Source organism: Luteimonas sp. MC1782 (genome assembly GCF_014164605.1).
GTDB lineage: Bacteria > Pseudomonadota > Gammaproteobacteria > Xanthomonadales > Xanthomonadaceae > Luteimonas.
The window spans coordinates 1,137,129-1,249,660 of record NZ_JACJFT010000001.1 but is presented as its reverse complement, the minus strand read 5'-3'; the positions used below and the strand labels follow the sequence as shown (position 1 = coordinate 1,249,660).

The following is a 112,532-nucleotide window of genomic DNA, read 5'->3' as shown; positions in this document are numbered from 1 at the left end:
CGCCTCACTCGCGCTCGAAGCGGGCGATCTCGTCGAGGATCTGCTGGCCGCGGCGGATGCCGTCGCCGCCGTCGGCGACGCAGGGATGTGCATTCGCATCGGTCGCCGCACCCGGCAGTGCCGGGTTGCGGCGCCTGCGCCATGCGTACAGCCAGGTGCCCAGCAGCCCTGCGACGCCGACCGCCAGGCTGGCCTGGATCCACGCCGGCGTGGCCGCTGCCGCGGGCGTGGCGCCCAGCCCCGAGACGGCCACCACCACCAGCACCCACATGATCCACCACGGCAGGCCCGCGGCGTTGGCGTTGATGCCGTAAACGCGCAGCAGCCGGGCCATCTGCTGCTGGATGCGCAGCACCGGCGCCGAGTAGTCGATGCTGGCGACGAGGCCGAGCGTGATGCCGGCCAGCGCGATGTTCAGCACGCCGAACGCGTGAACGAGGATGCCGCTGGCGAACAGGCCGGCGACCTCCGTGTTGCGCGTCCAGCAGGCCACGCCCAGCACCACCAGCGCCACGCCCAGCAGCAGCTGCAGCAGCTGGCCGATGACCAGCGGGCGCAGGCCGCGGCGCGCGCGCTCCAGCCGCGATTCGCGCAGCAGCTGGAGGTTCAGCGCCTGCTGCCTTTCCATCTGCCTGCCAAGCACTTGCCAGGCCTGCTTGAGGTCGTCGAGTTCCATCGTCCTGCCCATGTCGGAAGCGGTCATGTCAGTGGTGTCCCTGGTTGGCGGCGTGCTCGCGCAGCCGCTGGCGCAGCCTGGAAAGGCGGGTGGTGACGTTGCTGTCGGAGATGCCGAGCACGTCGGCCATCTCGCGCGTGCTGCGCTCCTCGAGGTAAAGCAGGAGGAGTGCACGGTCGAGCGGTGCGAGGGTGGCGATGAAGCCGTGCAGCAGGCGCAGGCCGTCGTCGTGCACCGGGTCGTGGGCGTTGTCGTCGGCGACGTCGTGCAGGGCGTCGTCCAGCGGCACCGCGTGCCGGCGGCGCTGGCCCTCGCCGCGCAGGAACGAGATGCCGACGTTCAGCGCGATCCGGTACATCCAGGTCGAGAACGGCCGCGCGGGGTCGTAGCGCGGCCAGGCGCGCCACAGCTGCGCGGCGATCTCCTGCGCGAGGTCGTCGCGGTCGGCGCCGCGGGCATAGGTGCCGGCAACCTTGAAGACGATGCCGCGGTGCCGGTCGAGGAGCGCGGCGAAGGCCTCGGCGTCGGTGGCGTGTGTGCTGGCGATGCTGTCCATTCCCGAGCGGCTCCGGCCGCGATCATGCGTGACACCGGGGTGGTTCGCCGCACCGGCGGGTTTGTCACGGCCTAGCGCAGGGGCAGGCGCAGCACTTGTCCATCGAGCTCCAGCACCACGCCATCGGCATCGATCGTGCGCACCGTGGCTTCGCCGACGCGGTCGCCCTCCACCAGCCGCCGGCCGTCGACGATCACGAAACGCCGCGCCGGGTCGGCGTTCCACATGTGCATGGTCATCTTCAGCGCGGGCAGGCGCTCGCGCTGGCTGGCGGGGAGTTCGGCGATGCGCGGCAAGTCTTGGGCCGGCATCGGCGCGGGCACGGGGGCAGCGGGCTGTGGCGCTGCGGGTGGTGGCAGCGGGTGAGCCACCGGGGGAGCTGGCAAGGCGGAAACACGGGGAACGTCGGCATCCGGTGTCATCGCCGTTGCCGTGGCGCCTGCGGGTAGCGCTGTTGTGCCAGCCGCAGTCGTGCCGACGGCAGCCTGTGGTTGCGCAGGTGGGGGCTCGGGCGTTTGCGCGACGATGCGCTCGACGCTGGGCAGGGTGTCCATGCCGACGTCGCCGCGATCAGGATCACCTGCCTGGCGTGCATCGCCCGGCGCGGGCGGCGGCGTGGCAACCGCGTGCGCCAAGTCGTCGCCGACAGCGGCATTGCCGCCGTTGGCCTCTACGGCCGCCGGGTCGACGCCGCGCAGCAGCACGAACGCCAGCACCGCGGCGACGGCGGTGCCGGCGAGCGCAAGCCAGCCCCACGCCGGCATGCCACGGCGCGTGGTCGAACCCAGCGGCGGCAGTTCGACGCGCAGCCCGGGGACTTCACCGCGGCGGCGTTCGGCTTCGGACTTGCGCAGGGCTTCGAGGATCAGCGACATCGGCGTCCCTCAGTCCAGGGTCCGCGCGAGGCGCGGGCCGGCATCGTTCACGGCCAGCGCGAACAGTGTTTCGGGGCCGACGACACCGTCGACCGCGAGACCACGCGCGCGCTGGAAGCGGAGCACCGATGCGGCCAGGTCGGCATCGAACACGGTGCCGTCCGCTGCCTGCACGGCCACGCCTTCAGTCACGAGCCGTGCGCGCAACCAGTCGACAGCGACGCCCTGTTGGCCTTGCACCGGCGCATCGGCAAGCGCGACCGGCGCGCGCCAGACCGCGGCGTAGCGACCAGTCCACGCCTGCTGCAGGGTCGCGCGGTCGACGTCGAGCGTGCGGCCGTCGAGCAGCAGGCGCGCACGCCCGCCATCGGTCGCCTGCAGCAGCGCCCAGGCCTGGCGGCCGTCGGCTTCGAGCTGCAGCAGCGCCGGTCGGCCGATCGCGACCAGGCGGTCGAGGTGGGCATTGCCGCGCACGCAGTAGGCGCCGGGTGCAAGCACGCGTGCGCAGGCCGACGCCGCGCGCGCGTCGTCCAGCGTGGTGGGCAGGTCCCAGGCGGCGAGCATCGCCAGCCACGCGCGCTCGTCGCTGCTGCCGGTGGCTGTGGCCTCCGCACCGCCGGCGGCGCGTGCGTCCGCGCGACCGCTGGCGGCAGCGGCGATCCGTGTGGCGAGCGTGGCCGAATCCGCGTCGCTTGCGTGGATCCGCGCAGTCGCAGCGGCGTTGGCGGAAGCGCCGGCCGCTGTGGACGCGCCATCCGCACCGGTGGCGGCCGACGCCGCGCCGCCGCCGGGTGCACGGGCGGCTGCCTCGGCGACCGTAGCGGATGCGCGCGTGGCGTCGTCTGCGACACGACCTGCCCGCGGCGCGCCCGCGCGCGGCAGCAGCGCGGCCAGCGCGATCGCCAGCACCGCCGCGGCGCCCACGCCTGCCGCCACCAGCATCCAGCGACGCGATGCCGCGGACGCGCGCACCGGCGGCGGCAACGCCTCGCGCGCGGCTTCTTCGACCAGGGCGGCGTCGAGCGTGGCGCGGTCGCGCGCGTAGCCGGCGAGCAGCGCACGCTCGGCGATCACGTTCACCAGCCGCGGAATGCCGCCGCTGCGCAGGTGGATGCGCTGCACCGCGCCGGCATCGAACGGGAAATGCTGGCCACCGGCGATGCGGAAGCGGTGGCGGAGGTAATCGGCGGTGCCGGCGGCGTCGAGCGGGGTGAGGTGGAAGCGCGCGGTGATCCGCTGCGCCAGCTGGCGCAGGTCCGGGCGCCCGAGCATGTCGCGCAGCTCGGGCTGGCCGATCAGGATCACCTGCAGCAGCTTCTGCGTGTCGGTCTCGAGGTTGGTCAGCAGGCGCACCTGCTCCAGCGTGTCCACCGACAGCGCCTGTGCCTCGTCGACCACCAGCACCACGCGCAGGCCCTGCGCGTAGGCGTCGAGCAGGTGGGCGTTGAGTGCGTCGATGAGCGCCTTGGCGTTGCCACGGCGGCCGTCGAGGTCGATGCGCAGCTCCTCGCACACCGTTTCCAGCAGCTGCGTCGGGTCGACCCGCGGATTGAGCACCAGCGCCACGCGCACGTTGTCGGGCAGCTGGCCAAGCAACAGCCGGCTGAGCGTGGTCTTGCCGGTGCCGACCTCACCGGTCAGCTGCACGAAACCGCCGCCGCCGCCCTGGGTGATGCCGAACATCAGGTGCGCGAGCGCGTCGCGGTGGCGCTCGCCCAGGAACACGAAGCGCGGATCCGGCGTGATCGAGAACGGTGGCTCGGTGAGTCCGTAGTGCGCGAGGTACATGCCTACTCCGTCACGTCACGCGCTTCGCCGGTGGCCAGCGTTTCCGCGTGGCGGATCCGCCGTGGCCGCGCGATGAGCGGGTGCACCAGCACCGCGGCCAGGATGATCGCCACGCCCAGGTAGAAGCGCGTCGACAGCTCCTGCTGCTCGGAGAGCAGCACGATCGCCAGCATGATGGCGTAGATCGGCTCCAGGTTCACCGCCAGCTGCGCCGAGAACGCGCTCATGTGGCGCAGCGCCACCAGCGAAAGCGCGAACGGGAACAGCGTGCAGGCGAAGGCCAGCAGCAGCAGGTAGCCGGCGTCGTGCGCGCCGGGCAGCACGAACAGCGGCCCGGCCAGCGCCGGGAACACCAGCGGCATCAACGGGGCCAGCACGGTCAGTGCGATGGTGCCGGCGCCAAGCTCCACCGCGGTCACCGTCAGCGGATCGGCATGGTCGACCAGGCGCTTGTTGAGCGAGCCGAACAGCGCCACGAACAGCGCCGACACCGCGCCCACCACCACGCCGATGCGCATCTCGTCGGGAATGCCACCGACCACCAGCGCCACGCCCGGCAGCACGGCGACGCCGAGCGCGAGTTCGGCGCGCGAGAACTTCCGGTGCGCCAGCTTCGGTTCGATCATCGCCACGAACACCGTGGCGAACGCCATGCAGGTCGCCGCCACCGAGGCGTTGGACAGCTTGATGGCGCCGTAGAAGGTCAGCCAGTGCAGCGCCACCAGCACGCCGATCCCGGCATAGGACAGCAGCAACCGGCGCGGCATGGCGCGCAGCCCGCGCCACACGCGCGGCACCAGCAGCAGGGTCGCGGCGACCAGCAGCATCCGCCACCACACCAGCGGCAGCGCCTGCAGCGTGATCACCTTGCCGAGGATCGCGGTGAAGCCCCACAGCAGGACACAGAGGTGGATCTGCCAGTGGGCCTTGGCGCTGGGAGTCATCGGGAACAGGCGGCGACGTGGGGTCGGGCAGTGTGCGCGAGAAGTGCTCAGCTGGCGAGGCGGCGCTGGACGCGCGCCAGCCACGCGCCGTTGGCGCTCCAGGCCAGGGCGATCACGGTGCCCAGCACCATCGCCACCGCCGGCTGCTGCGCGACCATGTCGATGCCCGCCTTGACCCAGCCGCTGACCGCATCGGCGCCGCGGTAGACCACGGTGTCGTTGAAGTTCTTGGCCTTGTACTTGGCCTCCGCCGGCACGACGGTGTACAGCATCTCGCGGCCCGGGCGCACGAACGCGTACTCGCCGGCGCGGCGCACCACCATCACCACCGCCAGCACCGCGAAGGTGGGCGCGAACGCCAACCACAGGAAGCCCGCGGCCACCACCAGCGGCACCGCCACCAGCAGCGCGCCGACGCCCAGGGTGCGCGCCACGCGGCCGGTGATGAACAGTTGCGACAGGATCGCCAGCGCCTGCACCACGGTGTCGATGATGCCGAACACCCGGGTCTGGTCGGTGGGGTCCGGGAAGCGCGCTTCCACCAGCCGCGCCTGCTCGAAGTACAGGAATGTGGTGACGCTGGCCAGCAGCACCACGAACACCGCGATGCCGAGCAGGTAGGGCGAGCGGAAGAGTTCGGTGGCGCCGGCCAGCGGGCTGCCGCCGAGCGGGCGCTGGCGCTGCAGGTCCGACGCATCGTGGAGCGGGCGTGCATCGCGCCAGCGATGGAGGCTGCGCGCCGCGACGGTCGATGCCAGCAACAGCAGCGCGGCCACCAATACCAGGCCGGAATGACCCAGCACGCCGACCAGGAACACGCCCGCCAGCGGCCCGATCAGCCCGCCCAGGCTGGCGCCCGCGGCCATCAGCGCGAACAGGCGCCTGGCCTGCGCGGCGGTGAACACGTCGACCAGCACGCTCCACCCGACCGAGATCGCAATCAGGTTGAACACCGACAGCCAGATGTAGAACGTACGTGCGATCCACGGATCTCCCGGCCACAGCGCGAACGCGAGCGCGAACAGCAGCAGGTTGGCGGTGAAGAAGCCATACACCCAGTACAGGATGCGCCGCCGCCGCACGCGGCCGGCGATCCAGCCGAACAAGGGCATCGCCGCGAGCGTGGCCACGAACGTGCCGGTGAACAGCCACTGCAGGTTGCGCACGCCACCGGCGATGCCCATCGTCTCGCGCACGGGACGGAGCATGAAATACCCGGCGAACAGCAGGAAGAACAGCGCGAAGCCGGCGATCACCGCACCGGCCTCGTCCTCCTGCACGTCGAACGCACGGCCCAGCCAGCGCGCGATGGGCGCCGCCATCAGATGAAGATCGCGACCACTTCGTCCTGCTGCGCCTGCGTCAGCAGCGCGCCGTGCCCGGCCATGAGCTGGTCCGCCTGGCGTTCGGGCTTGCCGGTGGCCGGGATGACCACGGTGACCGCCGGATGGCTGATCACGAACTTCAGGAACATCTGCGCCCACGAGCCGATGCCGGCTTCCGCCGCCCAACCCGGCAGCGCGCGTCCGCCCACCTCGGCGAACAGCTTGCCGTCCTCGAAGGCGCGGTTGACCATCACCGCGACGCCCTGGTCTGCCGCCGCGGGCAGCAGGGTCGACGCCGCGGCTGGCGAGCCGACCGAGTAATTGACCTGGATGAAGTCGGGCTTCTCCGCGGTCATCGCCTGCAGCAGGTCCGCGTGGCGGTTGTCCTGGAAATGGGTGAGTCCGATGTACTTCACCAGGCCCTGCGCCTTGAGCTCGCGTGCATACGGCATGGCCTCGGCCAGGTTGCGCAGGTTGTGGATGGCGAGCAGCTCCACCTTGTCGGTGCGCAGCCGGCGCAGCGAATCCGCCCACTGCGCTTCGAGCGCCGGGCGGGTGTCGGCGGCGAGCTTGGTGGCGAGGAAGCAGCGCTTGCGCCAGCCGCCTTCATCGAGCAGGGCGCCCACGACGTCCTCGGCATTGCCGTAGTTGGGCGAGGTGTCGATCACGCTCCCGCCGCCTTCGAAGAAGATCCGCACGACCTCCTTGAGCGCGCTGTACTCCGGCGACGCCAGCGGCACCTCGTAGCTGCCAGAGGTGCCGGCGCCGATCACGGGGATCAGCTCGCCGGTGGACGGGATGGGGCGCGTGAGCATGGCGCCGGCCGCAGCGGCGGCGCCTTGCGCTGCGCCCGGAGCCGGGGGGGCTACGCCCGTTCCGGTGTCGCGACTGCAGGCGACCAGCGGCGCAAGCGCGAGGCCGGTGGCGGCGAGGGAGGCGGAGGACAGGAATTCGCGGCGGGATGGCATGTCGACTTCTCCTGCTGTGCGGGCTGTGCCCGGGTGTGTTCAAAGGATCGGCCAATCACATCCTGCGGCCAGTCCCATCGGTCATTGCGGGCGCGCCGGACGGCAGGCGCGCTGGGGTCAGGGTGTTGTTGCAAGAAGCGCATGCAGCGCCATCGCCGCAGCCGGATTGCGCTCCTTGGCCGCGCCGATGAAGAACACGAAGACATCGCGCCGCGCTGCCGTCGCACTTGCGGGTCCGATGCGCGGCAGGTCGTCGGGCTCGCCGCCGGCAGCCCATTCACGCGCGCGCGCCGCCCAGCGCGCGAGCTCGGCGCGCGGGTAGCCGGTGGCCAGTTCCGCACGCGAACGCATCAGCCGCGCATAGACGAAGCCCGAGGTCACGTCGGCGAACGAAGGGTATTCGTCGGAATCGGTGAATACCGTGGCCATGCCATGTTCGCGTGCCAGGGCGATGTAGCCGGCATCGAAGAAGCCGGGATCGCGCACGTCCAGCACGTGGCGCAAGGTGCGGCCACCGGCCTTGCGCGGCAGCAGTGCGAGGAACGCGGCGAAATCGTCGCGATCACGGGGCGTGCCGTGGTCGAACTGCCACACCAGCGGGCCGAGCCGGTCGCCCAGCTCGGCGATACCGCCGACAAAGTCCTCCACCTGCGCGCCGGTCTTCGCCAGGGTCCGGGACATCACGATGCGCATCGGCGCCTTGGCCGAGAACACGAAGCCCTGCGGCGTCTGGTCGCGCCACGTCGCGTACGTCGACGGCTTCTGTGCGCGGTAATAGGTGCCGTTGATCTCGATCGCGGCCAGCTTGCGGCTGGCGTATTCCAGCTCGCGGCGCTGCACAAGGCCCTTGGGGTAGAAGTTGTCGCGCCATGGCGCGTACGTCCAGCCGCCGATGCCGGTGCGGATGCCGTGGACCGGCGTGATCGCGTTGTCGGCAGGTGCGTCCATCCTGTGGCCTTGCGCGACGTCGGCGTCGATACTGGCGCCAGTCCATGCCGGTGTCCATGAATGCGCAAGTCCACCATTGCCCTGGTTTCTCTGCTGCTGCTCTTCCATCCCGGCGCGCATGCCCGCGATGCCGGCGATGCACCGGCGCCGATCGCGGGGCTCGACGCCCATGTCGAAGCCGTGCGCAAGCGCTTCGAGGTGCCCGGCATCGCGGTGGCGGTGGTCAAGGATGGCGAGGTCGTGCTGGTGCGCGGCTACGGCGTGCGCGAAACCGGCAAGCCGGAGCCGGTGGACGGCGACACCCTGTTCGCGATCGCCTCGATCACCAAGGGCTTCACCTCCGCGGCGCTGTCGATCCTGGCCGACGAGGGCAAGCTGTCGCTCGATGACCGCGTCATCGACCACCTGCCGTGGTTCCGCATGGCGGATGCCTACGTCACCAGAGAGATGCGCGTGCGCGACCTGCTGGTGCACCGCAGCGGGCTGGGCCTGGGCGCGGGCGACCTGCTGTTCTGGCCGCCGACGCAGTACGCCACGCGCGAGGTCGTCGAGCGCCTGGCGCACGTGCCGATCAGCGGCGGCTTCCGCGAGCGCTATGCCTACGACAACGTGCTGTACGCGGTGGCGCAGCTGGTGATCGAAGAAGTGTCCGGGCAGGCGTATGCCGATTTCGTCCAGCAGCGCCTGTTCGCGCCGGTCGGCATGCACGCCAGCCGCATCAACAGCGATGCGCTGCGGCCATCGGACCGCAACGTCGCCAGCGGCCACGCACAGCCCGGGTTCGAGGGCGCGCCGGTGCCGGTACCGCGCATGGCCTGGGCCAACAACTCCGCGGCCGGCGGCATCTATTCCAGCGCCCGCGACATGGCGCAGTGGATGCGCGTGCAGCTCGCCGGTGGCGTGCTCTCGGGCGAAGGCGACAGCGCGACACGGTTGTTCAGCGAGAAGCGCCAGCGCGAGATGTGGTCGCTGGTGACGCCGATCACCATCCGCCCGCCGGCTGTGCCGGAACTCGCCGCCGCCACGCCGCAGTTCTACGGCTATGGCGAGGCCTGGAGCGTCAGCGACTACCGCGGCCGCAAGCTGGTCTGGCATACCGGCGGCTGGCCGGGGATGGTGTCGCGGCTGACCCTGGTGCCGGAACTCGGTCTCGGCGTGGTGGTGCTCACCAGCCAGGAAGTCGGTGCCGCGTTCAACGCGGTCACCATGCAGGTGCTGGATGCCTACGTTGGAGCACCGCCGACCGACTGGATCGCCGCGTATGCCGCGGCGGTGGAGAAGGCGCGCGGCGGTGCGGACGACGACTGGCAGAAGCACCTGGCCGCGCGTGACGCGACGTCGAAGCCATCGTTGCCGCTGCGCGGCTATGCCGCGACCTATCGCGACCCGTGGTACGGCGACGTGGTGGTGGCGGAGGGCCGCAAGGGCCTCGAGATGCGCTTCTCCAAGACCCCGCAGCTGGCCGGCACCCTGGAGCACTGGCAACACGACACCTTCATCGTGCGCTGGCACGACCGCGCCCTGAACGCCGACGCCTTCGTCGACTTCAGCCTCGACCATGACGGCAAGGTGCGCGAGGTGCGCATGGAAGCGGTGTCGCCGCTGACCGATTTCAGCTTCGACTTCCACGACCTGCGGCTGGTGCCGGTCGCGGGGAAGTAGGCCACGACAGCGAGGTGCCCCCGAAGCACGGGGGCACCCGCCGGCAGCGCGTTACTTGATCGGCTCGTCCAGCAGCAGCTGCCGCGCGAACCGCACCGGCGGCGCGCCCTGGGCGAGCACGCGGTCGTGGTAGCGCTTGAGGTCGAAGGCGTCGCCTTCCTTCGCTTCCACCGCGCGGCGCATGTCGAAGTGCTCCTGCGCGCCGACGAAGTAGGTCGCCAGCTGCGTGGATGACAGCTGCGCGCGGATCCACTTGCCGTCGGCCTCGCTCTGCTGCTGGAAGGTCTGGCGCACCATCAGGTCCATCGCCTGTTCCTTCGTCCAGTTCTCCACGTGCACGCCCTGGTCGAGGATCGCGTTGGCCACTGCGCGCGCATAGAACTTGAGCTGCATGAGGCGGAACAGCGGGTCGTTGTCGAGGTAGCCGGCGTCGGCCACCACGCGCTCGGTGTACACCGCCCAGCCTTCGGCGAACGGGCCCGAACGCATCACCGCGCGCAGCGTCGACGGATGGTTGGCGGAGTGCGCGCCCTCGAGGTAATGCCCGGGCATCGCCTCGTGGATGCTGAGCACGTGGATCAGGCGCTTGTTGTATTCGCGCAGGAACGAATCGACCTGGCTGTCGCTCCACTCCTCTGGGATCGGCGAGATCGCGTAGTAGGTGTCGAGTCCCTTGTCGAGCGGGCCGGGCGAGTCGCAGTAGGCCACCGAGAAGCCGCGCTGGAACTCCGGCATCAGGATGATCTTCACCGGATCGTCGGGCACCGTGACCAGGTCCTTGGCGCGCACGAACTTCGTGGCTTCGTCCAGCGTGTACTTGGCGAAGTCCACGACCTCGTCGCGCGCCGGCTTGTCGGCGTAGCCGAACTCCAGCGCCGCCTCGATCGCGGCCTGGCGCTGGTCGTCATCCGGCGCAGCTGGCGTGGCCGGTGCGCCGGGCTTGTCCTTCAGCACCACCTGGGCGATGGCGTACATCTCGTCGCGCACGCGTGCGAGCTCCGCCGTGGCGCGGTCGTGGATCTCCTGCCGCGACAGCGAGGAGTTGAGCGAGAACTTCAGCTTTTGGTCATAGCGCTCGGCACCGATGCGGAACTCGCCCTTGGCGTTCGGCACGAGCGTACCGTCGAGCCACTGCTGGTGCTCCTCCACCGCCGCGCGCAGCGTGGTCACTCCCGCGTCCAGGCGTTCGCGGTCCGCACCGCTGAGCTGGTCGGCGTTGGGGGTGATGAAGGTGTCGACCAGGGTCAGCACGCCCTTGTTCTGCTTCGCCACGGTCTCGGCGTGGGTCCTGGGCACGCGCGCCGGGTCGAGGTTCTCGCGCGCCTGCGCCAGCAGCGCGGGGATCTTCTCCATGCGCGCGGCGGCGGACTTCAGCCGCTCGGGCATCGGCGCGAACTCGCGTGCCATCAGGTTGTAGATCGCGCCGCCGGCCAGGCCGCTGTACAGCTGCGGGTCCCAGGCCCAGCTCTGCATGGTCTCCAGATCCCACAGCGTGCCCTCCAGCGCATTGCGCAGGATCAGCGCGTCCACCTGGTTTTCGCGCGACAGCGCGGCGGCGTCGACCTGGTCGAGCTCGGCGAGCAGCGTGCGCGCCCATTCGATCGACTTCTGGCGGCCAGCGGCACTCAGGTCGTCGATCTCGGTATCGAAGCGGTGATCGCCAACCTGCGTCGCCGAGATCGGGCTGAGCGCCATGCCCTCGTCGAGGAAGCGCGCCGACAGCGCGGCAAACGCCGCATCCTGCGCGGTGTTGGTGGCGTGGGTGGCGTCGGCGCCAGGCGCGGCGGGCGCCGAGGGCACCGTGCCCTGGCAGGCGGCGAGCGCCAGGGCGAGGAGGGAGGCGGCAAGCAGGGGACGGGACATGCGGTGGACCTCGGGACGGCAAAGTGGCGAAGCATAGGCTGCCGACCCGCGACGCGCATCCGCCGATGGTTTACCGTCGGGCACCGATATCGACCGGAGCGTTGCCGTATGAGATTCCAGGCTGGCTGGCGCTGCGCCTCCATCATCCTCATCGGCCTGCTGGCCGCCTGCGGCGCGCAGGACGCCGCGCAGTCGGAGGCGATGGACTACGGCGGCGCCTCGGCGCCGGCGCCGATGGCGGATGCGGCTGCGCCCGCGCCGGGCGGGCAGGAATTTCTCGCCTATGAGCACAGCGCTGGCATCTCCCTCGAGCCCGGACAGATCCAGCCGCGCCTGCGCGACGCCCAGGCAGCCTGCAACGACGGACGCTTCGGCGCGTGCGTGGTGCTCAACCTGTCGCAGCAGGGCGGCGACCATCCCGGCGCCAGCCTCGGCATGCGCATCGCGCCCGGAGGCGTGGAGCCGATGATCGCGCTGGCCAGCGCCGGCGCCGAACTCGGCCACCGCAGTACCCACGCCGAGGACCTGGCCGTGGTGGTGCGCGACAACGCACTGGCCGCGCAGCGCCTGCGCAACGAGCGCGCGCGACTGCAGGAATTCCAGGCGCGCCGCGACCTGGCGGTGGCCGACATGATCGCGCTGTCGCAGCGCCTGGCCGAGACCGACGCCGCGCTGGAGGCCATCGAACAGCAAGCGGCGCAGCATCGCCGGCGCATCGACACCCAGCTGCTCACGATCAACTTCCAGGCCTCCCGCTCCCAGGAAGGGCGCAACGAGATCGTGCTCGCGGTGCGGGACTTTGGCGCCACCCTCGCCACCGGCACCGCGTGGACGATCCGCGCCGCGGCGTTCCTGCTGCCGATGCTGGTCGCGTTGGCGTTCCTGCTGGTGCTGCTGCGCCGCTGGCGACGCCGCCGCGGGGATGCAAGGTCGACCGGCCAGGGCTAGGCCGGCAGGCTCAACCCTCGTCGTCTTCCTCGAATTCCACCAGCGCGTCGAGGTCGAACGACAGCGCCTCGACCGCCTCGCGCACCTTGCGTCCGGTGGATTCGTTGGGGATCTCGATCTCGATGGCGTGCATCTTCGGGCCGACCACGTCGCTGAGCCCCGCGGAGCTGGAGTCGGCGTCGTCGAGGCTCGGCATCAGGTCGGCGACTTCCTCGACGTGCTCGATGCCCTCCAGGCTCTGCAGCAGGTTCATGACCGCACGGGCGGCGTCGTCGGAACTGGTGAGGAGGATGCGGAGCAGGGCCATCGGACGTCCTTCGGGCAAATCTGGGGGAATGGCCCGCAGGCTAGGAAGCCGCGGGCCAACGCTGCGTGACGAACCGCCTTGTGCTTCAGCTTGTCTTCGGGCTGCGCACCGGCACGCTGATGTTGCACAGGTCGATGTGGCCGGCGGGCCGCAGGTACCAGCCGTCGCGGCGATTGCGGCGCGATTCCACCACGGCGTCGAACAGCGGCGTGTCGGTGCGCAGCACCTCGATCGGCCTGCGTTCGGCAGCCGGCACCTCCGAGGCCAGGCGGAGCGCGGTGATCGCGGTGCGCTGCGCCGGATCCTCGTAGAAGCCGAGCGGGCCGGTGCCGCGCGGCAGCACGCTCAGGTGTTCCATGCCCTGCAGCACGCGGCCGACCACGGTGATGTTGCGGTCCAGCTGGCGCGGCGACTGCCCGGTGACCACGTACAGCTCGGTGCCGTTGCTGGAGTCGGCCGCCATGTCGCGCCCGGCCCCCAGCGTGCCATAGCAGTGGGCGAGCCAGGCCTGGCCTTCCCGCGGGTCGCGCGCGGCCGGGAAGCCCGCCGCGAAGCCGGTTTCCGGCGCCCAGCCGTCGCGATCGGGCAGGGCGTGGAACGCAAGCCCGTCGGCGGCGCGCGAGAACTCGGCCGGCAGCTTCGCCCTGGCGCTGCCGATCGGCCTGCCGGGCACGCCCTCTTCGGTGATGTCGCCGAACTGGACCACGAAGTTGTCCTGCGAGCGGTACAGGGTCAGCCCGTCCCAGAAGCCTTCCTTCGCCAGCGTGCGGATGTTGGCGACGTGCTCGGGCGCGAAGTCGGGCGCGAGCTCGATCACCACCCGGCCAGCGGCGAGGTCGAGGTAGAGCGTGTTGGCGGGGTCCGGCGTACGCCAGTCGCCAGGCCGCGACGCATCCAGCAGCTCCTGGGTGCTCTTGGGCTTGTCGGCCCCGGCGTCGGTGGCAACGGGTTCGGCGGCGATGGCCATCCACGAGGTGCAGGCGGCGGCCAGCAGGACGAGGGTGGGCAGGGATCGGGTCGGGTGCACGGCAGGCTCCTGGCTGGGTAGCGCCGATTGTTGCCGATGCCGCCCCTGCCGACATGCGTGGTGACTAATGGCACGATCGCTATACATAACTGGACACTAGTCTGTGCCCATGGTCGAACCCGACGCCATCCTCAGGAAGTTCCAGCGCGAGCTGAGTGCCGGCACGGTGTCGCTGGCGCTGCTCGCGGTGCTGGCGCGCTCCGGCGAGCCGATGTACGGCTACCAGATCGCCAAGACCCTCGAACGCTTCGGCGAGGGCGTGCTCAGCGGCAAGCAGAGTGCGCTGTATCCGGTGCTGCGCAACCTCGAGGCTGCGGCGCTGCTGGCGAGCCACATCGAACCGTCGCTGGCCGGACCGCCTCGCCGCTACTACCGCATCACCGACGCCGGGCACGACGCCCTGCGCGCGTGGGCCGCCGCCTGGCGCGCGACCCGCGATTCCGTCGATACCGTCCTGGAGGGGACCTCATGAACACCGCGCTGCCGACAAGTATTCCCGCCTACCTGGAGCATCTGCGCCGTTCGCTTGCGGGCGCCGACCCCGCGCTGGTGCACGACGCGCTGTACGACGCCGAGGAATACCTGCGCTCGGAGCTCGCCGAGAACCCGGGCAGGTCCGAGGCCGAGGTGATCGCCGCGGTCGCATCCAGCTATGGCGACCCGGACGAGGTCGCCGACATCTATCGCGACACCGAGGCGACGGTGCAGACCGCGCTGCGCGCGCCGCCGCCGCCGCAGCGGAAATCGCTGGCGGGCCGGTTCTTCGGCGTCGCCGCAGACCCGCGCGCGTACGCGTCGCTGTTCTACATGGTGCTGGCGCTGGCCACCGGCATTTTCTACTTCACCTGGGTGGTGGCCGGCCTGTCGATGTCGGCGGGGCTGGCGGTGCTGATCATCGGCATCCCGTTCGTGATCCTGTTCTTCGGCTCGGTGCGGGTGCTGTCGCTGGTGGAAGGCCGGATGGTGGAGGTGATGCTGGGCGAGCGCATGCCGCGCCGGCCGCTGTACAGCGCGCGCGGGCGCAGCATCTGGCGGCGCATCGGCGACATGTTCAGCGATCCGCGCACGTGGAGCACGATGCTCTACATGCTGCTGATGCTGCCGCTTGGCATCCTGTATTTCACCGTGGCGGCGACATTCGGCGGCGTGGCATTGGGCTTCATCGCGGCACCGCTGGCCCTGCTGCCGGGCGTTGAGCTCAATGTGTGGATGTTCGGCATCGACCTGCCGGAAGAAGCGCCTTGGCTGCTGCCGGTGGTGTCGCTGGTCGGCGTGCTGTTGCTGTTCGCCACGCTGCACATGGCGCGCGGCATCGGGCGCCTGCATGGCCGGTTCGCCAAGCACCTGCTGGTGAAGTCGGCGCAGTATTCCTGAGCGCCGGCCGGACACCGGCCGCCGCCGAGCGGCGCCGGTGCGGCGTCAGCGCTTCTTGCGTCCCGCGGGCGCGGACGCGGAATCCGCCTGCTGTTCGGCCGGCGGCGCGGCGTAGCGCGCGATGAAGTCACGCACCTGCGGGTAGACCTGCGTGCGCCAGCGACGGCCGCTGAAGATGCCGTAGTGGCCCGCGCCCTCGACGGTCAGGTGCTCGCGGTGCGCATCGTCCACGCCCGTGCACAGCACGTGCGCGGCGCGGGTCTGGCCCTGGCCGGAGATGTCGTCGAGCTCGCCCTCGATGGTCAGCAGCGCGGTGCCGGTGATCGCCGACGGATCGACGCGCTCGCCGGCCACGTCCCACAGCCCGCGCGGCAGCAGGTGCTGCTGGAACACCACGCTGATGGTGTCGAGGTAGTACTCGGCCGGCATGTCGAGCACGGCGTTGTACTCGTCGTAGAAGCGGCGGTGCGAGGACGCGTCGTCGAGATCGCCCTGCACCAGGCTGCTGTAGAAATCCCAGTGCGACATGAAATGGCGTTCGGGGTTCATCGCCACGAAGCCGGTGTGCTGCAGGAAGCCCGGATAGACGCGCCGGCCATGGCCCGGATAGTCCTGCGGCACCGTGTGGATGACGTTGCCGCTGAACCACGACAGCGGCTTCTGGGTGGCGAGCGTGTTGACCGCGGTTGGCGATTCACGGGTGTCGATCGGCCCGCCCATCATCACCAGCGAGCGCGGCGTGGCCTCGCCACGCGCAGCCATCAACGCCACTGCCGCCAGCACCGGCACGGTCGGCTGGCAGACGCTGATCACGTGCAGGCGGTCGGCGCCGATGTGGCGGATGAACTCCTCGATGTAGGCGACGTAGTCGTCGAGCGTGAACGCGCCCGCTTCCTTCGGCACCATGCGCGCGTCGACCCAGTCGGTGATGTAGACCTTGTGGTCGGGGAGCAGGGTGCGCACGGTATCGCGCAGCAGCGTGGCGTGGTGGCCGGACAGCGGTGCCACCACCAGCACGGTCGGCTGGTCCTTCATGCCGAGGATGTTCTGCGCGTCGTCGGTGTAGCGCTTGAAGCGCAGCAGCCGGCAGAACGGCTTGTCGAGCGCGACCTTCTCCACCACCGGCACGTCGTGTCCGTCCTTGACCACCTGGTGGATGGCGAAGGGCGGCTTTTCGTAGTCCTTGCCGATGCGGTACATCAGCTCGTTCGCGGCCGACGCACGATCCGCGCCGGGCAGCGACGACAGCCAGGTGCCGTCGTTGCCGAAGATCCGCGCGTTGGCGCGCGCCAGTTCGGTGAAGGGTGCCATCCAGGTACGGTTGAGCTCGTGGAGCTGATAAAGCATTGTCGGAAGCCCGGTCGGTGGGTGCTGCGCCGCAGCATAACGCAGGCCGTGTGCAGGGGCGGCATGCCGCCCGCAGGCCCCTCCAGCGCCGATCGCCGGGCCCCGAAGTACGTCCTAGGCCAGTTCCAGCGTGGTCGCGCCCGGCACCAGCGCCGGCGACAGCCAGCAGTGCGAGCCCAGCGCGCGGAAGCCCGCGGCTTCAAAACGCTGGCGGTAGAAGCGCCCCGGACGGCGGCGGAAACCGTGGTCGTCGCCTTCCGCTTCGTCCTCGCGCGCGAAGGTTTCCAGGAACGCGATGCCGCCGCACAACTCGGCAAGGCCGGGCAGGCCGCGGTCGATCTCGCGTGCCTCGAGGTAGTGCAGCACGTCGCTGCAGACCACCAGGTCGGCGGGGGCGCAGGGCCGCAGCGACCCGAAATCGCCGAAGCGCGCGAAGTGCAGGTTGCGGCGGCGGCCATGGCGTGCGATGGCATATTCGCTGCTGTCGAAACCGAGGTAGTCCGTCGCCGGGCGCAGCTTGAGCAAGGGCGCGCGCCAGGCGCCTTCGCCGCAGCCGATGTCGAGTACCGTGCGCAGCGGGCGCTCGAGGTGGTATTCCGCCGTGGCCACGGCCAGCGCCACCTTGCGCGCCAGGCGCTGGCGGCCGCCGATGCCGCCGCCGCGGTACCAGCGGTCGAAGTAGTCGCGATCGTAGGTCTTGTCCATGGGCGCGCACGATACCGGCTCCTGCGCGCGTCGTGCGATCCTGTGCGGCGAATCGACACGGGGTGACCATGCAAACCTATCTCTGGATCAAGTCCGCGCACATCGTGCTGGTGATGGCCTGGGTGGCCGCGGCGTTCTACCTGCCGCGCATCCTGATCAACCTGGTGGAGGCCGGTGGCGAGCCGTCGGTGCACGCGCGCCTGGTGCTGATGGGCCGCCGGCTGTACCGCTTCGGCCACGTGATGTTCGGGCTGGCGGCGGTGCTGGGCCTGGTGCTGTGGCTGGGCTACCGGGTGATCCCGGGGTTCCCGACCATGGTCGCCGCCGGCAGCGGCTGGATGCACGCCAAGCTCACGATGGTCGCGCTGCTGCTCGCGCTGTACATCGCCTGCGGACGCTGGCTGAAGCGCGGCGCGGCGGGCGGCGCGCTGCCGACCACGCGCGCGCTGCGCTGGGTCAACGAGATCCCGGTGTTCGTGCTGCTCGGCATCGTGTACCTGGTGCTCGCCAAGCCGTTCTGATCAAGCCGTGGACGCGCTGCCGGCGGCAGGGGCCCCGGCATCGCAAGCCACTCATGGTGCAGCGACTTCCCCGGGTGCAGGAAGCTCCACCGGCACGCCGTCCGCATTGCAGGTGCCGCTGGCGCACAGGCGCTCGCGCAGCTTCGGCGTGGCCTGCACGATGACGTGATAGATGACGTTCTGCTCCAGCGTGCCGCGGAACGCGGCGCTGCCCGGGCCACGCGCCCAGATGCCGACGTCTTCGCCGCCGTGGGTCTCCGCGTCCAGCGGCACCAGCGCCTCCTGCAGGTAGTCGGGATCGGTGGTATCGACCCTGGAGAGGTCGGGGCGACCGGCGGCGGCATGCACGCCCCTGGCGACGTGGTAGTGGCGTTTCGGGCCCGCGGGCTGGGTGGCGCTGGCGCCGGGATAGCCCGGGCCATTGGCGTAGCTGAGCGTGGTGTAGGGCAGTCCGAGGGCGTCCAGTGCCGGGCCGCTGCCGCCTTCGTGCACCTTGCCGAGGATCGGGTTGCCGCGACGTGGATAGCCGGCGAAATTCAGCACGTGTGAATGGTCCGCGGTGACCACGATCAACGTGTCCTCGGCCGAGGTCATGTCGACCGCCGCCTGCACCGCGCGCGACATCGCCACGGTTTCGTCGAGCGCGCGGTAGGCGTTGCCCTCGTGGTTGGCGTGGTCGATGCGGCCGCTTTCCACCAGCAGCACGTAACCCGCGTCGTTGCGCGCCAGGGATTGGATCGCGAAGCGGGTCATCGCCTCGAGGTCGGGTTCGCCCCCGGGGCCGCGGTCGCGGTCGTGCTCGTACTGCATGTGGCCGGGTTCGAACAGGCCAAGCACCGGCGAGGCGCTGCGTGCCGCTTCGAACTGCCGGGTGTCGTGCACGAACGCGCCCTCGGGATGCAGGGCCTGCCACTCCGCCACCAGGTTGCGGCCATCCCTGCGCTTGCCGCGCACGCCCGGCAGCACCTCTTCGTCGGGCAGGAAGGCGCGCGCGCCGCCGGCCAGCACCACCTGCGGCGCGCCGCGCTCGCGGGCGAAGTCGATGAACTGGCTGGCGATGTCGGTGCAGCCGGCCGCGCGCGCCGCGTCCGGCAGCGAGGCGTCGCTCTCCCAGTTGCGGTTGGGCACGTGGGCATAGGTCGCCGCGGGTGTGGCGTGGGTCAGGCGCGCCGTGGTGACGATGCCGGTGCCCATGCCGGCGTCCGCGGCCAGCGCGAGCCAGCCCTGCAGCCGGTTGCCGCGTGATTGCGCGCAGCCGTTGTGGCCGCCGGCGCTGACGCCGATCGCGCCGATATGGGTTTTCACGCCCGTGGCGATCGCGGTCATGGTGCCGGCGGAGTCCGGGGTCTGGGCGTCGGTGTTGTAGGTCTTGCTGAACGCCGTGGCCGGGAAATGCTCCCACGCCAGCAGGTGCTCCTCGCCGGGGTTGCCTGCCTGCTGGCCGGCGAAGATCCGCGCCGCGGCCACCGTGGTCAGGCTCATGCCGTCGCCGAGGAACACGATCACGTTCTTCGCGCGCCCGTCCATGGCGCCGTTGCCGGCCGCGCGCGCGGCGCCGCTGCGGTACCACCAGGCCGGGGTTTCGCCCGCGGGATGGGCGATGGCGGGCACGTCGACCGACACGGCGGCAGGCGCGGCAATGCGCGGCGCGGGCGCCGACGCGCAGGCGGCCAGGGTGGAACAGGTGACGGCAAGGGCGACGGCGAGGGTGGCGCGGGACGGACCGGTCATGTGGTGCTTCGTGTCAGGTGAATGCGTGATTATGCCGTCCGTCGGTATTCCGCCCATGACACCCCGGCGTTCCGCCATGGGCGTCGCCGCGCCGGGACAGCTCGGCTAAGGTGGCTCATTCCTTCCCGCGTGGTCGCCAATGACCTTCGTCAAAGCCTGGTTCCGCATCCCGTTCTGGCAGCGCGTGGCCGCCGGATTCGTGCTCGGCGCGCTCGCCGGCTGGCTCGTGGGGCCCGCGGCGGCGATCTGGTTCAAGCCGCTGGGCGACGTGTACGTCAACCTGATCCGCATGATCGCCACGCCGCTGGTGTTCTTTGCCGTGACCAGCGCCATCGGCAGCCTGCACGGCCAGAAATCGATGGTGTCGCTGGGCGGGCGCACCTTCGCCTGGTTCGCGGTGACCGCGGCGCTCGCGGTGTGCGTGGGCCTGGCGGTCGGCCTGGTGCTAAAGCCGGGCGAGGGCGTGGCGGCGCTGGCCATGGCGCCGGACTACGTGGTGCGCGAGGTACCCGGCCCGGTGCAGGTGCTGGTGGACGTGGTGCCGTCCAATCCGTTCCGCGCGCTGGCCGAAGGCAAGATCCTGCAGGTGATCTTCTTCGCCGCGCTGCTCGGTTTCGCCCTGGTCAAGCTGGGCGACAGGGCCACGCGGCTGCGCGCGCTGATGGCCGAGGGCAGCGAGGCGATGATCCAGGTCACGCGCTTCGTGCTGGAGTTCACGCCACTGGGTACCTTCGGCCTGATCGCGGCGCTGGTCGGCGCCTATGGCTTCGAGAAGCTGCTGCCGCTGCTCGGCTTCATCGGGGCGCTGTACCTCGCGTGCGGGCTGCACATCGTGTTCGTGTACGGCGGGCTGCTGCTGGCGCACGGGCTGAACCCGCTCAGGTTCTTCCGCGGCGCGGCACCGGCGATGCAGGTGGCGTTCGCGGCGTCATCGAGCTTCGCCGCGCTGCCCGCCAGCCTGCGCAGCGCCACGCACAACCTGGGCGTCGACAAGGACTACGCGGCGTTCGCCGTGCCGCTCGGCGCCAGCGTCAAGATGGATGGCTGCGGCGCGATCTATCCGGCGCTGACCGCGGTGTTCGTGGCGCAGTACTTCGGCATCGACCTCAGCGTCTCGCAGTACTTCATCATCCTGCTGGCCTCGGTGCTCGGCAGCTTCGGCACCGCGGGTGTGCCCGGCACCGCGATCGTGATGGTCACCCTGGTGCTGAGCGCGGCCGGACTGCCGCTGGAAGGCATCGGCTACCTGGTCGCCATCGACCGCATCCTCGACATGATGCGCACCATGACCAACGTCACCGGCCAGGTGCTGGTGCCGGTGCTGGTGGCCAAGGAGACCGGCATCCTCGACCAGGCGGTGTATGACGCGGCGTCGAGCAACGTCGGCATCGAAGACGACGTCGTGGCGGACAATCGCGGCGCCTAGCCGGATCCCGCAGGCGTCAGGCGTGGCGAACCAGGCCTTCGTGACATGCCGGTGAAGGCCGGTATACGGGGTCACCCCAGCTTTCGCGGCGCGCGATGCGCGCACTAGAGTGCCCGCATCCCCCATCGCGGACGCGGCAATGACCACGATCCAGGAAACGGCTTCGCAGATCCTCGATGTCGGCCAGCGCCGCTTCTGGGCCGACGACTACGAGAAGCGCATGGATACCTTCGCCGATGTCGTCGAAGGCCTTGATCCGGCGGCGCGTGCGCAGCTCTTCGACGAGATCCTCGAGCAGGATTCCGGCGCCACCATGTCGTGGCTCACGGTCGACCGCCTCGATTCGCTGGCCCGCGAGGGCCGCATCACCGCGAACGAGCGCAGCGCGGTCCTGGAAGGGTTTGGTGACGCCTATGTCGCCGGCGAGATCGGCTTCCAGGACGCGATGGCGTTCACCAACATCTTCGGCAGCGGGGCGGTCGGCGGCATCGGCCTGAACCCGGATCCCGCGCAGCTTGAAGCGCTGCTGGGCACGCTTTCCGCGGCCAACGGCGGCGATCCGGGGTTCATCGAGAAGTTCGCAACCGCGATGCTGCAGCAGCGTCTTTACTCGGAGCCGATGGCGGTCCTGCCACACGAGCGCGACGCCCTCGCCGGCGTCCTGCTGAACGCCCTCGACGAGGCCGGCGGCAGCAGCTCGGTGCACAACGCGTTGTCGTCGTTGAGCGGCGGGCAGAAGGCCGCGCTGCTGGAGTCGCTCGCGAGCAGCGGCCTGGCGTTCCGCAATCCGTCGCTGGACGGCACCGCCGTGCGCGATCCGATGGCGATCGTGATCGAGGCGACATCGCGCCACGGCGGCTCGCAGGACGCGCTCGAGATGGTGCGCTTCGTCAGTGCCAGTTCCACGGGCAATGTCCTGGAAAACCATTTCCATGACATGGACAACAAGCCCTACGAGGAGCGTGCAGACGCACTTGGCGAGCTGTTCCTAACCCACGGCGACGTCATCCTCACCGACCTGACCGTCGCCGACCCCGGCCAGACCGTCGGCAGCAGCAACGACCGCAGCACCGTGACCGGAGAGAACCTGCTGGCGCTGTCCAACCTGGTCAGGATCACCGGGCTCAACCCCGACAATCCGCGCGCGGATGCGGTGATGGACATGGTCGGCGACTTCGCGGCCGCGAACATCCGTGCCGGCAACCTGACGGACCAGGACGACGTGAACGGGGATGGCGAGGTGAATGCGCTGGACATCGAAGCGCGTGACGCCGGCAACGGACGCGCGGCGATGATCGGCGCGATCATGCAGGATGCCGTCAGCTCAGGCTATGTCGACCTGCGGGCCGATATCGCCGCCCGCGATGCGTTCGTGGGCTTCGTGCTGGACGTTGCGATCTCCGCCATCCCGGTTGGCGGTGACTTCGCGGCGAAAGCGATCACCGACCAGGTGTCGGGCGCGCTTGGCGGGCTGAGCGAGGCCGTGCGTGACCGGATCGCGGAATCGCTCGCCGCGATTCCGAAGGACCTGCTGACGGATGCGCAGGGCCAGCTGACCGCTGCCGCAAAGGACGCGATCATCGAGGCGCTGCCCGAGGACTACCAGTACCTCGAGGGCATCAAGGGCGAGTCGAATACCTTCATCGCCGACGTCATCCTGTCCGCCAGCCTGCGCGATTACCAGCTCACCGAGTCGATGGGCGAATACCGCAGCTACATCGACCAGGCGCGCGGCGACTGAGGCGACGCCACAGCGAGCACGTTCATTGCGTCATGGCGTCGCGCTCCCCTGCGAAGAGGGCTTCGCGCAACGGCGGCTTCAGGGCTTGCCGCCCGCCCGCTCGGCCTCGAGCTGCTCGTTGAAGCTGCGCTCGGCGCGGTCGGCGTAGGCGGCGCAGGCGATCGGCTTTGATGCCGCCGGGTTCGCGTAATCCCGTCCGCTGAATGCCGGATGCGGGGTCAGGAGCACATCGCAGGGCAGGGCGCGGACGACGTCGAAGCTGTGGCGATAGTCGGCGACGATGCGCGGGTAGCGCGGGTTGTCCACCAGCCGGTAGCCGGGCGCGGTCAGGCTGTCGGCGTAGGCGATGCGCACGGGGCTGGCGCCTGCGCGGTCGGTCCAGGTCCAGGCCATGCTGCCCGGCGTATGCCCGGGCATGAAGTGCACGGTGAAGCGCATGCCGCCGAGTTCGACCACCTCGCCGTCCAGCAGCAGGCGATCGACCTGCACCGGCGGGTAGACGATGGCGTCGCCGAAGTGGATGTCGTCGCTGCCGCCGCGCGCCAGCAGCACCGCGGATTCCGCGTTGGCGGCCACGCGTGCTCCGGTGCGCCGGCGCAGCTCGGCGAGCGGGCCGACGTGGTCGGCGTGGGCCTGGCTGAGGAGGATCAGCTTCAGGTCTGCCGGTGCCACGCCCAGGTCCGCCATGTGGCGCAGCAGCATGTCGGCCGCCTGCGGCATGCCGCCGTCGATCAGCACCGCGCCCTCCGCGGTCTTCACCAGGAGCGCGCTGAGGTTGGCCGTGCCGATGTGCCAGGTGTTGTCGGCGATCCTCACCGGCGCGATCGGCTGCCGCCAGCTCTCGTGGACTGTATAGGCCTTGAGCTGCGGCAGGACGGGTTCGGCGGCCGACACGGGGCCGGCAGCGAAGAGCGCGAAGGCGAGGGCGGACACGGTAGGCGCGAATCGGGACATGTGCGGTGGCGGGCCGGGGACGGGTTGCCAGTATCGTCGTTCGCGCCGCATGTGCACGCGCACGCAGCCATGACTTCTGGCCGGCAGCGGCCGCTTGGCCAGGCGGTATGGTGTGACGCTGTCCACAGAGACAACGGGGAACCTATGAAGCTGCACAAGCACATGGCATGGCTGTCGACGCTGCTGTTCGTGGCGCCGGCCTTCGCCGCCGACACCGACCGCTGGGACATCCCGGTGGCCACCAAGAAGCTCGACAACGGCCTCACCGTCGTCGTCTCCGAGGACCGCAGCGCGCCGGTGGTGGGGGTGAGCGTGGTGTACGGCATCGGCATGCGCCTGGAACCGCGCAACCGCACCGGCTTCGCGCACCTGTTCGAGCATCTGATGTTCGAGGGTTCGGTCAATGCGCCTGAAGGCGTGTTCGACCGCGTGATCACCGGCGGCGGCGGGCGCAACAACGGCTCCACCCGCGCCGACTTCACCAACTACATCGAGATCGCGCCGTCGTCGGCGATCGAGCCGATCCTGTGGCTCGAGGCCGACCGCATGCGCCTGCTCGATTTCAGCGAGAGCACGCTGAAGAACCAGCAGGACGTGGTGAAGGAGGAGATCCGCAACAACGTGCAGAACCAGCCCTATGGCGGCTTCATGTGGATCGACATCGGCCAGCACGCGTTCCAGAAGTGGGAGAACAACCACGACGGCTACGGCAGCTTCGAGGACCTGGAAAACGCCGACCTCGACGACGTGAAGGCCTTCCACCGCGACTACTACGGCCCCAACAACGCGATCCTGTCGCTGGCCGGCGACATCTCGCCGGCCGAAGGATTCGCGCTCGCCGAGAAGTACTTCGGCGACATCGCCGCGCGCCCGACGCCGCCGGCGCCGGACTTCAGCGAAGGCCTGAACACGCAGGAAAAGCGCCTGCAGCAGGGCGACAAGCTGGCGCAGGTGCCGGCGATCGCGGCGGCGTGGAAGATGCCCGACCGCGGCAGCGCGGACCAGGCGCCGATGGCGGTGCTCGGCGCGCTGCTGGCCAACGGCGACGCCTCGCGCCTGTACCAGGGCTTGGTGAAGGGCCGCGAGCTGGCGCTCAACGTCGACTCGCTGTACGGACTGACCAGCGAGTGGGAGTACGACGGCCCGACGCTGTTCACCGTGTTCGCGCTGTACAAGCCGACCACGTCCGCCGACGAGGTGCTGGCGGCGATCGACGCGGAGATCGCCACGGTGGTTGCCGACGGCGTCGACGACGCGACGCTCGCGCGCGTCAAGACCGGCATGCTGGCCGACTGGTACGACGGCATGGAATCGTTCCTGTCGCGCGCCGACAACCTGGCCAAGCTGCAGCTCCTGTGGGGCGATGCCGCGGTCGCGAACCGCATCCCCGGCTGGATCGAGGCTGTGACCTCGGCCGACATCCAGCGCGCCGCGCGCACCTACCTGACGCAGGCCAACCGCACCGTCATCGACCGCAAGCCGGAGGCGATGCTGCAGGCGCCCGCAGCTGCCGCCGCTGGCCAGGATTGAGGACACCACCATGACCATGTTCAAGCACACGCTCCTCGCGCTGGCCGTATCCGCGGTCGCCGCCGGCGCCGCGGTCGCCGGCCCCGCCGACCTGCCCAAGGACCTGCCGCCGTACGCGGCCGACAAGCCGCTGCCGATCCCGGAGATCGAGCGCATGACGCTGGCCAACGGGCTGGAGGTCTGGGTGGTGCCGCGCGACGGCGTGCCGCGCGTCGATTTCGTGCTCGCGATGCGCAACGCCGGCCTCGCCGCCGATGCCAGGGACATGCCGGGTTTCGCAACGCTGTTCACCGGCCTGCTCAGCGAGGGCACCGCCAAGCGCAGCTCGCGCGAGATCGCCGAGTTCGCGCAGGGCCAGGGCGGCGCGATCGGCGCCGCGGCCAGCAACGACGGCGCGATGGTGTTCGCCAACGCGCTTGCCGCCAACGCCGGGCCAATGCTGTCGCTGCTCGCCGAGGTCGCGCGCACGCCGGCGTTTCCGGATGGCGAGGTCAAGCTGGCACAGGCCAACGCGCTGCAGGGACTGAAGGCGGCCGAGGCGCAGCCGGCGTTCAAGGCCAACCGCGCACTGCTGGCCGCGACCTACGGCGACCATCCGTACGCGCGCACGCAGCAGACCGAAGCCTCGATCAACGCGGTGACGCCCGAGGGCCTGCGCAAGGAGCATGCGCGGCGCTTCCATCCCGATCGTGCCCTGCTTGTGGTGACCGGGCGCATCGCCCCGGAGGATGCCTTCCGCATGGCCGAACAGGCGTTCGGCGGCTGGAAGGCGGCGGGCGCAGACGTGGCCGACGTGCCGCCGGCGCCGCGCGAGGCGGTGGCGCAGCGCGTGCTGATCCAGCGCGACGGCAGCGTGCAGTCGACGTTGCGCCTGGGCAGCCCCGCGGTGGCGGCGACCGATGCCGACTACATCCCGCTGCAGCTGGCGGGCACCGTGCTGGGCGGCAGTTTCTCCAGCCGGGTGATGCAGAACCTGCGCGAAGAGAAGGGTTACACCTATGGCGCGCGTGCAGGCTTGAACGCGTCCGCCAAGGGTGGTTACGTGCAGGGCGGGGCGGATGTGCGCAACGAGGTCACCGGCGCAGCCCTCACCGAGTTCTTCGGCGAGTACGCGCGGATCGGCAAGGAGCCGGTGCCGACGGTGGAGCTCGACGACACCAAGCGCTACGTGGCGGGCGGCTACCTGATCGCCAACCAGATGCAGGCGGCGGTCGCGCAGACGCTGGCCGGCAACTGGCTGCTCGGCCTGCCGCCGGAGTACCTGGGCGAATACGTGCCCAGGGTGCGCGCGGTGACAGCCGCACAGGTGCAGGCGATGGCGGCGAAGTACTTCACGCCGGAACGGCAGTCGATCATCGTGGTCGGCGACGGTGGCGCGGTTTCGGAGCAGTTGGCTCCGTGGGGCGCGTTCAGGGCTGCGGAATAGCGCGCGGACGGGGGCAACCCGGCGGGTTGTCCCTTACGCGTTGACCGGCACCGCGCGCGGCCGCTTGAGCCAGATGGCGAAGGCCGCCGCGGTGAAGAACATCACCAGGCTGTAGACCGCCGCCGGGATCGACATCGCCGGGTTGCCGAGCACGTTGAGCGCGATGTAGATCGCCAGGGTGCCGTTGTGGATGCCGATCTCCATGGCGATCGCGATCGCCTGCGGGCGCGGCAGGCGGAGCGCCAGCGGCGCCGCATAGCCGATGCCCATGCTGGCCAGGTTGAACAGCAGGCAGGCCAGCCCGGCCACGGCGAAGTAGGCCACCAGCACCTCGCGCGACTGCGCCACGGCGGCGACGATCAGCAGCGCCAGCACCAGCACCGACAGCATGCGCAGCGGCTTTTCCGACGACGCCGCGAAGCGTGGTGCGAAGCGGCGGATCAGCATCCCCAGCGCCACCGGCAGCACGATGATCACCGCGACCTCGACGATCTTGCGCACCGGCGGCGGCACGTACTGTCCGGAACCCATGAAGTGCTGCAGCGACAGGTCGAGGATCAGCGGCAGGGTCAGCAGGCACAGCAGGCTGTTGATGGCGGTCAGGGTGATGTTGAGCGCGACGTCGCCGCGCGCCAGGTGGCTGTAGATGTTGGCGGTGGCGCCGCCGGGTGACGCCGCCAGCAGCATCAGGCCCGCCGCGAGCTCCGCCGGCAGCCGGAAGGCCAGGGCGAGGCCGAACGCGATCCATGGCAGCACCAGCACCTGCAGCGTGAGCCCGGTGAGCACCGCCCGCGGGTAGCGCGCCACCCGCCGGAAATCGTCCGGGGTGAGCGCAAGGCCGAGGCCCAGCATGATCACGCCCAGTGCAAGCGGCAGCAGCACGGTGGTCAGCAGCGTCGATTCCATGCATCCCGTCCCGTTGTCGCCCCGCCCCGCGGGGCACGCCGCAGCATCGCCGCTCGGACCGCCGCGCGCAACGCGCCGCAGCGAAGGCGCGGTCCCCACCGGCGCGCTTGGCCTCGGCTGCCGGCGACCCGCGTTGCTTCATCGAGGGCCGGCCCGTTGCCGGAGCGCGGAAGCTCCCCCCATGTCGCACGGCCGGGTGAACGAGATCGACCTGCTGCGGTTTGCCGCCGCACTCGCGGTGGTGTTCTTCCACTACGCGTTTCGCGGCATCGCCGCCGACGACCTGGCGCTCATGGGTTACCCGGCGCTGGCGCCGGCGGCACGCTACGGATTCCTCGGTGTCCAGCTGTTCTTCATGATCAGCGGTTTCGTCATCCTGATGACAGCGGCGCGGGGCAGCCTGCGCGCGTTCGTCGTCTCGCGCGTGGTGCGCCTGTATCCGGCGTTCTGGGCCTGCTGCACCATCACCTTCCTGGCGATCCTGGCGATCGGCGGCACGCGCTTCAGCGCGACGTTCGGGCAGTACCTGGCCAACATGACCATGATGAGCGAGTTCATCGGCGTCGAATCGATCGACGGGGTGTACTGGTCGCTGTTCGTGGAGATCCGCTTCTACGCGATGGTCGCGCTGCTGCTGGTCCTGGGCCGCATCCGCCAGGCACCGGCATTCATGGTGGGCTGGCTGCTGGTGGCGCTGGCGCTGACCCTGGTGCCTGTCGACGGCCCCCGCCGCTGGCTGGCGGTCGACTCGGCAGCCTATTTCGTGGCGGGCGCGGCGTGCTACCTGGTGTGGTCGGACGGGCTCTCGCGCGGGCGGGTGGCGATGCTGCTGGCGTCATGGGCGCTGGCGGTGTACCAGGCCATCCGCTGGGTGCCCCGGTTCGACGCGCATTACCGGACCACGCTGGACCTGGCGGTGGTGGCCGCCATCATCACTGCGTTCTTCGTGGTCATGGTGCTGGTTTCGCTGCGCCTGACCGGCGCGTTCGGCGCGCGGCGCTGGGTGGCGCTCGGGGCGCTGACCTATCCGCTGTACCTGCTGCACCAGAACATCGGCTTCATGCTGTTCAACCTCGCCTGGCCCGCGAACCGGCATGTCGTGTTCTGGGGCACGCTGGCGCTGGTGCTGCTGGCGTCGCACGCGGTGCACGTGCTGGTCGAACGGCGCCAGGCGCCGCGGCTCAAGGCATGGGCCGAAGCCGCCTGGGACGGCGGCGCGCGGCTGGCGGGCAGGTTGCGGGCCCGTGCGCTGGCGAAACACCCCACGGCGCCGTGAGGCGCCGGCGGATCAGCCGTTGAGGCCCTCGACGCGACGCGCCTGCAGGAACTTGCCCGCCCAGTAGCCGTTGTCGAGGTTGGACACGGTGACGTCGCGCCCGGTGCGCGGCGCATGCACGAAGCGGCCGTCGCCCATGTAGATGCCGACGTGGTCGACGCGGCTGCCGCGGCGGCCGAAAAACACCAGGTCGCCGGCGGCCAGCGCGCCGCGCTCGACCTTCACGCCGTTGCCGGCCATTTCGCGCGACACGCGCGGCAGTTCGATGCCCAGCGCGGTGCGGAACACATAGCCCACCAGGCCCGAGCAGTCGAAGCCGGAGTCCGGCGAGGTGCCGCCCCAGCGGTAGGGCGTGCCGAGCAGGGTCATCGCGCGCTGCAGCAGGGTCTGCACCCGGCCGTGGGCGGCGGGTTCGCCGGCGGCCAGGGCGCCACTGCTCTCGATGAGCATGTTGACGTCGGCGGCCGAGAGCATGGCGCGCTCGGAGAGGATATCGGTGCCTGCCAGCGCCTGGCTGGTCGAAGGCGTGCGCTGCTGGTCGGCGGAATCGCCTGCGAGCATGGGCGCGGAGAACGCCGGTGCGGCGGCGGCCAGGAGCAAACCGGAGAGGAGGAAGCGGTACGCCCGGAGGGCGCAGCGCGGCTCGAGATATGTCTTGGCTGGTTTCGTCACGCGGCTTTCACTTGTGTCAGCAGGGCGTGATGGTGCCGGATGCCAGCCGGCAGGATGTTAAGGACTTGTCAGCGCGGTTCAGTGAAGTGTGTGATTTGGTTCACAAATTTCACTGCAGGACCCGCCTGGAGCCACTGTAGTGGCTGCGCCAGTAGCTGCCGTCCAGGTGGTCGAGGCGGACGGTTCCGCCGGTGCTGGGGGCATGCACGAAGCGGCCTTCCCCCACGTAGATGCCGACATGCGAGACGTTGCCGTTGCTGCCGAAGAACACCAGGTCGGCGGTCGCCAGGCGCTCGGGTGCGATCCGCGGTCCCTGGTACGCGGCGAGGTCGCGCGAGGTGCGCGGCAGCTTCAGGTCGAGCATGTCGCGATAGATGTAGTTGACCAGCCCGGAGCAGTCGAAGCCGCCTTCGGGCGTGTTGCCGCCATAGCGGTACGGGGTTCCGACCAGGCTGATGGCGCGCATCAGCACCGAATTGGCGGCCACCGGGTCGGCGGGCGTGACCTGCGGCCAGTCACGCCGCGCCACCGCGGCGGGGCGCTGTGGCACCACATCCCCGGTTTGGGGGGCGGGGCGGACGGCGTCGCGTCCGCAAGCGGTCGCCAGCAGCACGAGGACGAAGGCCGCGGCCGCGATTGGCGCACGGCGGGTCGAGACTGGATAATGTGCGGCACTGTTCACGGCCGGCATCTTGGCCGCCCCCCTGCATCCTGACAAGCGGCCGAGCGCCGCGCCTACGAGCCCCTTGCCCATGAAGATCGAGAAAGACCGCGTCGTCCGCTTCCACTACACCGTCTCCGAGGCTGGCCAGGCGCCGATCGAGAGTTCGAAGGACGGGGGGCAGCCGCTGGCGATCCTGGTCGGCCACGGCAACATCATCCCGGGCCTGGAGAAGGCCCTGGACGGCCGCGAGGCGGGCGAGTCGTTCTCGGTCGACGTGGCCGCCGCGGACGCCTATGGCGAGCGCACCGACGGACTGACCCAGCGCGTGCCCAAGAAGCACTTCAAGGACCAGCGGCTGGTCCCGGGCATGCAGGTGGTGCTGACCACCAACTTCGGCCCGCGCGCGGTCACCGTGCAGAAGGTCGGCATGAGCGTGGTCGACGTGGACCTCAACCACCCGATGGCCGGCAAGGAGCTGCACTTCGAGGTCGAGATCATCGATGTCCGCGAGGCGCAGGCCGTCGAGATCGAACACGGCCACGTGCACGGCGACGGCGGCCACGACCACTGACCCGCCTCCCCGCATCGACACTCCGGCCATGGGAGAACGTGTCGATGTGGTGGTGGTCGGTGGCGGGGTCATCGGCCTGTGCACCGCGCTGTGCCTGGTCGAGGCCGGGCGCAGCGTGCGGGTGCTGGAAGCAGGCTCCGTCGGCAGCGGCAGCTCGCACGGGAACTGCGGCACCCTGACGCCCAGCCACGCCGGGCCACTGGCGGCGCCCGGCACCATCGCCAAGGCGATGCGCTGGATGTTGACGCCCGACGCGCCGTTCTACGTGGCGCCGCGTTTCGATCCCGGCCTGTGGCGCTGGCTGTTCGGCTTTGCGCGGCGCTGCAATGCGCGTGACTGGCGCAGCGCCATGGCGTCACGCGCGACCCTCCTCAACGCCTCGCGCGCCGCGTTCCCGGACTGGGTCGCGCGGCATGCGCCCGATGCCGAGTTCGCGGAGGAAGGCGCGGACTGCGTGTTCCGGACCCAGGCCGATTTCGACAGGGTGGCCGCGGAAATGCCGGCGCTGCACGCGCTGGGTATCGCCGCCGAGGCGGTGCCGGGCGCCGCGTACCTGCGCGCCAATCCGGCGTTCAGGGACGGCCTGTTCGCGGCGATCCGCTACCCGGGCGATGCGCGTCTGCGGCCCGACCGCTACGTCAGCGGGCTGGCGGCATCGCTGCGCGGGCTGGGCGGCGTGATCGACGAAGGCTTCAAGGTGGACGGCGTCGTGCGCGAGGCCGATGGCGTGCGCGTGCGCGGCAGCGGGGGTGACGTGCTGGCCGGCGACGTGGTGTTCGCCACCGGCGCCTGGACGCCGACGCTGGTGAAATCCGCCGGCCTGGCCGCACTGCCGATGCAACCGGGCAAGGGCTATTCCATCACCTACACCCGCCCGCGGCTGGTGCCGCAGCGGCCGGTGATCCTGCACGAGCGCAGTGTCTGCGTTACGGTCTGGGACAGCGGCTTCCGCCTGGGCAGCACGATGGAATTCTCCGGTTACGACTCCACCCTCAACCGCCGCCGGCTCGACGCGCTCGAGCGCGGCGCGGCCGAATACCTGCACGAGCCGTTTGGCGCGGTGAAGCAGGAAGAATGGTGTGGCTGGCGGCCGCTGAGCGTGGACGACGTACCGATCATCGGCCGCGTGCCCGGGCAGGCGCATGTCTGGGTCGCGACCGGCCACGGCATGCTGGGCGTGAGCATGAGCCCGGCGACCGGCCAGCTGCTGGCCGACCTGGTATGCGGCAGGTCGCCGCGCATCGATCCAGCGCCGTACTCGCCGGCGCGCTTCCCATGAGCGCCGGCGCGCTGGGCTTCGACCTGATTGTCATCGGCGGCGGGTCCGGTGGCCTCGCCGCGGCCTTCCGGGCGGCAAGCCACGGTGCGCGCGTGGCCCTGCTGGAGCCGGGCGAGTTCGGCGGCACCTGCGTCAACCTCGGCTGCGTGCCGAAGAAGGCGATGTGGCTGGCCGCGGACCTGGTCGGTCGCATCGGCCTCGCCCCGGGGCTGGGGCTACCCGTGGCGCCGGTGGCGGTGGACTGGCCAACGCTGGTGGCCAGCCGCCAGGGCTACATCGCCAACATCCACGCGAGTTACCGCCGCCGCCTGGACGAGGCGGGGGTCGTGAGTCTTCCGGTGCGCGGGCGGCTCGCCGGCGGCGGCGTGGTCGAATGCGCCGACGGCGCACGGCTGCGTGCCCCGCACATCCTGCTGGCCACCGGCGGGCGGCCACGGCGGCCGGACATTCCCGGCGCCGGGCTTGGCCTGGATTCCGACGATTTCTTCGCGTTCACCGCGGCGCCCGGCCGGGTGGCGGTGATCGGCGGCGGCTACATCGGCGTGGAACTGGCGTCTTTGCTGCAGTCGCTCGGCAGCCAGGTGGAGGTGTTCGTGCGCGGCGAGCGGCTGCTCACGGCCTTTGACGAAGACGTCACCGCGCGGCTGCAGGCGAACCTGCACCAGGATGGCATCGCGCTGCATTTCGGCTATCGGCTGGCGGCGCTGGAACAGGACGGCGAAGGCGTGCGCCTGCGCGAGGCAGCTGGCGATGCCGGCACGCCCTTCGACGCGGTGATCTTCGCCACCGGCCGCGCGCCGGACGTCGCCGACCTCGGGCTGGAGGCCGCGGGCGTTGCGATCGACAAGGGCGGCAACGTGGTCGTCGATGCGTTCCAGGACACCAGCGCCGACGGCGTGCATGCCGTGGGCGATGTCACCGGCCGCCTGGCGCTCACGCCGGTCGCCATCGCCGAGGCACGCCGCCTGATGGACCGCCTGTTCGGTGGCCAGCCGGACGCCCGCGTCGACCACGACAACGTCGCGACCGTGGTGTTCTCGCACCCCCCGCTGGGCAAGGTCGGGCTGACCGAGGCCGAGGCACGCGAGCGCTTCGGCGAGGATGTCACCGTGCACTGCACGACGTTCCGGCCGATGCTGCACGCACTGGCCGAGGTGCAGCGCCACAGCATGTTCAAACTGGTCTGCGCCGGGCCGGACAAACGCGTGGTCGGCCTGCACCTGGTGGGCGAAGCCGTCGACGAGATCCTGCAGGGTTTCGCGGTCGCGGTGAAGATGGGCGCAACGCTCGCCGACCTGCACGACACGATGGCCATCCACCCCACCAGTGCCGAGGAAATCGTGCTGCTGCGATGAACACCTTCACCCTGCACCGTGGCACCGCGCCGCTCCTGGTCAGCCTGCCGCATGACGGCACGCAGGTGCCGGACGCCATCATGGCGCGCCTCACCGCCAGCGCCCGGCGCGTGCCGGACACCGACTGGCACGTCGCGCGGCTCTACGGCTTCGCGCGCGAACTCGGCGCATCGCTGCTGGTGCCGACGCAGTCGCGCTACGTGGTCGACCTCAACCGCGGCGAGGACGATGTGTCGCTGTATCCCGGGCAGAACACCACGGGGCTCTGCCCGGTGCGCCAGTTCGACGGCAGCCCGGTGTACCTCGAGGGCATGGAGCCGGGGCCGGACGAGGTGCGCGAACGCGTGGAGCGTTACTGGCTTCCCTACCACCTGGCCCTGCGCGCCGAGCTCGATCGCCTGCACGCAACCCACGGCCGCGTGGTGCTGTGGGAAGCGCACTCGATCCGCGGCCAGCTGCCGTTCCTGTTCGAGGGCCTGCTGCCCGACCTCAACCTGGGCACCGCCGGCGGCGCGAGCTGCTCGCCCGAACTGCAGCAACGCCTGGGCCTGGCGCTGGCCGGGCAGGGCGACTATGGCTGGGTGGCCAACGGCCGCTTCAAGGGCGGGCACATCACCCGCCACTACGGCCGGCCGGAGCTCGGCGTGGATGCCGTGCAGCTCGAGGTCAGCCAGCGCTGCTACATGGATGAAGCGACGCACGAATGGAGCCCCGGTGCCGCCGAGCGCCTGCAGGGCCTGCTCCGCAGCCTGTTGCAGACCTGCCTGGAGTAAGGGCGGCGCCCCGCAGGCTGGCCGACCCGATGCGTTCACGGCGTTTCCATCCAGACCCGATCCGGGGTAGGACGAGGAGCGATTTCATGAAGGCATGGATCCTGGCGGTTGCCACGGCCACCGGAGCCGCCGCGCTGGGCGGCATGGCGCCCACCGCGGCCGCGGAATACCAGACGCCGGCGGCGGGCGCGTGCAAGAGCGCCTTGCCGGTGTTCGACGGCAATATCCGCAGCAGGCCACGCGGGGTCCAGAACGAAGGATCCACCAATGCGTTCGTCAGCTGTGCGCAGCAGAGCGACTTCGACGACAGCCCGACCGAGGTGAGCCTGTTCCTGTTGAACGTGGGGGCCTCTGCCGCAAGCGTGAGCTGCACCCTTGTGGTCGGCGCCACGGTCCCGCTGTTCTTCACTGAAACGATCGAAGTGCCTGCCAACAGCTACGGGACGTGGCTGGTGTTCGACAGTCCCGCCGCGAACGCATGGGACAGCAGGGCGATCGCCTACAGCTGCGAACTGCCCCCCGGCGCCGGCATCAGCCGGGTGGTGCTGACGGTCCAGGATCCGGTCTGACCGCTGCGCGGAGCGGCGGCTGGCGGCCGCCGCGCCCGTCAGACCTCCAGCGTCGCCAGGTCGCCCTTGTCTTCCAGCCAGGCCTTGCGGTCGCCGGCGCGCTTCTTGCCCAGCAGCATGTCCATCAGCGCGGACGTGCCGTCCTCGTCATCGACGGTCAGCTGCACCAGGCGCCGGGTGTCCGGGTGCACGGTGGATTCGCGCAGTTGTGACGGGTTCATTTCGCCCAGGCCCTTGAAGCGGGTCACGTTGACCGCGCCCTTCATCTTCTCGCGCGCGATCTTCTCCAGCAGCAGGCGCTTCTCCTCCTCGTCGAGCGCGTAGAACACCTGCTTGCCCACGTCCACGCGGAACAGCGGCGGCATGGCCACGAAGATGTGGCCGGCGTCGACAAGTGCCGGGAAGTGCTTCAGGAACAGCGCGGTCAGCAGCGTGGCGATGTGCAGGCCGTCGGAGTCGGCGTCGGCCAGGATCACCACCTTGCCGTAGCGCAGGCCGCTGATGTCGTCCTTGCCCGGGTCGCAGCCGATGGCGATGGCCAGGTTGTGCACTTCGTCCGAGGCCAGCACGCTGCCCGACGCGACTTCCCAGGTGTTGAGGATCTTGCCGCGCAGCGGCAGGATCGCCTGGAAATCGCGGTCGCGCGCCTGCTTGGCGCTGCCGCCGGCGGAGTCGCCCTCGACCAGGAACAGCTCGGTGCGCGACAGGTCCTGGCTGATGCAGTCGGCGAGCTTGCCGGGCAGCGCGGGACCCTGGGTGATCTTCTTGCGGACGATCTGCTTTTCGGTCTTCAGCCGCGCGCTGGCGCGTTCGATGGCCAGCTGCGCGATGCGCTCGCCCAGCTCCACGTGCTGGTTGAGCCACAGCGTGAACGCGTCGTGCGCGGCGCCTTCGATGAAGCCCGCGGCTTGGCGCGACGACAGCCGCTCCTTGGTCTGGCCGCTGAACTGCGGGTCGGTCATCTTCAGGCTGAGCACATACGACACCCGGTCCCAGACGTCTTCGGGCGCCAGCTTCACGCCGCGCGGCAGCAGGTTGCGGAAGTCGCAGAAGCCGCGCAAGGCATCGGTGAAACCGGTGCGCAGGCCGTTGACGTGGGTGCCGTGCTGCGCGGTGGGGATCAGGTTGACGTAGCTCTCCTGCACAAGCTCGCCGTCCGGCACCCAGGCCACGGCCCAGTCGACGATCTCGGTGTCCTTGCGCAGGCTGCCGAGGAACAGCTCCGGCGGCAGCAGTTCGCGGCCCTCGAGTTCTCCGGCGAGATAGTCGCGCAGGCCGTCGGCGTAGTGCCAGCGGTCGCGCTCGCCGGTGGCCTCGTCGAACAGGGTGACGGTCAGGCCCGGGCACAGCACCGCCTTGGCGCGCAGCAGGTGGCGCAGCGCGCGCAGGCTGAATTTCGGCGTGTCGAAATACTTCGGGTCCGGCCAGAAACGCAGCCGCGTACCGGTGTTGCGCTTGCCGACGGTGCCGGTGATCTCCAGCCCGCTGGCGCGGTCGCCATCGCGGAAGCCCATGCGGTATTCGTTGCCATCGCGCTTGATGTGGACCTCGAGCACGGTGGACAGCGCATTGACCACGCTGACGCCCACGCCGTGCAGGCCGCCGGAGAAGGTGTAGTTCTTGCCGCTGAACTTGCCGCCGGCGTGCAGGCGCGTGAGGATCAGCTCGACGCCGGGGATCTTTTCTTCGGGGTGGATGTCCACCGGCATGCCGCGGCCGTCATCGGAGACCTCGCAGCTGCCGTCCTTGTAGAGGGTCACCTCGATCTCGCGCGCGTGCCCGGCGAGGGCCTCGTCGACCGCGTTGTCCACCACTTCCTGCGCCAGGTGGTTGGGGCGCGTGGTGTCGGTGTACATGCCGGGCCGGCGCTTGACCGGGTCCAGGCCGGACAGGACTTCGATATCGGCTGCGTCGTAGCGGGAACTCATGTGTGGGGCGGCCGGGAGGACAAGGGGGAGCCGGCCAGAATGGCGTTGCTGGCAGGACCGGTCAAGGCAGGCATTGACGCCGGTCAACAGACGCGCCGCGCGCGCGGGCGACCATCGCGCTCCCAACGCCACGCCACCCGGAGACCGCCATGAGTGCCGCCGACCCCTATGCCGACCTGCACCAGAGCTACGGCCGCTGCCTGCGCGACAAGGACTTCATCGGCCGCTTCTACGATGTGTTCCTGGCCAGCAACCCCGACGTGCCGCCGATGTTCGCGCACACCGACTTCAGCAAGCAGCGCATGGCCCTGCGCCGCGGCATCACCATGGCGATCTTCCACGCCGGTGGCAGCGCGGTGGTGGAGCGCGGGATCAACGAAATGGGCGCCGTGCACGCCAGCCACGGGCGCTGCCCGGTGCCGGTGGGGATGTACGAGGGCTGGATCGACAGCCTGCTGCAGGTGGTCGCGGACACCGACCCCGAAGCCGACGCGGCCCTGATGGCGCGCTGGCGGCAGGCGATGGGCGTGGTGATCGCGACCTTCAGGGCGCGCGACACCGCGGGCGCCGCGCCGGTCCCGGCACCGGCCGCCGGCCTGTTCGCGCGCGTGGTCCAGGGGCTGCGCGGCGCGCACTGAGTGGCGCCGCCCGCGGCCGCGGGCGCATGTCAACGGTCGCGGCGGTCACGGGCAACCGGTAGACTATGGCTTTCCTGCGGTAGCCACATCATGACTCCCCTGATTTTCGTCACCGGCGGCGTGGTGTCCTCGCTTGGCAAGGGCATCTCCGCGGCATCGCTGGCGGCCATCCTCGAAGCCCGCGGCCTGCGCGTGACGATGATGAAGCTGGATCCCTACATCAACGTCGACCCCGGCACGATGAGCCCGTTCCAGCACGGCGAGGTCTACGTGACCGACGACGGCGCCGAGACCGACCTCGACCTCGGCCACTACGAGCGCTTCGTCAACGTGCGCCTGTCGGGCAAGAACTCCATCACCACCGGCAAGATCTACGAGCACGTGATCCGCAAGGAGCGCCGCGGCGACTACCTGGGCGCCACCGTGCAGGTGATCCCGCACATCACCGACGAGATCAAGCGCTGCATCGACACCGCCACCCAGGGCTTCGACGTCGCCCTGGTGGAGATCGGCGGTACCGTGGGCGACATCGAGTCGCTGCCGTTCCTCGAGGCGATCCGCCAGATCCGCACCGAGCGTGGCCCCGACAAGGCGCTGTTCCTGCACCTGACGCTGGTGCCGTACATCGCCGCGGCCGGCGAGCTCAAGACCAAGCCCACCCAGCACTCGGTGAAGGAACTGCGCTCGATCGGCATCCAGCCCGACGTGCTGCTGTGCCGCAGCGAGCAGCCGCTGCCCGACAGCGAGCGCCGCAAGATCGCGCTGTTCACCAACGTGCCGGAAAAGGCCGTGATCTCGGTGATCGACCTCGACAACATCTACAAGATCCCGGCCTGGCAGCACGAGCAGGGCCTCGACCAGATCGTGCTCGAGCGCCTGCGCCTGGAAGGCAAGGCCACCCCCAGCCCGGACATGACCGAGTGGGACGCGGTGGTGGATGCCACCGAGCACCCGATCGACGAGGTGACCATCGCCGTGGTCGGCAAGTACGTCGACCACAAGGACGCCTACAAGTCCGTCGGCGAGGCGCTGCGGCACGGTGGCATCCGCCAGCGCACCCGGGTCACGCTCAAGTGGCTGGAATCGCAGGACATCGAGCGCGACGGCGCGGCGGCGGTGCTGGCCGGCGTCGATGGCGTACTGGTGCCGGGCGGCTTCGGCGACCGCGGTTTCGAAGGCAAGGTGCTGACCTCGCGGCATGCGCGCGAGACCGGCCTGCCGTATTTCGGCATCTGCTACGGCATGCAGGCCGCGGTGGTCGACGTGGCCCGCCACATGGCCGGCCTGGACGGCGCCAACAGCACCGAGAACGACCGCCAGACGCCGCACCCGGTGATCGGCCTGATCACCGAATGGCGCACCCAGGCGGGCGACGTGGAACGCCGCAGCGAAGACGGCGACCTCGGCGGCACCATGCGCCTGGGCCTGCAGGAGCAGCGGCTGAAGCCCGGCACCCTGGCACGCGCGCTGTACGGCAAGGACGTGGTGGCCGAACGCCACCGCCACCGCTACGAGTTCAACAACCGCTACCGCACGCAGCTCGAGGATGCGGGCCTGGTGGTTTCCGCGAAATCGATGGACGACCTGCTGGTGGAAATGGTGGAGCTGGCCGACCACCCGTGGTTCCTGGCCTGCCAGGCGCACCCCGAATTCCTGTCCACTCCACGCCACGGCCACCCGCTGTTCATCGGCTTCATCCGCGCCGCGCGCGAGCGCAAGGCCGGCGGCAAGCTGCTGAAAGAAGCGACGGCATGAGCATTTCCCGGCAAGAAAAGGCTTCTGCATGAAACTCTGTGGATTCGAAGTCGGCCTCGACCAGCCGTTTTTCCTGATCGCCGGGCCCTGCGTGATCGAGTCCGAGCAGCTGCAGCTCGACGTCGCCGGCAAGCTGAAGGACATCACCTCGGCGCTCGGCATCAACTTCATCTTCAAGTCCAGTTTCGACAAGGCCAACCGCACCTCGGGCACCGCGTTCCGCGGCCCGGGCATGGAAGAAGGCCTGCGCGTGCTGGCGGAGGTGAAGCGCCAGATCGGCGTGCCGGTGCTGACCGACGTGCACGAGTACACGCCGATGGATGAAGTGGCCAGCGTCGTCGACGTGCTGCAGACGCCCGCGTTCCTGGTGCGCCAGACCGACTTCATCACCAGGGTCTGCGCCGCCGGCAAACCGGTGAACATCAAGAAGGGCCAGTTCCTGTCGCCGTGGGACATGAAGCCCGTGGTCGAGAAGGCCAAGGCCACCGGCAACCACGACATCATGGTCTGCGAGCGCGGCGCGAGCTTCGGCTACAACAACCTGGTGAGCGACATGCGCTCGCTGGCGGTGATGCGCGACACCGGCTGCCCGGTGGTGTTCGACGCCACCCACTCGGTGCAGCTGCCCGGCGGGCAGGGCACCTCCAGCGGCGGCCAGCGCGAGTTCGTGCCGGTACTGGCCCGCGCCGCGGTCGCGGTCGGCGTGTCCGGCGTGTTCATGGAAACCCACCCCGACCCCGCCAAGGCCCTCAGCGACGGCCCCAACGCCTGGCCGCTCGACCGCATGCGCGCGCTGCTGGAAACCATGTGCGAGCTCGACGCCGTCACCAAGCGCGCCGGGTTCCTGGAAAGCGACCTCTGATCCATCGCCGGCGTCCGCCGGCTGCAATCGCACGACCCTTGTCCAACTACGACCGAGCCCCATGACCACGATCGCCAAAGTCCACGCCCGCGAGATCCTCGACAGCCGCGGCAATCCCACGCTCGAAGCCGAGGTCACGCTGGCCGATGGCAGCTTCGGGCGCGCGATGGTGCCCTCGGGCGCGTCCACCGGTACACGCGAGGCGGTGGAGCTGCGCGATGGCGACAAGACGCGCTACATGGGCAAGGGCGTGCGCAACGCGGTCGCCAACGTCAACGGCGCGATCGCCGAGGCGCTGCGCGGCGCGGATGCCTCCGACCAGGCTGGCGTGGACCGTCGCCTGATCGATCTTGACGGCACCGACAACAAGGGCCGCCTGGGCGCCAACGCGCTGCTCGGTGTGTCGATGGCCAACGCGCACGCCATGGCCGCCTCCCGCCGCGAGCCGCTGTGGAAGCTGCTCGCCGGCGACCGCGCGCCGGTGCTGCCGGTGCCGATGATGAACATCATCAACGGCGGTGCGCACGCCGACAACAACGTCGACCTGCAGGAATTCATGGTGCTGCCGGTGGGCTTCGACTCGTTCGCCGAGAGCCTGCGCGCCGGCACCGAGATCTTCCATGCGCTGAAGTCGGTGCTGAAGGGCCACGGCCTGAGCACGGCGGTGGGCGACGAGGGCGGGTTCGCACCCGACCTGCGCAGCAACGTGGAAGCGCTCGACACCATCCTCGAGGCGATCGGCAAGGCCGGCTACCGCGCCGGCGACGATGTGCTGCTCGGCCTCGACGTCGCGTCCAGCGAGTTCTACGACAACGGCAAGTACCACCTGGTGGGCGAGGGCAAGCGCCTGTCCAGCGAGCAGTTCACCGACTTCCTCGCCTCGTGGGCGGACCAGTACCCGATCATCACCATCGAGGACGGCATGGCCGAGGGCGACTGGGACGGCTGGAACCTGCTCACCCGCCGCCTCGGCGACCGCGTGCAGCTGGTCGGCGACGACCTCTTCGTCACCAACCCGCTGATCTTCCGCCAGGGCATCGAGTCGCAGACCGCCAATGCGATCCTGATCAAGGTCAACCAGATCGGCACGCTGACCGAAACGCTGGAAGCGATCGCCATGGCCGATGCCGCCAGCTACGCGGCGGTCGTCTCGCACCGCTCCGGCGAGACCGAGGACACCACCATCGCCGACATCGCCGTCGCCACCACCGCCACCCAGATCAAGACCGGTTCGCTGTGCCGCAGCGACCGCGTGGCGAAGTACAACCAGCTGCTGCGCATCGAGGAGTCGCTGGGCGCCGATGCGCGCTTCGCCGGCCGCGACGCCTTCGTCTCGCTGAAGCGCTGAGCCCGAAGCCATGCGCACGCTGCGGATCGTGCTGGTGCTGCTGGTCGCGCTGCTGGCGTGGCTGCAGTACCGGCTGTGGTTCGGCAGCGGTGGCAACCATGAAGTCGCCGCGCTGGTGGCGCAGGTCGAGCAACAGGCGCGGCAGAACGCCGGGCTGCACGAGCGCAACGAGGCGCTGGCCGCCGAGGTTGCCGACCTGAAGTCCGGCGAGGCGGCGATCGAGGAACGCGCGCGTGGCGAGCTCGGCATGATCCGCCCCGGCGAGACGTTCTATCGCGTCGTGGACCGCGCGCCGCCGCGCACGCGTGAACCCGAAGCCGGGGTCACGCCGTGACCTGGGCAGTGGTGCCCGCCGCCGGACGCGGCGCCCGCTTCGGCGGCGACCTGCCCAAGCAGTACCTGGACGTCGCCGGCGAGCCGCTGCTGGCGCACAGCCTGCGCGCGCTGTTCGCGCATCACGCGGTGGAGGGCGCGGTGGTGGCGCTGGCCGCCGACGACGCGCACTGGCCCGGATGGACCGATTTCGAAGGCCGGCCGCTGGTCACCTGCACCGGCGCCGATTCCCGGGCCGGATCGGTGCTGGCCGGCCTGGCCGCGTTGCCCGACACCGTGCGCCCGGATGCCTTCGTGCTGGTGCACGATGCCGCGCGCCCCAACCTGCGCCTGGCCGACCTGGATGCGCTGCTCGAGCGCGGCCGCGAGGATCCGGTGGGCGCCATTCTCGCCGCGCCGGTGCGCGACACGCTCAAGCGGGCTGGCGACGACGGCGGCATCGACGGCACCGAGCCGCGCGAGCGCCTGTGGCGCGCACAGACGCCACAACTGTTCCGGCGCCTGCAGCTGGGCCGCGCGCTGGAGGCGGTCGCCGCATCCGGCATCGAAGCCACCGACGAGAGCATGGCCATGGAGCGCCAGGGCCTGCGGCCGCTGCTGGTGGAGGGCGCCGACGACAACATCAAGGTGACCACGCCGGCCGACCTGGCCTACTTTGAATACCTGCTCGCGCTGCGCGCGCGCGGGGGCAGGGCGTGAGCGTGCGCATCGGCTTCGGTTATGACGTCCACGCCTTCGGCGACGGCGACCATGTGATGCTCGGCGGCGTGCGCGTGCCGCACGATCGTGGCCTGGTGGCGCACAGCGACGGCGACGTCATCCTGCACGCGCTTTGCGATGCGATCCTCGGCGCGCTGGCGCTCGGCGACATCGGCGTGCACTTCCCGCCTTCCGACGACCGCTGGAAGGGTGCCGACAGCCGCGTGCTGCTGCGTCATTGTGTGTCGCTGGCGGCCGCGCGCGGCTGGGTGGCCGGAAACATCGACGCCACGGTGATCTGCGAACGGCCCAAGGTCGGCCCGCATGCGCTGGCCATGCGCGAAGCCATCGCCGCCGACCTGGGCATCGCGCTGGACGCGGTGAGCGTGAAGGCCACCACCAGCGAGCAGCTCGGCTTCATCGGCCGTGGCGAGGGCATCGCCGCCCAGGTCGCCTGCCTGCTCGCCAGGGCATGAACGACGCGCCACCGCGCGCCCACGGGGCGCCCGTGCTGCGCGCCGCGATGCGCAGCGTTGCGGAGGATTTCGACGTCACCGAGCTGCACGGCTTCGAGGCCAGTGGCGCCGGCGAGCACCTGCTGCTGGGCATCGAGAAGCGCGGCATGAACACCGCCTACGTCGCGCAAAGACTTGCGGACTGGGCGGGCGTGGACATCGCCGCGATCGGCTACGCCGGGCTCAAGGACCGCCATGCGGTGACCCGGCAGCGCTTCACCGTGCACCTGCCGCGCAGGCAGGCGCCGGACATCGCCGCACTCGACTGGCAGGAACCGGAGAGCGGGCAATCACTGCGCGTCACCAGCCACGCCTGGCATTCGCGCAAGCTGCCGCGTGGCGCCCTGGCCGGCAACCGGTTCGTGCTGCGCCTGCGCGACGTGGACGGCGACCGTGCGGCGATCGGGGCGCGCCTGCAGGCGATTGCTGCGCGCGGCGTGCCCAACTATTTCGGCGAGCAGCGCTTCGGCCATGGCGGCGGCAATGTCGACAAGGCGCTGCGCATGTTCGTCGGCCAGCGCGTGCGCCGCGACGAGCGCACCCTGCTGCTGTCAGCGGCGCGCTCTGCGCTGTTCAATCGCGTGCTGGCCACGCGCGTCGCGGCGGCAAGCTGGGACCGCGGGCTGGAGGGCGAGGCCTGGATGCTGGACGGCAGCCGCAGCGTGTTCGGTCCGCTGCCGTGGGACCCCACCCTGGCCGCGCGGCTGGCCGACTTCGACATCCATCCCAGCGCGTCGCTGTGGGGACGCGGCGAACTGCGCAGCGAGGGCGAGGCGCGTGCGGTCGAACTGGCGGCGCTCGAGGATGGCGAAAGCCTGGCGCTTCGTTCCGGACTGGAGGCCGCCGGGCTGAAACAGGAGCGGCGCGCAACGCGCCTGCGACCGGGCGGCCTGGCCTGGCAGGACCGGGGCGACGACGGCCTCGAGCTGCGGTTCGACCTGCCGCCGGGCACCTATGCCACCACGGTGCTTGCCGAACTGGGCGTGGTCGACGACGCCAGCCGGCGCGGCTGAGCCGTCCGTCGGAAACCGCCGGTTGGCACTGGCTGGGCCCGGATGGCGGGTATACACCGGTCCTGCACGCCGCCACCCGGCGGCGCGCAGCGACGGGAGACAGTCATGAACATCTGCCTTCGGAGCGGGCTTGGCGCGTTGGCGCTCCTCGCACTCGCGGGATGCGCAAGCGGCGGTGGTGTTGCCTCGTACCCCGCCGACCGGAACAGCAGCCCTTCGGCCGATCACAGCGGCATCGACCACGAATACGTCTCGGCGGTGGAGCGCCAGGCCCAGAGGAACGGGGCGTTCGTGCAATGGATCAATCCACCGCGCGAACGTGCCCTGGCCAGCGTATCGCCCTGACTCAGCGCTTCGCCAGCAGCACCAGCACCGCGCCGGTGCCGCCCTGCGCGGCAGGCGCGGAATGGAACGCCAGCACGTCCGCGCGCTGGCGGAGGATCCGGTCGACCACGTTCTTCAACACCGGCAGGCTGTCGCTGGAATTGAGTCCCTTGCCGTGCACCACGCGCACGCAGCCGAAGCCGGCGTCGCGTGCCTCCGCAAGGAAGCGCCGCAGCATCGTTTCGGCCGTGGCGGCGTCACTGTGATGCAGGTCGAGTTCGTCCTGGGCGGCGTACTGCCCCTGTGACAGGCGTCTGAGCGTCCGCGGCGGCACCTGGTCGCGGCGGTACGAGAGCGCGTCACCACGGTCCAGCATGAACCCCTCGCCGCGACCAAGGCGGAAGTCCTCGCGCGCCTGGGCCTCGTCCTGCTCCGCCATGCGCGCGCGCGGACGCGGGCGCGGCCTGGCCGGAGGCAGCGGCGCACCCGGCAACTCGCGCACGTTGCCGATCGCCGCGCGGAACAGCGCGGCATCGTCGACGAGGCTCGGGTCGTCTGGCGGCGGGGTGTCGGGTCGCTGTCGCTTGGCCATGGCGGAAGCGTAACGCGTCGGCGACCGGCGCATGCGCGGGTCGGCATCGTCGCCATCCGCTATCATGTCTGGCCCACCGCGACGCGGCGACATGAGAAGGTTCAGCGCGCTTGGAAGGCCATGAGAGTCCTCGTTAGCAATGACGACGGCGTCGATGCACCCGGCATCCACGCCCTTGCCGAGGGGCTGCGCGCCGCCGGGCACGAGGTCATCGTCGTCGCGCCCGACCGCGACCGGTCCGGTGCCAGCAATTCGCTGACCCTCGACCTGCCGCTACAGGTCGTGCAGGTCGATGCGGAGACCTGGCGCGTGCATGGCACGCCCACCGACTGCGTGCACGTGGCGATCACCGGCATGCTCGAGGTCGAGCCCGACATCGTGGTCTCCGGCATCAACAACACCGCCAACCTCGGCGACGATGTCATCTACTCCGGCACCGTGGCCGCTGCGATGGAAGGCCGCTTCCTCGGCCTGCCCGCGGTGGCGGTGTCGCTGGCCACGCGCGGCCACGTCGGCCTGCATTACGAAACCGCCGCCCGCGCCGCGGTCGAGATCGTGGCGCGGCTGCGGGCCGACCCGCTGCCGGCCGACACCATCCTCAACGTCAACGTGCCCGACATTCCCTGGTCCGAAGTGGAAGGCTTCGAGGTCACGCGGCTCGGCAACCGCCACCGCGCCGAGCCCTGCATCCCGGTGCAGGACCCGCGTGGCCGCCAGTTCTGGTGGATCGGCGCCGCGGGTCCCGAGCAGGACTCCGGCCCCGGCACCGATTTCCACGCCGTGCGCACCCGCCACATCGCCATCACCCCGATCCAGGTCGACCTGACGCGCTACCAGGCCCTCGAGCAGGTCGCCGCCTGGGTCGGCGGGCTGGAGGCCGAGCTGCGCAACGGGAGCGGCGCATGATCCAGCGCCTCCGCCTGCAGCCCGAAGCCATCGGCGTCGGCATGACCTCGCAGCGCGCCCGTGACCGGCTCATCGAGCGGCTGCGCGGGCACGGCATCGTCGACGAGCGCGTGCTCAATGCGATCCGCACGGTGCCGCGCCACCTGTTCATCGACGAGGCGCTGGCCACCCGCGCCTACGAGGACACCGCGCTCCCGATCGGCCACGGGCAGACCATCTCGCAGCCGTGGGTGGTGGCGCGCATGACCGAAGCCCTGTTCGCCGACGGCGTGCAGCCCAAGCGCGTGCTGGAGATCGGCACCGGCTCCGGTTACCAGGCGGCGATCCTCGCCGCGCTGGGGGTGGAGGTGTTCACCGTCGAGCGCATCGGCGAGCTGCTGCGCATCGCGCGCAAGCGCTTCCGCTCACTGGGGCTGAACGTGCGCAGCAAGCACGACGACGGCCGCATCGGCTGGCCCGAGGAGGCGCCGTTCGACGGCATCCTGGTCACCGCGGGCGCGCCTGCACTGGTCGATGCGCTGACCGCGCAGCTGGCTGCGGGCGGCGTGCTGGTCGCGCCGGTGGGCGCGGGCGGTGCGCAGTCGCTGCTGCGCCTGCGCAAGGATGCCGATGGCAATGTCGTGCAGGACGTGCTGGCCAACGTCGCGTTCGTGCCGCTGTTGTCGGGGATGATCGATTGAACGGCCAGCCGCCCCTCGACGACGTCACCGACGGGGGTTCGCTTGGCGAGCAGCTGCTGGCGGTCATCGACCGCCTGCCCACCGGCGACATGACGCTCGGCACCCTGCTCGAGGTGCTTGGCGACGAAGGCCTGCTGGTGATCGCCATCCTGCTGACCCTGGTGTTCCTGATCCCGGTGTCGATCCCCGGTGTCAGCACGGTGTTCGGCGCGGCGATCCTGCTGGTCGGCATCAGCCGCCTGTCCGGGCGTCCGCTGTGGGTGCCGGCGCGGCTGCGCACGCGCGCGCTGCCCGCCGATCGCCTGCGGCCCGGGCTCATCGCCGGCATGGCCTGGGTACGCCGGCTGGAGCAGGTGAGCCGCCCGCATCGCATCAGCGCCGCGGTCGATGGGCGCGCGGTCGAGGCGTTCAACAACCTGGCCTTCATCTTCGCCGCACTGCTGCTGATGGCGCCGTTCGGATTCGTGCCGTTCAGCAACACGCTGCCTGCGCTTGCCCTGCTGCTTTACGCTGTCGGCTTCATCCAGCGCGATGGCGGCGCGGTCCTGCTGGGACATGTCGCGACCATCGGCACGGTGGCCTACTTCAGCGTCCTGATCGGTGGCGGCGGCCTGGCCATCCGCGAGCTGATGCAGCGGTTCGCAGGATGAGGCGCCGTCAACCAGGGAACGGAGCAACACACACCGCATGACCAGTCACAGCCGCAGCGCGAACCCCGTCCCCGCCATCGTCGCCGCGTGCGCCCTGGCACTCGTGCTCGCGGCCTGCGGCAGCAGCAGGGTGGTGCGCGAAGGCGGTGCATCCGCGCCGCGCGTGTCGGCGCCCAAACATGGGCAAGCGGTCACCGTGCAGAAGGGCGACAACCTCTACCGGCTGGCGGTCAACAACGGCATCAGCCCGCTTGACCTGGCGATGTGGAACAGCGTGCAGCCGCCTTACACCATCTATCCGGGGCAACGGCTGCGGCTGTATCCCTCCGGTGGCTCCGGCGGATCCGGTGCCACGCGCGTCGCCACCGGCAGGCCCGCGACGGTGGCGCGGCCGCCGACCAGTGCCGGCGGGCGCCGCGTCGAGCCGACCCAGGCACCGCCGCAGCCCACGGCACCGGCCCCCGCGACCAGTGCCTTCGCCTGGCGCTGGCCCGCGGACGGCAACATCGTGGCCCGCTACGTGGCGGGTGACCCCACGCGCCAGGGCATCGACCTTGCCGGCCGGGCAGGGCAGCCGGTGCGCGCGGCCGGCGACGGCGTGGTGGTGTATTCGGGTTCGGGCCTGGTCGGGTACGGCGAGCTGGTGATCGTCAAGCACGACGAGCAGTGGCTGTCCGCCTACGGGCACAACCGACGGCGCATGGTGGCCGAGGGCGAGCGCGTGAAGGCCGGCCAACAGATCGCCGAGATGGGCCGTACCGGCGCCGATCGCGACATGCTGCATTTCGAGATCCGCTACAACGGCAAGCCCGTCGATCCGCTGCGTTACCTGCCGGCGCGCTGAGCCGGCGCTGGCCGGAGCTGCGTGTACTCAGGCGTTGATGATGAATGCCGCAACCACGCGGCGGCCTTCGCTGGCCAGCACGCTGTAGGTGCGGGCGGCGGCGGCATTGGTCATCGCCTCCAGGCCCACGCCGCGGCGCAGGCACGCCGCCAGGGTGCGCGGCGGCGGAAAGCCCTGAGTCTCGCCGGTGCCCAGCACCACCACTTCCGGGTCGAGCGCCAGCAGCGGCTCGAGCATCTCCGGCTCCAGGCTGGCCACGTCGGTGGCGGCCCAGTCGGTGATCAGCTGCCGCGGCGTGATGATGAAACTCGCCACCAGGCGGAGGTCGTTGACCAGCGCCGAGCGCCCGTCGGCACCGCGCAGGACGAAGTCGAAATCCGGGAGTTCGTGGGCGATCTGCATGGCGGCCGTGGTGCCGGTGGCTCAGCCGCGCGGCAGCACGATCTGGCGCTTGTCGCGGCTGGGGCGGTACAGCACGGCCACGTGGCCGATGCGCTGCACCAGGGCGGCACCACTCTGCCTGGCAAGGTCGGCGATCAGCGCGTCGCGCGACTCGCGGTCGGTGGCGGCCACCTTCACCTTGATCAGCTCATGGTGCTCGAGGGCACCATCGAGTTCGGCCACGACGGCAGGGGTCAGGCCCTTGCCACCGATCTGGAGCATGGCCTTCAGGTCGTGGGCCTGGCCGCGCAGGAAACGGGTCTGGGCGGAGGTCAGGTCGACGTTCATGTGAGAGGCATGGAGTTCGGGAGGCGCAGGGTATCATGGCGGCCCGCTGCAGCCCGGCAGCCGCAAGTCCCTTCGCGATGGCCACCCGCAGCAAGAGCAGCCAACGCTGGCTCAAGGAGCACTTCTCCGATCCCTACGTCAAGAAGGCGCAGGCGGAAGGGATGCGCTCGCGCGCCGCCTACAAGCTCGAGGAGCTGGTCGACCGCGACCGCCTGCTGAAGCCCGGCATGACCGTGGTCGACCTCGGCGCCGCCCCCGGTGGCTGGTCGCAGTGGGTCCGCCAGGCGCTCGGCGACAGCGGCCGGGTGGTCGCGCTCGACATCCTGGAGATGCCGCCGCTGGCCGGCGTGGACTTCCTTCATGGCGATTTCAGGGACGATGTGGTGCTCTCGCAGCTTGAATCCATGCTGGGCGGCGAGCCGGTCGACCTTGTGTTGTCCGACATGGCCCCCAACAAGAGTGGTATGGACGCCGTTGACCAGCCGCGGGTGATGCACCTGGCGGAGCTGGCCATGGAATTTGCCGACCAGCACCTGCGCCCCGGGGGTGCGTTGCTGATCAAGCTGTTCCACGGCGTGGGTTTCGATGACTACGTGCGCGAGCTGCGTCGGCGATACACCAGGGTGGCGATCCGCAAGCCGGCGGCATCGCGCAAGCGTTCGCCGGAAGTCTATGCCCTGGCGCAGGGCAAGCTGGTACACATCAAGTAACAAGGCAGCGGCGTTGCCGCGGAGCGAAAAAAGAATGAACGACCTGGTCAAGAATCTGATGCTGTGGGTGGTGGTCGCCGTCGTCCTGATGGCGGTCTTCAACAGCTTCAGCCCCAAGGTGGCGGTTGGCCAGGACGTGATCTATTCGCAGTTCATGACCGACGTGCGCAACGACCGCATCAAGGCCGTGGACATCTCCAGCGACGAACGCTCCATCAAGTTCGAGCGCAAGGATGGCAGCCAGGGCGCCACCACCGCGCCGCGCCGCGACGAGAAGATGGTCGACGACCTGATCAACCACAACGTGGAGATCAAGCAGGCGCCGCCGGAGTCGGGCGTCACGTTGTGGTCGCTGCTGCTCAACTTCCTGCCGGTGCTGCTGATCATCGGCTTCTGGTTCTTCATGATGCGGCAGATGCAGCAGGGTGGCAGCAAGGGCGCGATGTCCTTCGGCCGCTCGCGCGCCAAGCTGCTCAACGAGGACCAGGTCAAGGTGACCTTTGCCGACGTCGCGGGCTGCGACGAGGCCAAGGAGGAAGTGTCCGAGCTGGTCGAGTTCCTGCGCGACCCGTCGCGCTTCCAGAAGCTCGGCGGCAAGATCCCGCGTGGCGTGCTGATGGTCGGCCCGCCCGGCACCGGCAAGACCCTGCTGGCGCGTGCCATCGCCGGCGAGGCCAAGGTGCCGTTCTTCTCGATCTCCGGTTCCGACTTCGTCGAGATGTTCGTCGGCGTGGGCGCAAGCCGCGTGCGCGACATGTTCGAGCAGGCCAAGAAGCACGCGCCGTGCATCATCTTCATCGACGAGATCGACGCCGTCGGCCGCCACCGCGGTGCCGGCCTCGGCGGCGGGCATGACGAACGCGAGCAGACGCTGAACCAGCTGCTGGTCGAGATGGATGGCTTCGAGGGCGGCGAGGGCGTGATCGTGGTCGCCGCCACCAACCGCCCCGACGTGCTCGACCCGGCGCTGCTGCGCCCGGGCCGCTTCGACCGCCAGGTGGTGGTGGGCTTGCCCGACGTGCGCGGCCGCGAGCAGATCCTGCAGGTGCACATGCGCAAGGTGCCGCGGGCCGACGACGTCGAGCCGATGGTGGTCGCGCGCGGCACGCCCGGCTTCTCCGGTGCCGACCTCGCCAACCTCGTCAACGAGGCGGCCCTGTTCGCCGCGCGCGAGAACGCGAAGGAAGTGCGCATGGAGCACTTCGACAAGGCGCGCGACAAGATCCTGATGGGCGCCGAGCGCCGCTCGATGGCCATGAGCGAGGAAGAGAAGACCAATACCGCGTACCACGAGGCCGGCCACGCCATCGTCGGCCGCCTGGTGCCGGACCATGACCCGGTCTACAAGGTCACCATCATCCCGCGCGGCCGTGCGCTGGGCGTGACCCAGTTCCTGCCCGAGGGCGACCGCTACAGCTCGACCCGCGAGAGCCTGCACAGCCGCCTGGCGACGCTGTACGGCGGCCGCGTCGCGGAAGAGCTGATCTTCGGCACGGACAAGGTCACCACCGGTGCCTCCAACGACATCGAGCGTGCCACCAAGATGGCCCGCGCCATGGTCACCAAGTGGGGCCTGTCGGAAGAGCTCGGCCCGATCGCCTACGGCGAGGAAGAGGACGAGGTGTTCCTGGGGCGTTCGGTCACGCAGCACAAGAGCGTGTCCGACGAGACCGCGCGCAGGATCGACGAGGAAGTGCGCGACATCCTCGACAACGCCTACAGCCGCACCAAGGCCATCCTCACCGAGCATCTCGACAAGCTGCACGCGATGGCCAAGCTGCTGCTCGAGTACGAGACCATCGACGTGCCGCAGATCGACGCCATCATGGAAGGCCGCGATCCGCCGCCGCCGATCGGCTGGACCAAGCCGGAGCCCAAGGGTGACGACGACGACGCGGGCAGCAAGCGTCCGCTGCCGCCGATCGCCGGGCCTGTCACCCAGGCCTGAGCGACATGCCAGGTGTTTCCCACGGGGCCCGCGATCGCGGGCCCCGTGTCGTTGCGGCTGGGGGATAATCAGCGGCTTCGCAGGACGGAGCACGCCCATGATGTTCGATACCGTGGCCACGCTGGATTGCGCCGGCCGCCCGCTCAGGCTCGACCGGCCGCGGGTGATGGGCATCGTCAACGTCACGCCTGACTCGTTCTCCGACGGCGGCGAACACGCCACCGTCGATGCCGCGGTGGCGCACGGCCTGAAGCTCGCGGCCGAAGGCGCCGACATCCTCGACATCGGAGGCGAATCCACGCGCCCGGGTGCCGACAGCGTCGGCATCGAGGAGGAGCTGCGCCGCGTGGTGCCGGTGATCGAACGCCTGGCACGCGAGACCGCGCTGCCGATCAGCGTCGACACCTACCGGCCCGAGGTGATGCGCGCCGCGGTCGCCGCCGGCGCGGGCATGGTCAACGACATCAACGCGCTCCGCGGCGTGGGCGCGCTCGAGGTGGTCGCCGAGCTGCGCGTGGCCGTGGTGCTGATGCACATGCTGGGCGAACCGCGTTCCATGCAGGACGCGCCGGAGTACGACGACGTCGTCGGCGAAGTGCATCGCTTCCTCGCCGAGCGCATCTTCGCCGCCGAAATGGCGGGCATCGACCGCAAGCGCATCGTCGCCGACCCGGGCTTCGGCTTCGGCAAGACCCGCGACCACAACCTGGCATTGCTGGCCCAGCTGCAGCGCTTCACCGAACTGGGCGTGCCGGTGCTGGCCGGACTGTCGCGCAAGCGCACCATCGGCGACATCACCGGCCGCGAGGACGCGCGTGACCGCGTGCACGGCTCGGTCGCCGCGCACCTCATCGCCGCCCAGCGCGGCGCGATGCTGCTGCGCGTGCATGACGTCGCCGCGACGGTCGATGCCATCAGCGTCTGGCAGGCGGTCGACGCGGTGCCGATGCCGCGGCCGAAGGACAAGGCGCCGGCGATCAGCTGGCCCGAGTAGCCGGGCGCTCGCGTAAGCTCCGCTGCGGGAAGGCCCTGCGTCCGGGCCCGGGAACACCGCATGACCGCCAGCACGCCGCTTGTCATCACCTTTGCCGCCTACCTGGCCCTGATGGTCGGCATCGGCCTGTGGGCCTACCGCCGCACCGAGACGTTCGACGACTACATCCTCGGCGGGCGTTCGCTGGGCAGCGTGGTCACCGCGTTGTCGGCGGGTGCGTCCGACATGAGTGGCTGGCTGCTGATGGGCCTGCCGGGCGCGCTGTACCTGGGTGGCGTGTCGCAGTCGTGGATCGCGTGCGGCCTGCTGGTGGGTGCCTGGGCGAACTGGCGCTTCGTGGCCGGGCCGCTGCGCGTCTACACCGAACGCACCCGCAACGCGCTGACCCTGCCGGACTATTTCACCCACCGTTTCGCCGATGACAGGCGCGTGTTGCGCATGTTCGCGGCGCTGGTGATCCTGGTGTTCTTCGCGGTGTACTGCGCGTCGGGCATCGTCGCCGGCGCCAAGCTGTTCGAGAGCGTGTTCGGCCTGCCCTACGCGGAGGCGCTGTGGTGGGGCGCGGCGGTGACCATCCTGTACACGTTCATCGGCGGGTTCCTTGCCGTCAGCTGGACCGACACCGTGCAGGCCACGCTGATGATCTTCGCGCTGCTGCTGGTGCCGGCGATGGTGCTGGTCGGCGTGGGCGGGGTGGACGAGGGTCTCGCGCTGGTGGAGCAGGTGGATCCGACGCGGCTGGACTGGGTCGGCGGCGGCGGGCTGGTGGCCGTGGTGTCGGCGCTGGCCTGGGGCCTGGGCTACGTGGGCCAGCCGCACATCCTGGCGCGCTTCATGGCCGCGGAATCGCTGCAGACCATCCCGACGGCGCGCCGCATCGGCATGACCTGGATGGCGCTGTGCCTGACCGGCTCGATGGCGGTCGGCCTGTTCGGCATCGCCTGGTACAGCGCGCATCCCGCCCTCGCCGGGCCGGTGACGGCGGATGCGGAACGCGTGTTCATCGCGCTGGCACAGCAGCTGTTCAATCCCTGGGTGGCCGGCGTGCTGCTGTCAGCCATCCTGGCCGCCATCATGAGCACGCTGTCGTGCCAGTTGCTGGTGTGCTCGAGCGCCCTCACCGAGGACCTGTATCGCGGGTTCGTGCGTCCCGCGGCCGGCCAGAAGGAGCTGGTGTGGTTCAGCCGCGCGATGGTGCTTGCGGTGGCGTTGCTGGCGATCTTCATCGCCCGCGACCCCGAGAGCCGCGTGCTCGGGCTGGTGGCATATGCCTGGGCGGGCTTCGGTGCCGCATTCGGGCCGGTGGTGGTGCTGTCGCTGTTCTGGCAGCGCATGACCCGCAACGGCGCGCTGGCCGGCATGGTCACCGGCGCCCTGGTGGTGGTGCTGTGGAAGCAGACCGGCAGCACGCTGTACGAGATCGTGCCGGGCTTCATCGCCGCCAGCATCGCGATCGTGGTCGTGAGCCGGCTGGGTCGCCCGCCGTCGTCCGAGGTGCAGGCCACGCACCGGCAGGTGCGGCTGACGCTGCGCGAGAATGGCTACTAGCGTGATCGACGCGCGGCCGCGGGCCATCGCGCTGATGGGGCCCACGGCCTCCGGCAAGACCGCGCTGGCGCTCGACTGGGCGGAGCGCTACGACGGCGAGGTGGTCAGCGTGGACTCGGCGCTGGTCTATCGTGGTCTCGACATCGGCGCCGCCAAGCCCGATGCCGCCGAGCAGGCGCGCGTGCGCCACCACATGCTCGACCTGCGCGATCCCTGGCAGGCCTACTCGGCCGCCGATTTCGCGCGTGATGCCCGCGCGGCGGTGGCCGACATCGTGGCGCGAGGCCGCCTGCCGATCCTCGCCGGCGGCACCGGGCTGTACTTCCGCGCGCTGCTCGACGGGCTTGCGCCGATGCCGGCGGCGGATCCCGAGGTGCGCGCGGCCCTCACGGCCGACGCCGCCGCTCGCGGCTGGCCCGCGCTGCACGCCGAGCTCGCTGTGGTCGACCCGGCGGCCGCGGCGCGCATCGGCCACAACGATCCGCAGCGCATCCAGCGCGCGCTCGAGGTCTGGCGGACCAGCGGCCGTGCAATCAGCGACTGGCAGGCGCAGCCGGCGCCGGCGTCGGCGCGCCTGCCGTGCCGGGTGCTGAAAGTCGTGGTGGCGCCGGCCGCGCGCGGGACCCTGCATGCGCGCATCGCCACGCGCTTCGACGCCATGCTCGCCGCCGGTTTCCTCGACGAAGTCCTGGCCCTGCGCGCCTTGCCCGCGCTGCAGGCGCATCCGGCGCCGCTCGACCTGCCGGCGATCCGCGCCGTCGGCTATCGCCAGGCCTGGGAATTCCTCGACGGCGCCTGCAATGCCGACACCTTCCGCGCGCGCGGCATCGCCGCCACCCGGCAGCTGGGCAAGCGCCAGCTCACCTGGCTGCGTGGCGAGCTCGATGCGCGCTGGTTCGATCCCGCGACCGACGCTACCCGCATCGCGCGCGCGGTGGCCGATTTCCTGGCGTGAGCACGACCACCGTCGCGGGCACCGCCGCCGCGCTTGTGCGCTGCGTCACGCCGCGGGCCGGCTCGCGGGCGCCTGCGTCGTATAAGATCGGGCAGGTCGCCGCCGGGGAGCGGTCAGGCGACACTGGCCACCATGTGCCAGGCACCTCATAACAACAAGAACCAGTCGGGGAACACCATGTCCAAGGGACAGTCTTTGCAGGATCCTTTCCTGAACGCGCTGCGCCGCGAACGCGTGCCGGTGTCGATTTACCTGGTCAACGGCATCAAGCTGCAGGGCACCATCGAATCGTTCGACCAGTTCGTGGTGTTGCTGCGCAACGCCGTCAGCCAGATGGTCTACAAGCACGCCATCTCCACCGTGGTCCCGGCACGCAACGTCCGCATCGGCCCGGGGGGCGGCTACGTGCAGTCCCCGGAGGACGGCGAGCCCGAGTCCGGCCCGCACGGCGAGGACGAGGCTGAAGACGACGCCAGCTAGGCGCTTGCGACGGCACCCGGCCGGCCCCATGTCAGAAGCCTGACCCGAGACCGCAGACCGAATGCCGACCCAGCTGTTTGAACGTTCGCGCAAGGGCGAGAACGCCCTGCTGATCCAGCCGCACGCCGGCGGCCCGCCCGATGAGGGCGTGCTCGAGGAGTTCAGCGAACTCGCGCGCTCCGCCGGTGCCGCCGTCGCCCACGTCGCCACCGCGCGCATCGATCGCCCCAACCCGGCCATGCTGCTGGGCAAGGGCAAGCTCGAGGAGCTCAAGGCCGCGGCCGAGGCCAGCGGCGCCGACCTCGTGCTGGTGAACCACCCGCTGTCGCCCGGCCAGGAGCGCAACCTCGAGAAATACTTCGAGCGCCGCGTGGTCGACCGCACCGGGCTGATCCTCGACATCTTCGCGCAGCGCGCGCGCAGCCACGAAGGCAAGCTGCAGGTCGAACTGGCCCAGCTGCGCCACATGGCCACGCGCCTGGTGCGCGGCTGGAGCCATCTGGACAGCCAGCGCGGCGGTTCCATCGGCCTGCGCGGCCCCGGCGAAACACAGCTCGAGACCGACCGCCGGCTGCTGCAGAAACGTGTCGACATGCTGCAGAAGCGCCTCGGCAAGGTCGAGGTGCAGAACACGCAGATGCGTCGCGCCCGCGTGCGCAGCGAACTGCCGCGCGTGGCGCTGGTGGGCTACACCAACGCCGGCAAGTCGACGCTCTTCAACGCGCTGGCCGGGTCGGATGCCTACGTCGCCGACCAGCTGTTCGCCACGCTCGACCCCACGGTGCGCAAGGTCGCGCTGGCCGGCGGCAACGTGGTGCTGGCCGATACCGTGGGCTTCGTGCGCGACCTGCCACACGAACTGGTTGCCGCGTTCCGCTCCACCTTGAGCGAAGCGCGCGAGGCGGACCTGCTGATCCACCTGATCGACGCCGCCGACCCGCTGCGCGAGGAGCGCATCGCGCAGGTGGACGCCGTTCTGGCCGAGATCGACGCCGGCGACATCCCGCAGCTGCTGGTCTACAACAAGATCGACCGCCTCGGCGTCGAGCCGCGCCACGACCGCCCGCATGCCGGCGACCACCTGGACGAGGTGGCGGTACGCGAGCGCGTCTGGATCTCGGCGCGCGACGGCCTCGGCATCGACCTGCTGCGCGAGGCACTCGGCCAGCGCCTGGGCCTGCGCCGCCTGCACGCCGAGCTGCGCCTGCCGCCGGATGCCGGCCGCCTGCGCGCGCGCCTGCACCAGATCGACGCGGTGCGCGGTGAAACGCACGACGAGGACGGCTGGCTCCTGGACCTCGACATTCCGCTCACCGATGCGCGCCGGCTGGCGGCCCTCGCCGACGGCACGCATCTCAGGGCCCTGCTGCCCGCCGAGTGACCGGCGGCTGCAGCGAGCCCTACACCTTGTAGAATGTGCGCTCGCCGCCGGTCCGCCGGCGCCGCGTACCCCATGATTGGAGCCAGCATGGCCTGGAACATTCCCGGCAAGAACAACGATGACCGCGGTTCGGGCCGCGACGACCAGCGCAAGAACCCCTGGCCGCCGCGTCGCAGCGGTGGCAACGGGCGTGGCCGCGGTGGTGGTCCGTTCGATGGCATCCTCGACCAGTTGCGGGGCATGTTCGGCGGCGGCGGTGGCAATCCGCTGCGCTGGGTCGGCATCGCCCTGGTGCTGTGGCTGGCCTTCAACTGCTTCGTGCTGGTCGGCGAGCAGGAGCGCGGCGTGGTGCTGCGCTTCGGCAAGTTCGCGCGCGTCATGCAGCCCGGCCCCAACTTCAAGGCGCCGTGGCCCATCGAGCGCGTCACCAAGCTCAACACCACCGGCGTGCGCACCTTCAGCAACAGCCTGCCGGTGCTGACCCGCGACGAGAACATCGTCACCGTGTCGTTCAACGTGCAGTACCGCATCAGCGACCCGCAGATGTACCTGTTCGGCTCGCGCGATGCCGATCGCGTGCTCGAGCAGGTGGCGCAGAGCGCCGTGCGCGAGCAGATCGGCCGCTCCAACCTCGACTCCGCGCTCAACGCGCGTGGCCCGCTGTCGGTGGCCGCGGCCGCCTCGCTGCAGGGCTCTCTGGATGCCTACCGCACCGGCCTGGTCGTCACCGAACTCAGCCTGCAGGATGCGCGTCCGCCGGAGCAGGTCAAGCCGGCGTTCGACGAGGTCAACAGCGCGCAGCAGATGAACGAGCGCCTGGTGAACGAGGCGCGTGCCTATGCCGCCAAGATCGTGCCCGAGGCACGCGGCCAGGCCGCGCGCGTGCGCACCACGGCCGAGGGCTACAAGACCGCCACCATCGCCCGCGCCACCGGTGACGCGCAGCGCTTCACGCTGCAGGTCGACGAATACCGCAATGCGCCCGAGGTCACCCGCAAGCGCCTGTGGCTGGAGACCGTGGAGCAGGTGCTGGCCGACAACCGCAAGGTCGTGGGCGGCGACGGCAGGCAGCTGATCTACGTGCCGATGGCCGGGCAGGGCACAGGCAACGCGCCGCCGCTGCTGACGCCCGAGATCGTGTCGCCGACCGTCAATGCCACCACCGGCGAACAGGCGGTCAGCCGCCTGCCGCGCCCGGCCCGTGAGGGAGCCAGCCGATGAGACTCAACCTGATCATCCCGATCGTCGTGGTCGTGTTGCTGGGCCTGCTGGGTTCGGTGTTCGTGGTCCGCGAAGGCCACGTCGGCCTGGTGCTGAACCTTGGCCGCGTGGCGCGCACCGACATCGGCCCGGGCCTGCACTTCAAGATCCCGCTGGTCGAGAGCGCGCGCGTGTTCGACCGCCGCTTCCAGGCCAGCGAGTTCCCGCCCGAGCGTTCGCTGACCTCCGAGCGCAAGGACGTGAGCGTCGACTTCGTGGCCATCGGCTTCATCGTCGATGCCGGCGATTTCTACCGCGCCACCGGCGGCAACGAGGCGCTGGTGACCGACCGCCTCGCGCCGATCATCAAGGAATCGCTGCGCAACGAGATCAACACGCAGACGCTGACCGAGCTGGTCTCGGGCAACCGCAGCGAAGTGATCGATCGCCTGCTGCCCGGCATCAACCAGGGCGCCCGCACGCTGGGCATGTACATCGTCGACATCCGCTTCAAGCAGATCGACCTGCCCACCGACAGCGACGTGATCGACCAGGTCTACAACCGCATGCGCGCCGAACGGCAGCAGGTGGCCAGTGCGCTGCGCGCCGAGGGCGAGGAGCAGGCACGCATCGTGCGCGCCGAGGCCGACCGCGAGCAGACCGTGCTGCTGGCCGAGGCGGAGCGCGACGCGCAGAAGCTGCGCGGTGAAGGCGATGCCGAGGCCACTCGCCTGTATGGCGCGGCCGGCAACCGCGATCCGGCGTTCTTCGCGTTCCAGCGCAGCCTCGAGGCCTATCGGCGCTCGTTCAGCGATGGCGACGCGGTGATCGTGATGGAGCGTGACGACCCGTTCCTGCAGTACCTGCGCAGCGACCGCTGACGGCGTTTTCCAAGTTCAGGAGCAAGTAGCGATGGGCCAGTCGGTCGTGGTGTTGGGCGCCCAGTGGGGCGACGAGGGCAAGGGCAAGATCGTCGACCTGCTGACGACGGATATCGGCGCCGTGGTGCGCTTCCAGGGCGGCCACAACGCCGGCCACACGCTGGTCATCCGCGGCAAGAAGACAGTCCTGCACCTGATTCCCTCGGGCATCCTGCGCGATGACGCGCTGTGCCTGATCGGCAACGGCGTGGTGCTGAGCCCGGCGGCGCTGATCAAGGAAATCGGCGAGCTGGAAGAGGCGGGCGTGGAAGTGCGCTCACGCCTGAAGATCAGCCCGGCCACGCCGCTGATCATGCCGTACCACATCGCCCTCGATCAGGCGCGCGAGAAGGCCGCCGGTGGCAAGGCCATCGGCACCACCGGGCGCGGCATCGGCCCGGCGTACGAGGACAAGGTGGCGCGCCGCGGCATCCGGGTCGCCGACCTGCATTACCCGCAGCAGCTCGAGGAGCTGCTGCGCACCGCGCTCGATTACCACAACTTCGTGCTCACCCGGTACCTGGGCGCCGACGCGGTGGACTTCCAGCAGACCTACGACGAGGCGCTGGCCTTCGGCGACTACGTCGAGCCGATGAAGTCCGACGTCGCCGGCATCCTCCACGACCTGCGCAAGCAGGGGAAGAAAGTACTGTTCGAAGGCGCGCAGGGCTCGCTGCTCGACATCGACCACGGCACCTACCCGTATGTCACCAGCTCCAACACCACCGTCGGCGGCGCGTTGGCCGGCACCGGCGTGGGCGCGGACGCGATCGACTACGTCCTGGGCATCTGCAAGGCCTACGCCACGCGCGTGGGCGGTGGGCCGTTCCCGACCGAGCTCGATGACGAGGACGGCCAGAAGCTGCGCGATCGGGGCCAGGAATATGGCGCCACCACCGGCCGCCCGCGGCGCTGCGGCTGGATCGACATCGTCGCGCTCAAGCGCGCGGTGGCGATCAACGGCATCAGCGGCCTGTGCATCACCAAGCTCGACGTGCTCGACGGCTTCGACAAGCTGAAGATGTGCATCGGCTACCAGTACCGCGGCAAGCAGACCGAGTACGCGCCGCTCGACGCCCAGGGTTGGGCCGAGTGCGAGCCGGTGTACCTGGAATTCCCGGGCTGGACCGAGAACACCCACGGCATCACCGAGTGGAACAAGCTTCCGCCGGCGGCACGTGCCTACCTGCGTGCGCTGGAAGAACTGGCGGGCTGCCCGCTGAGCATCGTGAGCACCGGGCCGGATCGCGAGCACACGATGGTGCTGCAGGATCCGTTTGCCTGAGGCCTGCGAGGCAAGGCTGGGTGACGCAGGGCCCCGCGAATGCGGGGCCTTGTCTTTTCTGGCAGCCAGGGCGCCGAGTCCGGACTGCACGCGCCGTCATCGCGCAATGATCCCGACGCTGCTAGCGTGCCGACTCCCTGAATAGGCTCCCGTTCCGATGCGCCGACTCCTGCGTGCCCTCACCATCCTTGCCATGGTCCTGGCCCTGGCCGCCTGCGGGGAGGACGCGCCTTCGGAATCGACGCCCAGCCTGACGGTGGCGCTGGCCAGCCCGGAGCTGCGCGAGGTCACGCGCGAGGTGGTGGCCTCCGGCGCGGTGGCCGCATGGGAAGAGGTCTCGGTGGGCGTGGAGCTCTCCGGCCTGCGCGTGGCCAGCGTGGCGGTGGAGGTGGGCAGCGTGGTGGCGCGCGGCGACGTGCTGCTGCGTGTCGACGACCGCACGCTCGCCTCGCAGCTGGCGCAGTCGGATGCCCAGGTGCGCGAGGCGCAGACGAATCTCGAGACCGCGCGCCGCAAGGCCGCGCGCATCCGCGAGCTCGCCAGCTCGCAGATGGTGTCGTTGCAGGACGCCGAGGAGGCCGAAGCCGCGCGCGACAACGCGCAGGCGCGCCTCAACACCGCCATGGCCAGCCGCGACGCCTCGCGCGTGCAGCGCGACTTCACCGTGGTGCGCGCGCCGGTGGCGGGCGTGGTGTCGGCGCGCAGCGTGCAGCCGGGGCAGGTGGTGGGCGCGGGCGCGGAGCTGTTGAAGCTGATCCGCGATGGCCGCCTGGAGTGGCGCGCCGAACTCGCCGAAGGCGACCTGCTGCGCGTGGACGTCGGCACGCCGGTGCGCGTGGAAGCGGCCGGCGGCGGCATGGTCGAGGGCACCGTGCGCACCGTGTCGCCGGGGCTGGACGCGCAGAGCCGCACCGGCACCGTATACGTGGACTTGCCGGATCCGGGCGGCCTGCGCGCGGGCATGTTCGCGCAGGGGCGCCTCGCGCTGGGGCGCGCGCAGGCGCTGCTGGTGCCGGGCGAGGCCGTGGTGCGCCGCGACGGGCGCGCGTATGTGTTTACCGTGGACGCTGACAACCGCGTACGCGAGCGCGGCGTCGCCGTGGGCGGCGCGCATGGCGACATGGTCGAGGTGCGCGAGGGGCTGGCGCAGGGCGATCGCGTGGTGGCGCGTGGCGCGGGCTTCCTCGGCGATGGCGACCTGGTGCGCGTGGTCGAGAGCGCGGACGCCGCCGATGCCGCCAACGCGCCGGCCGCGCCCGACCCGAACGGGACCGTCGCCAGATGAATTTCTCCGCCTGGTCGATCAACCGCCCGCTGCCGGCGATCCTGGTCTTCATCCTGCTCACCGCCGCCGGCCTGCTCGCGTTCAACCGGCTGGCCGTGTCGCAGTTCCCCGACCTCACCGTGCCGGTGGTCAACGTCACCGTGACCCTGCCGGGCGCCAGCCCCAGCACGCTGGAAACCCAGGTCACGCGCAAGGTCGAAGACGCGGTGGCCAGCATCCCGGGCCTCGACAACATGGCCTCGATCGTCAACGAGGGCGTGTCAACCACCGTGCTGAGCTTCGACATCGAGAAGGACGGTACGCTCGCCAAGGACGAGGTGCGCGACGCCATCGACCGCGTGCGCATCGACCTGCCGGGCGAGGTGGAGCCGCCGATCGTGTCGATGGTCAACGTGACCGGCGGCGACATGATCACCTACGCCGTGACCGCCGACGGCTGGAGCGACGAGGAGCTCAGCTGGTACATCGATGACGCCGTCGGCAAGCGCCTGTTCGCCGTGCCGGGCGTGGGTGCGGTGCGGCGCATCGGCGGCGTGAACCGCGAGATCCGCGTCGCGCTCAGGCCCGAGGCCGTGCAGGGCTTCGGCGTGAGTCCGGCGCTGATCTCACAGCAGCTCGCGCGCATCCAGCAGGAGCAGCCTGGTGGCCGCACCACCGTGGGCGGAAGCGAACAGGCGGTGCGCACGCTCGGCACGGTGGAGACAGCCGCCGACCTCGCCAACTTCCCCATCTCCATGCCCGACGGCCGCAGCGTGCGCCTGTCCACGCTGGCCACCGTGAGCGACGGCAATGCCACGCCCAGCCAGCGCACCACGCTGGACGGCCGGCCGGTGACCGGCTTCGCCGTGCAGCGCACCACCGGCTCCAGCGAGGTCGATGTCGGCAACGCCGTGCGCGCGGAAATCGCCGCGCTGCAGGCCGAGCAGCCGCGCCTGCGCATCGTCGAAGTCGGCTCCACCACCGAGGTGGCGGAGAACTCCTACGAATCCTCGATGCACATGCTCTACGAGGGTTCGCTGCTGGCGGTGGCCGTGGTGTTCTGGTTCCTGCGCGACTTCCGCGCCACCTTCATTTCCGCGGTGGCGCTGCCGCTGTCCATCATCCCCACGTTCGCGGTGATGTACTGGTTCGGCTTCAGCCTCAACATGATCACGCTGCTGGCGCTGGCCGTGGTGGTGGGCATCCTGGTGGACGACGCCATCGTCGAGGTCGAGAACATCGACCGCCACCTGCGCATGGGCAAGCCGCCCAAGCAGGCTGCGCTCGAGGCCGCCGACGAGATCGGGCTGGCGGTGATCGCCACCTCGTGCACGTTGGCCGCGGTGTTCATCCCGGTGGCGTTCATGCCCGGCATCCCCGGCAAGTTCTTCCGCGAATTCGGCTGGACCGCCGCCGCCGCGGTGATGTTCTCGCTGCTGGTGGCGCGCCTGATCACGCCGATGATGGCCGCCTACCTGCTCAAGCCGATGCCCGAACACAAGGGCGACTCGAAGCTCATGCAGTGGTACCTGCGCTGGGCGGACCGCGCGCTCAGGCACCGCAACCGCACGCTGCTGGCGGCGCTGGCGATCTTCATCGGCTCGCTGGCGCTGCTGCCGCTGCTCAAGGTCACCTTCATCCCGCCCGCCGACGGCATCCAGAGCAACGTGCTGGTGGAACTGCCGCCGGGAACCGCGCTCAAGACCACCGAGGAGGTCGCCGAGGCCGCGCGCCAGCGCATCGCCGACATCCCCGAGATCGAGCACGTGTTCGTGACTGCCGGCAGCAACTCCGGCGCGAACGGGCCTGCCGGCGACCTCACCAGCGCCGAGCTGCGCAAGGCCACGCTGGGCATCCGCTGGAAGGACGACCGCGACTTCACCCAGTACGAGCTGGAGGCCAAGGTGCGCGAGCGCCTGGCCGACATGCCCGGCGTGCGCCTGAGCTTCCAGGGCGGCGAACCCGGCCGCGCGCTGCAGCTGGTGCTGGCCGGCGACGACCCGGTGAAGCTGGCGACGGCCGCGCGCGATGTCGAGCGCGGCATCCGCCAGCTGCCCGGCCTCGGCACGGTGGCGTCATCGGCCGCGCTGGTGCGCCCGGAAGTCATCGTGCGCCCGGACCCGGCGCGCGCCGCGGACCTCGGCGTTTCCACCGCCGACATCGCCGCCGCCACCCGCGTGGCCACGCGCGGTGACTACGAACAGTTCCTCGCCAAGCTCAACCTGCCGGAGCGCCAGGTGCCGATCCGCGTGCAGCTCGACGAAGCCGCGCTCTCCGATCCCAACCTGCTCGGCCAGCTGCGCGTGCCCACCGCCACCGGCGGCAGCGTGCCGCTGTCGTCCGTCGCCGAGATCACCACCGCCAGCGGACCCTCGCAGATCGACCGCTTCGACCGTCGCCGCAACGTGACCATCACCGTGGACTTGAACGGCATGGCCATGGGCGAGGTGGAGAAGCAGATCGATGCCTTGCCGGCCATGCTGAACCTGCCCGCCGGCGTGGAACGCCAGGCCGCCGGCGACAGCGAGATCTTCGCGGAGATGTTCGGCGGCTTCGCCATGGCCATGGTGGCCGGCATCTTCTGCGTGTACGGCGTGCTGCTGCTGCTGTTCAACCACGCCAGCCAGCCGATCACGATCCTCGTGGCCGTGCCGCTCGCCGCGGGCGGCGCGTTCGGCGCGCTGCTGATCACCGGCCTCGACATCTCGCTGTCGGTGCTGATTGGCCTGATATTGCTGATCGGCATCGCGGTGAAGAACTCGATCCTGCTGGTGGACTACGCGGTGATGGCCGCGGAGCAGGGCATGAGCCGCCACGAAGCGCTGATGGATGCCTGCCACAAGCGCGCGCGCCCGGTGATCATGACCACCATGGCCATGGGCGCCGGCATGCTGCCGATCGCGCTGGGCTTCACTGCCGACGCCAGCTTCCGCATGCCGATGGCGGTCGCCGTGATCGGCGGGCTGATGACGTCGACCGTGCTGAGCCTGGTCGTGGTGCCGGCGGCGTTTACGCTGGTGGATGATGTGGAGGAGTGGGTGGTGGGCAAATTCCGCCGGCCCCGAGGCAAGGATGCGGCGGCCGCCGCGTAAGGGCCGCCATCGACTGCAGGCGTGCTCAGCCCCGGGCGAACACCCGCTGCAGCACGATCCCCACGACCATCGCCGGCACGAACCAGAGCGCTTCCACCGAGCCGACGCCGAGGCCCGCCAGCGCCGGGCCGGGGCAATAGCCGGCCAGGCCCCAGCCCATCCCGAACAGCGCCGCGCCGGTCAGCAGGCGCGCATCGACGTGGCGCAGTTCCGACAGGCGAAAGTCGTCCGCGAACAGCGGGCGCCCGCGCCGCAACACCGGGCGGAACAGGAGCAACGTCGTGGCCACCGCGCCGCCGAGCACGAAGGCGAGCGTGGGATCGAAGTTGCCGGCCACGTCGAGGAAGCCGAGGATGCGGCGCGCGTCCGTCATGCCCGAGAACGCCAGGCCCAGTCCGAACAGCGCACCCGATGCGAAGGCCGCGGCGATGAAGCGCTTCATGCCCAGCCTCCCGCGTGGCGCACCACCCAGGTCGTGGCCACCGCGGTGGCCATGAAGGTGAGCACCGCGACCAGTGAGCGCAGCGACAGCCGACCCAGGCCACACACACCATGCCCGCTGGTGCAGCCGTTGCCGAGGCTGGTGCCAAAGCCCACCAGCAGCCCCGCCGCCACCAGCAGCAGCGGCGAAAACCCTTCGCGCGGCGTCGCCATGTCCGGCAGCAGCGTGATCGACGCGCCGCCCGCCAGGACCAGTCCGGCGAGGAAGGCGACGCGCCACGCCACCTCGCCGCGCCGCGGGAACACCACGCCGGCGAGGATGCCGCTGACGCCGGCAACACGCCCGTTGAGCCACAGCAGCAGCGTGGCGGCCAGTCCGATCAGCACGCCGCCGGCCAGCGCCATGAGCCACGTCGTCGTCATGATCCACCCCCGAACCGGTTGACCGGCAGCCGCAGGTAGCGCACGCCGTTGGCCTCCGGCGGCGGCAGCTCTCCACCGCGGATGTTGACCTGCAGCGCGGGCAGGATCAGCTTCGGCGCGGCGAGTCCCGCGTCGCGTTCGTTGCGCATGCGCACGTAGGCGTCCTCGCCGACGTCGCCGGCCAGATGCACGTTGCGCTCGCGCTGGGCGGCGATCGTGGTCTCCGCACGCGCCTCGCGGCCGTCGGGCGGATAGTCGTGGCAGAGGAAGACGCGGGTGTCGTCGGGCAGCTCGAACAGCCGGCGGCGGATCGATCGATACAGCGTGGCCGCGTCGCCGCCGGGGAAGTCGGCGCGCGCGGTGCCGGTGTCGGGCGCGAACACCGTGTCGCCCACGAAGGCGGCATCGCCGACCACGTAGGTCAGGCTGTCGCCGGTGTGGCCGGGGGTGGCGACCACCCGGCCCGGCAGGTCGCCGATGGCGAAGGTGTCGCCCTCGTCGAACAGCCGGTCGAACTGGCGACCGTCCGCTGCGAACCCGTCCTCCAGGTTGAAGACCGCCTTGAAGCGCGCCTGCACCCCGGTGATGCCGCGGCCGATGGCGATCTTCGCGCCGGTTCGTTCGCGCAGCCAGGCGGCGGCCGTGAGGTGGTCGGCATGTGCATGGGTCTCGAGGATCCAGTCGACGGCTAAGCGGTGCTGCCCGACGAAGTCGAGCAGCCGCTGCGCCGAATCGAACGACGTGCGCGCGGTGGCCGGGTCGTAGTCCATCACCGGATCGACGATGGCGGCATGCCCGCCGTCACGGTCGTAGACCACGTGCGAGAACGTGGATGTGGCCGGGTCGTAGAAGCTCTCCACCAGCGGATTCATCGCGGGCTTCCAATATTGTTTAGTGAAGTCTAAAGTATGACCGCGCCCCATCCCTGTCAAGCGAGTCCCGCGCCAATGCCGAGGTCCACCACCAGGCCGACCAGCCCGGAGCCAATGGCCTCAGTCATGGCCGCCCACGCCGGCGAGGCGGCCGGCCTGCTGAAGGCCCTCGCCCATCCCGCCCGCCTGCTGGTGCTGTGCCAGTTGGTGGAGGGCGAACGTACCGTGGGTGAGCTGCAGCCGGCCACCGGGCTCAGCCCGTCGGCGCTGTCGCAGCACCTGGCCGTGCTGCGGGAGATGCCACTGGTGCACACCCGGCGCGAAGGCCAGTCGATCCACTACTCGCTCGCCGATGGTCCCGCCCTGGGCGTGCTCGAGGCGCTGCACGCTGCATATTGCGGCGATGGCGTGCCGCTGGCAGGGCGCACCGGCGCCTGATCGCAAGTTTCGCAGGCCGGTCACGGCGAACTGACGCCCGGCGTGTTGAGAGGGTATTCCCGAGAGCCTGGAGTTGCAGGTTCAGGGGAGCAGCTGCCTGGAACCGGTGACCTGCCAGAGCGAGGGTTGCCGAAATTCGCAATGACAGCCGATGGTCCTGCACGCATGCGCTCGACAGGAGCATGATTGCCATCTTCTTCGCGAACCCGCGCCGCACCACGATGGAGCCCGCCATGCCTGCACGATCCCGCATGCTCCCGTTCACAACCGCGCTGCCGATAGCCCTGGCCCTCGCGCTTTCCAGCTGCGCCACGACTGAGCCAGCGCCGGCATCCCAGACGCAAGACGAGGTCACCATGCAATCGCCACTGCTCGATCGCTTCACCAGCCCCGCCGAAGGCATCCGCGCCGGCGGCCGCATCACCGCCGACGACCTGCCCGCGCTGCGCGCGGCGGGCATCCGCCACGTGATCGACCTGACCCCGGATTCGGAGACGCCCGGCTTCGACGAGGCCGGCGCCGTGCGCGCCGCCGGCATGGGTTACGACAACCTGCCCATCGCCGGCCCCGATGACCTGGACCGCGAGGCCGTGGTGGCCCTCGACCAGCTGCTGAGGGCCGCCGACGGGCCGACGCTCGTGCACTGCGCCAGCGGCAACCGCGTTGGCGCACTGGCGGCGCTGCGGGCGGCATGGCTGCATGGCGCGGACGCGGATGCCGCGGTGGAGGAAGGACGGCGCTGGGGGCTGCGCGGGCTGGAAGACGCGGTGCGCGAGCGCCTCGCGCGCTAGCGCTGTTACCGGCCCACACTCGCCGCCGCGCGGAAATGCGCGGGGCTGACGCCCGCGGCCTTGCGCACCAGTCGCCGCAGCGCAGTCGCGTCCTGGTATCCGACCGCCGCCGCGATCTGATCGATTGTCATCCGGCTGTTCTCTAGCAGGGCGCGTGCGCGGCGCATCTTCACGCTTTGCACCAGGCTGCTGGTGCTCTTGCCGGTGGCGTGCCGCACATGGCGCGCCAGGGTGCGTTCGGACACGCACAGCTCGCGCGCCAGCGCGGACACCGGTGGTACGTCGGGCAGTGACTTCTCGAGGCGCTCCGTCAGTCGCGCCACCAGGGCGTGACCGCTCGCGAGCACCTCGGGCACCACGAACGTGGACTGCGAATGCCGTGGCTCCAGCAGCAGCATCTTCGACACCTGTTCGCTCAGCCGCGGGCCGAAGCGTTCGCGCAGCAGGTGCAACATCAGGTCCGCGTGCGCGGACGCCGCGCCGGCGGTGACCACCGGGCCATCGGCGCAGACCATGCGGTCCGCGTCGACCGTGGTGGTGGGCGCCAGGCGGGCGAGGGCGGGGGCCAGCCACCAGGTGGTCGTCACCCGGCGGCCATCGAGCAGCCCTGCGGCATGCAGCACGAAGACAGCGGAGCACGAGGCGGCCACCTGGCCCCCGATCGCGACATGCCGGGCAAGGCGGCGCGCGATCGCAAGACCATCGGGCGTGCGCATCTGCGCCAGCACCTCCTGCGGATCCGCGCCTAGCCCGGGGATGACGCAGATCGCGCGTGACCCCGGCCTGCGCGGCGGCAGTCGCGTCGTCTCCACGCTGATGCCATCGCGCAGCGACACCCGGCCTCCGCCGATCGAGTACAGACCCCAGGTCGGCACCGGCGTGCCGCGCATCGCCGCCATCCGCGCGGCGGCATCGAGGATGTCGCGGCTCATGGCGACGCTGCTCGGATAGGCGCCCTCGAGCACCAGGATCTCGAAATCCTTCATGTCCGTTTCCGCCCGGAAGATGTCGCATTGGACACTGCGCTGGCGACGCCGTCCAGGGTCCAATGCGCCCGGACACCCACCAACCGCCACCGCGCGAAGGACCCACGATGCCGATCGACGACTGCCCGCCACAGGACGATGCCCTGCAGGACTTCGAGGCACGCACGTACACGCTGGATGGCATCGCCAAGCGCGTCTTCGTCGCAGGCGCCGGCCCCGCGGTCATCGTCATGGCGGAAATGCCCGGCATCAGCCCGCACGTGGCGCGCTTCGCCCGCTGGGTGCGCGATGCCGGCTTCACCGTCTACATCCCGTCGCTGTTTGGAACCGACGGCGCCTTGCCGCAGGCGGAGGAGGGCTTGGCCATCATGCGCCGGGCCTGCGTCAGCGCCGAGTTCCATGCGCTGGCGGGCAAGGGCGCAAGTCCGGTCACGGCATGGCTGCGCGCGCTGGCGCGACAGGCACTGGACGAATGCGGCGGTCCCGGCGTCGGCGCGATCGGCATGTTCTTCACCGGCAACTTCGCGCTGTCGATGATGCTGGAGCCGGTGATGCTGGCGCCGGTGCTGGCACAACCATCGCTGCCGCTGGATGACACGGCCGGCGTTGAAAGCAGCCCCGCGGAACTCGACGCGGTCCGCGCGCGTCTGGAGCGCGACGACCTGACGGTGCTGGCCTACCGTTTCGAGGGCGATCGTCATTGCCGCGCCGAGCGCTTCGCCGCCTACCAGTCGGCACTCGGGCCACGCTTCATCGCCCGCGTGCTGCCCGACACGGCAGCCAATCCCGAACCTCCACCGTTCTTCAAGCATGTCGTTGGCAGCCCGCACAGCGTGCTGACCGCGCACCTCATCGACGCCGCGGACGAGCCGACCACCGTGGCGCGCGACGAAGTGCTGGCGTTCCTGCGCATGCGCCTGGCGGAGGCATAGACTCCGGTGATCCGGCCTTCCTGGAGCGAGCCCGCCATGTCCGCAGCGCCCCTGATGCCCGCCGCCTTCCTCGGCCACGGCAGCCCGATGAATGCGCTCGAACGAAACCGCTACACCGAAGCCTGGCGCGCGTTCGGCGCTTCAGTGCCGCGGCCCCGCGCGATCCTCGTGGTATCGGCGCACTGGTACGTCAACGCCACCGCGGTCACGGCGATGCCGCGACCGCGCACCATCCACGACTTCTTCGGCTTTCCGCAGGCGCTGTTCGATGTGCAGTACCCGGCGCCCGGCCTGCCGGAGCTCGCGGAAGAGGTGGCGGATGTCGCGAAGCCCGACTTCGTCGGCGCCGACACCGATGTCTGGGGTCTGGACCACGGCACCTGGTCGGTGCTGGTGCATGCCTTCCCGGACGCCGACATCCCGGTGGTGCAGCTGTCGATCAATGCGCAGAAGCCGGCCGAGTTCCATGTCGCGCTTGGCGCGAAGCTGGCGGCGCTGCGCGCGCGCGGCATCCTGGTGCTGGGCAGCGGCAACGTGGTGCACAACCTGCGGGCGATGGACTGGAAGCAGCCGGATGCCGCGTTCGACTGGAACCGGCGTTTCGATGGCGATGCGCTGCAGCTGATGGCCGAACGCCCGGGCGATGCCGCGGGGCTGGTCACGCACGCCGACTACGCGGCGTCCGCACCCACGGCGGAACACTTCCTGCCGCTGCTGTATCTCGCGGGCATCGCGGCGGCATCGGGCAAGGGTGCCGACGTGCTGGTGGAAGGCCCGGCATACGGGTCGTTGTCGATGACCTCGTACACCGTGGGCGCGCAGTGCCCGCCGAACAACACCATCACCGCGGGCGCGGCACCGCTGGCACCCGACGTGCCGCCGGACGCATCCAACCTGTAGCGGCAGCGCCGCCGGCGTCGCGCTCAGCCGCGCGTGGCGTCGAGGTGGGTGAGGTAGAGGCGCATGTCGAACTCCAGCTGGTGGTAGTCCGGCTCCATGTGCGTGCACAGCTGGTAGAAGGCCTTGTTGTGCTCGTATTCCTTCAGGTGCGCGAGTTCATGCACCACGATCATGCGCAGGAACGCCGCTGGCGCATCACGGAACACGCTGGCCACGCGCAACTCGCGGCTGGCCTTCAGCCGCCCGCCCTGCACGCGCGAGATGGCGGTGTGCGTGCCAAGCGCGTGCTTCATCACCTGCAGCCTGCCGTCGTAGAGCACCTTGCCGAGCGGTACCGACTTGCGCAGGTGGCGCTCCTTGAGCGCCTGCACGTAGTCATACAACTGCCCGTCGCTGCGCACTGAATGCGGCTCCGTGTATTTATGCGCGAGCACATCGCCAAGCCTTTGTTGCGCGATCAACGTGCGCACCTGCGCCTGCAACTGTGGCGGGTAACCGGCCAGGTATTTCAGCATCTCCACCACACGTCCTCCACATCCGTGAACCGTACAGCTACAGGGCGCGGACAGGGTACGCCGGAACACATTCGCCTCACGCGCCGCGTTGCATCTTGGCGTCCGGCAACCAGCCGACCCCCATCAGGAGCAAAACATGAGCAACGAGAAGCATGACGCCAACCGCGACCCGATCACCGGCACCCCCGGTGCGCATCCTGTTGGCACTGGCGTAGGCGCTGCTGCTGGCGGCCTCACCGGCGCAGCGGTCGGTTCGGTGGCGGGTCCGATCGGTACCGTGGTTGGCGCCGCCGTGGGCGCGGTGGCGGGCGGCCTGGGCGGCAAGGCGGTCGGCGAAGCGGTGAACCCGACGGTCGAAGACGCCTACTGGCGCGACAACTACGCCAACGAGCCGTACGCCAACAAGCAGTATGGCTACGAGGACTACCAGCCCGCGTATCGCACCGGCTACGAAGCCCGTTCGCGCTATGCCGGCCAGAGCTTCGACCAGGTCGAGAACAACCTGCGCTCGGAATACGAGCAGGCCAAGGGCAATTCGCGCCTCGAGTGGAACGACGCCAAGCACGCCACCCGTGCCGCCTGGCACCGCGTCGAGCGCGCCATGCCGGGCGATGCGGACGGCGACGGCCGCTGAGCAACCGCGCCGGCTGAACCAGCCAACGCGCAGCAACCACGAGGCCCCGCTTGCGGGGCCTCTCTATGTGCGCGAGTCCCGCGTCGCCGTTACCGCGGCAGGCCGCGTGGCAGCCGCAGTATGAACGTCGTGGTGCCATCGTCGGATGCGGCATGGATGGTGCCGGCATGGGCCTTCACGATCTGGCTGACGATGAACAGGCCCAGCCCGAGACTTGCCTGCTCCAGCTCGCCACCCGACAGGCCACCGCGCCGCAGCGGTTCGAACATCAGCTCGAGGGTCTCGCGCGGGATCGGCCTGCCGGCATTGGCAACGCAAAGCTCGACGCCGTCGTCGTGCTCGCGGAGGACGACCCGGATCACACCGCCGTCAGTGCCGTACTTCCTGGCATTCACCACCAGATTGGCCATGGCCTCGCGGATGCTGCCGGCGTCGAACATGCCGTGCAGCGCGTCCGGGGCTTCGAACTCGATGCGCGCGGCCGGCATCGCCGTCTTCAGCTGGTCGATCTCGTCGCGGCAGGCGTGCGCAAGGTCCACGTGCTCCTTCTGCACCTGGAAGCCGATCCCGAACTGCGAGCGGTTGTAGACCAGCAGTTTGTCGAGCAGCAGGTTCATGCTCTCGCCGCTGCGGATCAGGCGTTGCGCGGCCTTGTCCAGCGCGGCATCGCCGGCCATGCCCGCGATCTGTTCCGCGGTCATCATGATCGAGGTCAGCGGGGTGCGCAGGTCGTGGCCCAGCACGCCCAGGAAGATGCTGCGCCAGCGCTCCACCTCGTCGGCGTAATGGCTCACCGACTCGGCAATGGCCTCGTCGATCGCCTCGTTGAACCGGGCGATCTCGCGGGTGGCTTCGGGTTGCCCCGGGGTATCCGCCGCCCAGGCCCGCAGCACCGACGCGCGCATCGCGCGGTACTCGGCAACCAGGCTCGAGATGCTGAACCCGCTGTGCGCACGGTGCAGCGCGTGGGTGGCGGCCGCCGACCGCGAGTGTTCCGCCGGCATCGGCGCGTTGCCTTCGGACTTGGCGATCTCCTCGGCGCGCGTCTGCGCCGTGCGCAGGTCGCTGACGATGGCCTGGATGATCTCGGGCAGGTGGTCGCGCAAGGTCACATGGTCGAGCGGCGTGTCCACCTCGATCGACTTCGCGAACTCGATGGCCTGCTCGATGATGGATTCGGCACGTTGTTCGATGAAGTCCGCCAGCCCGCTCTGCATGCCGTGTGTCCATTCAGGGGAATCCCCGCCGCATCTTACGCGGTGCGGCCGCGGCCGGCGCCGGGTCCGGGCGGGCGGATTCACCGCCTGTCGACAAGCGTGAACCGGTGCAAACGCGCCACCCTCATGGTCGATACGGCTTTCACACCTGCCTGTTCATAGTCCGGCACACACGGAATCCGCACACCGGGGCCCCAGTCAATGGCACATGCAGAAGCTTCCCCAGACCGCGACGACGCGCGCATCTCCACCGGCAACACGGGCCTCGACGACATCCTCGGCGGTGGGCTGGATGCCGACCGGATGTACCTCTACGAGGGTCGCCCCGGGGCAGGCAAGACCACCCTGGCCCTGCAGTTCCTGCTCGACGGCGCGCGACGCGGGGAGCGCGTGCTGTACATCACCCTGTCCGAAACCGAGCGCGAACTGCAGCTCGTGGCCCGGCGCCATGGCTGGAACCTGGCCGGGGTGGACATCGTGGAACTGGTGCCGTCGGAGGCGATGCTCGACCAGAGCCAGGAGATCACCCTGCTGCACCCCGCGGAGCTCGAGCTCGGCGAGACCACGCGCCTGATCCTTGAACAGGTGAGCACGGTGAATCCGGTCCGGCTGGTCATCGACAGCCTGTCGGAGCTGCGCCTGCTGGCGCAGAGTTCGCTGCGCTACCGGCGCCAGGTGCTCGCGCTCAAGCAGTTCTTCGCCAACCGCAACTGCACGGTGGTGCTGCTGGACGACATGACCTCGCAGCAGAACGACCTGCAGTTGCACTCGATCTCGCACGGCGTGGTGTTGCTGGAGCAGTTGGCCATCGACTACGGCGCGGAGCGCCGCCGGCTGCGCGTGATCAAGATGCGCGGCATCGAGTTCCGTGGCGGCTACCACGACATGAAGATCGTGAAGGGCGGCATCGAGGTCTATCCACGGCTGGTCGCCTCCGATCACCAGGCCGAGTTCTCGAGCGACTTCACGCCCAGCGGCAACGGCGAGCTGGACAAGCTGCTGGGCGGTGGCCTGGAACGCGGCACCAATGCCTTGCTGATCGGTGCCGCCGGCGTGGGCAAGTCCTCGCTGGCGCTGACCTACGCCATCAGCGCCGCGCAGCGCGGCGAGCGCAGCGCGATCTTCGCCTTCGACGAGGGGCGCGGCACCATCGAAGCGCGCTCCAGGGCGCTCGGGCTCGACCTGGCTTCGGCGATCGACGATGGCCTGGTGCTCTTCCAGCAGATCGATCCGGCCGAGATGTCACCCGGCGAATTCGCGGCCATCGTGCGCCGGCGCGTGGAGCGCGACGGCGCGCGGATGGTGGTGATCGACAGCCTCAACGGCTATCTCAACGCCATGCCGGACGGGCGTTTCCTGATCCTGCAGATGCACGAACTGCTGACCTACCTTGCCCAGCAGGGCGTGGTGACCATCCTCGTGCTCGCCCAGCACGGCATGGTCGGCCCGGTCGAGGCACCGCTGGACATCAGCTACCTGAGCGATGCGGTGGTGATGCTGCGTTACTTCGAGCATGCCGGCGTGGTGCGGCGGGCATTGTCTGTGGTGAAGAAACGCAGCGGCTTCCACGAGCAGACGATCCGCGAGTTCCAGCTGGGCAGGCACGGCGTGCTGGTGGGACAGCCACTGACGGACTTCAGTGGCGTGCTGTCCGGTATGCCTACCTACACCGGCGGCAGCGAGCCCCTGTTGCCTGGTAACGCCCGTGCCCCGGAGTGAGGCGGCCGGATCTCCGGTCCTGGTCTTTGCCCCCACCGGGCGCGACGCGACGGCCGCATGCGACCTGCTGCAGCGCGCGGGCATCGCCACGCGGATATGCGCGGATTACGCGACCCTCGTCGCCGCGCTGGATGCCGCCGCCGCGGTGTTCGTGGCGGAGGAAGGACTGATCGGCCAGCCGCTGGACGTACTGTCCGGGTGGATCCAGGACCAGCCGCCGTGGTCGGACCTGCCGTTCGTGATGCTCACCGGCCGGCGCGACCACCCGAGTGCGGGCGCGTGGCGCCAGCAGCAGATCGAGCGCCTCGGCAACGTGGCGCTGATCGAGCGGCCGGTGCAGCCCATCACCCTGGTGAGCGTGGTGCAGGCGGCCTTGCGTGCGCGCAAGCGGCAGCAGGAGATCCGCGCGCTGCTCGAGGCACGCGCCGTGGCCGCGGCCACGCTGGAGGAGCAGGTGCAGGCACGCACCATGGAACTCCGCGCGCTCAATGCCCGGCTGCGCGAAGAAATGGCCGAACGTGCGCGCATCGAGCACTCGCTGCGGCATGCACAGAAGATGGAAGCGCTTGGCCAGTTGACCGGCGGCGTGGCGCACGACTTCAACAACCTGCTGATGGTGATCACCGCAGGGCTGGACATGCTGGAGCGGCAGCAGGATCCGGAGCGCCGGCAGCGTTTCATGACGGCGATGCGCCAGGCCTCCGGACGTGGCTCGGCGCTGACGCGACAGTTGCTGACTTTCTCGCGCAGCCATGCGCTGCGGCCCGAGAGCATCGACCTGGCCAGGCTGATCGGCGACATGCGCGAGCTGCTCGACCGCAGCCTGCGCGGCGATGTCGACGTGGACGTGCGGCTGGACCCGGGCCTGTGGCCGGTGTTCGTTGACGCCGGGGAGTTCGAGTTGGCGATCCTGAACCTCGCCGTCAACGCGCGCGATGCGATGGACGGCAGTGGCCGGATCACCATCACCGGCGAGAACGTGGTAGACGCCGGCAACGGCGCTGCGACCGAGCTGGTGCGCCTGGTGGTGCGCGACACCGGCGCCGGCATGTCGGAGGCGGTGAAAGCGCGCGTGTTCGAACCGTTCTTCACCACCAAGGACGTCGGCAAAGGGTCCGGACTCGGGCTTGCACAGGTCTACGGTGTCGCCAAGCAGTCCGGCGGGCGCGTGGAGATCGACTCGGTGGTCGGGCAGGGCACCGCGATCACGCTGCTGTTGCCGCGCTCGCGACAGCCCGTGGCTGCAGCCGTCGGCAGCGCGCCGGACACCGCGGGCGATGCATCATCGCCCGACCACCGCGTGCTGCTGGTCGAGGACGATGCCGAGGTGGCCAGCCTGGTCGAGGAGATGCTGCGCGTCATCGGCTACGACGTGGTGCACGCGCAGAGCGCCAAGGCGGCGCTGGGCGCGCTTGCCGACGGACGCAGGATCGACCTGGTGTTCTCGGACATCATGATGCCCGGCGGCACCAGCGGCATCGAGCTCGCGCGCGAGATCCATCGCCGCAGGCCCGGGCTGCCGGTGCTGCTGACGAGCGGGTTCGCCGAGATTGCAGCCGACGAAGCGCGGGCGCTCGAGATCCCGGTATTGCGCAAGCCCTACGCACTGGAGGAATTGCGCGCCGCGGTGCGGCGGCAGCTGGCCACGTTTGCCGCTGCCGGGCGGGTCACGCCGTAGCGGTCTGCCCCGCGGGATCATCGCGGGACGGCAAGGTGACCGTGAACGTGCTCCCCAGTCCCGTGCCGCTGCTGCTTCCGACCACCGTGCCGCCGTGGGATTCGACGAGTTCGCGGACGATCGCCAGGCCGATGCCCAGCCCTCCGGGGCGCAGCGCGGCTGCGGCAGCATCCTGCACGAAGATGTCGAAGATGTGGGGCAGGGCGTCGGCCGGTATGCCGATGCCGTTGTCGTGGACGGTCACGGTAAGCGCGTCGGAGGAACACGCCGCCACCAGGCGGATGCGACCACCCTCTGGTGTGTACTTCGATGCGTTGTCGAGCAGGTTGGTGAACACCTGCACGAGACGGGTATGGTCGGCGTGCAGGGGCATCGCATCGCCGGCTGGCAGGTCGACCAGCAGCTGCTGCTGCCGCGACTCGATCACAGGCCGGCAGGTCAGCACCGCGGTCTCGAGCACCGCGGTCAGCTCGATGTCCGCGCATTCGAGGCGGAGTTTTCCGCTGACCACCCGCGAGCCGTCGACGAGGTCGTCGACCAGCCGGGCGATGTGGACGACCTCGGCTTCGATGATGTCGCGGAGCCGGGTGAACCGCACCAGGTCGTCGCGCGCACCGCCGAGCATGCCGGCCGCCAGCCTGATCGGGGTGAGCGGGTTGCGCAGTTCATGCGCGGCCGTCGCCATCGAACCGAGCGCCCGGGCATGTGCGTCGACCGCCAGCGTTTGCTGCGCCTGGGCGAGCAGGGCGGAGGCCACCAGCAGGCCGTTGGCTTCCTGCAGGGCCTCCTGCCGCGCCCGGCTGCCGGCGTGGCCGGGGAGGCGAGGGTCCGCGGGCAGGCCGACGGCATCCGCGTTGATGATCGGCGCACCGGCGGTGTCGCGTTCGATGTCGTGGCAGAACTCGTAGCCCCCCGGTCCGCGCCGCTTGGCGCGATACATCGCCGCATCCGCGCACGCGATGAGCGCGGCCGCGTCGGTGGCGTCGTCGGGGTAGAAGGCGATCCCGATGCTGGCGGACAGCTCGATCCCGTGACCCGCGATGGTCTCGGGCTGCGCCAGCACGCCCTGCACGGTCTCCACGATGCCTGGAACGTCGTCGGTGGTGGCGAGGTCGTCGAGCAGCACCAGGAATTCCTCGCCGCCATAGCGCCCCACGGCGTCGTTTTCGCGGAGATTCGCCTCCAGGCGGCGCGCCAGGATTTGCAGCACGCGGTCGCCGACGGGATGGCCAAAGCTGTCGTTGATCTGCTTGAAACGGTCGATGTCGATGAACAGCACCGCGACGTGCGTTCCGCGCCGATGGGCGGAGGCCAGGGAAAGATGCAGTCGATTGTGCATCGAGGCCCGGTTGGGGAGCCCGGTCAGGGGATCACGCTGGCCCGCGCGGGTTGCCTCGTCACGATGGCGCTCGGCCGCCTCGGCGACCGCCTGTGCCCGCAAGGCGGCGAGCACCAGTTGGCCGTTGGCTTCACGCAGGTCATCCCCGTTGCCCGTTGGCCCGCGGGCACGCAGTTTGGCAAGCACACCTTCGAGCCCGGCGACCTCCGCGCGCAGCAGCACGGCGTGCGCCTCCAGTGCGGCCAGCGACTTGGCCGCCGCCGCTACGCCTTGCGCAGCACACTCCGGCCCGGTCACCCTCTCACCTCCGGGCGGTGTCGCGATCATTGCCGCGGCGCGCCCGCGGGTACGGCCTCGATCGTCCGCGTCGGGCGGCCTCCCAGCAGGCCCTCGTAGCCGGCCAGGCGCGGACCCAGCTGCAGGCCGTGCTCGTCGATGTCGAACAGGCGCAGGTCGTGCGAGTGCGCGCTGCCGCGGACCTTGACTACCGCGAGCACGCGCTCCAGGCGACTTTCCACCTCGATGTAGCGCTGCACGATGATCGCGTCGGTGAGGAACGCCGTGCCATACGGACTGAAGCTGAGCTGGTTGTAGCGGTCCTCGAGTTCGGAGGTCATCAGCACCGTGGCACCGGTGTCGGCAAGCGCCGAGACCAGTCGCGACAGCGACTCGCGGAAGTCCTCGCGGAACGTCGGGGCGAGCGCGAGTTCGAAGCCCGACAGCGAATCGATGACCACGCGCGTCGCTTTCAGCCGCTGCACTTCGTCGATCAGCCGCATGGCGATCTCGTCCACCGACAGCGTGGTGGCGCGGGAGTCGATCACGCCGACACGGCCGTCCTCGATCAGGCCCGAGATCGCCGCGCCGCGCGATTGCCGGGAACGCTGCTCGAAGGCCGCGATCACGCCCGTCTCGCCCTGGCGCGCGCCCTCGGCCAGGAACGCCGAGGCGAGGATGCTCTTGCCCGAGCCCGAAGGCCCGGCCACCAGCAGCGAATACCCGCGCGGCAGCCCGCCGCCCAGCATCTCGTCCAGGCCGGGGACGCCCACGCTGAGGCGGTCCTGCAGCGCCGGAACCGCGCTGTCGCGCGTGATGGGCGCGACCCGTGGCGGTGGAAACACCTGCAGCCCGGCCTGGGTGATGCGGAACGTGTGCAGCCCGGGCAGGGTCGGCTGCCCGCGCATCTTCACGATCTCCAGCTTGCGCACCACCGAGTTGCGCTCCGCGCTCTGGCGCAGCCAGATCAGGCCGTCGGCCACGGTGAAGATCGGGTTGGGGTCGTTGTCGCGGAAGTATTCGCCCAGCAGGAACGTGGTGGCCTCCCAGCTGGTCAGCAGGATGCCCAGTTGCTGGATGAACTCCTGCAGCGTCAGGAAGGTGTCGCCATTGCCCTGGCTGGCAAGGATCACCGAACGGAACGAATCCACGAACACGAAACCGGGCGCGTGGGTACGCACCTCGTCGACGATGCGCGCCAGCACCTTGTCGAGGTCGCCGTTGGCGGTGTCGTCGGCAAGGTTGATGAAGCGGATCGACGCGTTGATCCGACCCGCATCGAAGAATTCAAACTGCTGCTGGTAGCGCAGCATCTTCAGCGCCGGTTCGCCGAGCACGGTGAAATACAGCGCCGGCCGTTCCGGCGTGGCCATCGCGAACATCAGCTGGTGCGCGAGCGTGGTCTTGCCCGCGCCCGGCGATCCGGCGATCAGGTTGAAGGAGAATTCCGGAATGCCGCCGCCGAGGATGTAGTCGAGGCCTTTCACGCCGGTGGCCAGGCGTCGGATGGTGGCGATCTGGCTGTTCATCGGGCAGTGTCCTGTCGGGTGGTGCCGGCGGACGGGACGTCCCATATCGGCTGCAGCAAGCGCTCGGTGAGCGATGCGCCAATCAAGGTGACCAGCAGGTGGTCGAAGGTTTCAAAGAGGGTGGCGATCGCCGCGATCGCGTCGTCCACCGCGTGTTCGGACGCCACGCGGGCGAGCGACGAGAAGACCGCCGGCTCGCCATCCAGGCCGAGCGCCTGCGCGAGCCAGTGGTGTTGCCTGGCGGCGAGGTGCAGGGCGCGCTCGTACAGTGCTGACATGCCGCGCTGGCCGATGATGGGAACAAGGGCGCGCGCCACGTCGGTCCACAGGGCCTCCGTGCGCGCCGCCAGGGCGTCCATGCCGCTGCCCTCGGCCGCGATGCGGCGCAGCACACTGTCCACCTGGTGCACCTGGGGTTGCATCTGACGCCCGGAGTTCCGCGCATGCGGATTGTTGCATTCTACGCTTTCGCGCCCGGGGGGGTGGGTCGCGGCGTCCCGCGGGTCATGCATGCCGTTGCCTAACCGGCCTCGTCCTCCAGCACGCCGAGCAGCTGATGGATGCGATACGGCTTGGGCAGGAAGCGCGTGCCTTCCGGAATCGGAGGCAGCTGCGAACGCTGATAGCCGGACACCAGCACGAGCCTGGCCTGGGGCTGCACCTTCGCGGCCTCCGCGGCCACTTCGAGGCCCGAGACGCCGTGCGGCATGCTGACGTCGGTGATCACATGGTCGAAGCGCGCGTCGCCATTGAGTTCGGCGATCGCCTCAAGGCCATTGGACGCCGTGGTGACGTCATAGCCGAGGTCGGAAAGCGCATCGCAGATCAGGAAGCGGAGGTCGTCCTCGTCTTCGACGAGCAACAGGCGGGAAGAAGGCATCAAGGGTTCTCGCAGGCGGGCAGGTAAATGGCGACGGTGGTGCCGCCGCCAGGGGTGCTGGTCAATTCGGTGAAGCCACCGGACTGGGACGCGAAGCCGAACACCTGGCTCAATCCCAGGCCACTGCCGCGGCCGACGTCCTTGGTGGTGAAGAAGGGCTCGAACACACGCGACTGGTCATCCGGCGCGATGCCGCAGCCGTTGTCGCACACCTCCGTGCAGACGAACAGCCGTTCGTCCCCGGCCGGCTCCGCGGGCAGCCGTGCGCGCCGGGCCGAGGTCGAAACGCGGATGCGCCCACCGCCGGGCATGGCATCCCGGCTGTTGCTCACCAGGTTGAGGATCGATGCTTCCAACTGGCCGCGGTCGATCTCCACCTTCGGCAGGCCCGGGGCCAGCTCGAAGCCGAGGTCCACAAGCTCGGTGGCCGCACGGGCCAGCAGCTCGCGGTTGGCGACGAGCAGCGCGTTGATGTCGAGTGATTCGGCCACCAGCGCCTGCCCGCGCCCGAACGTCAGCAGTTGCCGGGTCAGCAGCACGCCGCGGTCCGAGGCGCGCATGGCCGTCTCCAGCACGCGCGTGATCCTCGGGTCCTCCGAGCGCCCGCCGATGACATCCAGGCTGTTGATGACCACGGTCAGCAGGTTGTTGAAGTCGTGCGCCAGGCCGAGGGTAAGCAGGCCGATGGCCTCCAGCTTCTGTGACTGCAACAGTGCCTGCTGCGTGGCCTGCAAGCGTTGCTCGGACTCGAACCGTTCGGTGATGTCGCGGGTGATCTTGGCGAAGCCGATGAGCGCGTCGCCGCTCCAGATCGGATCGATCACCACGCTTGCCATGAACTGCGTGCCATCACGTCGCACCCGCCAGCCGTCGGCGGAAAATCGCCCTTCCGCGGCCGCGGTGTGCAGGTTGCGTTGTGGCACGCCCGCGCGCGCTTCCTCCTCGGTGTAGAACCGGCTGAAGTGCGTGCCGATGACCTGTTCCGGCTGGTATCCCTTGATGCGGGTGCCCCCGGGATTCCACGTGCGCACGTATCCCTCCGCGTCCAGCATGTAGATCGCGTAGTCGGTGACTGAATTCACCAGCAGGGCGAACTGGCGTGGCTCGTCGGCAAGGTCGACTGGCGGTGCTGGCATGAGGCTTGGCGGCATGGGTTCTCCCTGGACGCGTACGTTAGTGGTCACGGCGTCAACGCTCCGTCACACCTGCGCGGTCGCGGGTCACGCGGTGTTGATCGCCATTGCCGGAAGGTGGAGCCACCTTTCGAATGGAGTTCCACATGACCCTGGTCCCCGCAGACACCCTGGTGGTCGTCGCCGACGGAGAAGGCGCGCGCGTATTCCGCAACCGCGGCGATGAGCGCGCGCCGGCGCTGCAGCAGTTCGACGTGATGGAACTGATGAACATGGACGACGACGGGCCCTCGGGCAGCATGCCGAACGAGTCGACCGCCAGCCAGGTCGACGAGGCCACGTTCAGCAAGCAGCTGGCCCTTGCCCTCAACGAGGGCGCGCTGAAGCAGCAGTACGGGCACCTGGTGCTGATCGCGGATCCCACGACGCTCGGGCGCATCAGGCCGCTGCTCCACAAGGAAGTGCAGCAGCGCCTCATCGCCGAGATCGGCAAGACGCTCACCAACGCGCCGCTGGAAGATATCGAGCGCGCGCTGAAGGCGCAGTAGGGGTCAGCGCGTGGCGTGGAGCCCGAAGGCGTGGCAGGTATCGAGCTCTGCCACGACATGCGCGGCGTTGCGCAGCGCCCGCGTGCGCTGCTCGCGCCATTCGGGCAGCACGCTGCCGTCAGGGCCGATGCCGATGCCCGCTTCCCAGTAGGCGATGTGGGTCGCGCCTTCCACGCCGCCGCCGAAGTGTTCGCCCACGCCGGCAGCCGCGTCCAGCGCGCGCTGCCAGCCGTTGCCGGTGGCGAGCGCGAGCAGCATGCCGGCGGCGCGGGCATCCAGCGGACGATAGGTGGCGACGCGCAGCCTGCCGTCGCTGCGCGGCGCGATCGCCGCAAGCAGTGACGCGCCGCGCTGCACGGTGATGATCGCGCCATCCAGGTCCACCGGGCCGAATTCGAGCCACCAGTGGTCGCGCGCCACGCTGCCCACGTCAGCTGCGTCGGCCGCTGCGAGCAGTTCGGCGAGCCGTGCCATGGCCGGTTCCAGGCGCTGGTGGTTGGCATTGCCGTCGGCCGCGCGCAGCTGCAGCCCGTGCAGCATGTCCGCCAGTGGCAGCGAACCATCGTTGGCGACGGCCGCCTGGAACGCAGGCAGCGCGACTGGATAGGGGATCGCGGGAAGGCCGAGGCCGCTGAGTGCCTCGGCCCGGGGGTGGAGTTCGATCATCGGTTGCATGCGCCCATTGTCGGCGGCGCCGTCGCACACGGTGTGACTGGCCGATGACCCCTTCGTGCGATGGCGCGCACCGCGCAGCGCGCACCGGGATCCGCGCACGAAGATGCGGACCAGTATGGATGCCCTTGACCTGCATCAGGGTTGCGCCCGGCGTGGCACGGATAATGGCCACCATCATGAAACGTCGTGCAGTGCAGCGTTGGATGGCCCGGGTCGGACTGGCGGCAATGCTGCTCTTGCTGCTGGTGCCCACCGCGGGACGCCTGCTGCAGGCGGCGCTTCCCGACGACAGCGCGCATGCCGCGCACCACGCCGCGCACGATGCGGATCACCGCGCCGCCGGCGCGCGGGACCACGACCGCGACGCGTCCGATCTCCCCGTGGTCGCGGGCCAGGACTGCCACTACTGCGCGCTGCTGGCTTCCGCCGCGGCCATCGCGGGCCCGGGGCTGTCGCCGGTTGCCAACGCGGCACCCGCTTCCTTCCAGGGGCGCACCGGGTTCCGCCTGCATTGGCTGCACCCCAACGGGCTCGGCTCACGCGGACCGCCGCTCTACGGCTGATTGTCGCCCACGCGCGCCGGCCTCCGCCGCCCCGCGCACCTGAAGCCTTTTCTCTCCATGGAATCCCGCCATGACGATCCCCTGTTGCCCGTTGATCCGTCCCTGCTGCCTGTTCGTGGCCATGGCCGCCGCGCTTGCCAGTCCCGCGCTCCTTGCAGGTCCCGACCAGTCAGCGGAGACCCCGCGCACGGTGGATTTCGACGCCGTGGTCGTCACCGCCGCCGCGCCGGTGTCCGTGCTGACCTATGAAACCGATCCCGGCATCCCACGCCAGCCGATCCCGGCCAGCGACGGCGCCGACTACCTCAAGACCATTCCCGGCTTCACCGCGGTGCGCAACGGCGGCAGCAACGGCGACCCGGTGCTGCGCGGCATGTTCGGTTCGCGCCTGAACCTCCTGACCAACGACGGTGCGATGCACGGCGCGTGCCCGTCGCGGATGGACAACGCGATGTCGTATATCGCGCCCGACACCTACGACCGGCTGGTGGTCACCAAGGGTCCACAGACCGTGCTCTGGGGTCCGGGCGCGTCCGCCGGCACGGTGCGCTTCGAACGCGACCGCGAGCACTTCAGCGACCCGGCACTCAAGGTCTCCGCCAGTACGCTCGGCGGCAGCTTCGGGCGCAACGACCAGGTGCTGGACGCCCTCTACGGCGCAAGCCCCGGCTACGCGCGGCTGACCGCCAACCGTTCCGAGTCGGGCGATTACGAGGATGGCAGCGGGCGTACGGTCGGCTCGGCGTGGAAAAAATGGAACACCGACGTCGCATTCGGCTGGACGCCGGACGAGGACACGCTGCTGGAACTCGGCGTGGGCACGGGTGACGGCCAGGCACGCTATGCCACGCGCGGCATGGATGGCGCCAGCTTCCGGCGCAGCAACTACAACCTGCGCTTCGAGAAGGACAACCCCGGCGAGCGCCTGGCGCGGCTGGAGGCGACCGCGTACCACAACGTCGCCGACCACGTGATGGACAACTACAGCCTGCGCGACCCGAACCCCGCAGGCCCCATGCCCATGGCGATGGCGTCCAACGTGGAACGCAGCACCGACGGTGGGCGTGCGGCCGCGACCTGGCGCGGGGATGGCTTCGAACTGGTGACCGGCCTGGACCTGCAGCGCAGCCGCCACCGGCGCCGCAGCGCGATGGGGCGGGGGGCGTATACCGCGCGGCCGTGGATCATCGACGCGCGGTTCGAGGGCCTGGGCGCGTTTGCCGAAGGCACACGCTTCCACGGCGACAACAGCCGCTGGGTGGGCGGCGCGCGCATCGACCGCTCCGAAGCGAGCGACGCACGCCGCACGATGTCGGGCGGGCACGGCGGCGTGGCGATGCCCAACCCCACTGCGGGCGTGACACGCAGCGAGACGCTCAAGGCCGGCTTCCTCCGCTTCGAACACGACCTCGTCGACGCGCCCGTGACGTGGTTCGCCGGGCTCGGCCACACCGAACGCATGCCCGACTACTGGGAGCTGTTCTCCGCCGACCTGGGCCCTATGGGCGCAGCCAACGCCTTTGCCGGCGTGGACGCCGAGAAGACCACCCAGTTCGACGCCGGCCTGCAGTACCGGAGCAAGGTACTGCATGCCTGGGTGTCGGCCTATGCCGGGCGCGTCGACGACTTCATCCAGTTCCGCTACCTCAGCGGCGGCATGCACGACGGCATGAGCCGGGTCTCCAACATTGCGGCCGAGATCCGCGGCGCGGAGCTGGGCGTGGAGTATCGGCCGCTGGCGGACTGGACGTTCGGTAGCAGCCTCGCGTATGCGCGCGGCGAGGACCGCGACAGTGGCCGCCCGCTGCCGCAGATGCCGCCGCTGGAGGCGCGCGCCAGCGTGGCCTGGGACAACGGCACATGGTCGGCCGGCGCGCTGCTGCGGGCGGTGGATGGCCAGGACCGCGTGGCACCGGGCTACGGCAACGTGGTCGGGCAGGACTTCGAGGCCAGCAGCGGCTTCGCCACGCTCGCGCTCAATGCCGGCTACCGGTTCAGCGCCAGCCTGCAGCTGACCGCCGGCGTGGACAACGCCTTCGATCGCGCCCACAGCGAACACCTGAACCTCGCCGGCAATGCCGACTTCGGCTACCCGGCGGATCCGGTGCGCATCAACGAGCCAGGGCGGACCGCGTGGGTGCGGGTGGATTACCGCTACTAGGGGACGATTCCGATGGTTTCCATACGCAAGCGCACTGACGTTTCCTGACCGCAGTCAGCGAGACATCCGTGCAGTAAGGCAAACTACGTGGTTTCCCCATACGGTCCAGTCCATGTCACGGCCTGCTTCACTCGATAAATCCCAGTTGCTCGAATGCGCCCGCGGTGAAATGTTCGGCCCCGGCAATGCGCGCCTGCCTTCGCCGCCGATGCTGATGTTCGACCGCATCACCCATATCAGCGACACCGGCGGTGGCTTCGGCAAGGGCCAGATCGTCGCGGAGCTCGACATCAGCCCGGACCTCTGGTTCTTCGCCTGCCATTTCGAAGGCGACCCGGTCATGCCGGGCTGCCTGGGCCTGGATGCCATGTGGCAGCTGGCCGGCTTCTTCCTGCCGTGGCTGGGCGAGCCCGGCCGCGGGCGTGCGCTTGGCGTCGGCGGTGTGAAGTTCACCGGCCAGGTGCTGCCCGCCGCCAAGGTGGTGCGTTACGAAATCGACGTGAAGCGGGTCATGCGTGGCCGCCTGGCGCTGGTCATCGCCGATGGCCGCACCTATGTGGATGACCGCCTGATCTATGAAGCCGACGGCCTGCGCGTCGGCCTGTTCCAGTCCGTGGAGGGTTTCTGATGAAGCGCGTGGTTGTCACCGGAATGGGCATCGTGTCGCCACTCGGCAACGACACCGCGACGGTTGCGTCCGCCCTGCGCGAGGGCCGCAGCGGCCTGCACGTGGTGCCGGAGCAGGTCGAGCTCGGCCTGCGCAGCCACGTTGCCGGCACCTGCACGATCGACCTGGAGGCCGCGATCGACCGCAAGCTGCGGCGCTTCATGGGCGACGCGGCGGCATATTCGTACGTGGCCATGCGCGATGCGATCGCCGATGCCGGCCTGTCGGACGAGGCGGTGCGCGATCCGCGCACCGGCCTGATCGCGGGCTCGGGCGGCGGTTCGCCGCAGTGGCAGATCGAAACCGGCGACCTGCTGCGCAACAAGGGCGTGCGCAAGATCGGTCCGTACATGGTGCCGCGCACGATGTGCTCGACGGTATCGGCCAACCTGGCCACGGCGTTCGGCATCCGCGGCGTGAGCTACTCGCTGTCGGCGGCATGCGCGACCTCCGCGCACTGCATCGGTGCGGCGGCCGACATGATCCGCCACGGTGTGCAGGACGTGGTGTTCGCCGGCGGCGGCGAGGAGCTGCACTGGGGCATGACCAGCCAGTTCGATGCGATGGGCGCGCTGTCCACGCACCACAACGAGACGCCCGAACAGGCGTCGCGTCCGTACGACGAGGCGCGCGACGGCTTCGTCATCGGTTCGGGCGCCGGCATGCTGGTGCTCGAGGATCATGACCACGCGGTGGCGCGCGGAGCGCGGATCCTCGCGGAGCTGGTCGGCTACGGCGTGACCTCCGACGGCGCCGACATGGTGGCGCCGAATGGCGAGGGCGCTGCGCGTTGCATGCGCATGGCGATGGCGGGGTTCGACGGGCAGGGCGTGGGGCCCATCGACTACCTCAACACGCACGGCACATCGACGCCGCTGGGCGACATCGTGGAGCTCGCGGCGGTGCGCGCGGCATTCGGCGATGCCATTCCGCCGCTGTCGTCCACCAAGGCGCTGACGGGGCATTCGCTCGGCGCGGCCAGCGTGCACGAGGCGATCTACAGCCTGCTCATGTTGCAGGACGGCTTCGTGGCGGCTTCGGCCAACATCACGTCGCTCGATCCGCGCGCCGAGGGCTATCCGATCATCCGCGAAACCCGCGATGCGGCGCTGCGCACGGTGATGTCCAACAGCTTCGGCTTTGGTGGCACCAACGCGACGCTGGTGTTCCGCTCGCCCTGATTGGCCGAGGCCTTCGCTTGATAGAGGCGGAGGGTGTACGGGTACTCCGCCGGCCGGTCCCCGCTGCATGGGTCATGGCCGGTGCGGGAGGTGGACGGGCACTGCCCGACGGTCCGGCAGCGCGGGCCATTCAGGCCGGCTGCGTACCCGGACACCCTCCGCTGCCACCGGCGCTGCGGCTTGGGGGAAAGCGTCGCGCTGGCCGGCTTTTCCTGGCGGCTGCCAGAAGCGCGCCATGGCGGGTTGGTGGGTGCGCAGTGGGCATAAAGATCACCCGCCACGGTCTGCCACCAGGAAACACCCCACGATCACAGAGGCGGGGGTCAGCCCACGGAGTACCCACCAACCCGACAGCCCGCCAGCCTCCGGCTCTGAGCCCCCCAGCCAGCGAGCAATCACGCCACCCGGAACCTGGACTGCCGCGTCACGCTTGGTGAGACGATCCACCTGCATGCTCGGCGCATGGGCCTGTTCGCCTCTCCCCCGCAGGTACTGGTTGACGACGCCGAAGGCGGCATCCGCTACTGGCCGGACTTCGTGCCCCCGGATCTCGCCGATGCCTGGTTCGAAGCCCTGCAGCGCGAGGCCGACTGGCACAGCGAGCGCCGCCCGATGTACGACCGCATCGTCGACGTCCCGCGGCTGCTCGCCTCCTACCGCACCGACGCCTTGCCGCCGGTGTTGCCGCTGGCGGAGATCCTTGCGCGCGTCGAGGCCGAGGTGCCGGCGCCGTATACCGGCGTGGGCCTCAACCTCTACCGCGACGGCAATGACAGCGTCGCGATGCACAACGACAAGCTGCACACCCTGGTGCCCTCGCACCCGATCGCCCTGGTGTCGCTGGGAGACCCGCGGCGCATGCGCATCCGCGCCAAGGCGGGCCGGCGCGAAGGACTCACCGTGGAGCTCCACCACGGCAGCTTGCTGGCGATGAGCCACGCATCGCAGGTGAGCCACGAGCACGGCATCCCCAAGACGGCGCGTCCGGTGGGGGCGCGCATCAGCGTGGTGTTTCGCGTGAGGCCGCGCTGATGGCCAGCCGCTGCCACCTGTATGTGTTTCCCTGCCACTGGGAGGACCAGTGCAAGCTTGGATTTTCTCGCGATCCCCTTGCCCGCCTGCGGCAGTTGCACCGGCGCTGGTTCGAGTTCTTCGATCTCGACCGCGGCTGGCTGGTCGAGACCGAGACCGTGCGTGACGCGCGCGACCTGGAGCTGGCATTGCGCCGGCGACTCGTCGACCACAACGCGGCGGCGCCCCTGACCGCGCGGCACCAGGCGGGTGGTCATACCGAGTGGTACCGCGGCGCGGGCGCGCAGCTGGACGTGGCGGTGGCCGCGCTGGCCGCGGACGGCTTCACGGTGCATGCCTTGCGCCCGTGGTTGCGCGAGGCGCTGATCGCACGCAGCGACCAGCTGCACGACTGGGCCGCCGCACAGCTGTCGGTGGACGAACTTGATGGCCTCACCGGATCCACGCCGGCACAGGCGCAGGCCCGGGACGTGCTGGATGCCTACACGGCGCTCGGGATCGATGTCACGCCGCTGCTGCCGGCGCAGGTCGAGCGCTGGTACCGGCGCGGCTGACGTCGCGCGCCGTCAGAGTGCCGCGGCCGGTGCGGACGGCGTGGCCTGCCGGGCCATGCACGCGCGGACGCCCTGCACCTCGGCCTCGAGCACATGCGGCAGCGGTGGCAGTGCCGGCGTGGCGTGGCCTGCGGTCGCAGCGCCCGCGAGCGTGGCGAGCGCGGCACGCAGCCGTGCTTCGCCACCGCCATCGAACATCGCGGCGGCCGACTCGGCGGCCGCTGCCCCACCCAGCCGCTCCAGCGCCCAGCACGCCGACAGCGCGCGGTAGGCGAGGCGCTCGGTGGCGGCCACCGTCGGCCAGGCCTCGTCGGCGGCACGGCGCTGGAGTCGCGAGCTTGCCAGGCCCTGCTCGTGCGCGCGCACCACGGCAAAGCTGGCCTGCAGCACCTGGTCGCGCGCCCGGCGTGCCGCGGGCGTGGTGACCGCACCGCTGGCGAGGATCGGGATCAACGCTTCTATCGCGCGCAGCACGGCGGCGACGCGCGCGGGGATGGCGGTGCTGGCGGCCTGCGGCGGCAGCACGCGGAACACGGCCAGGGCGACCGCGCAGCCGGCCAGGGTGTCCACGCCGCGGGCCAGCAGGTAGCTGTCGATGGCCTCCACGGGGCGGCCGCCGCTGGCGATGGTGAGTGCCGCTGCTGTGATGAACACCACCGCCAGCGCGTAGTTGCGCATCACCACCATCTCGATGGTGAACTGCAGCGCCATCACCGCCAGCACCAGCCAGAGTCCCTGCGGGTTCAGCCAGAGCAGAACGCCGGCGAGCAGGAGGCCGATCCAGGTGCCCAGCAGGCGCTCGAGGCTGCGCTGCAGCATGCGCAGCCAGTCGAAGCCCTGATGGAGCATCAGCACCGCGGCCGCCACTGCCCAGTAGGCACGCTCGAAGGCGAACCACGCGCCCAGCGTGCCGGCGACCACCGCCGCAATGCCGACGCGCAGCACGATGCGCTGCGCGTCCGAGCCGGGTGCCAGTGCCTCGCGGAGCCGCGACGACGCGCGCGGATGGCCGAGCGGCACGGCGTCGTGCGCGGTCACCTCCACGGCGTCCAGGCCTGCCATGGCGTCCCGCAGTGCGCTGGTGCGCACCATCAGGTCCGTGTCGGGGGCCTGCCCGCGACTGGCGGCCCCCATCGCTTCGGCGAAGCACAGGTGCAGTTCGCGGTTGACGGTGCGCAGCCGCCCGAGCGTGGCGCTGCCGCGCGCCTGGACGGGCTGCTGGTCGACCAGCACCGACCACGCGTTCTGCAGCACGAAGGCGGCCTGCTGCCGCGCCGAGGACTCGCCGGGCGTGCCGATGCCGGCCAGGTACGCGGCCACCGCCTTGCCTGCCGCGGCCACCGCCTTGCGCTCCGGCCCGCGGAAATCGAACAGCGCGCCCGACATGTGCACCACCCAGGCGAACAGCCCGCCGCTGCCCACCAGCAGCCCGGCAGTGAGCGGCGTCAGGTGCCCGGCGGGCATGGACGTCGCCGCGGCGCAGGCCAGCGCGAACATGTAGGCGCCGGGCGGGCCGATGCGCAGCGCGTTGCCGATCCAGGTGGCGGCCATCGCCACCAGCGCCACCACCGCGACCACAGGCGCGATGTCGGGTGCCGCCCACAGACCGAGGCAGGTCGCGAGCGCGAACGCCACGGCGATCGACGCCAGCTGCGCGGCACGGTGCAGGTAGGCACGACCGGCGCCGTACAGCGCGGTGAATCCGCCGATCGAGGCCATGAGGCCCGCGGATGTGTCGCCTGCAATCCAGCCGACCAGGATCGGCGCGCCCATGCAGCCGGCCGCACGCAGGGCGAAGCGCACGCGGTCGGGCGGCGCCGGTCGGATTTCGGACATGCCGCGCAGCAGGCTGGCAAGAATGGGCGCGGCCACGGCCTCGGGTTCCAGGAAGACGTTCCATTCTAGGCATCCGCGTTGCGAAGCAACCTGGCGCATGCGCGGATTGCGACGTGGCGACGCCATGCGCGATGATCGGGTCAACCAACCGACGGAGTGGATGCGATGAAGCAGGCATCAACGCAGCAGCGGGGCCGGTCCTGATGGCGCTGGAAATGATTCCGGTCTGGAAGCAGGTCACGCCGGCGCTGGCGTCGGAACTGATCGCGTTCTGGGCGCGCAACAACGCGATCCCGGACCCGACCAAGGCCGCCGAGCGCGCCACCCAGGCGGTGCTGGTGGGCCGCGACGGGGACGGCGGGATCTGGAGCGTCGGCACCGCGGTGCTTGGCATCGTGCCGTCGTTCGGCCAGCCCACCTACCTGTACCGGCAGTTCTTCGCGCCCTCGCACCGCGGCATGAAGCTGACCATGCCGTTCCTGGTGCGTGCGCGCGACACGCTCGAGGCGTACAACGCGTCGCTGCCGCAGCCGGAATCGGTGGGCGTGATGATCGAACTGCAGAACGATGCGATGAGCGTCCGTTACCAGGATATGTACGAGGCGGAGCCGGGCGCGCATTTCATCGGCTGGTCGCCGCGCGGCAGGCAACTGCGCATGCTGTACTTCAAGGACGCGAGGATCATGGTGCAGCCGCAGGTGGCGCACATCCGCAACGCTTGAGCGAGGGCCGCCCGCCGCCCGCCGCCTTCAGGCCGGCGGGTCCAGCAGTTCGACTGCGCGGTCCACTTCTGCGCGCGTCGACGGACGCACCACGCGCGCGACCTCCTCGCCGTCGCGCAGCAGCACCAGCGTCGGCCACAGCTTGATGCGGAACGAGCGGCCGAGAGGGCGACCGCTGCCGTCCTCGACCTTGATGTGGCGCAGGTCCCGATGCGCGGCGAGCGCGGCTTCGATCGCCGGCTGCGCCCCCTGGCAGAACCCGCACCAGTCGGTGCCGAACTCGAGGACCGTCGCGCCGGGAAGCGCGTCGACCTCCTCGCGGGTCATGGCCTCGGGCGCGTAGCCGGCGACGTAGGCCATGCTCAGGCCAGGGTCCGCACTTTCGGCTCGCGCGCCCATTGCCGCGTGCTGGCGGCATCGATGAACCCCTTGCTGTCGGCGGCGTCCACGGTGCCGGCATCCTTGCCGACGTTGCCGGCCTTCAGCAACGGCGCCGCGCCGGCATCCGAAGCGATCGCCTGAGGTGCACCCAGGCGTTGGCGACGAAGTCGACGGCGGCGGATTCCTTCGCGAGCTTCCTGCCGGCGTCGGCGGACAGCAGCACGGCGACGGCGTCGAACAGCTGCGACGGCGTGCCGGCAAGCTGGCCGTCGGCCGGCTGTTTCGTGCCGTCGGAGAGCACCGCGCCGCCGAGCTTGGGCGCGATGATCGTGACCGTGGCGCCGGCGGATTCCGCGGCCTTGCGCAGCGCCTTCAACGCCGCGCCATCGCTGCCGTCATCGATGAGGATGCCGACGGCGCGGTGCTGCAGGGTGTGCTTCATGCGGCCGATGATGCGCACCTCCGGCGCCGGAGGCATGTCGCGCGGCGGCACCGCGGCGTCCGGCGCGGGTGGAAGCGTGTCGAGTCCCATCCCGTCGGCCACGCGCTGCGCCAGCGATTCATCGATGTGGCGCAGGTGGCCGACCATGCGCTCGCGCACCTTGGGCGTCTCCACCTTGGACAGTTCGAACACCAGTGCCGACGCCAGGTGTGCCTGCTCCGGCGCCTCGAGGCTGCGGAAGAACATCCGCGCCTGGCTGTAGTGGTCGGCGAAGCTTTCCGCGCGGATGCGGCCCTTGGCGCCGTCATCGGGCGGCGTGGCGTGGCTGCGGAACCCGGCCTGCATATCGGCGCGCGGGCTGTCGTCCTGCAGCGAGCTGGGCTCGTAGTTCACGCGGCCCTTGTGCACCTGCATCTGCATGTGGCCGTCGCGCTGGTGGTTGGCGAACGGGCACTTGGGCTGGTTGACGGGGATCTGGTGGAAGTTCGGCCCGCCAAGGCGGATCAGCTGGGTGTCGAGGTAGGAGAACAGCCGGCCCTGCAGCAGCGGGTCGTTGCTGAAGTCGATGCCGGGCACGATGTTGGTCGGGCAGAACGCCACCTGTTCGGTCTCGGCGAAGAAGTTGTCCGGCCAGCGGTCGAGCACCATGCGGCCGACGATCTGCACCGGCACCAGGGCCTCGGGGATGATCTTGGTGGGGTCGAGGTGGTCGAACGGGAACGCCTCGGCTTCGGCTTCGGTGAACAGCTGCACGCCGAACTCCCATTCGGGATGGTTGCCGGCGGTGATGTTCTCGAACAGGTCGCGGCGGTGGTAGTCGTTGTCGGCGGCCTGCAGCTTCAGCGCCTCGTCCCACACGGTCGACTGGATGCCGAGCTTCGGCCGCCAGTGGAACTTGACGAACGTGCTGTTGCCGGCCTCGTCGAGCAGGCGGAAGCTGTGTACGCCGAAGCCTTCGATGGTGCGCAGCGAACGCGGGATGGTGCGGTCGCTCATCGCCCACATGATCATGTGCATCGATTCCGGCGTGAGCGTGATGAAGTCCCAGAACGTGTCGTGCGCGCTGGCCGCCTGCGGGAAGGCGCGGTCTGGCTCCATCTTCACCGAGTGCACCACGTCGGGGAACTTCATCGCGTCCTGGATGAAGAACACCGGGATGTTGTTGCCGACCAGGTCGAAGTTGCCTTCCGATGTGTAGAACTTGACCGCGAAACCGCGCACGTCGCGCGGCGTGTCGACCGAGCCGGCGCCGCCGGCCACGGTGGAGAAGCGGGTGAACACCGGCGTGCGCGTGCCGACCTCGGTGAACAGCTTCGCGCGGCTGTACTTCGCGAGCGATTCCGTCAGTTCGAAGTAGCCGTGTGCGGCGGAACCACGCGCGTGCACGATGCGCTCGGGAATGCGCTCATGGTCGAAGTGGGTGATCTTCTCGCGCAGGATGAAGTCTTCCAGCAGCGTCGGGCCCTTGGGCGTCGCGCGCAGCGAATTCTGGTTGTCGGCAATCACCAGCCCCTGGTTGGTGGTGAGCTGCGGACGCGGGCCCCCGGCCTGCTGCTGCAGTTCGTCGCCGTGGCCGCGCGGAGCGTCGGCATCGGGATCGGCGCCGGCGCGGCGGCCGATGCTGCCGGCCGGCTTGGGGTCCGGCGCCTTGGGCGCGGTCGGGGGCTGCCTGCCGGGGGGCGTGGCGGTCGGCGTCTTGGGTCTGGCCATGGGGCGTTCCGGGGGCGGGTAGGACTGCCATGGTCTGCCCCGGGATGTAAAGCCGATGTGGGGATCGCGGGCCGTGCGCGATTACGGAGCAGGGTCCGGCGCCACGCCGCGGCGCAGGAGCCGCAGGCCGAACCAGTCGAGCGGGTCGTTCCAGCGTTCGACGACGCGCAAGCCGGCCTCGCGGACCAGCGCATCGAAGCGTGCGTCGCTGTACTTCTGGCTCTGCTCGACGTGCATCTGCTCGCCGGCCGCGAACGCGAAGCGCTGGCCGTCCACGGTGACCGCCTGCGCGCGCAGGCTTTCCAGCGTCGTCATGATGCGGCCTTCGTCGCGCAGGTAGCGCGCGCGATGCGCAAACCCGTCGGGCGCGAAGTCGCTGCCGATGTCGCGGTTGAGGCGCGCCAGCAGGTTGAGGGTGAACGCGGCGGTCACCCCGGCCGCGTCGTTGTACGCGGCTTCGATCACGGCCGGATCCTTCTCCAGGTCGATGCCGACCAGGGCGCCGCCACGCTCGCCCATGGTGTCGCGCATCGCCGCGAGCAGGCGCACGGACTCGGCGCGGTCGAAGTTGCCGAGCGTCGAGCCGGGGAAGAACACCAGCGCATGATCGGCCGCGCGCGACGGCGCGGGCAGCGGTACCGGGCAGGTGAAGTCGGCCAGCACCGGCAACACCTCGACATCGCCGAACTCGCGGTCCAGGCGGTCGGCGCTGGCGGTGAGCGCCGAGCGCGAGATCTCGATCGGCGTGTAGGCGACCGGATCGTCGAGCGCATCCAGCAGCAGGCGCGTCTTGCGGCCGCTGCCGCTGCCGTACTCGACCACGTGCGCGCGCGGGCCGACCGCGGCGGCGATCTGCGCGCCGCGTGCCTCCAGCAGGGCCAGTTCAATGCGCGTGGGGTAGTACTCGGGCTGGCGGGTGATGGCCTCGAACAGCTCCGACCCGCGCCGGTCGTAGAAATACTTCGAGGGCAGCCGCTTCGGCGTCGCCGACAGCCCGCGCAGCACGTCGCCGGTGATGTCGTCGGGCGTGGGATGCAGGTCGGTGATCGGCAGGTCGCTGTTCACGCGCGGTCCCTCGCCAGGCGCACGCCGCTGAACTGCCAGCGCGCGGAGGGCGCGAAGAAATTGCGATAGCTGGCGCGGGCGTGGTCTCGCGGCGTGGCGCAACTGCCGCCGCGCAGTACCAGCTGTCCGCTCATGAACTTGCCGTTGTACTCGCCCAGCGTGCCGGGCAGCGGACGGAAGCCGGGGTAGGGCGCATAGGCGCTCGACGTCCATTCCCAGGTGCCGCCGAACAGGCCATGTGGGTCGTTGCCGGCGGCGGCCTGCGCGCGCGGCTGGAAAATGCCCCCATCGGCGAAGTCGCCTTCTACGGGGCGGCCGGCAGCGGCCAGCTCCCATTCGGCTTCGGTGGGCAGGCGAGCCCCCGCCCAGCGGGCGAACGCGTCCGCCTCGTAATGCGACAGGTGGCAGGCCGGTGCATGCGGATCGCGTTCGCGCCAGCCGGCGAGCGTGAACTCGCGCACCCCGTCGGCGTGCCAGTACAGCGGGCGCTGCCAGCCTTCGCGCGCGGCCAGGTCCCAGCCGTCGCTGAGCCACAGCGTGGGCGTGGCGTAGCCGGCGTCGTCCACGAACGCGGCGAATTCGGCGTTGGTCGCCGCCCGGCTGGCCAGCGCGTGCGCGGGCACCAGCGCGCGGTGGCGCGGTGTTTCGTTGTCGAAGGCGAAGGCGCCGCCCGGCCACGGCGCGGCGCCTAGCTCGGTGAGCGTTTCATCGCGCGCAAGCCAGCGCAGCCCCGGTTCCGCCGCAGCGGGTGCGCCGGGCACGGACGCGTCGGCATCGGGGGGGTGGTAGGCGGGGGCCAGCGGATTGCTCCAGAACGCGTGCTTGATGTCGGTCAGCAGCAGCTCCTGGTGCTGCTGTTCGTGGTGCGTGCCGAGCAGCAGCACGTCGCGCGCGCCGGCATCCAGGCCACCGGCATCCAGCAGGGCCAGGACACGGTCATCGACCGCGTCGCGCCACGCCAGCACCTCGGCCAGCGTGGGGCGCGACACCAGCCCCCGGCTGGCGCGCGGATGGCGTTCGCCTGCGCCGACGTAGTAGCTGTTGAACAGGTAGTCCCAGCCCGCGGGAATGGGCGGCTCGCCAAGCCTGCCCAGCACGAAGCGTGCGAAGAACCAGGTGGTGTGGGCGAGGTGCCATTTGGCCGGGCTGGCGTCGGCCATGCACTGCAGCTGCGCGTCCTCGGCCGAAAGCGGTGCGGCCAGCGCGCGCGTGCGCGCGCGGACCGTGGCGAAACGCGCGCGGAGGTCCGGCGTGGTGCCATCAATGGCGGCCGGCGGAGCTGCGATGGATGCCTGGAGGGAGGGCATGCGCGCAGCCTAGCGCCACACATGTGAAGCGTGGTGTATGGCCGCGTGTCCCGGACGCCGCGGCGGCAGGACCGCCGCGGCCGTCCGGCGTCACACCACGTCGGGCTCGCTGAACGCCTCCGGCTCGTCTTCCGCCGAACCGATCGGGATGCAGCTGCAGAACACGTTCTTGTCGCCGTGCACGTTGTCCACGCGCGCCACCGGCGGCCAGTATTTCTGCTGGCGCAGGCTGGGCAGCGGGAACACCGCCAGCTCGCGCGGATAGGCGTGCGTCCACTCGCTGGCGCTGGCCTGGGCGGCGGTGTGCGGCGCGTTGAGCAGGGGATTGTCCTCGCGGTCCAGCGTGCCGTTCTCGATCGCGCGGATCTCGTCGCGGATCTGGATCATCGCGTCGATGAAGCGGTCGAGCTCGTGCATCGACTCGCTCTCGGTGGGCTCGACCATCAGCGTGCCCGAGACCGGGAAGCTCAGCGTGGGCGCGTGGAAGCCGAAGTCGATCAGCCGCTTGGCCACGTCCTCGGCGCCGATGCCGGTGGCGTCCTTGAGCGGGCGCAGGTCGAGGATGCACTCGTGCGCCACCAGGCCGTTGCGGCCGGTGTACAGGGTGGGGTAGTGCGGCTCCAGCCGCTTGGCCACGTAGTTGGCATTGAGCAGCGCGACCTGGGTGGCGCGGCGCAGGCCGTCGGCGCCCATCATCGCGATGTACATCCAGCTGATCGGCAGGATGGAGGCCGAGCCATGCGTGGCGGCGGAGACCATGCCGCCGATCGCCGTGGCGCCGGCATCCGCGTTGAACGCGCGCGGCAGGAACGGGGCAAGGTGCGACTTCACCGCGCAGGGGCCGACACCGGGGCCACCGCCGCCGTGCGGGATGCAGAAGGTCTTGTGCAGGTTGAGGTGCGAGACGTCCGAGCCCCACTTGCCGGGCCTGGCCACGCCGACCAGCGCGTTCATGTTGGCGCCGTCGGTGTACACCTGGCCGCCGTGCCGGTGCACGATCTCGCAGATCTCGACCACGTCCTCCTCGAACACGCCGTGCGTGGACGGGTAGGTGATCATGATCGCGGCCAGGCGGTCGGAGTACTTTTCGGCCTTGGCGCGGATGTCGTCGACGTCGACGTTGCCGTCCTTGTCGCAGCGCGTCACGACCACGGTCATGCCGACCATCTGCGCCGACGCCGGGTTGGTGCCGTGCGCGGATTCCGGGATCAGGCAGATGTCACGGTGGCCCTCGCCGCGCGACTGCTGGTACGCGCGGATCGCCAGCAGCCCGGCGAACTCGCCCTGCGCGCCGGAGTTGGGCTGGAAGCTGACCGCGTCGTAGCCGGTGATCTCCACCAGCATCGCTTCCAGGCCGGTGATCAGCTCGTCGTAGCCCTGGGTCTGCTCGGCCGGCGCCAGCGGGTGGATGTCGGCGAACTCCGGCCAGGTGATCGGGATCATCTCGGCGGTGGCGTTGAGCTTCATGGTGCAGGAGCCCAGCGGGATCATGGTGCGATCCATCGCCAGGTCCTTGTCGGCCAGCGCGCGCATGTAGCGCAGCATCTCGTGCTCGCTGTGGTGGGTGTTGAACACCGGGTGCGCCATGAACGCGGTGTCGCGCGCGAGACCCGCGGGCAGGGCGTCGGCGGTGGCGGCGTCGAGCGCATCGATGTCGTCGACCGTCGCGCCAAACAGCGCGGCCAGCGCGGCCACGTCTTCGCGGGTGGTGGTCTCGTCGAGGCTGATGCCGACGCTGCCGGCATCGAGCGCGCGCAGGTTGATGCGCGCCTCGCGGGCGCGGTCGTGCACGGCCGCGGCATCGATGCCGCTGACATGCAGGGTGTCGAAGAATTCCCCGCCGACGGTGGCGCCGGCACCACGCAGCACGTCGGCCAGGATCGCGGCCAGGCGGTGCACGCGGCGGGCGATGCGGGTCAGGCCTTCGGGGCCGTGGTAGACGGCGTACATCGAGGCCATCACCGCCAGCAGCACCTGCGCGGTGCAGATGTTCGAGGTCGCCTTCTCGCGGCGGATGTGCTGCTCGCGGGTCTGCAGGGTGAGGCGGTAGGCGGGATTGCCTTCGGCGTCCACCGACACGCCGATCAGGCGGCCGGGCATGGAGCGCTTGAACGCGTCGCGGCACGCCATGTAGCCGGCATGCGGGCCGCCGAAGCCGAAGGGCACGCCGAAGCGCTGGCTGTTGCCGACCACGATGTCGGCGCCCCAGGTGCCGGGCGCGGCGATCAGGGTCAACGCCAGCAGGTCGGCCGCCACCGCCACCACGCCGTTGCGCGCGTGCACGGCGTCGGCCACCGCGCGGTGGTCGCCGATGCGGCCGAAGGTGTCGGGGTACTGCAGCAGCACGCCATAGCTGTCGACGGTGGCGGCGTCGGCATCGTCACCGACGTGGAGCTCGATGCCGAGGCCGTCGGCGCGCGTGCGCAGCACTTCCAGCGTCTGCGGGTGCACGTGCGTCGACACGAAGAACACGTTCGACTTCGACTTCGACATCCGCTTGGCCAGCGTCATCGCCTCGGCGGCGGCGGTGGCCTCGTCGAGCAGCGAGGCGTTGGCGATCTCCATCCCGGTCAGGTCGGCGAGCATGGTCTGGAAGTTGATCAGCGCTTCCATGCGGCCCTGCGAGATCTCCGCCTGGTAGGGCGTGTACGCCGTGTACCAGGCCGGGTTTTCCAGGATGTTGCGCAGGATGACGTTCGGCGTGTGCGTGCCGTAGTAGCCCTGGCCGATGAAGCTGCGGAACACCTGGTTGCGATCGGCGATGGCGCGGATGCGCGCCAGCGCGTCGACCTCGGTCATCGATGGCGACAGCGCCAGGCCCTGCCCGGAGCGGATCGAGCCCGGCACGATGGCGTCGGTCAGCGACTCCAGCGAGGCATGGCCGACCACGCGCAGCATCTGCGCGACCTCGGCGTCGTTGGGGCCGATGTGGCGCGACACGAACGCGTCGTGGTGCTCGAGCGAGCGCAGGGAGTTGTCTGGGGTCATGGCGGGCCTCTGGCGGACGCGAAGGGACGGCGTGCGGCTGCACGCGTACGCCCCTCTGTCCTTTTGCCTGAGAGTTCAGGGCGGGCCATGCCCACCCAATGCACCTTCGGCGCCGGATCCAACCGGTCTCTCCAGAGTGTTTCCCACCGGCGGTACGGGAGCCTGAGCGATTACGGGCGTTTGCGCCTTCGGCAGCGGACCGGGGTCCGCTTCTCCCACCGGCTGGTTGCAGCAGGGCGATTATAGGCGGATTGCCGCGGCGGCAGGCGCGCGGTTGCTATCCTGCGCAGCCCACGCCGGATCCCCCTGAATGACCGTCCCACATCCGGGCGCGCGCCGTTGATGGCCGCCCGAGAACCCCGCCTGTCTCCCCGAGGCCTGGCCCCGCTGCTCGCCGGCCTGGCGATGTTCGGGCCGTTCTCGATCGACGCGATCTTCCCGGCCTTCCCGGCCATGGGCGCGTCGCTGGGCGCCGACAAGCTGGCGATGCAGCAGACCATCAGCGTCTACCTGGTGGCCTATGCGCTGATGAGCCTGGTGCACGGCCCGATGTCCGACGCCTTCGGCCGGCGGCGGGTGATCCTGGGCGGGCTGGTGGTGTTCATCGCGGCCTCGGTGGGCTGCGCCCTGGCCGACGACCTGGCGAACATGCTGGCGTTCCGGGCGCTGCAGGGACTGTCCGCGGGCGTGGGCCTGATCGTGGGGCGCGCGGTGATCCGCGACGTGCTGCAGGGCGACGACGCGCAGCGGCTGATGAGCCAGGTGTCGATGATCTTCGGCATCGCCCCGGCGATCGCGCCGGTGATCGGCGGCTGGATCCTGGGCTGGGGCCACTGGCACGACATCTTCTGGTTCCTGGTCGCGTTCGCGGTGCTGCTGCTGGCTGCGACCTGGATGTGGCTTCCCGAAACCCACCCGCCGCACAACCGCATCGCACCGCTGCCGCGCCGGCTGCTGCGCGACTACGTCGCGATCTTCACCAACGGCCGCTTCCAGCGCCTGGCCGCGGCGGGCGCGCTGAACTTTTCGGCGCTGTTCCTGTACATCGCCTCGGCGCCGGCGTTCGTGCTCGACCTGTTGAAGCTCGACGAGCGCAGCTTCGCCTGGTTTTTCGGGCCGATGATCGGCGGCATGATGCTCGGCGCCTTCACCTCGGGGCGCATGGCCGGCCGGGTCACGCCCGCCGTGCAGGTCAACCTGGGATTCGCCTGCTGCGGCATGGCGGCGCTGGGCAACGTGGCCTACAGCCTGCTGGTGGCGGAGCCCACCGTGCCGTGGGCGGTGCTGCCGGCCACACTGAACGCGTTCGGCGTGTCGCTGGTGTTCCCGGTGCTGACGCTTGCGATCCTGGACATGTACCCGCGACAGCGCGGCTCGGCGTCATCGCTGCAGGCCTTCACCAGCCTCTCGCTGAACGCGGTGGTGGCCGGCGTGCTGTCGCCGCTGGTCAGTGGCTCGATGCTGGCGTTGGCGGTGGCGGCGGCCGTGTTCACACTCGCGGGCTGGCTGGTGTGGCGGCTCGAGCGCCATCGCATCAAGCAATTGCCGGCGGGGCACTGCGAGCCGGGCTCGCCGGATCCGGCGGAACACGTCTAGCGCCGCTTACTCCTGCCCGGCATCGGGCAGGGCGGGCAGGTCGAGCATGAGTTCCAGGGTGTCCCCGCCGCTGGCACGGCCATGCAGGCTGCCGCCGTGCGCGGTGGCGATGGCCGCGGCGATCACCAGCCCGAGGCCGAGCGCATCGTCCGGCGGGTCCGGATGCGGCGAGGTCAGCAGCGACGCGATCAGGGTGTCCGACGCATCGCGGCAGTGCACCGCGCAGGCCATGCGCATGCGCGCGCCGTGGCCCTCGATGCGGGCGCGCACCGCCACCGGATGGCTGCGCGACAGCTGCAGCCCGAGCAGGGCGTGGAACAGCTGGGCCACGCGCTGCATGTCACCGGCGATCCGCAGGGTCTCCGCCCCTGGCGCGAACTCCACGTGGGGCGGCACCTCGCGCAGGCGGGCGATGGTGTCCATCACCAGCAGCTCCAGGTCGATCGCTTCGCTGCGGACCATCAGCCGGCCCTGCTCGGCGCGGCCGAGGTCGCTGAACTCGTCGATCATCCCGCCCAGGCGCTGGATCTGGCGTTCCAGCACCGCGAACAGCTCGTCGCGCTGGTCGTCGCCGAGGCCCGGGTCACGCAACAGGTAGACAGCGGTCTGCATCGGCGAAAGCGGCCCGCGCAGGTCGTGCGCGAGGCGGTCCATCCAGGCCTTGGCCGAAGGCGCGCTCATGTCGCCGCTCCGCGGCCGGCCCCGGCGCACAGCCGCCGGATCGCGTCCAGTTGCGGTGGCTTCACCAGGTGTTCGTCGAACCCGGCGGCGCGGGTGCGCTCGCGGTCCTCCGGCTGGCCCCAGCCGGTGACCGCGACGATGCCCAGCGCCGCCGGGCCGCGGTGCTGCCGCAGGCTGCGGGCGATGTCGTAGCCGCTGCGCCCGGGCATGCCGACGTCGAGGAAGACCAGGTCGGGCGCGAAGCGCTCCACCTCGGCCTCCACCTGCAGCGGGTCGTACACCTGCGCCACCTCGTGGCCCAGCACGCGCACCATCATCGCCAGCGTGTCGGCGGCGTCGCGGTTGTCGTCGACCACCAGGATCCGCGTCGTGCCGGTGCGCGCGCCTGCGGGGGTCTCGGCGGCGACCACGCCGGGCGTCGGCGCGTCCGGCGTACCGGCCATCGCCGCCCGCTGCCGCGGCAGGCACACGCGGAACGTGCAGCCATGGCCGAGTCCGGCGCTTTCCACCTCGACGCGCCCCGCGTGCATGGCGGTGATCTTCTCCACCAGGGTGAGGCCGATGCCGAGGCCGCCATGCGCGCGCTCGATGGTGGTGTCGACCTGGCGGAACACGTCGAACACCGCCGCCATCTGGTCTTCAGCCAGGCCGATGCCGGTGTCGCGCACGGTGACCACGACCTCGTCGCGGGCCGCGTCAAGGCGGGCCTCGAGATCGATCCTGCTGCCCGGATCGGAGTACTTGGCCGCGTTGTTGAGCAGGTTGGCGAAGACCTGGGCCAGGCGCATGTGGTCGGCCTGCAGCAGCAGGACCTCGTGCGCCGGCAGGACCATGTGGAAGCGGTGCCCGCCGGCATCCAGCAGCGGCTGTGCGACTTCCACCGCCGAATCCAGCATGTCCGCAAGCGACACCGTATCCGGGCGCAGCGTCAGCTTGCCCTGCGCGATGCGCGCGATGTCGAGCAGGTCGTCGATCAGGCGCACGAGCAGCGCGAGTTGCCGCTCCATGGTGTCGTGCAGCGGGTCGGCGCCGCCGCCGGCCTCGAGCCGGCGGATGGCCAGCGCGTTCTGGAGCGGCGCCAGCGGGTTGCGCAGCTCGTGCGCCAGCGTCGCCAGGAACACATCCTTGCGCTGTGCCATGTCGCGCAGCCGGTCTTCGGCGCGGGCGCGCTCCGCCACCTCGTTCTGCAGTTCGTTGTTGCGGCTGGCGAGCGTTTCATTGGCCAGGCGCAGCGATTCATTGAGGGCGTGCAGCTCGCGCGACTTCTCCTGCTGCAGTGCCTGGTTCTGCGCGGCCAGGCTGGCGTTGAGCAGCTCCAGTTCGCGCCGCTTGCGGTACAGCTCCACAAGAACTTCGACCTTGCTGCGCAGGATCTCCGGGATCACCGGCACCATCACGTAGTCGACGGCACCCAGCTGGTAGCCCTGCAGGCGGTCCATGTCGGTCACGTTGACCGCGGTGACGAAGATGATCGGCGTCTTCTCGTAGCGCGGGTGCTGGTGCACCAGGCTCGCGGTCTCGAACCCGTCCATGTCGGGCATGTTGACGTCGAGCAGGATCAGCGCGTAGTCGTCCTGCATCAGCAGCTTCAGCGCCTCGCGGCCGGAACTCGCCTGCACCAGGTGCTCGCCCAGCGGCTCGAGGATCGCCTGGTAGGTGAGCAGGCGCCCGGGCTGGTCGTCGACCAGCAGGATCCGCACGGGCTCGTCGCCGGGTGCACGCACTCCATCGCGGTGCGCCGCGCGCGCCGCCGGATGGCTCAACGATGCAGCCATTGCCGCAGCACTCCAAGCAGTTCATCGGTCACCACGGGCTTGGCCAGGTAATCCGATGCGCCCGCCTCCAGGCACTTCTCGCGATCGCCCTTCATCGCCTTGGCGGTGATGGCCACGATCGGCAGCGCGCGCAACCCCGGCAGGCGGCGGATGGCGCGCATGGTCTCGTAGCCGTCCATGCCGGGCATCATGATGTCCATCAGCACCAGGCCGATGCCGGGGTCGCCGGCGACCTGGTCCACGGCTTCCTGGCCATTGGCCGCGGTGACCACGTCCATGCCATGGCGCTCCAGCACGCTGGACATGGCGAAGATGTTGCGCACGTCGTCGTCCACCACCAGCACGCGCTTGTCGGCGAGCATGTCGTCGGACGCATGCAGGCGCTCGACCATGCGCCGCTTGTCCGCCGGCAGGTCGGCGATCACCCGGTGCAGGAACAGCGCCGTCTCGTCGAGCAGCCGCTCGGGCGACTCGACATCCTTGATGACCACGCTCTTGGCGGCATGCCGCAGCCGCTGCATGTCCTCGGCGGAGAGCTCCTTGCCGGTGAACACCACGATCGGCAGGTCGCGCAGCAGCGGCTGCTCCTGGATGCGGTCGAGCAGTTCGAAGCCGTCCATGTCGGGCAGGCGCAGGTCGACCACGGCGCAGTCGTAGCCGCCGCCGGCCAGCGCCACGAGCGCGGCCGCGCCGCTGTCGACGGTGTCGATGGCGACGTCGTCATGGCCGATCAGGGCCTCGATGCCGAGGCGCTCGTTGGCGTCGTCCTCCACCACCAGCAGGCGCTTGACCCGCGGCAGCGCGTATTCGCGCATGCGCTGCAGCGAAGCGTCGATGGTTTCGGTGGTCGCGGGCTTGGCCAGGTAGGCGAACGCGCCGCGCTCGAGGCTCTGGTGGCGCCCCTCCTCGATGGTCAGGATCTGCACCGGGATGTGGCGGGTGCCGGCGTCCTGCTTCAGTCGCGCCAGCAGCGTCCAGCCGAGCATGTCGGGCAGGAAGATGTCCAGGCAGATCGCGGTCGGCTGGTAGGCGTGCACCAGTCGCAGCGCCTCGGCACCCGATCCTGCGACCAGCACGTGGAACCCCTGGTTCCGCGCAAGGTCGCGCAGCACCGTGGCGTAGCGCGGGTCGTCCTCGACCAGCAGCAGCACCGGGGTGCCACCGGGCTCCAGGTCGCGGTCGTCGGCAACCGCTTCCGGCACCGCCACGGGCGCTTCCACCATGCCGGCCGGGCTGCGCAGGGCCTGCGCGGCGCGCACGCTGTGCGCGCGGTCGGCACCGGCATAGTGCAGCGGCAGGTACAGGGTGAACGTGCTGCCGGTGCCGGGTTCGCTCTGCAGGTGCATTTCGCCGCCAAGCAGGCCGGCGAGTTCGCGGCTGATCGCAAGCCCCAGCCCGGTGCCGCCGAACTGGCGCGAGGTGCCGGCGTCGGCCTGCTGGAAGGCCTCGAACACGATCTTCTGCTTGTCCGCCGAGATGCCGATGCCGGTGTCGCTGACCTCGATCGCGACCACCGTGCCGGCGTCGCCGAGCACGTCGTGTTCGCGCGACCAGCCCGAACGAGCCTTGTAGGCGCGCATCCGCACGCTGCCGTGCTGGGTGAACTTGAAGGCGTTGGACAGCAGGTTCTTGAGGATCTGCTGCAAGCGCTTGGGATCGGTGCTCAGCACCGGGCCCAGCGCGGGGTCGAGCTCGATGGTGAACTCGAGGTCGCGGCGCTCGGCTTCGTGGCGGAAGGCGCGCATCAGGTTGTCGCGCAGGTGCGCGAAGCGCACCGCCTCGCTGTCGACGGTGACCGTGCCCGACTCGATCTTCGACAGGTCGAGGATGTCGCTGATCAGGTTGAGGAGGTCGGTGCCGGCGGCATGGATGGTCTTGGCGAACTCCACCTGGCGGCCGCTGAGGTTGGCTTCCGGGTTTTCCGCCAGCTGCTGGCCGAGGATCAGGATCGAGTTCAGCGGCGTGCGCAGCTCGTGCGACATGTTGGCCAGGAACTCGGACTTGTAGCGCGACGTCAGCGCGAGTTCGGCCGCCTTTTCCTCCAGTTCGCGGCGCGCGTGTTCGATCTGCTGGTTCTTCTGCTCCACCTCGGCCTTCTGTTCGGCGAGCATCTGCGCCTTCAGCGCGATCTCCTCGTTGGTCTGCTGCAGCTCGTCCTGCTGCGCCTGCAGTTCGCCGGCGAGCTGCTGCGACTGCGACAGCAGCCGCTCGGTGCGCATCGTCGATTCGATGGTGTTGAGCACGATGCCGATGCTGCCGGACAGCTGTTCGAGGAAGATGCGCTGCGAGGGCGTGAACCCGGACAGCGAGGCGAGTTCAAGTACCGCCTTGACCTGCTTCTCGAACAGCACCGGCAGCACGATCACGCTCTTGGGCACGGCGCTCAGCAGGCCCGACGAAATCTGCACCGAGCCGGGCGGGACGTCCTCGATCAGGATCAGCCGGCCTTCGGCGGCGCACTGGCCCACCAGGCCTTCGCCGAACGCGAGCGTGCCCGGGTGCGGTGCGCCCGGGGCGTCGGCGTAACGCGCCAGCTGGCGCAGGCGCGGGTGGTCGCTGGCGTCGTTGGCCTCGACCACGTAGATCAGGCCCTGTTGCGCGTCGACCAGCAGCGCCAGCTCCGACAGCAGCATCTGGCCGAGCGTCAGCAGGTCGCGCTGGCCCTGCATCATGCCGCTGAACTTCGCCAGGTTGGTCTTCAGCCAGTCCTGCTCGCTGTTGCTCTCGGTGGTCGCGCGCAGGGTGCCGATCATCAGGTTCATGTTGTCCTTGAGGTCGGCGAGTTCGCCGCGGACATCGACCGTGATCGAGCGGGTCAGGTCGCCCTGGGTCACCGCGGTGGCGACCTCGGCGATCGCGCGCACCTGGGTGGTGAGGTTGGCGGCAAGCTGGTTGACGTTGGCGGTGAGGTTCTTCCAGATGCCGGCGGTGCCGGGCACGTTGGCCTGGCCGCCGAGGCGGCCTTCCACGCCGACCTCGCGCGCGACCGTGGTCACCTGGTCGGCGAAGATCGCCAGCGTGTCGGTCATGCCGTTGATGGTGTCGGCCAGCTCGGCGATCTCGCCCTTGGCCTCCACCGTCAGCTTCTGCTGCAGGTCGCCGGTGGCGACCGCGGTGACCACCTTGGCGATGCCGCGCACCTGCGCGGTGAGGTTGGTGGCCATCGAGTTGACGTTGTCGGTGAGGTCCTTCCAGGTACCGGCCACGCCGGGCACCTGCGCCTGGCCGCCGAGCTTGCCCTCGGTGCCGACCTCGCGCGCCACGCGCGTGACTTCCGCGGCGAAGCCGTTGAGCTGGTCGACCATCGTGTTGAGCGTGTCCTTCAGCTGCAGGATCTCGCCCTGCGCATCGACCGCGATCTTGCGCGACAGGTCGCCCTTGGCCACCGAGGTCGCCACCTCGGCGATGTTGCGCACCTGGGTGGTGAGGTTGGTCGCCATGGAGTTGACGTTGTCGGTGAGGTCCTTCCAGGTGCCGGCGACGCCCGGCACCTGCGCCTGGCCGCCGAGCTTGCCCTCGGTGCCGACTTCGCGCGCGACGCGCGTGACCTCCGCGGCGAAGCCGTTCAACTGGTCGACCATCGTGTTGATGGTGTCCTTGAGCTGCAGGATCTCGCCCTGCGCGTCGACCGCGATCTTGCGCGACAGGTCGCCCTTGGCAACCGCCGTGGTGACCTCGGCGATGTTGCGCACCTGGGTGGTCAGGTTGGTCGCCATCGAGTTGACGTTGTCGGTGAGGTCCTTCCAGGTGCCGGCGACGCCCGGCACCTGCGCCTGGCCACCGAGCTTGCCCTCGGTGCCGACCTCGCGCGCCACGCGTGTCACTTCCGCGGCGAAGCCGTTCAACTGGTCGACCATCGTGTTGATGGTGTCCTTGAGCTGCAGGATCTCGCCCTGCGCATCGACCGCGATCTTGCGGGACAGGTCGCCCTTGGCGACCGCGGTGGTGACCTCGGCGATGTTGCGCACCTGGCTGGTCAGGTTGGACGCCATCGCGTTGACCGAGTCGGTGAGGTCGGCCCAGGTGCCGTCGACGCCGGGCACCTGCGCCTGGCCGCCGAGCTTGCCCTCGGTGCCGACCTCGCGCGCCACGCGCGTCACTTCGGCGGCGAAGCTGTTGAGCTGGTCGACCATCGTGTTGATGGTGTCCTTCAGTTCGGCGATCTCGCCGCGCACGTCCACGGTGATCTTGCGCGACAGGTCGCCCTTGGCGACCGCGGTGGTGACCTCGGCGATGTTGCGCACCTGGCTGGTCAGGTTGGACGCCATCGAGTTGACGTGGTCGGTGAGGTCCTTCCAGGTGCCGGCGACATCGGGCACCTGCGCCTGGCCGCCGAGCTTGCCCTCGGTGCCGACCTCGCGCGCCACGCGCGTGACTTCCGCGGCGAAGCCGTTCAACTGGTCGACCATCGTGTTGATGGTGTCCTTGAGCTGGGCGATCTCGCCGCGCACGTCGACGGTGATCTTGCGCGACAGGTCGCCACGCGCGACCGCCGTGGTGACTTCGGCGATGTTGCGCACCTGGCTGGTCAGGTTCGACGCCATCGCGTTGACGGAGTCGGTCAGGTCCTTCCACGTGCCGGCGACGCCGGGCACGATCGCCTGGCCACCGAGCTTGCCCTCCGTACCGACTTCGCGCGCCACGCGCGTGACCTCGGACGCGAAACCGCGCAGCTGGTCGACCATGGTGTTGATGGCCTCCTTCAGCTGCAGGATCTCGCCGCGCACGTCCACGGTGATCTTGCGCGACAGGTCGCCGTTGGCGACCGCGATGGTCACCTCGGAGATGTTGCGCACCTGCGCGGTGAGGTTGGACGCCATCTGGTTGACGGAGTCGGTGAGCTCCTTCCAGACGCCGGACACGCCCTCCACCTTGGCCTGGCCGCCGAGGCGGCCGGCCGTGCCGACCTCGAGCGCCACGCGCGTGACCTCGGAGCTGAACTCGCCCATCTGCTCGATCATGCGGTTGACGATCGTCGCCGAGCGCATGAATTCACCCTGCAACTGCCGGCCATTGGCCTCCAGCGGCACGCTGCGCGTCAGGTCGCCCTTGGCGACGCCGGCGATGGCCTCGGTGATGGTGGCGACCGGGCGCACCAGGTCGTCGACCAGTTCGTTGACCGAGTCTTCCATGTCGCCCCAGCAGCCGTGCCGGTTGGGCAGGGCGATCCGCTGCCGGGTCAGGCCCTCGCGGCCGACCTTCTCGCCGACGCGCGCGAGTTCGCTCGCCAGGCCTCGGTTGCCGCGGACCACCGCATTGAACGCGTCGGCGAGCCGGCCTTCGAGCCCTTCCCAGTGGCCGGGCAACTCCACGGTGAAGTCACCCTGCGCCACTGCCTGCAGCGCGGACAGCATCATCCGCATCGGGTCACGGGCCTCGTCAGCGGCTGTCGTGGTGCCCGGGGCGCCATGCCGCACCCGCGTTGTCTGCGTCACTGTTTGCATCCCCCTGGTGGCCGGATCGCCGGATCCGGTCAGGGACGATAAGGCCTCGCCATGCGCAATGCGTTCACGGCGCAATCACGGCTGCGCAGGCCCCTGCGGGGCACGCGCTGCTTCCCAGCCGCAGGTCTTGCCTTCGTTCTGCTGCACCAGCCATTCCTGCAGGGGCGAGAAGTACTCGAGCACCGCACTGGCATCCATCTTTTCGGTGCCGGTGAGTTCCTTCATGGTCTGCTGCCAGGGCTGGCTGCTGCCCTTGGACAGCATCGACCAGAACTTCTCGCCGGCGGCCTTGTTGCCGTGGAAGCTGCAGTCGTAGAGCGCGCCCTGGTAGCCCGACGCGTCGCACAGCGCCTTGTAGAACTGGAACTGCAGCACGTGCGACAGGAAGTAGCGGGTGTACGGCGTGTTGCCCGGCACGTGGTACTTGGCGCCCGCGTCGAAGAACTCCTCGCCGCGCGCCGTGGCCGGTGCCACGCCCTGGTACTTCGCCTTCAGTTCCCACCACGCGGTGTTGTAGTTGTCCGGGGTGATGGAGCCGTCGAACACGCCCCAGCGCCAGCGGTCGATCATCAGTCCGAACGGCAGGAACGCCACCTTGGACAGCGCCATGCGCATCTGCGCGTTGATCAGCGATTCCTGGCCGGCCTGCTGCGCGTCCACCAGGCCGATCGACTGCAGGTAGCCCGGGGTCATGGCCAGCACGATGGTGTCGCCGATGGCCTCGTGGAAGCCGTCGTGCGCGCCACCCTGGAACAGCGGCGGCTGCGTGCCGTAGGCCAGGTAGTAATACACGTGGCCAAGCTCGTGGTAGATCGTGGTGAAGTCTTCCTCGTTCGGCTTGATGCACATCTTGGTGCGCACGTCGGTGCCGGTGGTGTCCATCGGCCAGGCGCTGGCGTGGCAGACCACGTCGCGGTCGCGCGGCTTGATGAACTGGGTCTTGGCCCAGTAGCTCTCCGGCAGCGCCGGCATGCCGAGCGAGGTGTAGAACTCCTCGGCGCGCCGGGTCATCTCGCGCGCGTGTTCGGCCTGCGCGCTGCGCGCCACCTCGACCCGCTGGTCGGTATCGATCAACGCGTTCTCGCGCACCAGGTGGTCGTTGAGCGTGACCTGGTACTGGCGCTCGAGCGCGCCGCTGATGTCGAGCTTGCCGGCCTGCGGGTAGGGCGCAAGCGTGGTCCAGAGGTTGCTCCAGTCCTGCTGCCACATGTTGCCCATCAGGTGCGCGGGCAGCATGCCATTGACCGAGCCGCGTCCCGGGTACTGCGCCTCCAGGCGCGTGCGCGCATAGCAGTGAAGCTGCTCGTACAGCGGCTCGACCTGGGTCCACAGGCGGTCGGTCTCGGCCGACAACTCCGCCGGCGTCATGTCGTAGCCGGCGCGCCACAGCTCGCCGGCGTCGGCGAAGCCGAGGTCGCGCGCGCCGTCGTTGACCAGCTCCATGAAGCGCGTGTAATCCGCGCGCATGGGTGCGGCCACGCCGTGCCAGCCCTGCCAGGCGTCGAGCTGCGCGTCGTAGTCGCGGTTGTCGCGCAGGACGTCCTCGAGTGCGCCGAGCTGGCGGCAGTCCTTGGCGTCGCCTTCGGTCCTGCAGTAGGTGCCGGAGCCGTACGCGCCTTCCATCTTGCTGGCCAGGCGGGTGAGTTCGGACAGCTTGGCCGGGTCGCGCGGCGGCGGCATGGCGGTGCCGAGGCGCAGCAGGTTGATCGCGCGCTGCGTTTCCGGCGACATCTCCTTGCCCTCGAAGCGCCGCGCCTGCTCGACCCACGCCTTGGTCTGCGCGAGGAAGCGCTCGTTGCCCTTGGCCGCGAGCAGCTGGCTGTCGTCGTTGATGTAGGTGGACGAGATCCACTGCGACGCGGTGAACTCGGGCGTCAGCTCCGCAAGCTCGCGGTTCACCCGGGCGACGAACTCGTCGGCGGTTTCCTTGTCGAGTTCCGCCTGCGAAAGCCGGCCATCGGCGGGCTGTTCCGGCGCGCGCGAACACGCGGCAAGCGTCAGGCTCGCGGTGACCGCGAGGGCAAGCAGGGCGTGGCGTGTGGTCACGGCTGGGATTCCTGGTGGCGTGGGGCAGGCTGCGAGGCTAGAGCGCCGTCGCGGGTGTCGCAAGTGTGGAAAGGCGGTGCCAGCGCCCGGCAGGCGGTGACCAGGCCGCGCGCCTGCAGCCAGGTCCAGGCGGCATCGGCATCGTGTTCGAAGTAGGCGCGCGCCGAGCCGAGGCGGAAGGTGTAGCCCCAGGCGTCCATGTCGGCGAGCACGCGTTCGCGGCCGACGCCGGGGAGCTCGTCGCCGAACAGCGCCTGCAGCACGCAGACCGCGTCTTCCTCGGCGATCGAGTCGGTGGCGTCGGTGTGCACGCGCGCGCGCGCCTCGGGTGGCAGTACCACCAGGTGGCAGGCTTCGTGCAGCAGCGAATGCACCGGCGTGTCGCCCCGCGCATGCACGGTGCTGCCGATGATCCCGGCCTCGTCGTCGCCCCAGTAGCTGCCGGGAATCGGCGCGCCATCATCGACGCGCACCAGCGCGAGGCCGTGGCGGGCGAGCAGGGCGGCGGCGTCGGCGAACGCGATGTCGCGCAGGCGCAGCACGCCTGCCGTCGTTGAAGGACCCGCGGGCAGCTCCGCCGCGGTGCGCGGATCGGCCACCGCGGCCTCAGCCGGCCGAGGCGCGCTCGTCGGTCAGCGCCACCGAGATGTCGAGCACGTCATGGTCGCCGTCCTTGATCAGGTCCACCTTGACCGCCTCGACGTCGACGCTCACGTACTTGCGGATCACTTCCAGCAGCTCGCGCTGCAGCAGCGGCAGGTAGTCGGGTGCGCCGCGCGTGCTGCGTTCCTGGGCGACGATGATGCGCAGGCGCTCCTTGGCGATCGACGCGGTGTTCTTGGTTTTCGGCTTCAGGAAATCAAACATGCCCATGACTCAACCCCCGAACAGCTTGCTGAAGAAACCTTTCTTCTCCAGCTGGGTGAAGCGCATCGGCCGCTCCTCGCCCATCAGCCTGGCGACGGCATCGTCGTAGGCCTGTCCCGCCGGGGACTCCATGTCCAGGATCACCGGCTCGCCCTTGTTGGAGGCGTTCAGCACGTCGCCCGACTCGGGGATCACGCCGACCGTCTTCAGGCCCAGCACGTCCTCGACGTCGGTGATCGACAGCATTTCGCCGTCGCCCACGCGCGCCGGGTTGTAGCGGGTGACCAGCAGGTGCGACTTCACCGGTTCGCCGTTCTCGGCGCGGTGCGTCTTGGAGTCGAGCAGGCCGATGATGCGGTCGGAGTCGCGCACGGACGAGACTTCGGGGTTGACCACCACCACCGCCTGGTCGGCGTAGTACATCGCCAGGAACGCGCCCTTCTCGATGCCGGCCGGCGAGTCGCAGACGATGTAGTCGAAGCCGTCGGCGGCGAGGTCCTTGAGCACCTTCTCCACGCCTTCCTTGTTGAGCGCGTCCTTGTCGCGGGTCTGCGACGCCGCGAGGATGAACAGCGTGTCGAAGCGCTTGTCCTTGATCAGCGCCTGCTTGAGCGTGGCCTCGCCCTGGGTGACGTTGACGAAGTCGTACACCACGCGGCGCTCGCAGCCCATGATCAGGTCGAGGTTGCGCAGGCCGACGTCGAAGTCGATGACCGCGACCTTCTTGCCGCGGCGTGCGAGGCCGCAGGCAAGGCTTGCGCTGGTGGTCGTCTTGCCGACGCCGCCCTTGCCGGATGTGACTACGATGATTTCGGCCAACGTCTCTCTCCTGTGAGTGTGTGCGCGCTTCAGACGAGCGCTGCGATCTTGAGCTGGTCGTCATCGAGCCAGACCTGCACGGCCTTGCCGCGCAGTTCTTCCGGGATGTCTTCCAGAACCTTGTAGTGGCCCGCGACGGCGACGAGTTCGGCATGGAACTCGCGGCAGAAGATGCGCGCGCGGGGATTGCCCTGGGCGCCCGCGAGCGCACGCCCGCGCAGCGCGCCATAGATGTGGATGGAGCCGTCGGCGATGACCTCGGCGCCCGCGCCCACGGCGGCGAGCACGGTCAGGTCGCGGTCGGCGGCATAGACCTGCTGGCCGGAACGCACCGCGGTGGTCTGCATGAGGCCGGCGCCGCCGGAGGTCGCCGGGGCGGCGCCGGGCTCGTCGGCCGCACGCTTGCGCGCCGGCGCGCGCTCGGCAGGGGCCGGCGCGGGCGCGGGTGCCGCGGCCTGCGCACCCGGCT

General features: G+C 70.1%; 102 protein-coding genes, 2 pseudogenes and 1 riboswitch (1 of these 105 only partly in view). Of the genes and pseudogenes, 56 read left to right on the top strand and 48 right to left on the bottom strand.

Annotated features, from left to right (window positions below; genetic code table 11):
- Positions 1–4: 4 nt before the first annotated feature.
- From H5368_RS05885 to H5368_RS05850, 8 genes are all read right to left on the bottom strand, one after another.
- On the bottom strand, positions 5–703 hold the full coding sequence (locus H5368_RS05885) for a hypothetical protein (protein ID WP_182822311.1): 699 nt from the start codon (positions 701–703) through the stop codon (positions 5–7).
- Between the two features lies 1 nt (position 704).
- The gene (locus H5368_RS05880; RefSeq protein WP_182822309.1) at positions 705–1,232 is read right to left on the bottom strand and encodes a sigma-70 family RNA polymerase sigma factor; all 528 of its coding nucleotides are present in this window, start codon (positions 1,230–1,232) and stop codon (positions 705–707) included.
- Positions 1,233–1,303: 71 nt separating this feature from the next.
- Entirely contained in the window at positions 1,304–2,107 is an 804-nt protein-coding gene (locus H5368_RS05875) for a general secretion pathway protein GspB (protein ID WP_182822307.1), read from the bottom strand.
- Positions 2,108–2,116: 9 nt separating this feature from the next.
- Positions 2,117–3,895, bottom strand: coding sequence for an ExeA family protein (locus H5368_RS05870; RefSeq protein WP_182822305.1), 1,779 nt, complete (start codon positions 3,893–3,895; stop codon positions 2,117–2,119).
- A gap of 2 nt (positions 3,896–3,897) precedes the next feature.
- Complete coding sequence (locus tag H5368_RS05865) at positions 3,898–4,839, bottom strand: DMT family transporter (protein ID WP_182822303.1); 942 nt, start codon at positions 4,837–4,839, stop codon at positions 3,898–3,900.
- Positions 4,840–4,886: 47 nt separating this feature from the next.
- Positions 4,887–6,161: an MFS transporter gene (locus H5368_RS05860; RefSeq protein ID WP_182822300.1), complete on the bottom strand. Its 1,275-nt coding sequence runs from the start codon at positions 6,159–6,161 to the stop codon at positions 4,887–4,889.
- Complete coding sequence (locus tag H5368_RS05855) at positions 6,161–7,132, bottom strand: aldo/keto reductase (RefSeq protein ID WP_182822298.1); 972 nt, start codon at positions 7,130–7,132, stop codon at positions 6,161–6,163. Before H5368_RS05855 ends, H5368_RS05860 begins: the two co-directional genes overlap by 1 nt.
- Before the next feature lie 117 nt (positions 7,133–7,249).
- Complete coding sequence (locus H5368_RS05850; protein ID WP_182822296.1) at positions 7,250–8,080, bottom strand: DUF72 domain-containing protein; 831 nt, start codon at positions 8,078–8,080, stop codon at positions 7,250–7,252.
- A 60-nt stretch (positions 8,081–8,140) separates the two neighbouring features.
- On the opposite strand from H5368_RS05850, the gene H5368_RS05845 reads away from it, so the two are divergent.
- A complete protein-coding gene (locus tag H5368_RS05845; protein WP_182822294.1) occupies positions 8,141–9,742 on the top strand; it encodes a serine hydrolase in 1,602 nt (533 codons plus the stop codon).
- A 51-nt stretch (positions 9,743–9,793) separates the two neighbouring features.
- On the opposite strand, the gene H5368_RS05840 is transcribed toward H5368_RS05845, so the two are convergent.
- A complete protein-coding gene (locus tag H5368_RS05840) occupies positions 9,794–11,605 on the bottom strand; it encodes a DUF885 domain-containing protein (RefSeq protein WP_182822292.1) in 1,812 nt (603 codons plus the stop codon).
- A 108-nt stretch (positions 11,606–11,713) separates the two neighbouring features.
- Here H5368_RS05840 and H5368_RS05835 point away from each other — a divergent pair, with 108 nt between their 5' ends.
- Entirely contained in the window at positions 11,714–12,553 is an 840-nt protein-coding gene (locus H5368_RS05835; RefSeq protein ID WP_182822290.1) for a DUF4349 domain-containing protein, read from the top strand.
- 10 nt (positions 12,554–12,563) lie between these two features.
- Here H5368_RS05835 and H5368_RS05830 read toward each other — a convergent pair whose 3' ends face one another.
- The gene (locus tag H5368_RS05830) at positions 12,564–12,860 is read right to left on the bottom strand and encodes a hypothetical protein (protein WP_182822288.1); all 297 of its coding nucleotides are present in this window, start codon (positions 12,858–12,860) and stop codon (positions 12,564–12,566) included.
- A gap of 85 nt (positions 12,861–12,945) precedes the next feature.
- On the bottom strand, positions 12,946–13,827 hold the full coding sequence (locus H5368_RS05825; protein WP_182823801.1) for a peptidylprolyl isomerase: 882 nt from the start codon (positions 13,825–13,827) through the stop codon (positions 12,946–12,948).
- Positions 13,828–13,996: 169 nt separating this feature from the next.
- On the opposite strand from H5368_RS05825, the gene H5368_RS05820 reads away from it, so the two are divergent.
- Both H5368_RS05820 and H5368_RS05815 read left to right on the top strand, forming a co-directional pair.
- Positions 13,997–14,359: a PadR family transcriptional regulator gene (locus H5368_RS05820; RefSeq protein WP_182822286.1), complete on the top strand. Its 363-nt coding sequence runs from the start codon at positions 13,997–13,999 to the stop codon at positions 14,357–14,359.
- A complete protein-coding gene (locus H5368_RS05815; protein ID WP_182822284.1) occupies positions 14,356–15,261 on the top strand; it encodes a sensor domain-containing protein in 906 nt (301 codons plus the stop codon). Before H5368_RS05820 ends, H5368_RS05815 begins: the two co-directional genes overlap by 4 nt.
- A 45-nt stretch (positions 15,262–15,306) precedes the next feature.
- On the opposite strand, the gene phaZ is transcribed toward H5368_RS05815, so the two are convergent.
- Both phaZ and H5368_RS05805 read right to left on the bottom strand, forming a co-directional pair.
- The gene (gene phaZ / locus H5368_RS05810; protein WP_182822281.1) at positions 15,307–16,608 is read right to left on the bottom strand and encodes a polyhydroxyalkanoate depolymerase; all 1,302 of its coding nucleotides are present in this window, start codon (positions 16,606–16,608) and stop codon (positions 15,307–15,309) included.
- Positions 16,609–16,722: 114 nt separating this feature from the next.
- Positions 16,723–17,313 (bottom strand): class I SAM-dependent methyltransferase, encoded by a 591-nt coding sequence (locus H5368_RS05805; RefSeq protein ID WP_182822279.1) that lies wholly within the window; start codon positions 17,311–17,313, stop codon positions 16,723–16,725.
- A gap of 68 nt (positions 17,314–17,381) precedes the next feature.
- On the opposite strand from H5368_RS05805, the gene H5368_RS05800 reads away from it, so the two are divergent.
- Positions 17,382–17,834, top strand: a complete 453-nt coding sequence (locus tag H5368_RS05800; protein ID WP_182822277.1) for a CopD family protein — start codon at positions 17,382–17,384, stop codon at positions 17,832–17,834.
- A gap of 51 nt (positions 17,835–17,885) precedes the next feature.
- Here the strand turns inward: H5368_RS05800 and H5368_RS05795 are convergent, their stop codons facing one another.
- Positions 17,886–19,565, bottom strand: coding sequence for an alkaline phosphatase (locus H5368_RS05795; protein ID WP_182822275.1), 1,680 nt, complete (start codon positions 19,563–19,565; stop codon positions 17,886–17,888).
- Between the two features lie 139 nt (positions 19,566–19,704).
- Here H5368_RS05795 and H5368_RS05790 point away from each other — a divergent pair, with 139 nt between their 5' ends.
- Together H5368_RS05790 and H5368_RS05785 are read left to right on the top strand one after the other, a co-directional pair.
- Positions 19,705–20,991, top strand: coding sequence for a dicarboxylate/amino acid:cation symporter (locus H5368_RS05790; protein ID WP_182822273.1), 1,287 nt, complete (start codon positions 19,705–19,707; stop codon positions 20,989–20,991).
- A 139-nt stretch (positions 20,992–21,130) separates the two neighbouring features.
- Positions 21,131–22,732, top strand: a complete 1,602-nt coding sequence (locus tag H5368_RS05785) for a hypothetical protein (RefSeq protein ID WP_182822270.1) — start codon at positions 21,131–21,133, stop codon at positions 22,730–22,732.
- A 78-nt stretch (positions 22,733–22,810) separates the two neighbouring features.
- Here H5368_RS05785 and bla read toward each other — a convergent pair whose 3' ends face one another.
- Positions 22,811–23,665, bottom strand: a complete 855-nt coding sequence (gene bla / locus H5368_RS05780; protein WP_343203882.1) for a subclass B3 metallo-beta-lactamase — start codon at positions 23,663–23,665, stop codon at positions 22,811–22,813.
- A gap of 165 nt (positions 23,666–23,830) precedes the next feature.
- Here bla and H5368_RS05775 point away from each other — a divergent pair, with 165 nt between their 5' ends.
- Together H5368_RS05775 and H5368_RS05770 are read left to right on the top strand one after the other, a co-directional pair.
- On the top strand, positions 23,831–25,216 hold the full coding sequence (locus H5368_RS05775) for a pitrilysin family protein (RefSeq protein ID WP_182822266.1): 1,386 nt from the start codon (positions 23,831–23,833) through the stop codon (positions 25,214–25,216).
- A gap of 10 nt (positions 25,217–25,226) precedes the next feature.
- The gene (locus tag H5368_RS05770) at positions 25,227–26,642 is read left to right on the top strand and encodes a pitrilysin family protein (RefSeq protein WP_220486504.1); all 1,416 of its coding nucleotides are present in this window, start codon (positions 25,227–25,229) and stop codon (positions 26,640–26,642) included.
- A gap of 33 nt (positions 26,643–26,675) precedes the next feature.
- Here H5368_RS05770 and H5368_RS05765 read toward each other — a convergent pair whose 3' ends face one another.
- A complete protein-coding gene (locus H5368_RS05765) occupies positions 26,676–27,548 on the bottom strand; it encodes a bile acid:sodium symporter family protein (protein ID WP_182822264.1) in 873 nt (290 codons plus the stop codon).
- A gap of 181 nt (positions 27,549–27,729) precedes the next feature.
- Here H5368_RS05765 and H5368_RS05760 point away from each other — a divergent pair, with 181 nt between their 5' ends.
- Complete coding sequence (locus H5368_RS05760; protein WP_182822262.1) at positions 27,730–28,824, top strand: acyltransferase; 1,095 nt, start codon at positions 27,730–27,732, stop codon at positions 28,822–28,824.
- Positions 28,825–28,836: 12 nt separating this feature from the next.
- On the opposite strand, the gene H5368_RS05755 is transcribed toward H5368_RS05760, so the two are convergent.
- Positions 28,837–29,496 carry a C40 family peptidase gene (locus H5368_RS05755; RefSeq protein ID WP_223878020.1) on the bottom strand — a complete coding sequence of 220 codons (660 nt, stop codon included), beginning with the start codon at positions 29,494–29,496 and terminating at the stop codon, positions 28,837–28,839.
- 109 nt (positions 29,497–29,605) lie between these two features.
- Entirely contained in the window at positions 29,606–30,187 is a 582-nt protein-coding gene (locus H5368_RS05750; RefSeq protein WP_182823795.1) for a C40 family peptidase, read from the bottom strand.
- A gap of 61 nt (positions 30,188–30,248) precedes the next feature.
- Between H5368_RS05750 and H5368_RS05745 the strand changes: the two genes are divergently transcribed.
- The 5 genes from H5368_RS05745 (at position 30,249) to H5368_RS05725 (ending at position 34,707) form a co-directional block, all read left to right on the top strand.
- Positions 30,249–30,731: a peptidylprolyl isomerase gene (locus H5368_RS05745; protein ID WP_182822260.1), complete on the top strand. Its 483-nt coding sequence runs from the start codon at positions 30,249–30,251 to the stop codon at positions 30,729–30,731.
- A gap of 28 nt (positions 30,732–30,759) precedes the next feature.
- Entirely contained in the window at positions 30,760–32,010 is a 1,251-nt protein-coding gene (locus tag H5368_RS05740) for an FAD-dependent oxidoreductase (RefSeq protein ID WP_182822258.1), read from the top strand.
- Positions 32,007–33,365 (top strand): glutathione-disulfide reductase, encoded by a 1,359-nt coding sequence (gene gorA / locus H5368_RS05735; protein ID WP_182822256.1) that lies wholly within the window; start codon positions 32,007–32,009, stop codon positions 33,363–33,365. The genes H5368_RS05740 and gorA overlap by 4 nt, the downstream gene beginning before the upstream one ends.
- Positions 33,362–34,138, top strand: coding sequence for an N-formylglutamate deformylase (gene hutG / locus H5368_RS05730; protein WP_182822254.1), 777 nt, complete (start codon positions 33,362–33,364; stop codon positions 34,136–34,138). The genes gorA and hutG overlap by 4 nt, the downstream gene beginning before the upstream one ends.
- An 86-nt stretch (positions 34,139–34,224) precedes the next feature.
- The gene (locus H5368_RS05725; protein ID WP_182822252.1) at positions 34,225–34,707 is read left to right on the top strand and encodes a hypothetical protein; all 483 of its coding nucleotides are present in this window, start codon (positions 34,225–34,227) and stop codon (positions 34,705–34,707) included.
- Positions 34,708–34,745: 38 nt separating this feature from the next.
- On the opposite strand, the gene parE is transcribed toward H5368_RS05725, so the two are convergent.
- The gene (gene parE, locus H5368_RS05720) at positions 34,746–36,635 is read right to left on the bottom strand and encodes a DNA topoisomerase IV subunit B (protein ID WP_182822250.1); all 1,890 of its coding nucleotides are present in this window, start codon (positions 36,633–36,635) and stop codon (positions 34,746–34,748) included.
- Positions 36,636–36,784: 149 nt separating this feature from the next.
- On the opposite strand from parE, the gene H5368_RS05715 reads away from it, so the two are divergent.
- From H5368_RS05715 to H5368_RS05675, 9 genes are all read left to right on the top strand, one after another.
- The gene (locus H5368_RS05715; RefSeq protein ID WP_182822248.1) at positions 36,785–37,273 is read left to right on the top strand and encodes a globin; all 489 of its coding nucleotides are present in this window, start codon (positions 36,785–36,787) and stop codon (positions 37,271–37,273) included.
- A 90-nt stretch (positions 37,274–37,363) separates the two neighbouring features.
- Complete coding sequence (locus tag H5368_RS05710) at positions 37,364–39,028, top strand: CTP synthase (protein WP_182822246.1); 1,665 nt, start codon at positions 37,364–37,366, stop codon at positions 39,026–39,028.
- 28 nt (positions 39,029–39,056) lie between these two features.
- The gene (kdsA, locus tag H5368_RS05705) at positions 39,057–39,890 is read left to right on the top strand and encodes a 3-deoxy-8-phosphooctulonate synthase (RefSeq protein WP_182822244.1); all 834 of its coding nucleotides are present in this window, start codon (positions 39,057–39,059) and stop codon (positions 39,888–39,890) included.
- 61 nt (positions 39,891–39,951) lie between these two features.
- Entirely contained in the window at positions 39,952–41,238 is a 1,287-nt protein-coding gene (gene eno / locus H5368_RS05700) for a phosphopyruvate hydratase (protein WP_182822242.1), read from the top strand.
- Positions 41,239–41,248: 10 nt separating this feature from the next.
- On the top strand, positions 41,249–41,572 hold the full coding sequence (gene ftsB, locus H5368_RS05695) for a cell division protein FtsB (protein WP_182822239.1): 324 nt from the start codon (positions 41,249–41,251) through the stop codon (positions 41,570–41,572).
- On the top strand, positions 41,569–42,270 hold the full coding sequence (gene ispD / locus H5368_RS05690) for a 2-C-methyl-D-erythritol 4-phosphate cytidylyltransferase (RefSeq protein ID WP_182822237.1): 702 nt from the start codon (positions 41,569–41,571) through the stop codon (positions 42,268–42,270). Before ftsB ends, ispD begins: the two co-directional genes overlap by 4 nt.
- A complete protein-coding gene (gene ispF, locus H5368_RS05685) occupies positions 42,267–42,746 on the top strand; it encodes a 2-C-methyl-D-erythritol 2,4-cyclodiphosphate synthase (protein ID WP_182822235.1) in 480 nt (159 codons plus the stop codon). The genes ispD and ispF overlap by 4 nt, the downstream gene beginning before the upstream one ends.
- The gene (gene truD / locus H5368_RS05680) at positions 42,743–43,798 is read left to right on the top strand and encodes a tRNA pseudouridine(13) synthase TruD (RefSeq protein ID WP_182822233.1); all 1,056 of its coding nucleotides are present in this window, start codon (positions 42,743–42,745) and stop codon (positions 43,796–43,798) included. Before ispF ends, truD begins: the two co-directional genes overlap by 4 nt.
- A gap of 105 nt (positions 43,799–43,903) precedes the next feature.
- Complete coding sequence (locus H5368_RS05675; protein WP_182822231.1) at positions 43,904–44,143, top strand: hypothetical protein; 240 nt, start codon at positions 43,904–43,906, stop codon at positions 44,141–44,143.
- A gap of 1 nt (position 44,144) precedes the next feature.
- On the opposite strand, the gene H5368_RS05670 is transcribed toward H5368_RS05675, so the two are convergent.
- Positions 44,145–44,714, bottom strand: coding sequence for a Smr/MutS family protein (locus tag H5368_RS05670; protein ID WP_182822229.1), 570 nt, complete (start codon positions 44,712–44,714; stop codon positions 44,145–44,147).
- Positions 44,715–44,834: 120 nt separating this feature from the next.
- Between H5368_RS05670 and surE the strand changes: the two genes are divergently transcribed.
- The 4 genes from surE to H5368_RS05650 are packed head-to-tail and all read left to right on the top strand — an operon-like array spanning position 44,835 to position 47,794.
- On the top strand, positions 44,835–45,620 hold the full coding sequence (gene surE / locus H5368_RS05665) for a 5'/3'-nucleotidase SurE (RefSeq protein ID WP_182822227.1): 786 nt from the start codon (positions 44,835–44,837) through the stop codon (positions 45,618–45,620).
- A complete protein-coding gene (locus tag H5368_RS05660) occupies positions 45,617–46,300 on the top strand; it encodes a protein-L-isoaspartate(D-aspartate) O-methyltransferase (RefSeq protein WP_182822225.1) in 684 nt (227 codons plus the stop codon). The genes surE and H5368_RS05660 overlap by 4 nt, the downstream gene beginning before the upstream one ends.
- Positions 46,297–46,950: an exopolysaccharide biosynthesis protein gene (locus H5368_RS05655; protein WP_255486356.1), complete on the top strand. Its 654-nt coding sequence runs from the start codon at positions 46,297–46,299 to the stop codon at positions 46,948–46,950. Before H5368_RS05660 ends, H5368_RS05655 begins: the two co-directional genes overlap by 4 nt.
- 37 nt (positions 46,951–46,987) lie before the next feature.
- Positions 46,988–47,794: a peptidoglycan DD-metalloendopeptidase family protein gene (locus tag H5368_RS05650; RefSeq protein ID WP_182822223.1), complete on the top strand. Its 807-nt coding sequence runs from the start codon at positions 46,988–46,990 to the stop codon at positions 47,792–47,794.
- 27 nt (positions 47,795–47,821) lie between these two features.
- Here H5368_RS05650 and H5368_RS05645 read toward each other — a convergent pair whose 3' ends face one another.
- Entirely contained in the window at positions 47,822–48,196 is a 375-nt protein-coding gene (locus H5368_RS05645) for an Mth938-like domain-containing protein (protein ID WP_182822221.1), read from the bottom strand.
- Between the two features lie 21 nt (positions 48,197–48,217).
- Entirely contained in the window at positions 48,218–48,523 is a 306-nt protein-coding gene (gene yhbY, locus H5368_RS05640) for a ribosome assembly RNA-binding protein YhbY (protein WP_182822219.1), read from the bottom strand.
- 77 nt (positions 48,524–48,600) lie between these two features.
- Here yhbY and rlmE point away from each other — a divergent pair, with 77 nt between their 5' ends.
- The 12 genes from rlmE (at position 48,601) to H5368_RS05580 (ending at position 64,300) form a co-directional block, all read left to right on the top strand.
- The gene (gene rlmE, locus H5368_RS05635) at positions 48,601–49,233 is read left to right on the top strand and encodes a 23S rRNA (uridine(2552)-2'-O)-methyltransferase RlmE (protein WP_182822217.1); all 633 of its coding nucleotides are present in this window, start codon (positions 48,601–48,603) and stop codon (positions 49,231–49,233) included.
- A 34-nt stretch (positions 49,234–49,267) separates the two neighbouring features.
- On the top strand, positions 49,268–51,181 hold the full coding sequence (gene ftsH / locus H5368_RS05630; protein ID WP_182822215.1) for an ATP-dependent zinc metalloprotease FtsH: 1,914 nt from the start codon (positions 49,268–49,270) through the stop codon (positions 51,179–51,181).
- 100 nt (positions 51,182–51,281) lie between these two features.
- Positions 51,282–52,175, top strand: a complete 894-nt coding sequence (gene folP / locus H5368_RS05625) for a dihydropteroate synthase (RefSeq protein WP_182823791.1) — start codon at positions 51,282–51,284, stop codon at positions 52,173–52,175.
- 60 nt (positions 52,176–52,235) lie between these two features.
- Complete coding sequence (gene putP, locus H5368_RS05620) at positions 52,236–53,723, top strand: sodium/proline symporter PutP (protein ID WP_182822213.1); 1,488 nt, start codon at positions 52,236–52,238, stop codon at positions 53,721–53,723.
- On the top strand, positions 53,713–54,678 hold the full coding sequence (gene miaA / locus H5368_RS05615; protein WP_182822211.1) for a tRNA (adenosine(37)-N6)-dimethylallyltransferase MiaA: 966 nt from the start codon (positions 53,713–53,715) through the stop codon (positions 54,676–54,678). Before putP ends, miaA begins: the two co-directional genes overlap by 11 nt.
- A gap of 177 nt (positions 54,679–54,855) precedes the next feature.
- Entirely contained in the window at positions 54,856–55,158 is a 303-nt protein-coding gene (hfq, locus tag H5368_RS05610; RefSeq protein ID WP_182822209.1) for an RNA chaperone Hfq, read from the top strand.
- 73 nt (positions 55,159–55,231) lie between these two features.
- Positions 55,232–56,539: a ribosome rescue GTPase HflX gene (hflX, locus tag H5368_RS05605; protein ID WP_182823789.1), complete on the top strand. Its 1,308-nt coding sequence runs from the start codon at positions 55,232–55,234 to the stop codon at positions 56,537–56,539.
- 87 nt (positions 56,540–56,626) lie between these two features.
- The gene (hflK, locus tag H5368_RS05600) at positions 56,627–57,760 is read left to right on the top strand and encodes an FtsH protease activity modulator HflK (protein ID WP_182822207.1); all 1,134 of its coding nucleotides are present in this window, start codon (positions 56,627–56,629) and stop codon (positions 57,758–57,760) included.
- The gene (hflC, locus tag H5368_RS05595; RefSeq protein ID WP_182822205.1) at positions 57,757–58,620 is read left to right on the top strand and encodes a protease modulator HflC; all 864 of its coding nucleotides are present in this window, start codon (positions 57,757–57,759) and stop codon (positions 58,618–58,620) included. Before hflK ends, hflC begins: the two co-directional genes overlap by 4 nt.
- Positions 58,621–58,651: 31 nt before the next feature.
- On the top strand, positions 58,652–59,944 hold the full coding sequence (locus tag H5368_RS05590) for an adenylosuccinate synthase (RefSeq protein ID WP_182822203.1): 1,293 nt from the start codon (positions 58,652–58,654) through the stop codon (positions 59,942–59,944).
- A 157-nt stretch (positions 59,945–60,101) separates the two neighbouring features.
- Positions 60,102–61,229 carry an efflux RND transporter periplasmic adaptor subunit gene (locus tag H5368_RS05585; RefSeq protein WP_182822201.1) on the top strand — a complete coding sequence of 376 codons (1,128 nt, stop codon included), beginning with the start codon at positions 60,102–60,104 and terminating at the stop codon, positions 61,227–61,229.
- Positions 61,226–64,300, top strand: coding sequence for an efflux RND transporter permease subunit (locus H5368_RS05580; protein WP_182822199.1), 3,075 nt, complete (start codon positions 61,226–61,228; stop codon positions 64,298–64,300). The genes H5368_RS05585 and H5368_RS05580 overlap by 4 nt, the downstream gene beginning before the upstream one ends.
- Before the next feature lie 25 nt (positions 64,301–64,325).
- Here H5368_RS05580 and H5368_RS05575 read toward each other — a convergent pair whose 3' ends face one another.
- Genes H5368_RS05575 through H5368_RS05565 form a run of 3 tightly spaced genes read right to left on the bottom strand, consistent with a single transcriptional unit; the run spans position 64,326 to position 66,036 of the window.
- Positions 64,326–64,742 (bottom strand): DUF6691 family protein, encoded by a 417-nt coding sequence (locus tag H5368_RS05575; protein WP_182822197.1) that lies wholly within the window; start codon positions 64,740–64,742, stop codon positions 64,326–64,328.
- Positions 64,739–65,164, bottom strand: coding sequence for a YeeE/YedE thiosulfate transporter family protein (locus tag H5368_RS05570; RefSeq protein WP_182822195.1), 426 nt, complete (start codon positions 65,162–65,164; stop codon positions 64,739–64,741). Before H5368_RS05570 ends, H5368_RS05575 begins: the two co-directional genes overlap by 4 nt.
- A complete protein-coding gene (locus tag H5368_RS05565; protein WP_182822193.1) occupies positions 65,161–66,036 on the bottom strand; it encodes an MBL fold metallo-hydrolase in 876 nt (291 codons plus the stop codon). Before H5368_RS05565 ends, H5368_RS05570 begins: the two co-directional genes overlap by 4 nt.
- Positions 66,037–66,162: 126 nt before the next feature.
- Here H5368_RS05565 and H5368_RS05560 point away from each other — a divergent pair, with 126 nt between their 5' ends.
- Both H5368_RS05560 and H5368_RS05555 read left to right on the top strand, forming a co-directional pair.
- Positions 66,163–66,474, top strand: a complete 312-nt coding sequence (locus H5368_RS05560; protein WP_182822191.1) for a metalloregulator ArsR/SmtB family transcription factor — start codon at positions 66,163–66,165, stop codon at positions 66,472–66,474.
- Positions 66,475–66,830: 356 nt separating this feature from the next.
- Positions 66,831–67,265: a sulfur transferase domain-containing protein gene (locus H5368_RS05555; RefSeq protein ID WP_182822189.1), complete on the top strand. Its 435-nt coding sequence runs from the start codon at positions 66,831–66,833 to the stop codon at positions 67,263–67,265.
- 5 nt (positions 67,266–67,270) lie between these two features.
- On the opposite strand, the gene H5368_RS05550 is transcribed toward H5368_RS05555, so the two are convergent.
- Positions 67,271–68,251 (bottom strand): helix-turn-helix domain-containing protein, encoded by a 981-nt coding sequence (locus tag H5368_RS05550; RefSeq protein ID WP_182822187.1) that lies wholly within the window; start codon positions 68,249–68,251, stop codon positions 67,271–67,273.
- Between the two features lie 107 nt (positions 68,252–68,358).
- On the opposite strand from H5368_RS05550, the gene H5368_RS05545 reads away from it, so the two are divergent.
- Positions 68,359–69,183, top strand: a complete 825-nt coding sequence (locus H5368_RS05545; RefSeq protein WP_182822185.1) for a dienelactone hydrolase family protein — start codon at positions 68,359–68,361, stop codon at positions 69,181–69,183.
- Between the two features lie 36 nt (positions 69,184–69,219).
- Complete coding sequence (ygiD, locus tag H5368_RS05540; protein WP_220486502.1) at positions 69,220–70,083, top strand: 4,5-DOPA dioxygenase extradiol; 864 nt, start codon at positions 69,220–69,222, stop codon at positions 70,081–70,083.
- 23 nt (positions 70,084–70,106) lie between these two features.
- Here the strand turns inward: ygiD and H5368_RS05535 are convergent, their stop codons facing one another.
- On the bottom strand, positions 70,107–70,604 hold the full coding sequence (locus H5368_RS05535) for a M48 family metallopeptidase (protein WP_182822183.1): 498 nt from the start codon (positions 70,602–70,604) through the stop codon (positions 70,107–70,109).
- A gap of 130 nt (positions 70,605–70,734) precedes the next feature.
- Between H5368_RS05535 and H5368_RS05530 the strand changes: the two genes are divergently transcribed.
- Positions 70,735–71,232, top strand: coding sequence for a glycine zipper domain-containing protein (locus H5368_RS05530; RefSeq protein WP_182822182.1), 498 nt, complete (start codon positions 70,735–70,737; stop codon positions 71,230–71,232).
- Between the two features lie 89 nt (positions 71,233–71,321).
- On the opposite strand, the gene H5368_RS05525 is transcribed toward H5368_RS05530, so the two are convergent.
- Entirely contained in the window at positions 71,322–72,449 is a 1,128-nt protein-coding gene (locus tag H5368_RS05525; protein ID WP_182822179.1) for a sensor histidine kinase, read from the bottom strand.
- A 201-nt stretch (positions 72,450–72,650) separates the two neighbouring features.
- Between H5368_RS05525 and H5368_RS05520 the strand changes: the two genes are divergently transcribed.
- Both H5368_RS05520 and H5368_RS05515 read left to right on the top strand, forming a co-directional pair.
- The gene (locus H5368_RS05520; protein WP_182822177.1) at positions 72,651–74,168 is read left to right on the top strand and encodes an ATPase domain-containing protein; all 1,518 of its coding nucleotides are present in this window, start codon (positions 72,651–72,653) and stop codon (positions 74,166–74,168) included.
- The gene (locus tag H5368_RS05515) at positions 74,155–75,846 is read left to right on the top strand and encodes an ATP-binding protein (RefSeq protein ID WP_182822175.1); all 1,692 of its coding nucleotides are present in this window, start codon (positions 74,155–74,157) and stop codon (positions 75,844–75,846) included. Before H5368_RS05520 ends, H5368_RS05515 begins: the two co-directional genes overlap by 14 nt.
- Here the strand turns inward: H5368_RS05515 and H5368_RS13575 are convergent.
- From H5368_RS13575 to H5368_RS05490, 5 genes are all read right to left on the bottom strand, one after another.
- Positions 75,836–77,482, bottom strand: a complete 1,647-nt coding sequence (locus H5368_RS13575; protein ID WP_182822173.1) for a diguanylate cyclase — start codon at positions 77,480–77,482, stop codon at positions 75,836–75,838. The genes H5368_RS05515 and H5368_RS13575 overlap by 11 nt on opposite strands.
- A gap of 26 nt (positions 77,483–77,508) precedes the next feature.
- On the bottom strand, positions 77,509–78,990 hold the full coding sequence (locus H5368_RS05505) for an ATPase domain-containing protein (protein WP_182822162.1): 1,482 nt from the start codon (positions 78,988–78,990) through the stop codon (positions 77,509–77,511).
- Positions 78,987–79,382 (bottom strand): hypothetical protein, encoded by a 396-nt coding sequence (locus tag H5368_RS05500; RefSeq protein ID WP_182822160.1) that lies wholly within the window; start codon positions 79,380–79,382, stop codon positions 78,987–78,989. Before H5368_RS05500 ends, H5368_RS05505 begins: the two co-directional genes overlap by 4 nt.
- Positions 79,383–79,510: 128 nt before the next feature.
- Positions 79,511–79,870 carry a response regulator gene (locus H5368_RS05495; protein ID WP_182822158.1) on the bottom strand — a complete coding sequence of 120 codons (360 nt, stop codon included), beginning with the start codon at positions 79,868–79,870 and terminating at the stop codon, positions 79,511–79,513.
- Positions 79,870–81,006: a PAS domain-containing sensor histidine kinase gene (locus tag H5368_RS05490; RefSeq protein WP_305067758.1), complete on the bottom strand. Its 1,137-nt coding sequence runs from the start codon at positions 81,004–81,006 to the stop codon at positions 79,870–79,872. Before H5368_RS05490 ends, H5368_RS05495 begins: the two co-directional genes overlap by 1 nt.
- Before the next feature lie 143 nt (positions 81,007–81,149).
- Here H5368_RS05490 and H5368_RS05485 point away from each other — a divergent pair, with 143 nt between their 5' ends.
- On the top strand, positions 81,150–81,551 hold the full coding sequence (locus tag H5368_RS05485) for a host attachment family protein (protein WP_182822153.1): 402 nt from the start codon (positions 81,150–81,152) through the stop codon (positions 81,549–81,551).
- A 3-nt stretch (positions 81,552–81,554) separates the two neighbouring features.
- On the opposite strand, the gene H5368_RS05480 is transcribed toward H5368_RS05485, so the two are convergent.
- Positions 81,555–82,226: a hypothetical protein gene (locus tag H5368_RS05480; protein WP_182822151.1), complete on the bottom strand. Its 672-nt coding sequence runs from the start codon at positions 82,224–82,226 to the stop codon at positions 81,555–81,557.
- A 164-nt stretch (positions 82,227–82,390) separates the two neighbouring features.
- Between H5368_RS05480 and H5368_RS05475 the strand changes: the two genes are divergently transcribed.
- From H5368_RS05475 to H5368_RS05450, 6 genes are all read left to right on the top strand, one after another.
- Positions 82,391–82,789, top strand: a complete 399-nt coding sequence (locus H5368_RS05475; protein ID WP_182822132.1) for a DUF2946 family protein — start codon at positions 82,391–82,393, stop codon at positions 82,787–82,789.
- A 70-nt stretch (positions 82,790–82,859) separates the two neighbouring features.
- The gene (locus tag H5368_RS05470) at positions 82,860–84,950 is read left to right on the top strand and encodes a TonB-dependent copper receptor (protein WP_255486354.1); all 2,091 of its coding nucleotides are present in this window, start codon (positions 82,860–82,862) and stop codon (positions 84,948–84,950) included.
- A gap of 112 nt (positions 84,951–85,062) precedes the next feature.
- Positions 85,063–85,578, top strand: coding sequence for a 3-hydroxyacyl-[acyl-carrier-protein] dehydratase FabA (gene fabA, locus H5368_RS05465; RefSeq protein ID WP_182822129.1), 516 nt, complete (start codon positions 85,063–85,065; stop codon positions 85,576–85,578).
- Positions 85,578–86,798, top strand: coding sequence for a beta-ketoacyl-ACP synthase I (gene fabB, locus H5368_RS05460; protein ID WP_182822127.1), 1,221 nt, complete (start codon positions 85,578–85,580; stop codon positions 86,796–86,798). The genes fabA and fabB overlap by 1 nt, the downstream gene beginning before the upstream one ends.
- A 462-nt stretch (positions 86,799–87,260) precedes the next feature.
- Positions 87,261–87,830: an alpha-ketoglutarate-dependent dioxygenase AlkB gene (locus H5368_RS05455; protein WP_182822125.1), complete on the top strand. Its 570-nt coding sequence runs from the start codon at positions 87,261–87,263 to the stop codon at positions 87,828–87,830.
- Positions 87,830–88,384 carry a GIY-YIG nuclease family protein gene (locus H5368_RS05450; protein ID WP_182822122.1) on the top strand — a complete coding sequence of 185 codons (555 nt, stop codon included), beginning with the start codon at positions 87,830–87,832 and terminating at the stop codon, positions 88,382–88,384. Before H5368_RS05455 ends, H5368_RS05450 begins: the two co-directional genes overlap by 1 nt.
- A 12-nt stretch (positions 88,385–88,396) precedes the next feature.
- Here H5368_RS05450 and H5368_RS13595 read toward each other — a convergent pair whose 3' ends face one another.
- A complete protein-coding gene (locus tag H5368_RS13595) occupies positions 88,397–90,256 on the bottom strand; it encodes an FUSC family protein (protein WP_182822119.1) in 1,860 nt (619 codons plus the stop codon).
- A 179-nt stretch (positions 90,257–90,435) separates the two neighbouring features.
- Here H5368_RS13595 and H5368_RS05440 point away from each other — a divergent pair, with 179 nt between their 5' ends.
- The gene (locus H5368_RS05440; protein WP_182822116.1) at positions 90,436–90,942 is read left to right on the top strand and encodes a hypothetical protein; all 507 of its coding nucleotides are present in this window, start codon (positions 90,436–90,438) and stop codon (positions 90,940–90,942) included.
- 27 nt (positions 90,943–90,969) lie between these two features.
- Here H5368_RS05440 and H5368_RS05435 read toward each other — a convergent pair whose 3' ends face one another.
- The 5 genes and pseudogenes from H5368_RS05435 to gcvP form a co-directional block, all read right to left on the bottom strand.
- Positions 90,970–91,302, bottom strand: a complete 333-nt coding sequence (locus H5368_RS05435; RefSeq protein WP_182822099.1) for a thioredoxin family protein — start codon at positions 91,300–91,302, stop codon at positions 90,970–90,972.
- Between the two features lie 2 nt (positions 91,303–91,304).
- A pseudogene (locus tag H5368_RS05430) lies at positions 91,305–93,385 on the bottom strand (catalase).
- Between the two features lie 171 nt (positions 93,386–93,556).
- Positions 93,557–94,579 carry an L-histidine N(alpha)-methyltransferase gene (gene egtD / locus H5368_RS05425; RefSeq protein WP_255486459.1) on the bottom strand — a complete coding sequence of 341 codons (1,023 nt, stop codon included), beginning with the start codon at positions 94,577–94,579 and terminating at the stop codon, positions 93,557–93,559.
- A complete protein-coding gene (egtB, locus tag H5368_RS05420; protein ID WP_182822097.1) occupies positions 94,537–95,847 on the bottom strand; it encodes an ergothioneine biosynthesis protein EgtB in 1,311 nt (436 codons plus the stop codon). Before egtB ends, egtD begins: the two co-directional genes overlap by 43 nt.
- 90 nt (positions 95,848–95,937) lie before the next feature.
- Positions 95,938–98,835, bottom strand: coding sequence for an aminomethyl-transferring glycine dehydrogenase (gcvP, locus tag H5368_RS05415; protein ID WP_182822095.1), 2,898 nt, complete (start codon positions 98,833–98,835; stop codon positions 95,938–95,940).
- A gap of 45 nt (positions 98,836–98,880) precedes the next feature.
- Positions 98,881–98,980: riboswitch (glycine riboswitch) on the bottom strand.
- Positions 98,981–99,177: 197 nt separating this feature from the next.
- On the opposite strand from gcvP, the gene H5368_RS05410 reads away from it, so the two are divergent.
- On the top strand, positions 99,178–100,431 hold the full coding sequence (locus H5368_RS05410) for a multidrug effflux MFS transporter (protein WP_182822093.1): 1,254 nt from the start codon (positions 99,178–99,180) through the stop codon (positions 100,429–100,431).
- A gap of 6 nt (positions 100,432–100,437) precedes the next feature.
- Here H5368_RS05410 and H5368_RS05405 read toward each other — a convergent pair whose 3' ends face one another.
- The 8 genes and pseudogenes from H5368_RS05405 to minC all read right to left on the bottom strand — a co-directional run.
- Positions 100,438–101,112, bottom strand: a complete 675-nt coding sequence (locus H5368_RS05405) for a HAMP domain-containing histidine kinase (RefSeq protein ID WP_182822091.1) — start codon at positions 101,110–101,112, stop codon at positions 100,438–100,440.
- A complete protein-coding gene (locus H5368_RS05400; protein ID WP_182822088.1) occupies positions 101,109–102,887 on the bottom strand; it encodes a response regulator in 1,779 nt (592 codons plus the stop codon). Before H5368_RS05400 ends, H5368_RS05405 begins: the two co-directional genes overlap by 4 nt.
- Positions 102,872–108,322, bottom strand: a complete 5,451-nt coding sequence (locus H5368_RS05395) for a HAMP domain-containing protein (protein ID WP_220486500.1) — start codon at positions 108,320–108,322, stop codon at positions 102,872–102,874. Before H5368_RS05395 ends, H5368_RS05400 begins: the two co-directional genes overlap by 16 nt.
- An 84-nt stretch (positions 108,323–108,406) precedes the next feature.
- Positions 108,407–110,377: a M2 family metallopeptidase gene (locus tag H5368_RS05390; RefSeq protein WP_182822085.1), complete on the bottom strand. Its 1,971-nt coding sequence runs from the start codon at positions 110,375–110,377 to the stop codon at positions 108,407–108,409.
- 92 nt (positions 110,378–110,469) lie between these two features.
- Positions 110,470–110,919, bottom strand: a pseudogene (locus H5368_RS05385) (hypothetical protein); the annotation flags it as partial.
- Positions 110,920–110,983: 64 nt separating this feature from the next.
- Positions 110,984–111,250: a cell division topological specificity factor MinE gene (gene minE, locus H5368_RS05380; RefSeq protein WP_182822083.1), complete on the bottom strand. Its 267-nt coding sequence runs from the start codon at positions 111,248–111,250 to the stop codon at positions 110,984–110,986.
- Positions 111,251–111,253: 3 nt separating this feature from the next.
- Positions 111,254–112,063, bottom strand: coding sequence for a septum site-determining protein MinD (minD, locus tag H5368_RS05375; RefSeq protein ID WP_182822081.1), 810 nt, complete (start codon positions 112,061–112,063; stop codon positions 111,254–111,256).
- A 29-nt stretch (positions 112,064–112,092) separates the two neighbouring features.
- On the bottom strand, positions 112,093–112,532 hold the 3' portion of the coding sequence (gene minC / locus H5368_RS05370; RefSeq protein ID WP_223878025.1) for a septum site-determining protein MinC. The gene runs 367 nt beyond the window's last position; the window shows 440 of its 807 coding nt (coding positions 368–807); its start codon lies off the right edge, out of view; the stop codon is at positions 112,093–112,095.

What these genes read in the sequence shown, in the direction of transcription:
- H5368_RS05885 (WP_182822311.1), bottom strand. Translation starts at nt 703, where the DNA reads ATGACCGCTTCCGACATGGGCAGGACGATGGAACTCGACGACCTCAAG.
- H5368_RS05880 (WP_182822309.1), bottom strand. Translation starts at nt 1,232, where the DNA reads ATGGACAGCATCGCCAGCACACACGCCACCGACGCCGAGGCCTTCGCC.
- H5368_RS05875 (WP_182822307.1), bottom strand. Translation starts at nt 2,107, where the DNA reads ATGTCGCTGATCCTCGAAGCCCTGCGCAAGTCCGAAGCCGAACGCCGC.
- H5368_RS05870 (WP_182822305.1), bottom strand. Translation starts at nt 3,895, where the DNA reads ATGTACCTCGCGCACTACGGACTCACCGAGCCACCGTTCTCGATCACG.
- H5368_RS05865 (WP_182822303.1), bottom strand. Translation starts at nt 4,839, where the DNA reads ATGACTCCCAGCGCCAAGGCCCACTGGCAGATCCACCTCTGTGTCCTG.
- H5368_RS05860 (WP_182822300.1), bottom strand. Translation starts at nt 6,161, where the DNA reads ATGGCGGCGCCCATCGCGCGCTGGCTGGGCCGTGCGTTCGACGTGCAG.
- H5368_RS05855 (WP_182822298.1), bottom strand. Translation starts at nt 7,132, where the DNA reads ATGCCATCCCGCCGCGAATTCCTGTCCTCCGCCTCCCTCGCCGCCACC.
- H5368_RS05850 (WP_182822296.1), bottom strand. Translation starts at nt 8,080, where the DNA reads ATGGACGCACCTGCCGACAACGCGATCACGCCGGTCCACGGCATCCGC.
- H5368_RS05845 (WP_182822294.1), top strand. Translation starts at nt 8,141, where the DNA reads ATGCGCAAGTCCACCATTGCCCTGGTTTCTCTGCTGCTGCTCTTCCAT.
- H5368_RS05840 (WP_182822292.1), bottom strand. Translation starts at nt 11,605, where the DNA reads ATGTCCCGTCCCCTGCTTGCCGCCTCCCTCCTCGCCCTGGCGCTCGCC.
- H5368_RS05835 (WP_182822290.1), top strand. Translation starts at nt 11,714, where the DNA reads ATGAGATTCCAGGCTGGCTGGCGCTGCGCCTCCATCATCCTCATCGGC.
- H5368_RS05830 (WP_182822288.1), bottom strand. Translation starts at nt 12,860, where the DNA reads ATGGCCCTGCTCCGCATCCTCCTCACCAGTTCCGACGACGCCGCCCGT.
- H5368_RS05825 (WP_182823801.1), bottom strand. Translation starts at nt 13,827, where the DNA reads ATGGCCATCGCCGCCGAACCCGTTGCCACCGACGCCGGGGCCGACAAG.
- H5368_RS05820 (WP_182822286.1), top strand. Translation starts at nt 13,997, where the DNA reads ATGGTCGAACCCGACGCCATCCTCAGGAAGTTCCAGCGCGAGCTGAGT.
- H5368_RS05815 (WP_182822284.1), top strand. Translation starts at nt 14,356, where the DNA reads ATGAACACCGCGCTGCCGACAAGTATTCCCGCCTACCTGGAGCATCTG.
- phaZ (WP_182822281.1), bottom strand. Translation starts at nt 16,608, where the DNA reads ATGCTTTATCAGCTCCACGAGCTCAACCGTACCTGGATGGCACCCTTC.
- H5368_RS05805 (WP_182822279.1), bottom strand. Translation starts at nt 17,313, where the DNA reads ATGGACAAGACCTACGATCGCGACTACTTCGACCGCTGGTACCGCGGC.
- H5368_RS05800 (WP_182822277.1), top strand. Translation starts at nt 17,382, where the DNA reads ATGCAAACCTATCTCTGGATCAAGTCCGCGCACATCGTGCTGGTGATG.
- H5368_RS05795 (WP_182822275.1), bottom strand. Translation starts at nt 19,565, where the DNA reads ATGACCGGTCCGTCCCGCGCCACCCTCGCCGTCGCCCTTGCCGTCACC.
- H5368_RS05790 (WP_182822273.1), top strand. Translation starts at nt 19,705, where the DNA reads ATGACCTTCGTCAAAGCCTGGTTCCGCATCCCGTTCTGGCAGCGCGTG.
- H5368_RS05785 (WP_182822270.1), top strand. Translation starts at nt 21,131, where the DNA reads ATGACCACGATCCAGGAAACGGCTTCGCAGATCCTCGATGTCGGCCAG.
- H5368_RS05775 (WP_182822266.1), top strand. Translation starts at nt 23,831, where the DNA reads ATGAAGCTGCACAAGCACATGGCATGGCTGTCGACGCTGCTGTTCGTG.
- H5368_RS05770 (WP_220486504.1), top strand. Translation starts at nt 25,227, where the DNA reads ATGACCATGTTCAAGCACACGCTCCTCGCGCTGGCCGTATCCGCGGTC.
- H5368_RS05765 (WP_182822264.1), bottom strand. Translation starts at nt 27,548, where the DNA reads ATGGAATCGACGCTGCTGACCACCGTGCTGCTGCCGCTTGCACTGGGC.
- H5368_RS05760 (WP_182822262.1), top strand. Translation starts at nt 27,730, where the DNA reads ATGTCGCACGGCCGGGTGAACGAGATCGACCTGCTGCGGTTTGCCGCC.
- H5368_RS05750 (WP_182823795.1), bottom strand. Translation starts at nt 30,187, where the DNA reads ATGCCGGCCGTGAACAGTGCCGCACATTATCCAGTCTCGACCCGCCGT.
- H5368_RS05745 (WP_182822260.1), top strand. Translation starts at nt 30,249, where the DNA reads ATGAAGATCGAGAAAGACCGCGTCGTCCGCTTCCACTACACCGTCTCC.
- H5368_RS05740 (WP_182822258.1), top strand. Translation starts at nt 30,760, where the DNA reads ATGGGAGAACGTGTCGATGTGGTGGTGGTCGGTGGCGGGGTCATCGGC.
- gorA (WP_182822256.1), top strand. Translation starts at nt 32,007, where the DNA reads ATGAGCGCCGGCGCGCTGGGCTTCGACCTGATTGTCATCGGCGGCGGG.
- hutG (WP_182822254.1), top strand. Translation starts at nt 33,362, where the DNA reads ATGAACACCTTCACCCTGCACCGTGGCACCGCGCCGCTCCTGGTCAGC.
- H5368_RS05725 (WP_182822252.1), top strand. Translation starts at nt 34,225, where the DNA reads ATGAAGGCATGGATCCTGGCGGTTGCCACGGCCACCGGAGCCGCCGCG.
- parE (WP_182822250.1), bottom strand. Translation starts at nt 36,635, where the DNA reads ATGAGTTCCCGCTACGACGCAGCCGATATCGAAGTCCTGTCCGGCCTG.
- H5368_RS05715 (WP_182822248.1), top strand. Translation starts at nt 36,785, where the DNA reads ATGAGTGCCGCCGACCCCTATGCCGACCTGCACCAGAGCTACGGCCGC.
- H5368_RS05710 (WP_182822246.1), top strand. Translation starts at nt 37,364, where the DNA reads ATGACTCCCCTGATTTTCGTCACCGGCGGCGTGGTGTCCTCGCTTGGC.
- kdsA (WP_182822244.1), top strand. Translation starts at nt 39,057, where the DNA reads ATGAAACTCTGTGGATTCGAAGTCGGCCTCGACCAGCCGTTTTTCCTG.
- eno (WP_182822242.1), top strand. Translation starts at nt 39,952, where the DNA reads ATGACCACGATCGCCAAAGTCCACGCCCGCGAGATCCTCGACAGCCGC.
- ftsB (WP_182822239.1), top strand. Translation starts at nt 41,249, where the DNA reads ATGCGCACGCTGCGGATCGTGCTGGTGCTGCTGGTCGCGCTGCTGGCG.
- truD (WP_182822233.1), top strand. Translation starts at nt 42,743, where the DNA reads ATGAACGACGCGCCACCGCGCGCCCACGGGGCGCCCGTGCTGCGCGCC.
- H5368_RS05675 (WP_182822231.1), top strand. Translation starts at nt 43,904, where the DNA reads ATGAACATCTGCCTTCGGAGCGGGCTTGGCGCGTTGGCGCTCCTCGCA.
- H5368_RS05670 (WP_182822229.1), bottom strand. Translation starts at nt 44,714, where the DNA reads ATGGCCAAGCGACAGCGACCCGACACCCCGCCGCCAGACGACCCGAGC.
- surE (WP_182822227.1), top strand. Translation starts at nt 44,835, where the DNA reads ATGAGAGTCCTCGTTAGCAATGACGACGGCGTCGATGCACCCGGCATC.
- H5368_RS05660 (WP_182822225.1), top strand. Translation starts at nt 45,617, where the DNA reads ATGATCCAGCGCCTCCGCCTGCAGCCCGAAGCCATCGGCGTCGGCATG.
- H5368_RS05650 (WP_182822223.1), top strand. Translation starts at nt 46,988, where the DNA reads ATGACCAGTCACAGCCGCAGCGCGAACCCCGTCCCCGCCATCGTCGCC.
- H5368_RS05645 (WP_182822221.1), bottom strand. Translation starts at nt 48,196, where the DNA reads ATGCAGATCGCCCACGAACTCCCGGATTTCGACTTCGTCCTGCGCGGT.
- yhbY (WP_182822219.1), bottom strand. Translation starts at nt 48,523, where the DNA reads ATGAACGTCGACCTGACCTCCGCCCAGACCCGTTTCCTGCGCGGCCAG.
- rlmE (WP_182822217.1), top strand. Translation starts at nt 48,601, where the DNA reads ATGGCCACCCGCAGCAAGAGCAGCCAACGCTGGCTCAAGGAGCACTTC.
- ftsH (WP_182822215.1), top strand. Translation starts at nt 49,268, where the DNA reads ATGAACGACCTGGTCAAGAATCTGATGCTGTGGGTGGTGGTCGCCGTC.
- folP (WP_182823791.1), top strand. Translation starts at nt 51,282, where the DNA reads ATGTTCGATACCGTGGCCACGCTGGATTGCGCCGGCCGCCCGCTCAGG.
- putP (WP_182822213.1), top strand. Translation starts at nt 52,236, where the DNA reads ATGACCGCCAGCACGCCGCTTGTCATCACCTTTGCCGCCTACCTGGCC.
- miaA (WP_182822211.1), top strand. Translation starts at nt 53,713, where the DNA reads ATGGCTACTAGCGTGATCGACGCGCGGCCGCGGGCCATCGCGCTGATG.
- hfq (WP_182822209.1), top strand. Translation starts at nt 54,856, where the DNA reads ATGTCCAAGGGACAGTCTTTGCAGGATCCTTTCCTGAACGCGCTGCGC.
- hflK (WP_182822207.1), top strand. Translation starts at nt 56,627, where the DNA reads ATGGCCTGGAACATTCCCGGCAAGAACAACGATGACCGCGGTTCGGGC.
- hflC (WP_182822205.1), top strand. Translation starts at nt 57,757, where the DNA reads ATGAGACTCAACCTGATCATCCCGATCGTCGTGGTCGTGTTGCTGGGC.
- H5368_RS05590 (WP_182822203.1), top strand. Translation starts at nt 58,652, where the DNA reads ATGGGCCAGTCGGTCGTGGTGTTGGGCGCCCAGTGGGGCGACGAGGGC.
- H5368_RS05585 (WP_182822201.1), top strand. Translation starts at nt 60,102, where the DNA reads ATGCGCCGACTCCTGCGTGCCCTCACCATCCTTGCCATGGTCCTGGCC.
- H5368_RS05580 (WP_182822199.1), top strand. Translation starts at nt 61,226, where the DNA reads ATGAATTTCTCCGCCTGGTCGATCAACCGCCCGCTGCCGGCGATCCTG.
- H5368_RS05575 (WP_182822197.1), bottom strand. Translation starts at nt 64,742, where the DNA reads ATGAAGCGCTTCATCGCCGCGGCCTTCGCATCGGGTGCGCTGTTCGGA.
- H5368_RS05570 (WP_182822195.1), bottom strand. Translation starts at nt 65,164, where the DNA reads ATGACGACGACGTGGCTCATGGCGCTGGCCGGCGGCGTGCTGATCGGA.
- H5368_RS05565 (WP_182822193.1), bottom strand. Translation starts at nt 66,036, where the DNA reads ATGAATCCGCTGGTGGAGAGCTTCTACGACCCGGCCACATCCACGTTC.
- H5368_RS05560 (WP_182822191.1), top strand. Translation starts at nt 66,163, where the DNA reads ATGGCCGCCCACGCCGGCGAGGCGGCCGGCCTGCTGAAGGCCCTCGCC.
- H5368_RS05555 (WP_182822189.1), top strand. Translation starts at nt 66,831, where the DNA reads ATGCAATCGCCACTGCTCGATCGCTTCACCAGCCCCGCCGAAGGCATC.
- H5368_RS05550 (WP_182822187.1), bottom strand. Translation starts at nt 68,251, where the DNA reads ATGAAGGATTTCGAGATCCTGGTGCTCGAGGGCGCCTATCCGAGCAGC.
- H5368_RS05545 (WP_182822185.1), top strand. Translation starts at nt 68,359, where the DNA reads ATGCCGATCGACGACTGCCCGCCACAGGACGATGCCCTGCAGGACTTC.
- ygiD (WP_220486502.1), top strand. Translation starts at nt 69,220, where the DNA reads ATGTCCGCAGCGCCCCTGATGCCCGCCGCCTTCCTCGGCCACGGCAGC.
- H5368_RS05530 (WP_182822182.1), top strand. Translation starts at nt 70,735, where the DNA reads ATGAGCAACGAGAAGCATGACGCCAACCGCGACCCGATCACCGGCACC.
- H5368_RS05525 (WP_182822179.1), bottom strand. Translation starts at nt 72,449, where the DNA reads ATGCAGAGCGGGCTGGCGGACTTCATCGAACAACGTGCCGAATCCATC.
- H5368_RS05520 (WP_182822177.1), top strand. Translation starts at nt 72,651, where the DNA reads ATGGCACATGCAGAAGCTTCCCCAGACCGCGACGACGCGCGCATCTCC.
- H5368_RS05505 (WP_182822162.1), bottom strand. Translation starts at nt 78,990, where the DNA reads ATGAACAGCCAGATCGCCACCATCCGACGCCTGGCCACCGGCGTGAAA.
- H5368_RS05495 (WP_182822158.1), bottom strand. Translation starts at nt 79,870, where the DNA reads ATGCCTTCTTCCCGCCTGTTGCTCGTCGAAGACGAGGACGACCTCCGC.
- H5368_RS05490 (WP_305067758.1), bottom strand. Translation starts at nt 81,006, where the DNA reads ATGCCAGCACCGCCAGTCGACCTTGCCGACGAGCCACGCCAGTTCGCC.
- H5368_RS05485 (WP_182822153.1), top strand. Translation starts at nt 81,150, where the DNA reads ATGACCCTGGTCCCCGCAGACACCCTGGTGGTCGTCGCCGACGGAGAA.
- H5368_RS05480 (WP_182822151.1), bottom strand. Translation starts at nt 82,226, where the DNA reads ATGCAACCGATGATCGAACTCCACCCCCGGGCCGAGGCACTCAGCGGC.
- H5368_RS05475 (WP_182822132.1), top strand. Translation starts at nt 82,391, where the DNA reads ATGGCCACCATCATGAAACGTCGTGCAGTGCAGCGTTGGATGGCCCGG.
- H5368_RS05470 (WP_255486354.1), top strand. Translation starts at nt 82,860, where the DNA reads ATGACGATCCCCTGTTGCCCGTTGATCCGTCCCTGCTGCCTGTTCGTG.
- fabA (WP_182822129.1), top strand. Translation starts at nt 85,063, where the DNA reads ATGTCACGGCCTGCTTCACTCGATAAATCCCAGTTGCTCGAATGCGCC.
- fabB (WP_182822127.1), top strand. Translation starts at nt 85,578, where the DNA reads ATGAAGCGCGTGGTTGTCACCGGAATGGGCATCGTGTCGCCACTCGGC.
- H5368_RS05455 (WP_182822125.1), top strand. Translation starts at nt 87,261, where the DNA reads ATGGGCCTGTTCGCCTCTCCCCCGCAGGTACTGGTTGACGACGCCGAA.
- H5368_RS05450 (WP_182822122.1), top strand. Translation starts at nt 87,830, where the DNA reads ATGGCCAGCCGCTGCCACCTGTATGTGTTTCCCTGCCACTGGGAGGAC.
- H5368_RS05440 (WP_182822116.1), top strand. Translation starts at nt 90,436, where the DNA reads ATGATTCCGGTCTGGAAGCAGGTCACGCCGGCGCTGGCGTCGGAACTG.
- H5368_RS05435 (WP_182822099.1), bottom strand. Translation starts at nt 91,302, where the DNA reads ATGGCCTACGTCGCCGGCTACGCGCCCGAGGCCATGACCCGCGAGGAG.
- egtB (WP_182822097.1), bottom strand. Translation starts at nt 95,847, where the DNA reads ATGCCCTCCCTCCAGGCATCCATCGCAGCTCCGCCGGCCGCCATTGAT.
- gcvP (WP_182822095.1), bottom strand. Translation starts at nt 98,835, where the DNA reads ATGACCCCAGACAACTCCCTGCGCTCGCTCGAGCACCACGACGCGTTC.
- H5368_RS05410 (WP_182822093.1), top strand. Translation starts at nt 99,178, where the DNA reads ATGGCCGCCCGAGAACCCCGCCTGTCTCCCCGAGGCCTGGCCCCGCTG.
- H5368_RS05405 (WP_182822091.1), bottom strand. Translation starts at nt 101,112, where the DNA reads ATGAGCGCGCCTTCGGCCAAGGCCTGGATGGACCGCCTCGCGCACGAC.
- H5368_RS05400 (WP_182822088.1), bottom strand. Translation starts at nt 102,887, where the DNA reads ATGGCTGCATCGTTGAGCCATCCGGCGGCGCGCGCGGCGCACCGCGAT.
- minE (WP_182822083.1), bottom strand. Translation starts at nt 111,250, where the DNA reads ATGGGCATGTTTGATTTCCTGAAGCCGAAAACCAAGAACACCGCGTCG.